The 115,343-nt window shown below is 72.0% G+C and carries 97 protein-coding genes and 4 pseudogenes (1 of these 101 running past the window's edge); 69 read left to right on the forward strand and 32 right to left on the reverse strand.

The genetic code is table 11. The annotated features are described in order from the left end of the window. The 7 genes and pseudogenes from IEY20_RS06930 to IEY20_RS06960 all read left to right on the forward strand — a co-directional run. Positions 1–321 (forward strand): hypothetical protein (locus tag IEY20_RS06930; protein WP_229727925.1); only part of this gene is annotated, 321 nt, incomplete at its 5' end. A 35-nt stretch (positions 322–356) separates the two neighbouring features. Next, positions 357–797 carry a hypothetical protein gene (locus IEY20_RS06935; protein ID WP_175327267.1) on the forward strand — a complete coding sequence of 147 codons (441 nt, stop codon included), beginning with the start codon at positions 357–359 and terminating at the stop codon, positions 795–797. Positions 798–892: 95 nt separating this feature from the next. After that, positions 893–1,432, forward strand: coding sequence for a hypothetical protein (locus IEY20_RS06940; protein WP_022902226.1), 540 nt, complete (start codon positions 893–895; stop codon positions 1,430–1,432). 852 nt (positions 1,433–2,284) lie between these two features. Next, a complete protein-coding gene (locus tag IEY20_RS06945) occupies positions 2,285–5,131 on the forward strand; it encodes an aminotransferase (protein ID WP_175327266.1) in 2,847 nt (948 codons plus the stop codon). A gap of 152 nt (positions 5,132–5,283) precedes the next feature. Next, positions 5,284–5,703: a BLUF domain-containing protein gene (locus IEY20_RS06950; protein ID WP_175327265.1), complete on the forward strand. Its 420-nt coding sequence runs from the start codon at positions 5,284–5,286 to the stop codon at positions 5,701–5,703. A 194-nt stretch (positions 5,704–5,897) separates the two neighbouring features. Beyond that, a pseudogene (locus IEY20_RS06955) lies at positions 5,898–6,539 on the forward strand (AmiS/UreI family transporter). A 25-nt stretch (positions 6,540–6,564) separates the two neighbouring features. Then, positions 6,565–7,788 carry an acyl-CoA dehydrogenase family protein gene (locus IEY20_RS06960; protein WP_175327264.1) on the forward strand — a complete coding sequence of 408 codons (1,224 nt, stop codon included), beginning with the start codon at positions 6,565–6,567 and terminating at the stop codon, positions 7,786–7,788. A gap of 116 nt (positions 7,789–7,904) precedes the next feature. Here the strand turns inward: IEY20_RS06960 and IEY20_RS06965 are convergent, their stop codons facing one another. Next, a complete protein-coding gene (locus IEY20_RS06965; protein ID WP_175327263.1) occupies positions 7,905–8,483 on the reverse strand; it encodes a TetR/AcrR family transcriptional regulator in 579 nt (192 codons plus the stop codon). A 77-nt stretch (positions 8,484–8,560) separates the two neighbouring features. Between IEY20_RS06965 and IEY20_RS06970 the strand changes: the two genes are divergently transcribed. Then, positions 8,561–9,448: an NAD-dependent epimerase/dehydratase family protein gene (locus tag IEY20_RS06970; RefSeq protein WP_022902220.1), complete on the forward strand. Its 888-nt coding sequence runs from the start codon at positions 8,561–8,563 to the stop codon at positions 9,446–9,448. A 117-nt stretch (positions 9,449–9,565) separates the two neighbouring features. On the opposite strand, the gene IEY20_RS06975 is transcribed toward IEY20_RS06970, so the two are convergent. After that, entirely contained in the window at positions 9,566–11,029 is a 1,464-nt protein-coding gene (locus IEY20_RS06975; RefSeq protein ID WP_175327318.1) for a cation:dicarboxylate symporter family transporter, read from the reverse strand. Between the two features lie 191 nt (positions 11,030–11,220). On the opposite strand from IEY20_RS06975, the gene IEY20_RS06980 reads away from it, so the two are divergent. Both IEY20_RS06980 and IEY20_RS06985 read left to right on the forward strand, forming a co-directional pair. Continuing rightward, a complete protein-coding gene (locus IEY20_RS06980; protein WP_188889003.1) occupies positions 11,221–12,924 on the forward strand; it encodes a sensor histidine kinase in 1,704 nt (567 codons plus the stop codon). Beyond that, entirely contained in the window at positions 12,921–13,601 is a 681-nt protein-coding gene (locus IEY20_RS06985; protein ID WP_175327316.1) for a response regulator, read from the forward strand. The genes IEY20_RS06980 and IEY20_RS06985 overlap by 4 nt, the downstream gene beginning before the upstream one ends. A 158-nt stretch (positions 13,602–13,759) precedes the next feature. Here the strand turns inward: IEY20_RS06985 and IEY20_RS06990 are convergent, their stop codons facing one another. After that, positions 13,760–14,782 (reverse strand): LLM class flavin-dependent oxidoreductase, encoded by a 1,023-nt coding sequence (locus IEY20_RS06990; RefSeq protein ID WP_175327315.1) that lies wholly within the window; start codon positions 14,780–14,782, stop codon positions 13,760–13,762. Between the two features lie 396 nt (positions 14,783–15,178). Here IEY20_RS06990 and IEY20_RS06995 point away from each other — a divergent pair. Next, positions 15,179–16,124 (forward strand): annotated as a pseudogene (locus IEY20_RS06995) (TerC/Alx family metal homeostasis membrane protein). Here the strand turns inward: IEY20_RS06995 and IEY20_RS07000 are convergent. Both IEY20_RS07000 and IEY20_RS07005 read right to left on the reverse strand, forming a co-directional pair. Continuing rightward, entirely contained in the window at positions 16,041–17,375 is a 1,335-nt protein-coding gene (locus IEY20_RS07000) for a lipopolysaccharide biosynthesis protein (RefSeq protein WP_175327314.1), read from the reverse strand. The pseudogene IEY20_RS06995 and the gene IEY20_RS07000 sit on opposite strands and share 84 nt — an antisense overlap. A 378-nt stretch (positions 17,376–17,753) precedes the next feature. Further along, positions 17,754–19,418 carry an HAD family acid phosphatase gene (locus IEY20_RS07005; RefSeq protein ID WP_175327313.1) on the reverse strand — a complete coding sequence of 555 codons (1,665 nt, stop codon included), beginning with the start codon at positions 19,416–19,418 and terminating at the stop codon, positions 17,754–17,756. A 245-nt stretch (positions 19,419–19,663) separates the two neighbouring features. Between IEY20_RS07005 and IEY20_RS07010 the strand changes: the two genes are divergently transcribed. The 4 genes and pseudogenes from IEY20_RS07010 to IEY20_RS07025 all read left to right on the forward strand — a co-directional run bounded on the left by IEY20_RS07010 (position 19,664) and on the right by IEY20_RS07025 (position 25,071). Beyond that, complete coding sequence (locus IEY20_RS07010; RefSeq protein ID WP_175327312.1) at positions 19,664–20,305, forward strand: RodZ family helix-turn-helix domain-containing protein; 642 nt, start codon at positions 19,664–19,666, stop codon at positions 20,303–20,305. Between the two features lie 161 nt (positions 20,306–20,466). Next, positions 20,467–21,144: pseudogene (locus tag IEY20_RS07015) on the forward strand (response regulator transcription factor). After that, complete coding sequence (locus IEY20_RS17270) at positions 21,137–22,975, forward strand: HAMP domain-containing sensor histidine kinase (RefSeq protein WP_268239145.1); 1,839 nt, start codon at positions 21,137–21,139, stop codon at positions 22,973–22,975. The pseudogene IEY20_RS07015 and the gene IEY20_RS17270 overlap by 8 nt, the downstream one beginning before the upstream one ends. An 89-nt stretch (positions 22,976–23,064) precedes the next feature. Next, positions 23,065–25,071 carry a potassium transporter Kup gene (locus IEY20_RS07025; RefSeq protein ID WP_229727926.1) on the forward strand — a complete coding sequence of 669 codons (2,007 nt, stop codon included), beginning with the start codon at positions 23,065–23,067 and terminating at the stop codon, positions 25,069–25,071. Between the two features lie 43 nt (positions 25,072–25,114). Here IEY20_RS07025 and IEY20_RS07030 read toward each other — a convergent pair whose 3' ends face one another. The 3 genes from IEY20_RS07030 to IEY20_RS07035 all read right to left on the reverse strand — a co-directional run bounded on the left by IEY20_RS07030 (position 25,115) and on the right by IEY20_RS07035 (position 26,553). Then, positions 25,115–25,990 carry a DUF808 domain-containing protein gene (locus tag IEY20_RS07030; RefSeq protein ID WP_175327310.1) on the reverse strand — a complete coding sequence of 292 codons (876 nt, stop codon included), beginning with the start codon at positions 25,988–25,990 and terminating at the stop codon, positions 25,115–25,117. 149 nt (positions 25,991–26,139) lie between these two features. Next, a complete protein-coding gene (locus tag IEY20_RS17275) occupies positions 26,140–26,265 on the reverse strand; it encodes a hypothetical protein (RefSeq protein WP_268239146.1) in 126 nt (41 codons plus the stop codon). A 75-nt stretch (positions 26,266–26,340) separates the two neighbouring features. Then, entirely contained in the window at positions 26,341–26,553 is a 213-nt protein-coding gene (locus IEY20_RS07035) for a hypothetical protein (RefSeq protein WP_022904157.1), read from the reverse strand. A 63-nt stretch (positions 26,554–26,616) separates the two neighbouring features. On the opposite strand from IEY20_RS07035, the gene IEY20_RS07040 reads away from it, so the two are divergent. Further along, positions 26,617–26,880 carry a hypothetical protein gene (locus tag IEY20_RS07040; RefSeq protein ID WP_175327309.1) on the forward strand — a complete coding sequence of 88 codons (264 nt, stop codon included), beginning with the start codon at positions 26,617–26,619 and terminating at the stop codon, positions 26,878–26,880. A 3-nt stretch (positions 26,881–26,883) separates the two neighbouring features. Here the strand turns inward: IEY20_RS07040 and IEY20_RS07045 are convergent, their stop codons facing one another. From IEY20_RS07045 to IEY20_RS07060, 4 genes and pseudogenes are all read right to left on the reverse strand, one after another. After that, on the reverse strand, positions 26,884–27,318 hold the full coding sequence (locus IEY20_RS07045) for a VOC family protein (RefSeq protein WP_022904159.1): 435 nt from the start codon (positions 27,316–27,318) through the stop codon (positions 26,884–26,886). Then, entirely contained in the window at positions 27,315–27,800 is a 486-nt protein-coding gene (locus tag IEY20_RS07050; RefSeq protein ID WP_229727928.1) for a VOC family protein, read from the reverse strand. Before IEY20_RS07050 ends, IEY20_RS07045 begins: the two co-directional genes overlap by 4 nt. A 177-nt stretch (positions 27,801–27,977) precedes the next feature. Further along, positions 27,978–28,577, reverse strand: coding sequence for a TetR/AcrR family transcriptional regulator (locus tag IEY20_RS07055; RefSeq protein ID WP_022904161.1), 600 nt, complete (start codon positions 28,575–28,577; stop codon positions 27,978–27,980). A gap of 89 nt (positions 28,578–28,666) precedes the next feature. Further along, positions 28,667–30,833, reverse strand: a pseudogene (locus IEY20_RS07060) (MDR family MFS transporter). A gap of 119 nt (positions 30,834–30,952) precedes the next feature. Between IEY20_RS07060 and IEY20_RS07065 the strand changes: the two are divergent. The 3 genes from IEY20_RS07065 to IEY20_RS07075 all read left to right on the forward strand — a co-directional run bounded on the left by IEY20_RS07065 (position 30,953) and on the right by IEY20_RS07075 (position 35,097). Then, positions 30,953–31,429: a MarR family winged helix-turn-helix transcriptional regulator gene (locus IEY20_RS07065; protein ID WP_022904162.1), complete on the forward strand. Its 477-nt coding sequence runs from the start codon at positions 30,953–30,955 to the stop codon at positions 31,427–31,429. A gap of 135 nt (positions 31,430–31,564) precedes the next feature. Continuing rightward, positions 31,565–33,439 carry a DEAD/DEAH box helicase gene (locus IEY20_RS07070; RefSeq protein WP_229727930.1) on the forward strand — a complete coding sequence of 625 codons (1,875 nt, stop codon included), beginning with the start codon at positions 31,565–31,567 and terminating at the stop codon, positions 33,437–33,439. A 338-nt stretch (positions 33,440–33,777) separates the two neighbouring features. Then, the gene (locus IEY20_RS07075) at positions 33,778–35,097 is read left to right on the forward strand and encodes a fibronectin type III domain-containing protein (RefSeq protein WP_175327667.1); all 1,320 of its coding nucleotides are present in this window, start codon (positions 33,778–33,780) and stop codon (positions 35,095–35,097) included. A 72-nt stretch (positions 35,098–35,169) separates the two neighbouring features. On the opposite strand, the gene IEY20_RS17280 is transcribed toward IEY20_RS07075, so the two are convergent. Further along, the gene (locus IEY20_RS17280) at positions 35,170–36,801 is read right to left on the reverse strand and encodes a ParB/Srx family N-terminal domain-containing protein (protein WP_204620643.1); all 1,632 of its coding nucleotides are present in this window, start codon (positions 36,799–36,801) and stop codon (positions 35,170–35,172) included. Between the two features lie 171 nt (positions 36,802–36,972). After that, entirely contained in the window at positions 36,973–37,965 is a 993-nt protein-coding gene (locus tag IEY20_RS07085; RefSeq protein ID WP_175327668.1) for an NAD-dependent epimerase/dehydratase family protein, read from the reverse strand. Between the two features lie 125 nt (positions 37,966–38,090). Between IEY20_RS07085 and IEY20_RS07090 the strand changes: the two genes are divergently transcribed. The 4 genes from IEY20_RS07090 to IEY20_RS07105 all read left to right on the forward strand — a co-directional run bounded on the left by IEY20_RS07090 (position 38,091) and on the right by IEY20_RS07105 (position 43,881). Further along, positions 38,091–38,819 (forward strand): TetR/AcrR family transcriptional regulator, encoded by a 729-nt coding sequence (locus IEY20_RS07090; protein WP_022904167.1) that lies wholly within the window; start codon positions 38,091–38,093, stop codon positions 38,817–38,819. 207 nt (positions 38,820–39,026) lie between these two features. Beyond that, positions 39,027–40,985, forward strand: a complete 1,959-nt coding sequence (locus IEY20_RS07095; RefSeq protein WP_175327693.1) for a glycosyltransferase — start codon at positions 39,027–39,029, stop codon at positions 40,983–40,985. After that, positions 40,982–41,389, forward strand: coding sequence for an ATP-binding protein (locus IEY20_RS07100; protein WP_175327669.1), 408 nt, complete (start codon positions 40,982–40,984; stop codon positions 41,387–41,389). Before IEY20_RS07095 ends, IEY20_RS07100 begins: the two co-directional genes overlap by 4 nt. Beyond that, a complete protein-coding gene (locus IEY20_RS07105; RefSeq protein WP_175327670.1) occupies positions 41,386–43,881 on the forward strand; it encodes an OpgC domain-containing protein in 2,496 nt (831 codons plus the stop codon). The genes IEY20_RS07100 and IEY20_RS07105 overlap by 4 nt, the downstream gene beginning before the upstream one ends. Before the next feature lie 189 nt (positions 43,882–44,070). Here IEY20_RS07105 and IEY20_RS07110 read toward each other — a convergent pair whose 3' ends face one another. From IEY20_RS07110 to IEY20_RS07130, 5 genes are all read right to left on the reverse strand, one after another. Further along, entirely contained in the window at positions 44,071–45,189 is a 1,119-nt protein-coding gene (locus tag IEY20_RS07110; RefSeq protein ID WP_268239147.1) for a Gfo/Idh/MocA family protein, read from the reverse strand. Further along, the gene (locus IEY20_RS07115; protein ID WP_175327671.1) at positions 45,186–45,980 is read right to left on the reverse strand and encodes a ThuA domain-containing protein; all 795 of its coding nucleotides are present in this window, start codon (positions 45,978–45,980) and stop codon (positions 45,186–45,188) included. Before IEY20_RS07115 ends, IEY20_RS07110 begins: the two co-directional genes overlap by 4 nt. A 43-nt stretch (positions 45,981–46,023) precedes the next feature. Beyond that, positions 46,024–46,911: a carbohydrate ABC transporter permease gene (locus tag IEY20_RS07120; RefSeq protein ID WP_175327672.1), complete on the reverse strand. Its 888-nt coding sequence runs from the start codon at positions 46,909–46,911 to the stop codon at positions 46,024–46,026. Further along, positions 46,908–47,879: a carbohydrate ABC transporter permease gene (locus IEY20_RS07125; protein ID WP_229727932.1), complete on the reverse strand. Its 972-nt coding sequence runs from the start codon at positions 47,877–47,879 to the stop codon at positions 46,908–46,910. Before IEY20_RS07125 ends, IEY20_RS07120 begins: the two co-directional genes overlap by 4 nt. 64 nt (positions 47,880–47,943) lie before the next feature. Next, a complete protein-coding gene (locus tag IEY20_RS07130; protein WP_175327673.1) occupies positions 47,944–49,176 on the reverse strand; it encodes a sugar ABC transporter substrate-binding protein in 1,233 nt (410 codons plus the stop codon). A gap of 184 nt (positions 49,177–49,360) precedes the next feature. Here IEY20_RS07130 and IEY20_RS07135 point away from each other — a divergent pair, with 184 nt between their 5' ends. Beyond that, positions 49,361–50,371, forward strand: coding sequence for a LacI family DNA-binding transcriptional regulator (locus tag IEY20_RS07135; protein ID WP_175327696.1), 1,011 nt, complete (start codon positions 49,361–49,363; stop codon positions 50,369–50,371). A 125-nt stretch (positions 50,372–50,496) separates the two neighbouring features. On the opposite strand, the gene IEY20_RS07140 is transcribed toward IEY20_RS07135, so the two are convergent. Beyond that, positions 50,497–50,652, reverse strand: coding sequence for a hypothetical protein (locus tag IEY20_RS07140; RefSeq protein ID WP_175327674.1), 156 nt, complete (start codon positions 50,650–50,652; stop codon positions 50,497–50,499). 161 nt (positions 50,653–50,813) lie between these two features. After that, positions 50,814–51,260 carry a MarR family winged helix-turn-helix transcriptional regulator gene (locus IEY20_RS07145; RefSeq protein ID WP_022903060.1) on the reverse strand — a complete coding sequence of 149 codons (447 nt, stop codon included), beginning with the start codon at positions 51,258–51,260 and terminating at the stop codon, positions 50,814–50,816. Between the two features lie 122 nt (positions 51,261–51,382). On the opposite strand from IEY20_RS07145, the gene IEY20_RS07150 reads away from it, so the two are divergent. Then, complete coding sequence (locus tag IEY20_RS07150) at positions 51,383–52,354, forward strand: AraC family transcriptional regulator (protein WP_175327675.1); 972 nt, start codon at positions 51,383–51,385, stop codon at positions 52,352–52,354. A gap of 34 nt (positions 52,355–52,388) precedes the next feature. Beyond that, entirely contained in the window at positions 52,389–53,288 is a 900-nt protein-coding gene (locus IEY20_RS07155) for an NmrA family NAD(P)-binding protein (protein ID WP_175327676.1), read from the forward strand. A 59-nt stretch (positions 53,289–53,347) separates the two neighbouring features. On the opposite strand, the gene IEY20_RS07160 is transcribed toward IEY20_RS07155, so the two are convergent. Next, complete coding sequence (locus IEY20_RS07160) at positions 53,348–53,701, reverse strand: hypothetical protein (protein WP_022903062.1); 354 nt, start codon at positions 53,699–53,701, stop codon at positions 53,348–53,350. Positions 53,702–53,789: 88 nt separating this feature from the next. Between IEY20_RS07160 and IEY20_RS07165 the strand changes: the two genes are divergently transcribed. Then, positions 53,790–54,749, forward strand: a complete 960-nt coding sequence (locus IEY20_RS07165; RefSeq protein WP_175327677.1) for a helix-turn-helix domain-containing protein — start codon at positions 53,790–53,792, stop codon at positions 54,747–54,749. 18 nt (positions 54,750–54,767) lie between these two features. Here IEY20_RS07165 and IEY20_RS07170 read toward each other — a convergent pair whose 3' ends face one another. Next, entirely contained in the window at positions 54,768–55,805 is a 1,038-nt protein-coding gene (locus IEY20_RS07170) for a LacI family DNA-binding transcriptional regulator (RefSeq protein WP_175327678.1), read from the reverse strand. 147 nt (positions 55,806–55,952) lie between these two features. Here IEY20_RS07170 and IEY20_RS07175 point away from each other — a divergent pair, with 147 nt between their 5' ends. From IEY20_RS07175 to IEY20_RS07190, 4 genes are all read left to right on the forward strand, one after another. Next, the gene (locus IEY20_RS07175; protein ID WP_175327679.1) at positions 55,953–57,248 is read left to right on the forward strand and encodes an ABC transporter substrate-binding protein; all 1,296 of its coding nucleotides are present in this window, start codon (positions 55,953–55,955) and stop codon (positions 57,246–57,248) included. 3 nt (positions 57,249–57,251) lie between these two features. Next, the gene (locus tag IEY20_RS07180; protein ID WP_022903065.1) at positions 57,252–58,268 is read left to right on the forward strand and encodes a carbohydrate ABC transporter permease; all 1,017 of its coding nucleotides are present in this window, start codon (positions 57,252–57,254) and stop codon (positions 58,266–58,268) included. After that, positions 58,265–59,140 carry a carbohydrate ABC transporter permease gene (locus IEY20_RS07185; protein WP_022903066.1) on the forward strand — a complete coding sequence of 292 codons (876 nt, stop codon included), beginning with the start codon at positions 58,265–58,267 and terminating at the stop codon, positions 59,138–59,140. The genes IEY20_RS07180 and IEY20_RS07185 overlap by 4 nt, the downstream gene beginning before the upstream one ends. 206 nt (positions 59,141–59,346) lie before the next feature. Further along, entirely contained in the window at positions 59,347–61,764 is a 2,418-nt protein-coding gene (locus tag IEY20_RS07190; RefSeq protein WP_175327697.1) for a beta-glucosidase family protein, read from the forward strand. 67 nt (positions 61,765–61,831) lie between these two features. Here the strand turns inward: IEY20_RS07190 and IEY20_RS07195 are convergent, their stop codons facing one another. After that, positions 61,832–62,791: an AraC family transcriptional regulator gene (locus tag IEY20_RS07195; protein ID WP_188889006.1), complete on the reverse strand. Its 960-nt coding sequence runs from the start codon at positions 62,789–62,791 to the stop codon at positions 61,832–61,834. Between the two features lie 181 nt (positions 62,792–62,972). Next, the gene (locus IEY20_RS07200) at positions 62,973–63,725 is read right to left on the reverse strand and encodes an alpha/beta fold hydrolase (RefSeq protein WP_175327681.1); all 753 of its coding nucleotides are present in this window, start codon (positions 63,723–63,725) and stop codon (positions 62,973–62,975) included. A 51-nt stretch (positions 63,726–63,776) separates the two neighbouring features. Between IEY20_RS07200 and IEY20_RS07205 the strand changes: the two genes are divergently transcribed. From IEY20_RS07205 to IEY20_RS07230, 6 genes are all read left to right on the forward strand, one after another. Then, positions 63,777–64,232 carry a MarR family winged helix-turn-helix transcriptional regulator gene (locus IEY20_RS07205; protein WP_175327682.1) on the forward strand — a complete coding sequence of 152 codons (456 nt, stop codon included), beginning with the start codon at positions 63,777–63,779 and terminating at the stop codon, positions 64,230–64,232. 13 nt (positions 64,233–64,245) lie between these two features. Next, positions 64,246–64,884, forward strand: a complete 639-nt coding sequence (locus IEY20_RS07210; RefSeq protein ID WP_504739298.1) for an immunity protein CdiI family protein — start codon at positions 64,246–64,248, stop codon at positions 64,882–64,884. A gap of 179 nt (positions 64,885–65,063) precedes the next feature. Next, a complete protein-coding gene (locus IEY20_RS07215; RefSeq protein ID WP_022903074.1) occupies positions 65,064–65,273 on the forward strand; it encodes a hypothetical protein in 210 nt (69 codons plus the stop codon). Further along, positions 65,270–65,446, forward strand: a complete 177-nt coding sequence (locus tag IEY20_RS07220) for a hypothetical protein (RefSeq protein WP_022903073.1) — start codon at positions 65,270–65,272, stop codon at positions 65,444–65,446. The genes IEY20_RS07215 and IEY20_RS07220 overlap by 4 nt, the downstream gene beginning before the upstream one ends. Positions 65,447–65,459: 13 nt before the next feature. Beyond that, entirely contained in the window at positions 65,460–66,056 is a 597-nt protein-coding gene (locus IEY20_RS07225) for a TetR/AcrR family transcriptional regulator (protein WP_188889009.1), read from the forward strand. Between the two features lie 31 nt (positions 66,057–66,087). Next, entirely contained in the window at positions 66,088–66,828 is a 741-nt protein-coding gene (locus IEY20_RS07230; RefSeq protein ID WP_175327686.1) for a sulfite exporter TauE/SafE family protein, read from the forward strand. A 62-nt stretch (positions 66,829–66,890) separates the two neighbouring features. Here the strand turns inward: IEY20_RS07230 and xylB are convergent, their stop codons facing one another. Both xylB and xylA read right to left on the reverse strand, forming a co-directional pair. Beyond that, positions 66,891–68,360: a xylulokinase gene (gene xylB / locus IEY20_RS07235; RefSeq protein ID WP_175327687.1), complete on the reverse strand. Its 1,470-nt coding sequence runs from the start codon at positions 68,358–68,360 to the stop codon at positions 66,891–66,893. Continuing rightward, positions 68,357–69,547, reverse strand: coding sequence for a xylose isomerase (gene xylA, locus IEY20_RS07240; protein ID WP_022903069.1), 1,191 nt, complete (start codon positions 69,545–69,547; stop codon positions 68,357–68,359). The genes xylB and xylA overlap by 4 nt, the downstream gene beginning before the upstream one ends. A gap of 97 nt (positions 69,548–69,644) precedes the next feature. On the opposite strand from xylA, the gene IEY20_RS07245 reads away from it, so the two are divergent. From IEY20_RS07245 to IEY20_RS07290, 10 genes are all read left to right on the forward strand, one after another. After that, the gene (locus tag IEY20_RS07245; RefSeq protein WP_175327688.1) at positions 69,645–70,823 is read left to right on the forward strand and encodes a Gfo/Idh/MocA family protein; all 1,179 of its coding nucleotides are present in this window, start codon (positions 69,645–69,647) and stop codon (positions 70,821–70,823) included. Further along, on the forward strand, positions 70,823–71,521 hold the full coding sequence (locus tag IEY20_RS07250; RefSeq protein ID WP_175327689.1) for a ThuA domain-containing protein: 699 nt from the start codon (positions 70,823–70,825) through the stop codon (positions 71,519–71,521). Before IEY20_RS07245 ends, IEY20_RS07250 begins: the two co-directional genes overlap by 1 nt. Continuing rightward, complete coding sequence (locus IEY20_RS07255; protein ID WP_175327690.1) at positions 71,506–72,603, forward strand: Gfo/Idh/MocA family protein; 1,098 nt, start codon at positions 71,506–71,508, stop codon at positions 72,601–72,603. Before IEY20_RS07250 ends, IEY20_RS07255 begins: the two co-directional genes overlap by 16 nt. Before the next feature lie 31 nt (positions 72,604–72,634). Continuing rightward, entirely contained in the window at positions 72,635–73,711 is a 1,077-nt protein-coding gene (locus IEY20_RS07260; RefSeq protein WP_229727934.1) for a sugar phosphate isomerase/epimerase family protein, read from the forward strand. 130 nt (positions 73,712–73,841) lie between these two features. Further along, the gene (locus IEY20_RS07265; protein WP_188889011.1) at positions 73,842–75,182 is read left to right on the forward strand and encodes an ROK family transcriptional regulator; all 1,341 of its coding nucleotides are present in this window, start codon (positions 73,842–73,844) and stop codon (positions 75,180–75,182) included. Further along, positions 75,179–76,222: an NAD(P)-dependent alcohol dehydrogenase gene (locus IEY20_RS07270; RefSeq protein WP_175328461.1), complete on the forward strand. Its 1,044-nt coding sequence runs from the start codon at positions 75,179–75,181 to the stop codon at positions 76,220–76,222. The genes IEY20_RS07265 and IEY20_RS07270 overlap by 4 nt, the downstream gene beginning before the upstream one ends. Before the next feature lie 588 nt (positions 76,223–76,810). Then, positions 76,811–77,983: an MFS transporter gene (locus IEY20_RS07275; RefSeq protein ID WP_229727948.1), complete on the forward strand. Its 1,173-nt coding sequence runs from the start codon at positions 76,811–76,813 to the stop codon at positions 77,981–77,983. Positions 77,984–78,127: 144 nt separating this feature from the next. Continuing rightward, entirely contained in the window at positions 78,128–79,561 is a 1,434-nt protein-coding gene (gene glmU, locus IEY20_RS07280; RefSeq protein WP_175328462.1) for a bifunctional UDP-N-acetylglucosamine diphosphorylase/glucosamine-1-phosphate N-acetyltransferase GlmU, read from the forward strand. 54 nt (positions 79,562–79,615) lie between these two features. Beyond that, positions 79,616–80,593: a ribose-phosphate diphosphokinase gene (locus IEY20_RS07285; protein ID WP_022904830.1), complete on the forward strand. Its 978-nt coding sequence runs from the start codon at positions 79,616–79,618 to the stop codon at positions 80,591–80,593. Between the two features lie 8 nt (positions 80,594–80,601). Then, the gene (locus IEY20_RS07290; protein WP_175328463.1) at positions 80,602–81,399 is read left to right on the forward strand and encodes a putative protein N(5)-glutamine methyltransferase; all 798 of its coding nucleotides are present in this window, start codon (positions 80,602–80,604) and stop codon (positions 81,397–81,399) included. Here IEY20_RS07290 and IEY20_RS07295 read toward each other — a convergent pair. Continuing rightward, positions 81,386–82,948 carry a molybdopterin-dependent oxidoreductase gene (locus IEY20_RS07295; RefSeq protein WP_175328464.1) on the reverse strand — a complete coding sequence of 521 codons (1,563 nt, stop codon included), beginning with the start codon at positions 82,946–82,948 and terminating at the stop codon, positions 81,386–81,388. The two genes, IEY20_RS07290 and IEY20_RS07295, sit on opposite strands and share 14 nt — an antisense overlap. 157 nt (positions 82,949–83,105) lie before the next feature. Here IEY20_RS07295 and IEY20_RS07300 point away from each other — a divergent pair, with 157 nt between their 5' ends. Further along, the gene (locus IEY20_RS07300; RefSeq protein WP_175328465.1) at positions 83,106–83,792 is read left to right on the forward strand and encodes a hypothetical protein; all 687 of its coding nucleotides are present in this window, start codon (positions 83,106–83,108) and stop codon (positions 83,790–83,792) included. Between the two features lie 137 nt (positions 83,793–83,929). On the opposite strand, the gene gnd is transcribed toward IEY20_RS07300, so the two are convergent. Continuing rightward, positions 83,930–85,387, reverse strand: coding sequence for an NADP-dependent phosphogluconate dehydrogenase (gene gnd / locus IEY20_RS07305; protein ID WP_175328466.1), 1,458 nt, complete (start codon positions 85,385–85,387; stop codon positions 83,930–83,932). Between the two features lie 114 nt (positions 85,388–85,501). Here gnd and IEY20_RS07310 point away from each other — a divergent pair, with 114 nt between their 5' ends. Next, positions 85,502–86,041 carry a gluconokinase gene (locus IEY20_RS07310; protein ID WP_022904825.1) on the forward strand — a complete coding sequence of 180 codons (540 nt, stop codon included), beginning with the start codon at positions 85,502–85,504 and terminating at the stop codon, positions 86,039–86,041. Between the two features lie 126 nt (positions 86,042–86,167). On the opposite strand, the gene uxaC is transcribed toward IEY20_RS07310, so the two are convergent. Continuing rightward, a complete protein-coding gene (gene uxaC, locus IEY20_RS07315) occupies positions 86,168–87,604 on the reverse strand; it encodes a glucuronate isomerase (protein ID WP_188889020.1) in 1,437 nt (478 codons plus the stop codon). Between the two features lie 61 nt (positions 87,605–87,665). After that, positions 87,666–88,754 (reverse strand): LacI family DNA-binding transcriptional regulator, encoded by a 1,089-nt coding sequence (locus tag IEY20_RS07320; protein ID WP_175328468.1) that lies wholly within the window; start codon positions 88,752–88,754, stop codon positions 87,666–87,668. Positions 88,755–88,900: 146 nt separating this feature from the next. Between IEY20_RS07320 and IEY20_RS07325 the strand changes: the two genes are divergently transcribed. From IEY20_RS07325 to mfd, 14 genes are all read left to right on the forward strand, one after another. Continuing rightward, on the forward strand, positions 88,901–90,259 hold the full coding sequence (locus IEY20_RS07325; RefSeq protein ID WP_188889022.1) for an ABC transporter substrate-binding protein: 1,359 nt from the start codon (positions 88,901–88,903) through the stop codon (positions 90,257–90,259). Continuing rightward, positions 90,259–91,308, forward strand: coding sequence for a carbohydrate ABC transporter permease (locus IEY20_RS07330; protein WP_229727936.1), 1,050 nt, complete (start codon positions 90,259–90,261; stop codon positions 91,306–91,308). Before IEY20_RS07325 ends, IEY20_RS07330 begins: the two co-directional genes overlap by 1 nt. After that, on the forward strand, positions 91,305–92,258 hold the full coding sequence (locus IEY20_RS07335; protein WP_204620646.1) for a carbohydrate ABC transporter permease: 954 nt from the start codon (positions 91,305–91,307) through the stop codon (positions 92,256–92,258). The genes IEY20_RS07330 and IEY20_RS07335 overlap by 4 nt, the downstream gene beginning before the upstream one ends. 74 nt (positions 92,259–92,332) lie before the next feature. Then, positions 92,333–93,172, forward strand: coding sequence for a sugar phosphate isomerase/epimerase family protein (locus tag IEY20_RS07340; RefSeq protein WP_175328470.1), 840 nt, complete (start codon positions 92,333–92,335; stop codon positions 93,170–93,172). Next, positions 93,169–94,362: a Gfo/Idh/MocA family protein gene (locus tag IEY20_RS07345; protein ID WP_188889024.1), complete on the forward strand. Its 1,194-nt coding sequence runs from the start codon at positions 93,169–93,171 to the stop codon at positions 94,360–94,362. Before IEY20_RS07340 ends, IEY20_RS07345 begins: the two co-directional genes overlap by 4 nt. Further along, complete coding sequence (locus tag IEY20_RS07350) at positions 94,359–95,246, forward strand: sugar phosphate isomerase/epimerase family protein (protein ID WP_175328472.1); 888 nt, start codon at positions 94,359–94,361, stop codon at positions 95,244–95,246. The genes IEY20_RS07345 and IEY20_RS07350 overlap by 4 nt, the downstream gene beginning before the upstream one ends. Then, entirely contained in the window at positions 95,243–96,529 is a 1,287-nt protein-coding gene (locus IEY20_RS07355; protein ID WP_175328473.1) for a mannitol dehydrogenase family protein, read from the forward strand. Before IEY20_RS07350 ends, IEY20_RS07355 begins: the two co-directional genes overlap by 4 nt. Further along, positions 96,526–97,878 carry a D-mannonate dehydratase ManD gene (gene manD / locus IEY20_RS07360; protein WP_175328474.1) on the forward strand — a complete coding sequence of 451 codons (1,353 nt, stop codon included), beginning with the start codon at positions 96,526–96,528 and terminating at the stop codon, positions 97,876–97,878. Before IEY20_RS07355 ends, manD begins: the two co-directional genes overlap by 4 nt. A 31-nt stretch (positions 97,879–97,909) precedes the next feature. Next, positions 97,910–98,899 (forward strand): hypothetical protein, encoded by a 990-nt coding sequence (locus tag IEY20_RS07365; RefSeq protein ID WP_175328475.1) that lies wholly within the window; start codon positions 97,910–97,912, stop codon positions 98,897–98,899. A 275-nt stretch (positions 98,900–99,174) separates the two neighbouring features. Then, complete coding sequence (locus IEY20_RS07370; protein WP_175328476.1) at positions 99,175–100,572, forward strand: RbtT/DalT/CsbX family MFS transporter; 1,398 nt, start codon at positions 99,175–99,177, stop codon at positions 100,570–100,572. A 276-nt stretch (positions 100,573–100,848) separates the two neighbouring features. Continuing rightward, positions 100,849–101,505: a 50S ribosomal protein L25/general stress protein Ctc gene (locus IEY20_RS07375; RefSeq protein ID WP_188889026.1), complete on the forward strand. Its 657-nt coding sequence runs from the start codon at positions 100,849–100,851 to the stop codon at positions 101,503–101,505. A 33-nt stretch (positions 101,506–101,538) separates the two neighbouring features. Next, positions 101,539–102,123 carry an aminoacyl-tRNA hydrolase gene (gene pth / locus IEY20_RS07380; protein ID WP_175328477.1) on the forward strand — a complete coding sequence of 195 codons (585 nt, stop codon included), beginning with the start codon at positions 101,539–101,541 and terminating at the stop codon, positions 102,121–102,123. A 95-nt stretch (positions 102,124–102,218) separates the two neighbouring features. Continuing rightward, a complete protein-coding gene (locus IEY20_RS07385) occupies positions 102,219–103,865 on the forward strand; it encodes an NHL repeat-containing protein (RefSeq protein WP_175328478.1) in 1,647 nt (548 codons plus the stop codon). A 61-nt stretch (positions 103,866–103,926) separates the two neighbouring features. Further along, positions 103,927–107,535, forward strand: coding sequence for a transcription-repair coupling factor (gene mfd / locus IEY20_RS07390; protein ID WP_188889028.1), 3,609 nt, complete (start codon positions 103,927–103,929; stop codon positions 107,533–107,535). 350 nt (positions 107,536–107,885) lie between these two features. On the opposite strand, the gene nhaA is transcribed toward mfd, so the two are convergent. Beyond that, entirely contained in the window at positions 107,886–109,064 is a 1,179-nt protein-coding gene (nhaA, locus tag IEY20_RS07395; protein WP_175328479.1) for a Na+/H+ antiporter NhaA, read from the reverse strand. Positions 109,065–109,187: 123 nt separating this feature from the next. Between nhaA and IEY20_RS07400 the strand changes: the two genes are divergently transcribed. From IEY20_RS07400 to IEY20_RS07425, 6 genes are all read left to right on the forward strand, one after another. Further along, positions 109,188–109,889, forward strand: coding sequence for a MazG family protein (locus tag IEY20_RS07400; RefSeq protein ID WP_175328480.1), 702 nt, complete (start codon positions 109,188–109,190; stop codon positions 109,887–109,889). 290 nt (positions 109,890–110,179) lie between these two features. Then, positions 110,180–111,424: a histidine--tRNA ligase gene (gene hisS / locus IEY20_RS07405; RefSeq protein ID WP_175328481.1), complete on the forward strand. Its 1,245-nt coding sequence runs from the start codon at positions 110,180–110,182 to the stop codon at positions 111,422–111,424. Between the two features lie 120 nt (positions 111,425–111,544). Then, positions 111,545–112,828 carry a phosphopyruvate hydratase gene (gene eno / locus IEY20_RS07410; RefSeq protein WP_022904806.1) on the forward strand — a complete coding sequence of 428 codons (1,284 nt, stop codon included), beginning with the start codon at positions 111,545–111,547 and terminating at the stop codon, positions 112,826–112,828. Between the two features lie 179 nt (positions 112,829–113,007). Beyond that, the gene (locus tag IEY20_RS07415; protein ID WP_022904805.1) at positions 113,008–113,544 is read left to right on the forward strand and encodes an FtsB family cell division protein; all 537 of its coding nucleotides are present in this window, start codon (positions 113,008–113,010) and stop codon (positions 113,542–113,544) included. A gap of 35 nt (positions 113,545–113,579) precedes the next feature. Next, on the forward strand, positions 113,580–114,128 hold the full coding sequence (locus tag IEY20_RS07420; protein WP_175328482.1) for a DUF501 domain-containing protein: 549 nt from the start codon (positions 113,580–113,582) through the stop codon (positions 114,126–114,128). Positions 114,129–114,172: 44 nt separating this feature from the next. Next, on the forward strand, positions 114,173–115,343 hold the 5' portion of the coding sequence (locus IEY20_RS07425) for an NAD(P)/FAD-dependent oxidoreductase (RefSeq protein ID WP_022904804.1). 308 nt of this gene lie beyond the right edge of the window; the window shows 1,171 of its 1,479 coding nt (coding positions 1–1,171); it begins with the start codon at positions 114,173–114,175; its stop codon lies beyond the right edge, outside the window.

A 115,343-nucleotide genomic window follows, 5' to 3' on the forward strand; every position in this document is an offset into this window, starting at 1 on the left:
CTTGGCCATGATCGACATCCTTCCAGCGAGGACCACGTCCCCACAGGTCAGGAGTCAACCGAACCGACAGCAGTCCCGAACGGGGAGTCGGTCGTGCTGCGTGAGGACTACTTCTACTCGTTGCCCGCTCCGGGCCTCTACGACGTGTCGAGCGATCCACCCGAAGCCACGATCGGTCAGCTGACCGAGTCGTGGGACAACCTGACGACGGCGCCGGCCGCCGATCGGACGTTGAACTGGGAACTCGTTTGGCTGGGCGACGTCCTACGAGCCATCGGGCATCTTCTGCCCGAGGGCAAGCAGCATTCGACAGGCCGGTAGCCGATCGGCCACCGGCCGCGTGGGAGGATCCGGTCGTGCTGAGTGACGATGCCATTGTTGAGGTCCTGCGCCGGGAAACAGCATGGCGTCTGCTCGACCCTCGGAAGAGCAGTCGGCTGGACTACCGACTCACGGACGTCCGCGTACGAGACGGACACGTGCTCGACGTGCGCATCACACAGCGCGACGGCGAGTTCGCTCGTCTGCTCATCAGGATGCCCGCCTCCGGGGCGCCTCAGTACTGGGTCTACGCCCGACCAGAGGATGCTACCGACTGGGTCGGTCAACTCCTCACCTGGATCGACGAAGAGGTGTTCACCGACGGCTTGGGACCGGGACGCCTCCGTGAAGATCGCGGCGGCGAGAGCTACGTCGTCGTCGCGAACTACGGATGGCATCAGACCGACACCGAAGAACACGCACGCCTCACCGCTGCGGCCGGACCCCGGGGATGGCACGGCTGCGGCGCCGTCTGACTGAGCGTCCTGAGTCGTTCCGGTAGACGATCCTCATCCGGGGTACTACTCGACCCTCTGGGACGGCTTCAACGGCATATCCGTAGAGTCCGCGGATGGAAGCCTCGTTTGCGATCTTCATTAACGGCTCCTACGGCGCTGGCAAGACAACCGTTCTCGATCACATCGGCAACCTGCTCGCAGCCGAGGGGCGGCCTTTCAGTCTGATCGACGTCGACTGGTTTCATCGGTCCTCTCCAGTTGCCGCCTTCGACCCGCAGAACCAGGTCATCGAGGCGAGAAACATCGCTGCCGTGTGGGTGAACTACAAGACCGCCGGACCGCGCCAACTCATCATGAGCGGCGTGATCGCCAATGAAGCCGACAAGCATCGATACTCAGAAGCCGTCGCGCTGCCGCTTCGATCTGTTCGCCTGACCGCGCAGCGATCAACTGCCGAGGCACGCCTGCGGGCACGCTACGACTCCTCCCGACAGACCGAGCTACGCTGGCACGTTGACCGCTGGGAGGACCTCACCCAGCGTCTCACCGCAGCTGACTTGGATGAAGTCGCGATCGCCACGGACAGGTTAGATGCGCTGTCAGTAGCTCGCCGCATCGCGCAGCACTTCGAGCTCCTCGACGTGTCTCGATAGCCGGTCGTCCAACGAACAGCGGGACTCGCTGTCGCTCGCTCGCAGGTTGGCGCGTCGCAGATAGCCCGTCCGATTTGATTCTCACCGGGCTGCCTCGAACGGACGCCGGTGAGCACAAGACCCGAGCGTTTCAGCTGAGCACGTTGTGTCGTAGGTCGTGTCCGGTGTCGGCGCGGGGTGAGGCGATATGGCTGTGTGTAGAACGGTGGGGTCGCGGGGTCGTAGATCCGAGAGTGCGGGTCTCGCCCCGCGGCTTCAAACTGCACGCTCGGCGTACGATCCGAGCACGTCCAGGGCGAGACGACGACAACGCGTCCTGCGCACCGTGTCCTTCGCTGTGCTCCTCGCCGTCGCCCTTACCGGCTGCGCTCCACGGGCGGTGGACCATCGTCGGGAACAGGGTCCGACAGCCGCGCCCGTGCAGTCCTCTCGCATCCCGACGGTCGCGACAACGGAGGGGCTGCGTCAGCTCCGTTGGACCGACACCGGGCATCGACAGAAGGGCCTGCCGGTGCTGGCGGTGCAGAACACCGACTGCGTCACACCAGTCGGGGTCAGCCTGCGCGAGACATCGACGGCCGTGACGGTGACAGCGTGGGGACGCCGACAGACGGAGCCGTGCGCAGCGATCGGGTACGCGATGTATGGCGCGGTCCCACTCGACGGGCCGCTCGGGCACCGCACGCTCCGGCACGGGTAGAGCCGGACCGGACCCCCGTCGACCCCGGGCGCGGTCCGCTCAGCGGCGCTCCATGCCCAGGACGATCGAGCGTCCCGCCCAGGGGCCGTTCGGCCCTACGCTCGGACTGTCCCGTCGGTCGGACGCCCGCCGTCCCTCGCCCAGGAGTCCTCGTGCACAGCGCCGTCTTCGACTACTTCTCCCAGCCCGAACTCCCGTCACCCGTGCTGCCCACGGCCGAGGCGACCGAGCTGCTCGCGACCGAGTTCGGCATCGACGCCACGCTCGAGTCGCTCGGGAGCCAGCAGGACCAGAACTTCCTGGTGCGCACGACCGGCACGACCGGCACGACCGACTCCGACCAGCCGCTCGGCGTCCTGAAGATCAGCAACCCGTGCTTCACCGAGGCGGAGATCGACCTGCAGGGCGTCGCGGCGGCCCGGGTCGCGGCCGAACAGCCGGGGGTCCGCGTGCCGACCGTCCTGGCGTCCGGCTGGTGGGACACGAGCGCCGGGCGGCTGCACGCACGGGTCATCTCGTTCGTGTCCGGCAACACGCTCACCGGGTCCGGGTACCTCCGGCCGGCGGTGGTCGCGCGGCTCGGGGCCCTGGCCGCGCGGGTGCAGCTCGCGTTGGCGGGGCTCGAACACCCGGCGGCGCACCGCACGCTGCAGTGGGACCTCCGGCACGCGGTCCGGGTCGCGCGGACGATCGCGGAGACCGAGCCGGACCGGGCCGTGGTCGACGAGGTCCTCGCCGCGGTGGACAGCGCGGCGACGGTGGTCGAGGCGCTCGGTGACCGGCTCCCTCGGCAACTCGGGCACTTCGACGTCACGGACGACAACGTCCTGCGACCTGACGGTCCCGTGACCCTCCCGGACGCAGTCATCGACTTCGGCGACGTCGCCGACTCGTGGGCCGTCGGCGAGCTCGCCGTGACCCTGTCGAGTGTGCTGCACCACGACGGGGCGACGGTCTGGTCGGTCCTCCCGGCGGTCCGGGTCTTCCACGCGCTCCGACCGCTGTCCTCGGACGAGGTCGACGCGCTGTGGCCCCTCGTGGTCCTGCGCGGTGCGGTCCTCGTGCTGAGCGGACGGCAGCAGGTCCGACTCGACGACGACAATGCGTACGCGTCCGGCGCCCTCGACCGGGAGTACCGCGTCTTCCGCCAGGCCGTGTCGGTGCCGTCCGCGGTGGTGACCGGGGTGCTCCGCCGTGCCCTCGGGTTCCCGCCGGCGACGAGTCTGACCTGGACCCGCCAGGTCCTCGACGTCGAACCGGTGCTGCTCGACGGCGGCACGACGAGCCCGGTCTACGACGACGGCCGGTGGACCGCGCCCGACGCGCTCGCGGCCGAGGCGCGACGACTCCTCGACGCCGGTGCGCCCGCGGTGGTCCTGCCCGCGTGGACGCCGGTGCTGACGAGTGCCGCGATCGGTGCCGAGGAGGCGCCGGCGAGCGTCCCGACGGGGGCGACCCTGTGGCTGGCGGAGCCGACCACGATCGCACGCGAGCGGTGCGACCAGGGTGGGGCGGTCCTCCAGTTCGACCCTGCCGACCGGGTCGATGACGGGCTGGTGCTGCCTGCCGGGGTGCCGGTCCACGTCCGGGTCGTCGCGGCGGAGCGCGGCGACGCCGACCTGCCGAGGTCGGTACCCGCCGTCGCCGCACCGGGGTGGCGGACGCTCCTCGGCGACCCGGCCGTCGCGCTCGGCGCGCCGCAGCAGGCCCCGCCCGCTCCCGACGACCTCCTCGCCCGCCGCGACCGTGTCCTCGCGGAGGTCCAGGAGCACTACTACGCTGAGCCGCCCCGGATCGAGCGCGGCTGGCGCGACCTGCTGGTCGACGTCGACGGCCGCGTGTACACGGACCTCGTCAACAACGTCGCGAGCGTCGGGCACGCGCACCCGCACGTCGCCGCGGCCGCCGCGCGCCAGCACCGCCTGCTCAACACGAACTCGCGGTTCCACTACGCCGGCATCGTCGAGTACGCCGAGCGGGTGGCTGGCCTGCTCCCGGACGAGCTCGACACGGTGTTCTTCGTCAACTCCGGGTCCGAAGCGACCGACCTCGCCCTCCGGATCGCGATGGCCGCCACCGGCCGGACGGACGTCGTCGCCATGCGCGAGGCCTACCACGGGTGGACGTACGCGAGCGATGCCGTGTCGACATCCATCGCGGACAACCCGAACGCGCTCGCGACCCGTCCCGCGTGGGTGCACACGGTGGACGCGGCGAACGCGTACCGCGGTGTGCACCGGGGAGCGGACGCGTCGCGCTACGCGCCCGAAGCAGCTGAACGGATCCGGGCGCTCGCCGCGGCGGGACACGGGATCGCCGGGTTCATCTGCGAGCCGGTGTACGGCAACGCGGGCGGCATCGCGCTGCCGGACGGCTACCTGCGCGAGGTCTACGACGCCGTGCACGAGGTCGGTGGTCTGACCATCGCGGACGAGGTGCAGGTCGGGTTCGGGCGGCTCGGGCACTGGTTCTGGGGCTTCGAGCAGCAGGGCGTCGTGCCGGACGTCGTCGCGGTCGCGAAGTCGGTGGGCGGCGGGACACCGATCGGCATCGTCGTGACCCGCCGCGAGATCGCCGACCGGTACCGCACCCAGGGGTACTTCTTCTCGTCGACCGGCGGTTCGCCGGTGTCGGCGGCGGTCGGTGCCGCGGTGCTCGACGTCATCGAGTCCGAGGGGCTGCAACAGAACGCGGTCGTCGTCGGCGAGCACCTGGCCGACCGGCTCCGGGCGCTCGGCGACCGGCACGCCCTCGTCGGTACCGTGCACGGCTCCGGGCTCTACCTCGGGCTCGAGTTCGTCCGCGACCGGACGACGCTCGAGCCGGCGACCGAGGAGACCGCGGCCATCTGCGACCGGCTGCTCACGCTCGGCATCGTGATGCAGCCGACGGGGGACCACCAGAACGTCCTCAAGATCAAGCCACCGCTGGTGGTGACCCGGGAGTCGGCGGACCGGTTCGTCGACGCGCTCGACCGGGTGCTGACGACGGGCTGGTAGTCGGCGCGGGCGCGGCGGGCGCGGCGGGCGCGTCGGGCGCGACGCACGCGATCCAAGCGACGGGCGCGGGCCCGCCCGGAGCACGCTCGGACGCGCAGGACACTCGTGGGTCCGGGGGAGTTGACTGGCGGCCCGCCCCGGAGAGGAACCCGATGCTGTCCCTGATCTACTCGAGCGTCGCGACACGACCGCTCGGCGACGACGACCTCGCGAGCCTGCTCGACCAGAGCCGCCGATCGAACGAGCGCGAGGACGTGACCGGTGTGCTGCTGTTCCGGAACGGCTACTTCCTGCAACTGCTGGAAGGGCCGGACGCTGCTGTGCGGGCGAAGCTCGACCGCATCAAGCACGACGACCGGCACGCGAAGGTGCGGGTGATCCTTGAGGACCACGTCGAGGAGCGGCAGTTCCCGGAGTGGACGATGGGCTTCCCGGCCGCGGACGCTGACCTCGTGGACGTCCCGGGCTACCGATCGACGTTCGAGGATCTCGACGCGGCACCCGGTACCGAGGCGCCATCCGCCGCTGCCGTCCGGGAGCTCATCCGCTGGTTCCGGCCGAACGGCCGCTGACGGGTCGCCGACGGGCCGGCGCGCTCCGGACGCCACCGACGGGTGGGCGCGCCCCGACCGCCGACCGCGGGGGCACGCACCCCGGACGACTCGCACCGTCACACCGCGCACCCGCACCCGTCATCGTTCGTCACGCCCGGTCACCTCCGGACACAACGTGGCACCGCCGAGCCCGCCGGTGCCATCGTCCGTCCATGGCCTACATCTGCTTGATCCTCTCCGGGGCGGCGCTCCTCATCAACGGGCTCACCCTGCTCGGCCGCGTCCCCGGACGGGACAGCGGCGTGTTCAACGTCCTCATCGGCAGCGTGCAGCTCGTCCTCTGCGTCGCCGTCGCGGTCTCCGCTGACGGGTCCCTGCCGGCCCTGCTCGCGATCTCGGGCACGTTCCTCTTCGGGCTGACCTACCTCTACGTCGGCCTCGACGCGCTCGCCGGCCTCGGGTAGACCGGGCTCGGCTGGTTCTGCGGTCTGGTCGCAGCCGTCGCGGTCGTCTTCGCCGTGACGAACGCCACCGTCGACCCCGTGCTCGCCGTCCTGTGGTCGACGTGGGCGGGACTCTGGTCGCTGTTCTTCGTGCTGCTGGCGCTCGGCCGACCGATCGGCCGCTACACGGCGTGGGCGCTCGTCCTCGCGAGCCAGACGACGACGACCGTGCCGGCGCTGCTCGGCCTCGCGGGCCGGTGGCCGAGCGGGACCGGGTGGACGGTTGGCGCTCTCCTCGTCGCAGCGCTCGTCTTCGTCGGCGCCGCCGTCCTCGCACGCCGCCCACGGCAGCAGGAACCCGCGTCGGCCACCCCGGCCGTCGTCACCCCCGCACCCACCGCCACCGCCTGACCACCGCCCGACCGGAGGAACCACCGTGACCACCACCGCCACCCCCGACACCGTCGTCGACTACGAGACCCTCGCGGATCGGTTCCGGCCGATCTTCGACCGGATCGCCGCCGGCGCGAGCACCCGCGAGCAGGAGCACCGCCTGCCCCACGACGAGATCCGCGAACTCGCGGCCGCCGGCTTCGGCGCCGTCCGGGTCCCCGTGGCCTTCGGCGGCGCCGGCGCGACGCTGCCCCAGCTGTTCCGGCTGCTCACCGAGCTGGCCGCCGCCGACAGCAACATCCCGCAGGCGCTCCGTGGCCACTTCGCCCTCGTCGAGGACCGTCTCGTCGGCCGCTCCGGGGAACGCGACGCCTGGCTCGAGCGCTTCGGGCGCGGCGAGATCGCGGGCAACTCCTGGACCGAGGTCGGGGCCGTGCAGATCGGCGACGTCATCACGAAGGTGACCCCGCAGCCCGACGGCACCTTCCGCATCACCGGCCAGAAGTACTACTCGACCGGCAGCATCTTCGCGGACTGGATCGACACGTACGCCGAGCGCACCGACACCGGCGAGCGGGTCATCGCCATCGTCGACGCACACCAGCCCGGGGTCACGCACGGCGACGACTGGGACGGCTTCGGGCAGCGCACCACCGGCTCCGGCACGAGCACCTTCACCGACGCGGTCGTGCAGGCCGACGCGGTCATCCCGTTCGACGACCGGTTCAAGTACCAGACCGCCTACTACCAGGCGGTGCTCCTCACGGTCCTCGCGGGATCGGTCCTCGCCGCCGAACGCGAGATCGCCCTGCAGGTCCGGAACCGCAACCGGGTCTTCTCGCACGGCAACGCCGACACGTTCGCCGCGGACCCGCAGATCCTGCAGGTCGTCGGTGAGGTCTCCGCGGCCGGGTTCGCAGCGGCGGCCATCGTGGACCGTGCCGCCGAGGCGCTGCAGTCCGCGTACGAGGGCGCCGCGCTCGACGAGGCCGAGGACGAGCGCCGCAACGACCGCGCCGAACTCGCGACCGCGCAGGCGCAGGTCGCGCTCACGTCGCTCGCGACGACGGCGACGTCGCACCTCTTCGACGCGCTCGCCGCGTCCGGCGTGAGCACGACGAAGAACCTCGACCGGCACTGGCGCAACGCCCGGACCGCGGGCAGCCACAACCCGTGGGTCTTCAAGGCGCGCATCATCGGCGACCACGCCGTCAACGGCGTCGAACCGCCGCGCGTCTGGGCGATCGGCGCGACCCGCCGCGCCTGAGCCGCGGACGGAGCGAACGGGAGGCCCGGATCACCGCCGCCGGTCGGCGCACGGTGATCCGGGCCTGGCGTCCGTCGTCACGCGCCGCCCCACCAGCGTCCGCCAGGGCGGTGCCGTCAGAGCCGGGTCACTTCCGTCGCGGCCTCGCGCACGGCGCGCACGGCATCGTGCACGAACGGGCCGAGTGCAGCCCCCGCCCGAGCGGTCGTCCACACCGTGAACCCGTCCCAGTACGCCCGGATGCTCGTCTCCGCGAGCAGTGCGGCGCGGGGGCCGGGGACGCCCCGTCCGCGCAGCGCGACCTCGAGGGTCTCCGTGACGACGAACCGCTTGTACACGTACCGCTCCCGGAGTGCCTCGTGCGCTCGCGTCAACGCGGTGATCGCGGCACCGATGTCCTGTTGTTCCGGGGTGTGGGCGGCGGTCAAGGCATCGAGCACCGCGTCGACCACGGCCAGGTCGGTCAGGTCCGCAGGGGCGTCGCGGACGACACGACGGATGGTCTCGAGCGTCGCGGCCTGACCCTGGAACAGGATCTCCCGCTTGTCCGGGAATTGCCGGAACAGCGTCGCCTTCGTCAGGCCGGCGCGTTCGGCGATCTGCGCGGCGGTCGTCGCGTCGTAGCCCTGCTCGGCGAAGAGGTCCAGCGCTGCGCGGAGGAGTCGACCTCGCGGATCCGGTTGCCATCGTGCCACGCCCTCATGCTAACCGATGCGACTCGGTCTCATCAGGTGTACGGTGACGATACCAAGTCTCATGGACAGGAGTCATCATGCAGGTCTTCGTCACCGGCGCTTCCGGATGGATCGGCCGTGCCCTCACCGCGGACCTCGTCGCCCACGGGCACGAGGTCGTCGGACTCGCCCGGTCGGATGCCTCCGCGGACCGCATCCGCGCGGTCGGGGGTGAGGCCGTCCTGGGCGACGTGGCCGACCACGACCTGGTCGTCGAGCACGCTCGTCGTGCCGACGCGGTCGCGCACCTGGCGTTCACGCTCGACTTCGACGAGTTCGAGGCGACCATCGACAACGAGGTCGCGCTGTCGGCTCGCCTGGGTGCGGCCCTCGCCGGCAGTGGGACGGCCGTCTTCGCGGCGTCCGGCACGCCGACGAACGCGGACGGGATTGCGACCGAGGCCGACGCGCTCGACCCGGACGGACCAGCCGGTGCCAGGGCCCGCACGACGACCGCTGTCCTCGCGCTCGCGGAGCAGGGCGTGCGGGCCGGCATCGTCCGGATGCCGCGGACGGTCCACGGCGCAGGGGACCGCAACGGGCTGATCGCGTCACTCGTGCAGCTCGACCGCCAGCTCGGGGTCGCCGCGTACGTCGGCGAGGGCGCGAACCGGTGGCCGGCGGTGCACGTCACCGACGCCGCACGCCTGTTCCGGCTCGCACTGGAATCGGCTCCAGCGGGTTCCGTCCTGCACGCGGTCGCGGAGGAGGGCGTCCCGATGCGGGCCGTTGCCGAGTCGATCGCTCGCCGGACCGGCCTGCCGCCGGCAGCGGTCGACCCGTCCACCCTCGGGGTCTTCGGCGCGCTGCTGGGCGGTGACCAGCCGGCATCGAGCGCGCGGACGCGCGCCCTGGTCGGGTGGGAACCGACCGGGCCCACGCTCATCAGCGACCTCGACGCCGGCCACTACACGGCGACTGCCTGACGGCCGGCGGAACGGACGCCAGGCCCGGATCACCGCCGCCGGTCGGCGCACGGTGATCCGGGCCTGGCGTCCGTGATCACGCGCCGCGGCGCGTGCCGACGGCGTGCCGCTGGCCGGTCACCGTCGGTCCGCGGAGGCGGTGGTCCGCGCGGTGGTGGTCCGGTCGGGGTCGACGATCGTGCGGACGGCCTCGGTCGAGATGCGCTCGTCGGCCGGGGACCCCGCGGCCTCGGGCGCCGACCCGGCCCCCGGTGCGCCGTGGCCGTCGGCGGACATCGTGCGCTCGTCGAACGGCACCGCACCCGAGAGCACCCGCTCCACCTGCTGCTTGTCGATCTGCCGCGTCCACGTGCCGACGAGCACCGTGGCGACGGCGTTGCCGGTGAAGTTGGTCAGGGCACGCGCCTCGGACATGAACCGGTCGATGCCGACGATGAGCCCCACGCCGTTCACCAGGTCCGGGCGGTGCGCCTGCAGACCGCCGGCGAGGGTCGCGAGCCCTGCTCCGGTGACCCCGGCAGCGCCCTTCGACGCGATGATCATGAAGACCAGGAGCGAGATCTGCTCGGGGAGGTTCAGCGGCGTGCCGAGGGCGTTCGCGATGAAGAGCGACGACATCGTCAGGTAGATGGCCGTGCCGTCGAGGTTGAACGAGTACCCGGTCGGCACCGTGACGCCGACGACGGGCTTCGACACCCCGAGGTGCTCCATCTTCGCGATGAGGCGCGGCAGACTGACCTCGCTGGACGAGGTCGAGACGATGAGCAGGTACTCGCGGCCGAGGTACTTCATGAGCCGGAAGATGTTGATGCCCGTGACGACCCGCAGCAGGACGCCGAGCACCCCGACGACGAACACGATGCAGGTGATGTAGAAGGCGACCATCAGCGTGCCCAGGGCGACGAGCGCGGCGACGCCGGTCGCACCGACCACGGCGGCGATGGCTCCGAACGCGCCGATCGGCGCGGCCCACATCACCATCGCGAGGATGCGGAACACGAGCGCCTGGAGGTGCCGGATGCCGGTGAGGATCGGCGCACCCTTCTCTCCCATCGCCTGCAGCGCGAAGCCGACGAGCAGGGCGACGAAGAGCGTCTGCAGGATGCTGCCGCTCGTCAGCGACGACACCAGCGTCGCGGGGATGATGCCGAGCAGGAAGCCCGAGGTCGACGACGCGTCCTCCTCGGAGCCGGCGGGCAGCTCGTACGTCGCCTTCGACATGTCGAGGTGGTCGCCGGGGTGGATGAGGTTGCCCACGACGAGGCCGATCGCGAGCGCGAACGTCGACATCGCGATGAAGTACCCGAGGGCCAGACCGCCGACCTTGCCGACGGTGGCCGCCTTCGCGATCGACCCGACACCGAGCACGATCGTGCAGAAGATCACCGGCGCGATCATCATCTTGATGAGGGCGATGAAGCCGTCGCCGATCGGCTTCAGCCCCACCGCGAAGGCCGGGGCCGCGAGTCCGACCACGATGCCGGCCGCGACCGCGGCGATGACGGCGATGTAGAGGCAGTGCGAACGGTCCAGACCGCGACGCCGCACGGGGCGGGTGTTGGACGGGTGCGTCGATGCCATGAGACTTCCTTGTCGTCAGGACCGGTGCGTCGTCGCTCCGGTCGGCTCGTCCTGTTCGGGGACGCAGCCACCCTCGCGCGGGACGGCCGCGCACGTCGACTTGTGTTCATTGCGTTCACGCCGGTGCTGCGGGAACGCCCGGCGTACGCGAGGATGGGGTGTTCCCGCGACGAGGCGAGGAGGGCTGGACAGTGGCACCGAGACGGTGGAGCATCGCGACGCGCCTCTTCGCCCTGCAGCTCGTCTTCGTGGTCGTCGTCGTCGTCGTCGGCGGCGCCTGGAGCTGGGCGTCCGCCCGCGCGGACCTCGAGACGGACGCCGCGGAGAAGTCGACCGCGGTCGCCGTCTCGATCGCCCGCAACCCGTTCGTGGTCGAGCAGGCGCGCTCAGCGGACCCGTCCACACGGCTGGAGCCGTACGCCCTCGACCTGATGCGTCGGACCCACACCGACTTCATCACGATCATGGCGCCGGACCGCACCCGGCGGACCCACCCTGACCGCGCCGAGCTCGGTCGACCGTTCCGGGGCACGATCGCGCCGGCCCTCGCGGGGACCACCTTCACCGAGACGTTCGCGGGGACCCTCGGTCCGTCCGTCCGTGCCGTCACCCCGATCACCGACGATGACGGCCGGGTCATCGGGCTGGTGGCTGCGGGCGTGACGGTCGCGAACATCTCTTCGGCCCTGCTGCCCCGGCTGGTCTCGGTCGTGCTCCTGGCGCTCGCCGTGGTCGCGGTGTCGGCGCTCTTCTCGTGGCTGCTCAGCCGGTACCTGGCCCGGGTCACCGCCGGGCGCGGGCCCGAGGAGCTCGCACGGGTGTTCGCCTCGTACGAGGGCGTGCTCCACTCCGTCCACGAGGGCCTCGTCGTCATCGACCGCTCCGGACACGTCGTGCTGCACAACGACCGCGCGGCGGAGCTGCTGCACCTGCCGGCACCGGACGAGGCCCAGGGACCGATCCCGCTCGCCGCACTGGACGTGCCCGACGGCCTCCGGACGCTGCTGGCGTCGGGGGACCGAGCCGTCGACGAGACGTACGTCGCGCCCGACCGGGTGCTCGTCGTCAACCAGGAGATGGCGTTCTCCCGGGCGTCCTCCCGGCCGCTCGGCACCGTGGCGACCATCCGCGACCAGACCGAGCTGCTGCACCTGTCGGGCGAACTCGCGGCCACCCGCACGCTCACCGACGCGCTGCGCTCCCAGACCCACGAGTTCGCGAACCGCCTGCACGCGGTGGTCGCGCTCCTCGAACTGGGGCGGGTCGACGAGGCCGTCCGGTTCGCGTCCGACGAGATCGACCGTCACGCGGACACCCGGACGGCTCCCTCGCCCCGGCACCCGGGCAGCGACGACGCAGACGCAGGCGACCTCGACGCGCCGGCGCGCGCCGGCGCAGCCGCCGTCCACGCGCCGGGAACGGACACCGTCCACGCGCCGGACACCGGCACCGCACCCGAGGTGATCGCCGCCGTCCTCGAGGGCAAGCGGGCACAGGCCCACGAGCGCGGTGTCACCCTGACGATCGACACCGCCGGTCTGGCCGATCCCGTCGACGCGCAGCCGAACGACGTCATCACCGTGCTCGGCAACCTGGTGGACAACGCCGTGGACGCCGCGGGTGCCGACGGCCCGGGTCGGGTCTCGGTCTCGGTGTGCTCCGCGGACGGGAGCAGCCGGTTCGTCGTGCGCGACGACGGGGCCGGCATCCCCGACGTCGAGGCCGCCTACGCGCGCGGATGGTCGACGAAGCCGTCCGGTCCGGAAGGACGGGGGATCGGCCTCGACCTCGTCCGCTCCACCGTGACGCGCCTCGGCGGACAGGTCGGCGTCACCACCGGCCCGGACGGAAGCACCTTCGTGGTCGAGCTCGATCCCGGACGCGTCCGGACGTGAGCGGGGCGATCCGGGTCCTCATCGTCGAGGACGAGCCCCTGACCGCCGAGGCCCACGCCGCGTACGTGGCGCGCCTCGACGGCTTCACCGTCGTCGGCTCGGCCGCCACCGGGCGGGCGATGCTGGCCGCGGTCGCGGCCGAGCAGCCAGACCTCGTGCTGCTCGACCTCGACCTGCCCGACGCGCACGGGCTGCAGCTCGTCCGCGCGCTCCGCTCCGCGGGGTCCGCCGTCGACGTCATCGCGGTGACCGCCGCCCAGGACGCCCGCGGCGTGAAGAACGCGATCGCGCTCGGCATCGTGCAGTACCTCGTCAAGCCGTTCAGCTTCCGGACGTTCGCCGAACGCCTGACCACCTACCGCGAGTTCCGCCGCCGGTTCGAGGACCGCCGGACGCTGACGCAGGCCGACATCGACCAGAGCCTCGGGTCACTGCGTCCCACCACGCCACCGGACCACGAGAAGGGCATCGCCCGCGAGACCCTGGACGCGGTCCAGCAGGTCCTGGCGCGCGCCACCGAGGCCGCCTCGGCGTCCGAGGTCGCCGAGGCGGTCGGCATCTCCCGGGTCACGGCGCGGCGCTACCTGGAGCACCTCATCGCGGCGGGGCAGGCCGGGAAGGACGTGCGGCACAGTGGTCCGGGGCGACCGGAGTACGCGTACCGCTGGTTGCGGTGACGGCGCGCGCCGTCGTGGGCTGACCGGCAGCGTCGGTCGCGGTCGTCCGGCCGACCACGGCCGGGAGGCGCGGTGCGCGTCGGACGCGTGTCGTGCCTCCCGGCCGGGTCGCGCGGGCGACGGGGCGCTGCGCGCCACGGGGGCCGCTGTTCGGACCGTCAGCCGCGCTGCGGGGTCCACCCCAGCGCCGGGCCGAGGTGCTCGGCCATGTCGCCGATGATCTGGGCGTAGTCGTCGGGACCGAAGGAGAACGGCAGTGCGAAGGCGACCTCCGTCGCCACCTGGTAGCCGGCGTCGGCACGGAGCCGGTCGGCGATCTCCGCCGAGGTCCCGACGAGGTCCGCCGCGAAGAGCAGCCCGGCGGGACCCTGGGGCACGCCGACCCGTCCGGACCGCGCGTCGGCGTACGCGCGGTACCGCGCGGCCTGCTCGGGCGTCGCGCTGTCGGTGGGGATCACGACGAGCCCCTGGGAGACGCGCGCACTCGCCGGGTCCGGGTGCGCGTCGAGGTAGGCCTCGACCTGCGCCCGCTGGTTCGTCGCGAAGTCCGTGCCGACCTCGCTGCGCGTGACGCTCGAGGTGAGCAGGTGGAAGCCGTGCTCCGCCGCCCACACGGCCGACCGCCTGCTGCCGGTGCCGTACCAGAGGCGGCCGACGAGCCCGGAGCTGTGCGGCTGGACCGAGGTCGCGAACTCCTCGATGCCACGGCGCTCGGTCGACGCGGTGACGGCGTCGCCGCGGACGAGGTCGCGGAAGCGCAGCAGTCGGGTGTCGCCGAAGTCCTCCCGATCGGCGGTGTCGGGGTAGATCGCCTCGCGGTAGAGGTCGAAGTGCATCGGCGTCCCCGAGGAGAACCCGGGCTGCAGCCGTCCGCCGAGGAGGACGTCGACGGTCCCGAGGTCCTCCGCGAGCCGGAACGGGTTCTCGGCGCCGATCGGGGTGACCGCGGTGCCGAGCGCGATCCGCGAGGTCCGCTGCGAGGCGGCGGCGAGCAGCGCGACGGGGGAGGAGATGCCGTGCTGCAGGTGCCGGTGTCGCAGCCACGCGCTGTCCATCCCGAGGGACTCCGCACGCTCGATGACCCGGAGCGTCTCCTCGTGGCCGGCAGCGGGGTCGGCGGGGTCGAACGACCCGATGGTGAGGAAGCCGAGTCGTTCGAGGGGACGTCCGTCGTGGGGCATGGTCCGATGGTGGCAGACCGCACTGACACGGACCGGCTGGACGGTGTTGCCCCCCGTTCTGGGTAGACAGGTCGGTCCGTCCGCCGTTCTGCGGACCGGTAGAGTCGGCGGTGGACGAGCCGACCGGCCGACCCGAACGCCCGGGGCTCGCCACCGCGATGCCGTCCCGGCCCTCGAGTCACCCTGCTCGGGCCGGGACGGCGCCCTCGGTTCCCGCGTTCCCCGTCGGTGATCCCGTCCCGGACCGTCCACGGCGATCGCCGCCGGTCGGACCTGAACGCTTCCACGGGTAGGATCGCGCAGGTGCCGGACGGCCCCCCGCTCGGGTGGAGCAGGTCGTCGGTCACGGAAGGACGTCGCGTGCCGGACCTGCCCATCGTGTTCGAGATCGGGTCGATGGTCGTCGTCGTCGTGATCCTGCTCGCCGACCTGGTGATCGTCGCCCGGCGGTCGCACGAACCGACGATGCGGGAGTCCGGGCTCTGGGTCGGCTTCTACGTCGGCCTGGCGCTGCTGTTCGCGCTGGCGATGCTGGTGTTCGCCGGGGGCGACGCCGCCGGGGCAGTTCCTCGCCGGCTGGTTGACCGAGTACAGCCTCAGCATCGACAACCTGTTCGTCTTCGTCATCATCATGGCGCGCTTCGCCGTGCCCAAGCCGATCCAGCAGGCCGTGCTCATGATGGGCATCATCATCGCGCTCGTCCTGCGCGGGGTGTTCATCCTGCTCGGGGCGCGCCTGATCGAGGACTTCTCCTGGATCTTCTACCTGTTCGGCGCGTGGCTGATCTGGACCGCGATCCAGCAGGTCCGCGAGGACCACGACGACGAGGAGCAGCAGGACTCGTTCGTCGTCCGGCTGCTGCGCCGACGCGTCCGGGTGACCGACACCTACGACGGCATCCGGCTTCGCACGCACGTCGACGGACACCGGCACTTCACGCCGATGCTCGTCGTGCTCATCGCGATCGGCACCACCGACCTGCTCTTCGCGCTCGACTCGATCCCCGCGATCTTCGGCATCACGGAGAGCGCGTTCATCGTCTTCACCGCGAACGTCTTCGCGCTCATGGGGCTCCGGCAGCTCTACTTCCTGCTCGGCGGACTGCTCGAGAAGCTGGTCTACCTCAAGTACGGCATCGCCCTGATCCTGGCGTTCATCGGCGTGAAGCTCGTCCTCCACGCCCTGCACGAGAACGAGCTGCCGTTCCTGAACGGCGGACACGGCGTCGCGTGGGCGCCGGAGATCGGGACGTGGACCTCACTCGCGGTGATCGTCGTCGCGATCGGCGGGGCCACCCTCGCGAGCGTGCTCCGGATGCGCCACCAGCCCGTCGAGCGCTGAGGCACCCGGGTCCCGGCCCGGGGTCGTCGGACGACGGAGGCCGAGGACGACGACGGCGACGAGGTTCACGGCGCTGCCCACGAGGAACCCGGTGCTGCCTGCCGCGACCCCGGTCGTCGGCGCGAGCACGGCCATGAGCACGACGCCGACGACGAACCCCGTCACCGACGCGAGCGCCACCTGTCGCGACCGTCCGGCCGCGAGCAGCAGGGCGGCGGGGACGAGCGACACCGTGAAGACCCAGACGCCGAGCACGAGGAACCGCAGGTCGGCCACCGCGGCAACTCCTTCGCCGGGGTAGAACAGCGGCAGGAACCAGTCGGCGAGCAGCGCGACGAGGCCGAACAGGGCGGCCGTCGCGGCCGAGAACCCTGCCACGAACCGCCACGCGCCCGGGCTCCGCAGCGTCGACTCCTCGGCCCGGTGCGCGAACGCCGGCACGACGACCTGGGCGACGGCCTGTCCGACCATCGAGGCAGGCGTGGCCAGGGAGAACGCGGCGGCGTACACGCCCGCGTCTCGGGGTGATGCGCTCACCTGGGCGGTGATCATGGCCAGCTGCAGCAGACCGTTCGTGGTGAGGCCGGCGAGGACGTTCCAGGCGGCGAACCGCAGCACGCCCCGGGTGGGTTGCTGCCCGGCGGTCCCTGCCGTCCCGCGCGGCCAGCACGCGACCGCGAACACCGTGTAGCCGATGCCGAGCGGGAGCAGCACGACGGGCTCGGCCCGGGTCACGCACGCGAGGACGAGCAGCGCGAGCGTCAGGGTGCTCGTCAGCGCGTCCCAGACCGCCACGCGCCGTGGGCGGTCGTGGCCGAGCTGCGCGCCGCGGGCGTACACGTAGAGTCCGTAGCCGACGACGACCGACACACCACCGAGGACCGTGCCGGGGGCGTTGCCCCATGCGATCGCGACCGGGACCGTCAGCGCTGCGAGCACGACGGACGCGAGCAGCATCGAGCCGCCGAGCCGTCGGTTCACGGCGGTGTCCGACCGGCCGTTGCGCATCGCGATCGCGAGGGAGCGGGACGCCGTGTTGCCCGCGGCGGACGGCCACAGCAGGGCGGCGAAGACGGCGAGCGAGAGGAGCGCCGAGGACTGGCCGAGCGCCTCCGTGCCGAACACCCGGCCGATGACGACCGTGAGGATCAGCTTCGCGGCACCCTGGACGCCGATCCCGACGGTCGACAGCAGTGCCGCGGAGGCGACGCCGGACCGCGGGCCCGGAGCGGTCGGCGGTTCGCTGCTCACGGGTACAGGAGCGTACCGGCCGACGGGTGCACCCGTCCGACGAGGGGGATCAGTGCCGACGTCGGCTGGACAGCAGTCCGCCGATGACGACGGCCGCCGCCACGCAGAAGATGATGAGCGTCGGGACGTCGAAGCCGTCCAGGTTCATGGTGTGTCCTCCAGGTCGGCTCCGACGGTAGGCCGCCGGACCTGTGGGCGACGGGTGCTTCCGAAGCGGAGCCTGAGGACTCGTGGAGCGTCGGTCGCGATGCGACCGCGGGACGGACGGGAGGGCCGCGACGGGACCGTGGGCCGGGAGGCGCGCGGCGCGACCGCGGGACGGACGGGAGGCCCGTGGCGGGTCCGCCACGGGCCTCCCGGCCGGTGCCTGGTCGCGGATCAGGGCAGGTAGTACGTCGGGTTCGGCAGCTTGACGCTCCGGTCGGCGGAGCCGCCGATGAGGTCGCTGTACTGGTCGCCGAAGTTCGCCACGACGTCGTAGTGCCCGCCGGCACGCGACTCGATGTGCGCGCGGGTCTGCGACTTGTACTCGATCGTGGTGCACTTCGCGGTCGCGCACGAGATGTACGACGGCTGCTGCGAGGCGCCCGTGCCGGTCCACTTCGTGTAGTACGTGCGGTTGCCGTCCTGCTCGGCGGCGAACTGCGGGTACCCGACCTTCTGGAGGTTCTCGATCGTGGCGGTCTGCTGCGCCTCGTTGCGGCCGGTGAGCCCGATGATCGTGCAGCCCGAGCGCTCCGCGACGGACACGAGGGAGGTCATCGACGGGGTCGCCGGGAAGCGCTCGTCCTGCACCCACTCGTCCTGGAGCGTCGGGTCGAACACGAAGTGCATGTCCGCGACCTCCATGTCGTACGTCCACAGGGTGGTGTCGTCGGCGTCGAGGACGATGGCCGGGTTGCGGTGGTGGCGCGACGCCACCGCGCACTGCGTGGCGACGATCGGCACCTGCTTCCGCACGATGGAGCGCATCTCGCGGATGTACGGGCTGTCGGCCTTGTCCGCGATCCCGGTGCCGGGGTCGCCGTAGTACGTGGCGATGGTCTTCTTGACGGAGTCGATGTTCGGGATGCCCTCGCCGCCCTGCGTCGCACCGGAGGAGCCGTCGGCCGCCATCCGGAAGTGCGTGCGCGGTGCCAGCCGGGGCTCGCTGAGCCCGGGCAGGTCAGTGGACGGCAGGAAGTACGTCGGGTTCGGGAGCTTGACCTGCTCCTCGGCGTACCCGCCCTGCAGGTCGGACCACTGGTCGCCGAGGTTGTCGACGATCGTGTAGCCGAGGTCCTGCTCGATGTGCTTCCGGGTCAGCGCCTTGTACTCGACGGTGGTGCACGAGGCCGCGGCGCACTGCACGTACGACGGCTGCTGGGACGCACCCTTGCCCGTCCACTTCGTGAAGTAGTGGTCCGAGGTGAAGCCCTGGTAGCCGACCTTCTCGAGGTTGGCGATCGTCGCGGCCTTCTGGTCGTCGTTCCGGCCGGTGAGGCCGAAGATCGTGAAGCCCATCGCCTTCGCGGTGTTCACGTACGACACCATCGCGGGCACGGCCGGGAAGCGCTGGTCCTGGACCCAGACGTCCTGCTCGGTCGGGGAGAACACGAAGTGCATGTCCGCGACCTCCATGTCGTACGTCCACAGCGTGGTGTCGTCGGCGTCGAGGACGATCGCGGGCTTCTCGTGCTTCGCGACCGCGCGGCGGTACTCGCCCCGGAGCTCCTTCGTCTGCTTCGTCATGATCGACCGCATCTCGCGGATGTACGGGCTGTCGACCTTGTCCGCGATGCCGGTGCCGGGGTCGCCGTAGTACGTGGCGATGGTCTTCTTGACGGAGTCGATGTTCGGGATGCCCTCGCCGCCCTGGGTCGCACCGGACGAGCCGTCGGCCGCCATCGTGAACGAGGTGCGCGGGGTGAGGTGGCCGTCGTGGTGGCCGTGGTCGTGCCCAGGGTGTGCGCTGGCGGAGAGGCTGCCGGTCAGGACGGAGCCGGCGACGAGCGCGGCCGTGGTCGTGGTGACGAGCACGGTGCGGCGGATCGGGAAGGGCATCGGTGTCGCTTTCGATCGGTGGAGTGGCCCTCGAAGGGGGCACGACGACGACGGTAGCTGGGAGAACGCCCAGAGTCCAGTACCGGGGTGGTACTGGTTGCGGACGTGGCGAGGAAGAACGACGGCCGCGGTTCGGTGCGCTGAAGCGGGCTTCAGTTCGCTTCAGCACGGGTTCAGTGCCTGCTCGCGATGGTTACGGCATCCCTTCCGGTTCGTCGGAGAACCGGTCCCGTCAGGAGGACGTCATGACCAAGCACATCGCACACGCAAGCCGCTGGATCGTCGGGGGCGTCGCTGCTGCGGCCCTCGCGTTCGGCGGCGCCGGAGTGGCCTTCGCCGCGCAGGGCGCCGACGACCCGGCGCCGAGGGCGACCCCCTCGACGATCAGCACCCCGGCTCCGCTCACCGCGACGACCTCGCCCGTCGCGACGGCATCGCCGACGGTGTCCTCGCCGGCACCGTCCTCGGGGTCGACGGCCCGACCGGACGACCACGGGGTGCACGCGCCGGGGACGGACGACCACGGGGTGCACGCGCCGGGGACGGACGACCACGGGGTGCACGCGCCGGGGACGGACGACCACGGGGTGCACGCGCCGGGGACCGACGACCACGGCGGCCAGGCGACGGCGACGGCGACGGCGGCCGCTCCCGGTGCTGGTGCTGGCGCTGTCGCTGGCGGGGAGGACCACGCGGCCACGGAGCGGCGCGGCCGGGGTGGTGCGGAGGACGCCGCGAGCCACCGGAGCGGCGAGCACGGGGCTGACGACGACCACGGCAGCCACCACAGCGACGATGACGGCGACCACCGCGGCGGCGATGACCACGGTGGAGACCAGCGCGGCGGCGACGACCACAGCGGTTCGGGCCACGGAGCCGACGACTGAACAGCAGTGCGGGGCGGTGCGGGGCGGTGCGCGGCAGGACCGGTTGCGGTGGTCCACATCGGTCCGCCCCGCCCGTCGGGGCCTGGTCCGGTGGGCCCTGGACCAGCATGATGGTGGACGGGCGCCCCTCCGGGCAGTTCGTCGGCAGGAGGTGGTGACAGGTGCGAGTACTGGTGGTCGAGGACCAGGCCGGCCTTGCGGACGGTCTTCGGATCGGGTTCGAGGCAGAGGGCTTCGCGGTGGACATCGCGACGAACGGCACCGACGGCCTCTGGATGGCCCGTGAGACCCGCTTCGACGTCATCGTGCTCGATGTGATGCTGCCGGGCATGAGCGGCTACAGCGTCTGCCGAGAACTCCGCGCCGAGGGCAACTGGGTGCCGATCCTCATGCTGACCGCCAAGTCGGGGGAGTGAGACCAGGTCGAGGGGCTCGACACCGGAGCGGACGACTACCTGACGAAGCCGTTCTCGTTCGCCGTGCTCCTCGCACACGTCCGAGCGTTGATCCGACGCGGAGCACGTGAGCGTCCGGCCGAACTGCGTGCGGGCGACCTCTGCCTCGACCCCGCGCGACGCGAGTTGCGGCGCGGCGACGACCTCGTCCCGTTGACCGCCCGGGAGTTCTCGGTGATGGAGTTCCTCATGCGGCACGCGGGCGACGTCGTCACGAAGCGGGCCGTGCTCGAGGGGGTCTGGAACGACGACTTCGACGGCGACCCCAACATCGTCGAGGTCTACGTCGGCCACCTCCGCAACAAGGTCGACCGCCCGTTCGGACGGTCCGCCATCCTCACGGTGCGCGGCGCCGGGTACCGGTTGGCGGCCGACGGTGGCTGATCGTCCCCGGTTCCGCTTGCGGAACCCGTCCCTGCGCTTCCGGATCACCCTCTCGGCCGTCGCGGTGGTCGGGGTCACGCTCGTCGTCGCCTCGACGGTCTTCGCGGTCGTCCAGGCCGCGGTGCTCGACCAGGGGGTGACGAGCCGGGCGACCGCTGCCGCCGACCGGGTCCTGGCGCAGCTCGAGGCCGGAGCGTCACCGGCGTCGGCGGTCGGTGTGGCGCGCGCGTCGCTCGCGGAGGACGGGTTCGTCGTCGTGCAGTCGGCGGACAGCGCGCGGGTCCTCGCGTCCGGCGGCGACCCGGCAGCGGTCCGTGCCTACACGCCGCGGGCCGACGGTGATCCTGGGTCGTCGATGCGCTTCGGCTCGCGCGTCTACCGTCTCGCCTCCAGTGGCGCGACCGACCGGAGCACGCCGGCACCGACGGTCACCGTCGCACCACCCGGGTCCGAGGACTCCGGCGGCGGCCGGGGCGGGGGGAGCGACGACTCCGGTGTCAGCGGGGCACCCAGCGGGGGCTCGGACGACACCGGCGGGTCCGGTGGGGGGTCGGACGACTCCGGCGGCGGCTCGCGTGGCGGCTCCGGCGGCGGTTCGGACGACACCGGCGGGTCCGGCGGGAGTTCGGACGACTCCGGCGGTGGTTCGGGTTCCGGCGGTGGTTCGGGGTCCAGCGGTGGTTCGGGTTCCGGTGACGTGTCCGGGACGGCCGACATCTCGGGACACGGCGGTCACGGGAGCGACGACGCTGCTGCGGGGGACGGTGGGGCGACACGCCTGGTGTCGTTCGACCGTGCCACCGCGGCCACCGGGAGGCCGAGCGAGGACTCGGCGACCGCAGCATCCGACTACCTCGTCGTCGCCGGGCTCTCCACGGAGTCGACGGACGCGGTGACGAGCGCGACCCGGACGATCCTGGTCGTCGCGGTGCCGCTCCTCCTGCTCGTCATGGGAGCGACGACCTGGTTCGTCGTCGGCCGCGCCCTCCGCCCGGTCGAACGGATGCGCCGACAGGTCGCCGGCATCACCGCCGCACACCTCTCGGAGCGGGTCCCCGATCCCGGCGGCGCGGACGAGGTCGCCCGGCTCGCAGCGACCCTCAACGCGATGCTCGACCGGCTCGATGCGTCGGCGGCCGCACAGCGACGGTTCGTGTCCGATGCTTCGCACGAGCTCCGGTCGCCCCTCGCCGTGATGCGCCAGCACGCGGAGGTCGCGAAGGCGTACCCGGACCGGCTGCCGCAGGACCGCCTCGCGGACACCGTCCTGCACGAGGGCACCCGCCTCGCCGACCTCGTCTCGGCGATGCTCGTCCTGGCGAAGACGGACGAGGGCGCCCTGCCGGTGGCCCGCGAGGACGTCGACCTCGACGACCTCGTCGGCGCGGAGGCCGCCCGGCTGCGGACCACCGGCCGGCTGCGGGTCGACTCCGCACGGGTGCGCGCCGTCCGTGTGACCGGCGACCCGGGCCTCCTCGCACAGCTCCTCCGGAACCTCGCCGACAACGCCGCGCGGCACGCGACCTCGACCGTCGCGTTCGAGCTCGGCACCGCGGGAGCCCACCTGGCGGTCCTGGCGGTCGAGGACGACGGAGCGGGCATCGCCGACACCGACCGCGAGCGCGTGTTCGACCGGTTCGTCCGGCTCGACGAAGCCCGCGCCCGGGAGTCCGGCGGCTCCGGACTCGGCCTCGCGATCGTCCGCGGCATCGTCGAGGCACACGGCGGTTCCGTGCACGTCGAGCGAGCGGCGCTGGGCGGCGCGCGCTTCGTCGTGACGCTGCCGCTCGCCGAGGCCGATCCGGCGGCCGGGGACGACGCCGACGCCTGATGTGCGCCACCTGCGAGCGCACGGCCCGCGCTGGTGCGAGGATGATCCGCGGTCGTCGCCCGGGCGACCACGCAACGGAAGAGACGAGCGTGACCGAGACCCGCTCTCACACACCCGCGACCGGCTCCGGCCCCGCCGCCGGTACCGCCGCCGACAACGCTGCCGTCAACGCCGCGGGCGGCTCCGGCGACGACGCCGGACACGGCCCCGGCAAGGGCGTCGCCGCACTCGCACTCGCAGCCCTCGGTGTCGTCTTCGGCGACATCGGTACCAGTCCGCTCTACGCACTCCGGACCGTGTTCACCATCGACGGCGGCATCGTCAAGGCCAACGAGGAGGACGTCTACGGCGTCATCTCGATGATGTTCTGGAGCGTCACGATCATCGTGTCGATCAAGTACGTCCTCGTCCTCATGCGCGCCGACAACAACGGGGAGGGCGGGGTGATGGCGCTCGCCGCCCTCGCCCGTCGGCTGTACGCGAAGCGGCGGGGCGGCGCGACGATCTTCCTCGTGATCGGCATCGTCGGCGTCTCGCTGTTCTACGGCGACTCGGTGATCACTCCAGCGGTGTCGGTGCTCTCCGCGGTCGAGGGGCTCCAGACCGCCACACCGAGCATCGAGCACCTCATCGTCCCGATCGCCGCGGTCATCCTGGTGGTGCTGTTCGCCGTGCAGCGCTTCGGCACCGGCAAGGTCGGCAACCTCTTCGGCCCGGTGATGCTGCTCTGGTTCCTCGTGATCGCCGCGGCCGGCGTCCCGCACATCCTGCAGGACCCTGGCGTCCTGCAGGGGCTCTCGCCGACCTTCGCGATCCAGTTCCTGATCGCCCATCCGTACATCACCTTCGTCGCCATGGGTGCCGTCGTCCTGGTCATCACCGGCGCCGAGGCGCTCTACGCCGACATGGGGCACTTCGGACGGAAGCCGATCCTCCGCGCCTGGTTCTTCGTCGTGTTCCCCGCGCTCGTGCTGAACTACCTCGGCCAGGCCTCGCTCGTCCTCCGTGACCCGTCGGCCGCGAAGGACCCGTTCTTCCTGCTCTTCCCCAGCGGACTGCAGCTGCCCGTCGTGGTGCTCGCGACCGCCGCGACCGTGATCGCCAGCCAGGCGGTCATCTCCGGGGCGTTCTCGCTCAGCCGCCAGGCCGTGCAACTCGGGCTGCTGCCGCCGCTGACGATCCGGCAGACCTCCCGGCAGGAAGGCGGCCAGATCTACCTGCCGGCCGTGAACCTCCTCCTGTTCATCGGTGTCATGGCCGTGATGCTCACGTTTCGCTCCTCGGCGAGCCTCGCGACCGCGTACGGCGTGTCGGTCACCGGGGCGCTCGTCGTCGACACCCTCCTGCTGCTGCTCGTGGTCAAGCCGCTGTGGCACTGGGCGACGTGGAAGCTCGTCCTCGCGGCCGTCGTGTTCGGCGGGCTCGAGCTGACGTTCCTCGCGGGCAACCTCTCGAAGATCGTGCACGGTGGCTGGGTCCCGCTCCTCATCGCCCTGGCGGTGATCACGCTCATGACGACGTGGCGCCGCGGCCGGCAGCTCGTGCAGGAGGAGCGCAAGGAACGCGAGGGCTCGCTCGCCGACTTCATCGAGAAGATCAACACCAAGGGCATCCCGCGCGTCCAGGGCATCGCGGTGTTCCCGCACCCGAACAAGGAGACGACACCGCTCGCTCTCCGCGCGAACGTCGAGCACAACCACGTGGTGCACCGGACCGTCATCATCGTCTCGGTCATCACCGCGAACGTGCCGCACGTGCCGCACGCGAAGGCGTTCTTCCGCGACGACCTCGGCTACGAGGACGACGGCATCGACCACATCACGATCAAGTTCGGGTTCTCGGACGACCAGGACCTCCCGCGGGCGTTGCACGCGGCGTGCCTGGCCGAGGTCCTCGACCTGGACCCGGACGAGATGGAGCGTGCCTCGTTCTTCATCTCGCGCGGGGCGCTCCGGCCGCAGCCCGGCAACCGCGGCATGGTGAGCTGGCGGAAGAAGCTGTTCGTCGGGCTCGCGCACAACGCCGCCGACCCGGCGGCTCGCTTCGGTCTGCCGGCACAGCGCACGGTGACGATGGGCAGCGACGTCGAACTCTGACGCCCGCTCCGGCGCGAGCGCCGTCCGGCACGCGCCCGCCCCGTCAGTGCGCGCGACCCCGCAGCCGTCCGAAGCCGAGCACGACCCCGACGACGACCATGCCGAGCGCGAGACCGAGGACGGCCGAGACCGCGGTGTCGACGATCCACGTCACCACGGGCCCTGCGGCCTCGATGGCGTGTTCGACGGCGTGCAGCAGGTCGTCGGGCCCGTGCCAGAACGTCTCCGCGAGGTTCTGGATCACCAGATGGCCACCGACCCACAGCATCGCGACGGTCCCGACCACGCCGATCACCCGGAACACGGTGGGCATCGCACGGACCACCCGGGCGCCCGCCCGCCGGGTCGAGCGCGACGGGTTCTTCATCATCTGCAGCCCGATGTCGTCGATCTTCACGAGCAGCGCCACGGCGCCGTAGACCGCGAGGGTCATCACCAGACCGATGACGAGCAGCGCGCCGACCGTCGGCCAGAACCCCAGGTCGGGATCGAGTCCGGCGAGCGCGATGAGCATGATCTCGGTGCTGAGGATGAGGTCCGTGCGGATGGCGCCGAACACGAGCTTCGGTTCGGTCGTCGGGGTCTCGGCGCCGGACTCGTGGTGCGTGCCGAACCACTCGGTGACCTTCTCGGCCCCCTCGAAGCAGAGGTACGTGCCGCCGATGAGGAGCAGCCACGGCAGCACCCACGGCGCGAACGCGGAGAGCAGGAGCGCCAGCGGGATGATGATGACGAACTTGTTGAACAGGCTGCCGAGCGCGATGCGCCCGACGACGGGGAGCTCCCGTGCCGGCGCGATCCCCTGCACGTACTGCGGCGTCACGGCGGCGTCGTCGATGACCACGCCCGCCGTCTTCGCACTCGCCTTCAGTGCGGCGGACAGGATGTCGTCGACGACCGCGAGCAACCCCGCTGACATGCTGATCTCCTCGTGCCGGACCAGCCGGTTGCTGTCCGACCGCTCAGCCTAGCGGCCGGGTGCTGCGCACGAACGGACGGGAGGCTCGGTGCCAGCCGGCACCGCGCCTCCCGTCCGTCAGGTGGTCGCGTGAGCGACCTCGGATCGCGTCAGCGACCGTCGTTGATGAGTCCGAGCCACCGACCGAAGCGCTGCTCCGGCGCGTCGTGCAGCGACGGCACGGGGCGGCAGCGCTTCTCGTCGCGGTCGGTCGGCTGGGGGTCGGTCTGGATCATGGCTCGCTCCTCGTGAGATCGGTGTTCATGTGTACGCCGGAGCGGCTGGGTCCATTCCCGGACCGTACGACCGCGTCACTCGACGTGGTCGGACGGTTCCTCGGTCTCGACGCCGGTCTCGGCCGCGCGGTCGCGGAGGTGGTCGGCCATGGATGCCGCGCCCTCGTGACCGTGGTCGTGCTCGACCTGCTCGATGAGGCCGTGGAGCTTCTCCTCGTTGGTCGCCTCCTCGGCGCCGTCCATGACGGGGTGGTGCTGTTCTTCGGGTTCTCCGTGGTGTTCACTCATGCGCGGGACCGTACGCGCCGTGACCCTGGGGTCGGGGTACACCGCACTCCGTATGCTCGCAACATGGCTGACTTCACCGCTGACCAGGCCGCCGTCGTCCGGATCACGCGTACCGAGGAGGGGCGGTGGGACCTCGCCGTCGTGAGCGACAGCGGCGTCGCGATGGGTCGTGGCGTGTACCTCTTCGACGCCGAGCACGACGACGAGATGGACGAGATCGCCGCCGCACGCGAGTTCGTCGGCCAGTACGGTTTCGACTTCGCGCCGGACACCGTGCAGGAGGAGGCACCGGACACGTTCTGGGCGCCGCTCGTCGCCGCGGGGTGAGGGTCAGTCGAGGCAGAACTCGTTGCCCTCGACGTCCTGCATCACGATGCACGATTCGTTCATGCCGTCCGCCGTCATGCGCCGGACCTGGGTCGCGCCGAGGGCCACCAGCCGTGCGCTCTCGGCGTCGAGGGCGGCCAGGCGCGCTGATCCGACCAACCCCGTGCCGACCCGGACGTCGAGGTGCACCCGGTTCTTGACGACCTTGTCCTCCGGGACGCGCTGGAAGAACAGCCGGGGGCCGATGCCGTTCGGGTCGTGGCAGGCGAACGCCGATCCCTGGTGTCCGGGCGGGAGCGACGCGTCGAACGCCGCCCAGTCCGCGAAGCCCGGTGGTGGCGGCGGGATGACGTAGCCGAGGACCGCGCACCAGAACCGTGCGACGCGCTCCGGCTCCGCGCAGTCGAAGGTCACCTGGACCTGGCGCACGACGCTCATGCGTCGGAGTCCGACCCCGAGGGTGTCCCGGCCCCGGCCCCGGCCCCGGCCCCGGCCCCGGCCCCGGTGTCCGCCACCGCCGCCGCCTCGTACCCGATGAGCCACGTGACGCCGAACGCGTCGCGCACCTGCCCGTCCCAGTCGCCCCACGGACGGCGTTGCAGCGGGTCGAGCACGACGCCGTCGACCGAGAGCGCCTCGAACCACCGGGTCAGTGTCTCCGGGTCGGCCGCGCCGAGCAGGGAGAACAGCAACCCCGACGAGCTGAACGACTCCTCGCCCTCGGCGGTGTCGGCCGCGAACAGCTCCAGGTCGCCGGCCAGCTGCCCGTGCGCGACCGCGTCGGGAGGGCCGTCGGTGCGGCCGAAGTCGCGGTAGGTGGCGGTGCGGACCTCGCCGCCGAAGACCTCGGACCACCGCTCGAGGGCGGCCCGAGCGGTGCCCGGGAACTGGAAGTACGGCGACGGACCCTTGGCGCGCATGCTGGGAGGGTACCGCTGGTGCCATCGGGCCGGAAGCGGTCGTGCCGAGCTTCCTGGTGCCTCCTGGCAGTCCTGGTCCGCGGAGCCCGGTGTTCGCGAACCGGAACTGCCACGGCGCGGCGAGGCGTCGCGGTCATCCGCGGCTCGGAGGCTCCTCCGGGCGCCGCGGGGCCGGCGTCAGGCCGTCGCGAGCGCAGCCATCTCGGCCACGACGGCACGGAGCCGCTCCCCGAGCTCGGCGGCGCTGCGCACCGTGTCGCGGTGCGCGACCTCGGACAGCGCGGACATCACGAGCGTGACCACCGTGCGGGCGGTCTGCTCGTCCGTCCGGGTCGTGAGGACCGCGAGCATGGCGTGCCGCGAGTCCGCCATCCACCGCATCACCGTCGGCGTCATCTCGGGGCGGTGCACGAGGAGTTCCTTCGTCCGGCTCCGGTCGGACGGCAGCGGGACGCTCCGCGCGACGAGCGTGCACACGTCGTCCACGAGCCGCCCCTCACCGTCGCGGAACGCCTCGGCGACGCGGTCCGGCGTGACGACGGTGTCGAGCCCGAGCGCAGCGTGCGCCTTCGACGTGAAGTAGTTGAAGAACGTCCGCGGCGACACATCGGCGTCGGCGCAGATCTGCTCGACCGTGACGCCGTCGAGCCCGTGCTCGAGGACACGGCCGAGGGCGGCGTCGTGGATGGCCTGCCGGGTCTGCTGCTTCTTGCGTTCGCGGAGGGTGCAGGGCCCGGGGTCGACGACGGTGTCGAGTGCGGGCGCCGGGGTGGTCACGAGGGTGCTCCTGACGAGGTCGTTTGTTGGTGGTGGGGGGGTGTCGGGCCGTCCGTCCACGTTGCGACCCGGACGGACGGCCCGGTCGGTCACCGGCGGGTCGGGGTGGACCCGGTCGTCGGTGCGGACGTGACCGGCACGGAGCCCGTCATCGGTCCGGTGAAGGACCCGGCCTCGGCGGCGGCGAGACCGGCCTCGGCCTCCAGCTCCGCCTCGGCGGACAGGTCGGCCCGCTCCTGCAGCGCTGAACGCTGCCGCAGCGGCGGCACCCGGAAGAACCAGGTGAGCACGAACGCGAGGAGGATCACACCGAGCCCGACCCAGTAGATCGTCACCGACGAGGCGTTGAAGCCCGCCATGAACGGCCGCGTGAGTCGGCTGTCCGCACCGGTCAGGAACGAGGTGTCGTTCGCGCTCGACGCGGTGTCGCTCGTGCCCGATCCGTCCTCGATCTTCTTCGCCAGTGCCGGGGTGAGCTGGTCGACCCAGTACGAGCGCTGGGAGGCGTTCGACCAGTCGACGGAGACGGTGCCGTCCTGGACGGTGGCGTGCGCCTCGTCCGCGACGGCGGCGAGGGCCTGCTGCTCGGCGGCGGGGGTGGCCGCGGCGACCTGCTGGTCGATGACCTGCTGCGCTGCGGCGGCGGGCACCGCGCCCGCGGCGACCTGCTGCTGGACGGCCGCGGTCACCTGTTCCGTGACCGCAGCGTCGGCAGCGGTCGTCGCCTGCGCCGAGGCGTCGTCGAGCTTCGCCTGCACGCCGTCCTCGAGCGGGTTCACGATCGGCGTCCAGATCTTGTCCATGACGCCGCGGTTCTCCGCGGCCGAGGCCACCGTCGGGTTCGTCGCGGCTCCGAGCGCCGCGGAGAGGTCCTTCTGGTTCGCCGTCGCGTGCAGGATGTTCGCCGGCATCACGGAGAACAGCACGGAGAGCAGCACCGCGGTGCCGAGTGTGCCGCCGATCTGGCGGAAGAACGTGGCCGACGACGTCGCCACACCCATGTCCCGCGCCTCGACGGACCCCTGCGACGCGAGCGTCAGCGACTGCATCACCGAGCCGAGGCCGAGGCCGATCAGGAACATCCCGATCATGAGGAACCAGAGCGGCTTGTCGATCGTCATGAAGGTGAGGACGACGTAGCCGGTCGACACGAGGAACGTGCCGATCACCGGGAAGATCCGGTAGCGGCCGACCCGGGCCACGATCTGACCGGACGTGATCGAGGCGATCATCAGGCCACCGACGAGCGGCAGGGTCGCGAAGCCGGACTCGGTCGGGGTCAGGCCGACGACGATCTGCAGGTAGAGCGGGATGGTCAGCATGGCGCCGAACATCGCGAAGCCGACGAGGAACCCGATCACGGTGGCCATCGAGAACGTGCCGGAGCGGAACAGCTTCAGCGGGATGATCGCCGCGTCGCCCATCTTCGACTCGACGAGCAGCAGCCCGACCAGTCCGACGACGCCGATGACGTAGCAGGCCACGGCAGCCGGCGAGCCCCAGCCCCAGGTGCGGCCCTGCTCGGCGACGAGGAGCAGCGGGACGAGCGTGACGATGACCGCGGTCGCACCCCACCAGTCGACGACCGGCTTGTCGGACCCGCCGTGCACCTTCGGCAGGTGCAGGAAGACGATGACCATGATCAGCGCCGCGATGCCGATCGGCACGTTGATGAGGAGCACCCAGCGCCAGCCCGTGATCCACAGGATCTCGGAGGAGCCGGCGAGCAGACCGCCGATGAGCGGCCCGATCACGGAGGAGATGCCGAAGACCGCGAGGAAGTAGCCCTGGTACTTCGCACGCTCCCGGGGGGGCGAGGATGTCGCCCATGATCGCCAGGGGGAGCGACATGAGCGCACCGGCGCCGATGCCCTGCACGGCCCGGAAGCCGGCGAGCATGATCATCGAGGTCGATATGGACGACAGGACGGCGCCGAGGATGAAGACGACGATGCCGAAGATGTAGAGCGGCCGGCGGCCGAAGATGTCGGAGAGCTTGCCGTAGATGGGCGTGGCGATCGTGGAGGTGATGAGGTACGCCGTCGTGACCCAGGCCTGCTGGTCGAGCCCGTGCAGGTCGTCACCGATCGTCCGGATCGCGGTGCCGAAGACGGTCTGGCCGAGCGACGACAGGAACATGCCCGCCATCAGGCCGTAGATGACGAGGAGGATCTGGCGGTGGGTCATCAGCGGCTGCTGACCGGCCCCACCTGCGGCCGCGGGGGCCTGCACCGAGACGGGTGCGGTGGCTGTCATCGAGCTCCTTGGATCAAGCTGCGCGAACCGGGGTTACGCGCTGTGAAAGTTTGCAGACCGCGCAACGATACATCCGTTGCGTTCTGGAAGCAACTAAATCCTCCGGGTACGCTGGCGCAGTGAACGAGGACCGGGCCGCCGCCGAGCGACTCCTGCGATCCCAGCTCGACCGACTCTGGGTCCGGCAGACGATCCGCGCATCGCTCATCGAGTCGCGCGGGGGGCTCGACCCGACGGCGCGGGTGATCCTGCGAGCCGTCGAGCACATCGGTGCCGTGCGCTCCACGGCGATCGCCGACGCGACCGGGCTGTCGCGGCCGGTCATCAGCCGCCGGGTGGCGTCCCTCGTCGACGCCGGCTTCCTCTCGACCGCGCCGGACCCGGCGGACGGCCGCGCGGCGCTCCTCTCGCTCGCGCCGCTCGGCGTCGAGGTCCTCGACCAGCTGGACCTCGCCGGCGCCGAGGTGTTCGACGACCTCACCGGGGTCTTCGCCGCGGAGGAGCTCCGGCAGCTGGCCGGGCTGCTCGAACGGCTCAACGACCAGGCCGACGTCCTGTTCGGGGTGGGCGCGGCTGCACGCGACGCGGCCTCCTGACCGCGCGTCGCGTCAGCGCGGCGTCACCACGGGACGGACTGGAGGCGCGGTGCGGGCCCGCCCCGCGCCTCCAGGCCGGTGGAGGGTACGCCGCGCATTCACTCTCCGTGCCACATCCGGGATACCGTTCTCCCCATGAGCACCGAGAACACCAGCACTGCCGAGACCGTCGACGAGGGGCCCGTGGTGACCTTCGCCGACCTCGGCCTGAGTGACCAGGTGCTCAAGGCCGTCAAGGACATCGGCTACGAGACGCCGTCCGCGATCCAGGAAGCCACCATCCCGACGCTCCTCGAGGGCCGCGACGTCGTCGGTCTCGCGCAGACCGGTACCGGCAAGACCGCCGCGTTCGCGCTGCCGATCCTGTCGCGGATGGAGTCCGGCGCGAAGGTGCCGCAGGCCCTCGTGCTGTCCCCGACGCGCGAGCTCGCGCTCCAGGTCTGCGAGGCCTTCGAGCAGTTCGCCTCGCACATGAAGCACGTGCACGTCCTGCCCGTGTACGGCGGTCAGGCGTACGGCGTGCAGCTCTCGGCGCTCCGTCGCGGCGTCGACGTCGTCGTCGGCACGCCCGGTCGCATCATGGACCACATCGCCAAGGGCACGCTCGACCTGTCCGAGCTGAAGTACCTCGTGCTCGACGAGGCCGACGAGATGCTCAAGATGGGCTTCGCCGAGGACGTCGAGACGATCCTCGCCGAGACGCCGGACGACAAGCAGGTCGCGCTGTTCTCGGCGACGATGCCCGCGCAGATCCGTCGCATCTCGCAGCAGTACCTCACGGACCCGGCCGAGATCACGGTCAAGACCAAGACGAAGACCGCGGCGAACATCACGCAGCGCTACCTCATGGTGTCGTACCCGCAGAAGGTCGACGCCCTCACCCGCATCCTCGAGGTCGAGGACTTCGAGGGCATGATCATCTTCGTCCGCACCAAGAGCGAGACCGAGACGCTCGCCGAGAAGCTCCGCGCCCGCGGGTACGCCGCGGCCGCCATCAGCGGCGACGTCGCCCAGGCCCAGCGTGAGCGGACCGTGAACCAGCTGGAGTCCGGCAAGCTCGACATCCTCGTCGCCACCGACGTCGCTGCCCGTGGTCTCGACGTCGACCGCATCACGCACGTCGTGAACTTCGACATCCCGGTCGACATCGAGTCGTACGTCCACCGCATCGGCCGCACCGGTCGCGCCGGCCGCAAGGGCGACTCGATCAGCTTCGTCACGCCGCGTGAGCGCCGCCTGCTCTCCGCCATCGAGCGCCACACGAAGCAGCCGCTCACGCAGATGCAGCTCCCGACGATCGAGGACGTCAACGAGACGCGCCTGACCCGCTTCGACGACGCGATCACCGCGGCGCTCGAGCAGCAGGACCGCATCTCGGCGTTCCGCGACGTCATCGCGCACTACGTCCGCAACCACGACGTGCCCGCCGAGGACGTCTCCGCGGCCCTCGCCGTGGTGGCGCAGGGGGACGACCCGCTGCTGCTCGACCCGGAGTCGGACGAGCTCAGTGCTCGGGTCGGCCGGGACGGCGCTGCGGGTGCCCGCCGTGACCGGGACGACCGCGGTGACCGCGCCGACCGCGAGGACCGGGGTCCGCGTCGCTCGCAGCCGATGACGGCGTACCGCATCGAGGTCGGGCGTCGCCACCGGGTCGAGCCGCGCCAGATCGTCGGTGCGCTCGCCAACGAGGGCGGGCTGCGCCGTGACGACTTCGGCGCGATCCAGATCCGCCCGGACTTCTCCATCGTGGAGCTCCCGGCCGACATGGACGCGGGCGTGCTCGACCGGCTGTCGGACACCCGGATCAGCGGGAAGCTCATCGAGATCAAGCCGGACCGTCGTGGCGGTGGCGGTGGCGGCGGCGGTGGCCGTCGGTTCGACCGGGACGACCGGGGTCCGCGTGGCGGCGGTCGCTCGTACGACCGCGACGACCGGGGCCCGCGTGGCGGCGGTCGCTCGTACGACCGCGACGACCGGGACGACCGCGGGGGCCGCAAGCCGCGCCACTGAGTCGCGCCCGGTGCCGCGCCCGCCGCCCCGCCCGGTGCCGTCGTGCGCCGAGACTCGGCGTGGCCGACATGTCTCGCGCTCCGGGGCCCGAGACATGTCGGCCAGCCCGAGACTCGGGCACGCCAGCGCGAGACTCGGGCACGCCAGCGCGAGACTCGGGCACGCCTGCGTCCGCCAGCGCCCGCCCGCGCGCCCTGCCCCGACCGCGCTTGCGGGGTCCCGCCAACCGCACGCCGACCCCGCATGATGGCCGCCGACCGTCCCACGCTCCGCGCCCGCGGTGCTTCGATGACCTGAGCCGTGGCCACCCGAAGGCCACGGGAACGAGGGGATCGATCGTGTACAGAGCAGTGCTCACCGCCGCAGCAGCCGCGGCGTTGGTGATCGGTGGCGTGACGCCCGCAGTGGCCGCCACGCCCGCGTCGAGGCTCCCCGGAGTCCCGACGTCCGTCCACGTCAGCGGCGCCGGCGACGCAGCCACGCTGACCTGGGGTGCGCCTCGGTCCGGCGGGGCCGTGCAGCACTGGCGTGTGTCGATCCGCCCGACCGAGGGGCAGCCCGGCAGCGGCACCGACGTCCTGCCCGCCACCGCCCGCTCGGACCGGTACGGCTGGATCCGGGCCGGCGTCCGCTACACGTTCTCGGTGCGGGCGGTCGGTGCGAAGGGCGACGGTCGCGCGGTCTCGGTCCGGTACACGGCCCCGGCCACGACGGCGGTCACGCAGTCCCTCTACGGTCTCGACGCGAGCGGCGCCGTGGTGCGGTTCCCGACGTCCGGGAGCGGCGCTCCGAAGACCGTCGCGAAGCACGGCGCCGGTTTCGCCGCGGACGACGTCGGCAACGTCTTCGTCCCGTCGAGCGACGGCACGAAGCTCCTGCAGTACCCGGCCGACGGGGGAGCGGCGCGGGTCCTCGCGAGCGGACTGCACCTGACGAAGGACCTCCGTTCGGACGTCCCCGGCAACGTGTACTGGAAGGACTCGGTCACGGGGACGATCGTGAAGCTGCCGATCGGCGGCGGCGTCCCGAAGACGATCCTGCCGTCCACCGGCACGGCGTGGACGGTCGGGCGTGACGGCACGGTCTCGACCTTCACGACCACCGCGAACGGCGGCACGGTGGTCAGCCGGAGCGTGCACGGCGACGTGACCACCCGGACCGTCGCGAACGCCGAGCAGCAGCCCATCGGCTACTTCGGCGGGCTCCTCGCCGACGGCCAGGGGACCCTGTACGTCGACTACCGCGCGTTCGGCGGCAGCGCCTACAACGGCTTCTGGTCGCTCGCGCCCGGCTCCTCGACGCTCGTGAAGGTCAGCACGCGGACCGCGTACCAGTTCAGCGCGACGAACGACGACTCCCTGCTGCTCGGTCAGTCCGCCGGGTGGTGCGCCGCCATCTCCGAGGCGGACCCGTTCCACCCCTGCACCGCCGACCACGCGGTGGCGCACCTGTTCGTGCAGGACGCCTCCGGGGCGACCGAGGACCTCGCCGTCACCGGCGGCCCGAAGGTCTGGACGAACGGGTTCTACCCGAGTGCCGCGGACTCCGCCGGCGACCTGTTCGTCGACGCCGACTCCGGCCTGTGGCGGATCCCCGCCGAGGGCGGGGCCGCGCAGCGACTCGCGATGGGGCAGTACGACCGGCTCCTCGCGATCTGACGCGACCGACGACGGACGGGAGGCGCGGTGCCGGCTGGCACCGCGCCTCCCGTCCGTCGCGCGCCGCGTGGACTACGCGCGCCGCGCCCGACGACGTCGCGCGACCACGATCCCTGTGCCGACGAGCACGGCGAGGAGCGCTGTCACCGCTGCCGGGACGAGGCCCTCGGCGCCGGTGAACGCGAGCTCGCCATCCGGGCCCGCCGCGGCGACGGTGACCGTGGTGGACCCGACGGTCACCCCGTCGACGACCACGACGACCGTGTGGGTCCCGGCCGGCAGCGACGTCGGGACGGTCGCCGCGAGGGTGAACGCGCCGGTGTCGTCGGTCCGGACGGCCCCGAGCAGGACCGGGTCGGAGTGGATCTCGACACGGGCGGCGGTGTCGGCCGCGAACCCGGTGCCGTGGACGGTGACCGAGCCGCCCGCCACGAGGTCACCCTCGACCGTCACCGTGCCCCGGACGGTGGTCGGGTCGGTCGGCCCGTCGTCGCCGGTGCTCGGATCGGACGGTGCCGACGGCGTGGTGCTCGGCTCGGCGGGCTCGGTCGGGGTCGTGCCGGGGTCGGCCGGATCCGTGGGCTCGGTCGGGTCCGTCGGGTCGCTCGGGTCGCTCGGGTCCGTGCCGGGCTCGCCCGGCTCGGCGGCCAGGGTCCTGCGGTACTCCGTCATGTAGGCGAGCTTCCCCGGCTTGTCGGACGAGTACGGCGCCGAGAGCTTCGCCCACTCGCCCTTCGTCACGGCCTTGCCGTCGTTCCAGGCGCTCAGGGTGCTGAGGTCGGCCGCGGTGTACCCGCTCTCGGCGTCGACGACGTCGTTCGGGGCGAGCGCGACCTGCGCCCTGGTGATCCGCTCGACGAGCGACAGCGATGCGGCGAAGTCGTCCTGGTCCCACGACGCGAGGCCCAGCTCGGGGTGCGCGCGGAGCCACGAGCCCCAGTAGAACTCCTGGAAGGGCACGGCGCCGTCGGCCGTGTAGCCGATGTCCCGACCGAAGTACATGATGCTGCGGGCGCTGTCGTCCTGGAACGCCGCCAACCCGACGTTCTGCGGCAGTCGGGCGGGCGTGATCGACCGGCCCGCGGTGTCCCGGAGCCAGACCCACCGGTTGTCCTGCATCGTCTGCCAGAACTCGGTGGTGCCCAGGCCGGAGAGGTTGCCGAGCACCCGCAGACGGACGTGCACGTCGGGCCCGCTGTCCTCGTCGAACGAGGTGAGCGTGTGGTGTCCGTCCGTGAGGTAGAGGGTGCCGCCGGGGCCGATCACGACGGTCTTCATCGGCGCGATCGTGTCCGGCGTCTCGGACCCGACCGGGACGGCGCAGGTGAAGGTCGACGGATCGGTGAGGGTCGAGGCGGCGGTGGTGGTCGCGGCCTCCTCCTGCCCGTTCGCCTCGCACCAGTCGTCGAACTTCTTGTTGACCGCGTCCTTGCTCAGCGCGGTCGAGTACCGACCGAGCTTGTAGTAGACCTCGTCGTAGCCGAGTGACGGCTGCGTCGGGTGGACATCGCCGATCCGGACGTCGAGGAGGGTGTCGGGGGCAGCACAGAGCGCGGTCGTGCTGGTCGTGGTGCAGCTCGGGTCGCGGTCGTCGGTGATCGGGGCGGCGGCGGAGGCGGTCGCGGGTGCGACCACGGCGGCGCCGAGGCCGGCGGCCAGCGCGGCGGTGAGTGCGAGGATCCGCATGGTCCGGGGAGCGGGCACGGAGGACTTCCTGTCGGGAGGGGGAGCGGTCGAGGGCACCCGAAGCTGAGTGCCCTCGCATGTTCGCGACCCTGCCTGACCGGCCGGTGACGTCCCGGTGAACGACAGGTGTTGCCCCGCGCCCCTGCCTGCTCCGCGCCACCTCGACCCGCGCCCCTGCCCGCTCCGCCCTCAGAGCCCGGCGACCGTCCGGCGGCACACCTCCTCCCACGGCGTCGGCTCGATGCCGAAGTGCGCGCGCGCCGCCGCGTCGTCGAGGACGTACGGCCGCGTCCACTGGTACGACATGTCGGCCATCTCCCGCATGAACGGCACCACGAGCCCGCTCGCCCGGATGACACCGGCGGGGACACGGCGGACCGTGACCGGCGGCTTCCCGGCGACGGCGAGCATCTCGGTGACCGCCTGCACCTGCGTCCGGGGCGCGTTGGACGGCACGTTCCAGACCCGGCCGTGCGCGGTCTCGTCGAGGGCGGCGGCCACGAGCGTGCGAGCGACGTCGAGCACGTCGGTGAAGGTGTGCGGCTGGTTGGTCCGACCCATCATCGTCACGGCCTTGCCCCGCAGCGCGGCCGGGAGGACCCGGGTGACGTGCCCGTTCGCCCCGACGCCCGGGCCGACGTAGTCCGAGCCGCGCACCTCGACCGCGCGGATCCGGCCGGCTCGGTGCGCTGCGAGCGCGTCGCCCCAGAGCCTCGCGCGGAGGATGCCCTTGTGGTCGGTGGCCGCGTCCGGCAGTCCCTCGTGCATCGGCCCGTCGACGGGGCCGTACGGGTAGAGGTTCCCGGTGATCGCGTACACGGCGCCGGTGCGCTCGACCGCGGTGAGCACGGCCGACATCAGCGGAGGCCAGGTGCGCTCCCACTGGGTGTAGTCGCCGGGGTTCGCGCAGTTGTAGAGGACCGCGGCACCCTCGGTCGCCCGGGTGAGCGCGTCGGCGTCGGAGGCGTCGAGGGCGACGTGACCCACCGCCCCTCCCCGCGGCCTCGGCCGGCCCGCCGCTCCGCGGGCTCCGCGGCGGTCCGGAATCGGGCCGAGGGGGCCCAGGCCGGTGTCGCGTCCCGAGCGGGTGGCGACGGTGACGTCGGCGCCGCGCTCCGCGAGGACGGCGGCGACGTGCCGGCCCACCGGGCCGGCTCCGATGACGAGGTGACGGTCGGACATGGGTTCCTCCTGGGTCTGATTCGGAGAGCGGTGCTCTCGCAGGAGCAGTCTGCACTGCGGACGGGTCAATTGCAAGAGCGGTGCTCTCGTTTGTGTGCAGTGCTCTCGTGTGGCACGGTGGGGGCATGCAGACGAAGCAGCCGACCGCCCGTGCGCTCGCGCGCGAGGCCGTGCACGCGAGCATCCTGGCTGCGGCCCGTGCACGGCTCACCGAGGAGGGCCCGAGCCAACTCGCCCTCCGCGCGGTCGCACGGGACGTCGGCATGGTGTCCTCCGCCGTGTACCGGTACTTCGCGAGCCGCGACGACCTGCTGACGGCGCTCCTCGTCCTCGACTACGACGAGCTCGGCGCCGCGGTCGAGGCTGCGGACGCCGCCGTCGACCGCGCCGACGTCGCCGGTCGCTGGGCAGCCGCATGCCGGGCGATCCGGACGTGGGCGGTCGCCCACCCGGGCGACTTCGCCCTGCTCTACGGGTCGCCGGTCCCCGGCTACGTCGCCCCGCCGTCGACCATCGAACCCGCGTCGCGGACGACGCACGTGCTCATCCAGGTGGTCGCGGACGCGTGGACGGACGGGAGGCACGGGGCGCGTCCGGCTCCGGCCTCGCCTCCTGACGGGCTCCCGTCCGCCATCGGGGACGCCGTCGCGTACGTGCGGGAACGGGGTGTCGCCCCGGACCTCCCGGACGAACTCGTGCTGCGGATACTGATGGCGTGGACGACCGTGTTCGGGGTGGTGTCGTTCGAGCTCTTCGGCCACACGGTCGGCGCGGTCTCGGACGGCGCGGTCTACTTCGACCACGTCGTGGCCCGGCTGGCGGACGACCTCGGCATCACCGCCCGGCGTCCCTGACCGGCCGCTCGGCGCGGTCGTCCCGATCCGCAGCGGGTGTCGGCTGACACCGGAGTGCTCCCTGCGGTAGACAGTCCTGTACGTGACCACTCACCAGGTCGCGCCATCAGGGGTGGACCACCTCCCGAGGGAAGGACGTGGATGAGCGCGCTCGACGCCAGCCGGCAGGACCGGCGGCGACTCGCCACCGGGACGCCGCGTCGACGGATGATCGCCGTCCGCACCGTCGCCCTGCTCGCGTCCCTCGCGGGCGTGAACTACATCGTCTGGCGGTGGGCGGCCTCGGTGAACTGGCACTCGTGGTGGATCGCCGTGCCGCTCATCCTCGCCGAGACCTACAGCGTCATCGACTCGCTGCTCTTCGCGTTCGGGGCGTGGCGGCTCCGTGAGCGCGGCGAGCCGCCGACGCCGCCCGGGGACCACGTCACCGTCGACGTCTTCATCACCACGTACAACGAGCCGGTCGACCTCGTCCTCCGCACCGCCCGCGCCGCGAAGGCCATCCGGCACCCGCACTCCACGTGGATCCTCGACGACGGCAACCGTCCGGAGATGCGCGAGGCGGCCCAGTCGCTCGGCATCGGCATCATCACCCGCGGCGCCGACTGGGTGGACCGTCCGCGGCACGCCAAGGCCGGGAACCTCAACAACGCGCTGCTCGCGACGCAGGGGGAGTTCCTGCTCATCCTCGACGCCGACCAGGTGCCGGACCCGGCGATCCTCGACCGGACGCTCGGGTACTTCAAGGACGACCGGATGGCGCTCGTGCAGACGCCGCAGTGGTTCGAGAACGTGCCGAAGGAGGACCTCCTCGGCAGTCAGGCGCCCCTGTTCTACGGCCCGATCCAGCAGTCGAAGGACGGCTGGAACGCCGCGTTCTTCTGCGGGTCGAACGCGATCCTCCGGCGCGAGGCGCTCATGCAGCTCGGCGTCACCCGGTACGTGCGCGAAGTCGAGGCGTCCGTGCAGCGCACGATCAAGACCTCACGGCAGCTCCTCGCCCGCGCCCGCGAGACCGAGACGGACCCCCGCGTGCTCGAGGCGCTCGCCGAGGCGGAGGCGGTGGTCGACCGCGCCCGCGACCAGGTGGCGAGCGGCGAGCCCCTCGGGGACGTGACCTACGCGTTCCAGCGCGGGATCGACACGATCTCGTTCCGGTTCGCCGCGGCCGACCTCGAGTCCGTCCGGAACGACCTGCAGGAGCTCGCGGCGATGTCCGACGAGCCGGACACGTTCGCCGGACTCGACGACGCCGCGCTCGACGTGCTCGGACGGCGTGACGCCTCGCCGGTCGCCGCCATCGAGTCGATCGCGGTGCTCGCCCGTGCCCTCGACGTGAACCGCGACGACGAGGCGCAGCCGATCATGCCCCTCGCGACGATCTCGGTCACCGAGGACATGGCGACCGCGATGCGACTGCACGGCCTGGGGTGGAAGTCGGCGTACCACGACGAGATCCTCGCCACCGGGCTCGCCCCGGACGACCTCCCGACGATGCTCGTGCAGCGCCTCCGCTGGGCACAGGGCACGATGCAGGTGTTCTTCCGCGAGAACCCGCTCGTGCAGAAGGGCCTGTCGTGGGGGCAGCGGCTCATGTACTTCTCGACGATGTGGAGCTACCTCTCCGGCTTCGCGGCGATCGTCTACATCGCGGCCCCGGTGCTCTGCCTGTCGTTCGGAGTGGTGCCGGTCCAGGCGTACAGCGTCGACTTCTTCGCCCGGCTCATCCCGTTCCTCGTGCTCAACCAGCTGCTCTTCTGGGTCGTGGCCGCCGGCCGGCCGACGTGGCGCGGCCAGCAGTACTCGCTGGCGCTCTTCCCGGTGTGGATCGAGTCGGTGACGAGCGCGTTCGAGAACGTGTTCCGCGGCAAGCCGCTCGGCTTCCGGGTCACTCCGAAGGTCCGCGACGAGTCCGACCAGAAGCCGCGGTGGGACCTCGTCAAGCCGCAGCTGTTCGCGATGGGTGCCCTCGTGGCCGCCCTCGTGATGATCGCCATCCGGTACGCCACCGGACAGGCCGACGGAATCGCACCGCTCGTGAACACCGCCTGGGTCGTCTTCGACCTGTTCATCTTCAGCATCGTCATCCGGGCCGTGCTCTACCGGGCGCCGGTCTTCACCCCGCCCGTCGCGCACGAGTCGAGCACCGTGGGAGGTCCCCTGTGAGCACGTCGTCGTTCGAGGTCGAGGCGACGGTCGAGTCGCTCGACGTCGTCCAGGACCACTTCGCCCGGTGGTGGGACGGCCTTGGGATCGACGACCCCGCCCTCCGCTTCAAGCTCGAGACGGCGCTCGCGGAGATCGCCGCGAACATCGTCGAGCACACCCGGCGGACCGACCGCGAAGCCGGCAGGCGCTACACGGTCGACCTCGACGCCACCGGCCAGGAACTCACCGCCGTGCTGACGGACAACGGCCGCCCGGCCGACGTCGACCTCGGCGCGGTCACGATGGCCGACGTGCACGAGGAGAGTGGCCGCGGTCTGGCGCTGGCGATCGCCGCGCTCGACCGGCTCGAGCACCGTCACGAGCACGGCCGCAACGTGTGGACCCTGGTGTGCGAACGGTGAGGCGTGTCCTCGCACTCCTCGTCGTCGTCGCCACGCTGGTCCTCGGCGGCGCGCTGCCCGCCTCGGCGACCACCGCCGCGGAGGACACCCCGGCCGGACCGGCCTCCGGCGAGCGCTGGTTCGGGCCCGACCTCGACTGGGGCGACGACGCACCGGACGGGTACGCGGGCCGGCTCGGCGCCGTGCCGTCGATGTACGGCGTCGAGATCGACTACCCGATCGGTCGCACAGCCGAGCGCGAGCTCCTCCGCTCCACCCGGGCGGCGGCGGCACAGGGCGCCGTGCTCGTGGTGAGCCTCGAGCCCGACCAGGAGCTGTCGACCCTGACCACGGCCGATGCCCGGAAGGCGAACCGGCTGCTCGAGCAGGTCCACGCCCAGTACGGCACGAAGGTGCTGCTCCGCTACGCACCGCAGATGAACGGCACGTGGGTGTCGTGGGGGCAGCAACCAACGGACTACGTCCGCACCTTCCGTGCCCTGGCGACCCAGGTGCACGACGGCTCGTCAGACGCCGCGATGGTGTGGGCTCCGTCGTACGGTGCGGGGTACCCGTTCGGCGAGTCCGCCGGCCGTCTCCGTGACCTGTCCGCGACGGACGTGCAGGCCGTCGACACGAACGGCGACGGCGAGCTCACCGCGGCGGACGACCCGTACGAGCCGTACTGGCCCGGCGCCGCGAGCGTCGACTGGGTCGGGCTGTCGATGTTCTCGTTCGGCAAGGGCAAGGCCACGCAGGCCGCCGGCCGCGACGTCCCGCTCACCCGGAACGACGCCCCGGAAGCCGGTGAGGTGCAGGCCCGGTTCGACGAGACCTGGGGCTACCAGCAGCCCGTCGCCGCCGGCACGTTCTACGACCGGTTCGCGAAGGACCGTGACCTGCCGATGCTCCTCGACACGGGCGCGCTGTTCGACCACTCACTCCGCGGCGACGCCGAGCTCACCGTGAAGCAGGGCTGGTGGCGGCAGGTCATCGCCGCGCTCGACGACAAACCGCTCGTCGAGGGCGTCACCTTCCTCGAGACGAACCGCCGTGAGCCCGAGGCCGGCAACCGGGTCGCCGACTGGCGCGACACCGCGGTCCCCGGCATCGCGGGTTCCTTCCGGACGGACCTCGAACGCGCGGGCGACTTCGTCTTCGACCCCGTCACCGAGCGCGTGACGCCGCAGGACGGCGCCGCGGCGACGAACCAGCAGTACGACACCGGCGGCGACCAGATGGCGTGGATCGTCTGGTTGGCGGTGGGTCTGGCCGCGGTGTTCCTCCTCAGCGGCCTGTTCGGTCGGCTCGTCCCGAGCTGGCGCTACCCGGACGACGGCAAGCCCGGACGCGACCTCCGGCTCGACCTGTTCCGCGGCTTCATCATCCTCGCCGTGGTGATCACCCACATCGAGATCGGCGGACCGTACTCGTACATCACGCTGCACGCGGTCGGCGCGATCACCGGTGCCGAGATGTTCGTGTTCCTCTCCGGCATGGTCCTCGGCATGACGTACCCGTTCGCCATCAAGAAGTTCGGCGAATGGGCCGCGGCGGTCGGCGCGTGGAAGCGCGCCCGGAAGCAGTACCTCGTGACCCTCGCGGTGATCCTCGTGGTCTTCGCGCTGAGCTTCGTGCCGTTCCTGAACACCGACGCCATCACGACCTTCACCGACCGGGGGACCGGCACCGGCGGGGTCGGGGCGGAGGGCCGCGTGTACGACCTCTACCCGAACGCGATGCAGCTGCTGGCCTACCCGCCGCCGTGGTTCGCGATCCGGCAGTTCCTGCTGCTCGAGATGGGCCCGTGGCCGTTCAACATCATGGGCCTGTTCGTGGTGCTGAGCCTGTTCATCCCGCTGTTCATGTGGGTGATCCGGCGTGGGTTCTGGTGGGCGCTCCTCATCGTCAGCTGGGCGCTGTACGTCTACCAGGCGCTCAACCCGGAGTTCCGTCCGCTGAACTCGCAGTTCGAGGCGGTCTTCCCCCTGCTCACCTGGCAGGTCGTGTTCACCCACGGCCTCGTCCTCGGCGTGTACCGGCGGCAGATCGTCGGCGCGCTGACCGGGCGGCTCGGGAAGGTGCTCGTCGGGGTCGGGATGGTCGGCTACGCGCTGTTCCTCGTGTACGTGTGGGCGGGCAACCACTTCGGGTTCACGCCCGCGCCGTTCCCCGCGACGATGTACGACCAGCTCTACAACACCGCGTACCAGCGTGTGGACCTGCAGTGGGGGCGACTGGTCGACATCGCGTTCTTCGCCGTCGTGTCCTACGCGATCCTCACGGTGTTCTGGAAGCCGATCGCAGCGGCCATCGGCTGGCTGTGGATCCCGCTCGGGCAGGCGAGCCTCTACGTGTTCGTGTGGCAGGTCTTCTTCGCGCTCGCCATCGCGTCGATCCCCGGCGTCGACTGGTTCAACGGGTGGATCGGCTTCGCTGCGCACACGGCGCTCATCCTGCTGGCCTGGTTCATGGTGCGGAGGAAGTTCCTGTTCTCGGTCATCCCGCGCTGAGCGTCGCTGACGCGCGCCCGAGTCTCGCGGCCGCCGCCGCGAGACTCGCGGTGAGCGACGGTGCTCGCGCTCCGGAGCACGAGACACGTCGCTGACCGCGAGACTCGTGCACCGTGCCAGGGCACGGACAGACGAACGGGAGGCCCGTGGCGGATCCGCCACGGGCCTCCCGTTCGTGCCCCGGTCGCGTCAGCCGAGGGCGGCGGTGTCCGGTGAGCCCGTCGCCAACGCGCTCCGGACGGACCCCCACGCCGTGAGCCGCTCGCGGATCGCGGGGTCGTGCTCGTGCTCGATCGCGGTCGCGTGGGCCTGCTCGAGCACCTCGTCGATCACGATGCGCCGCCCGGACCGAGCCGAAGCGATCGCGGCGTCCACCATCGTGAGGCTCATGACGTTGCCGTGGACCTCGCCGTCCGGCACCTCGCCGGTCCGGACCGCCCGCACGAAGGACGCGAGCGAGCCCGCGATCTCGGTGCCGACGCTCGGCGCCGGGTCCGGCGCACCCGGGGTGCCGTCGAGGTCGCTCCACGGGTCGTGGTCGCCGTCCCACAGCGCCGTCCCCGCAGCCCCGGAGGCTCGCCAGTCGCCGTTCCAGGACGTCTCGGCGCCGGGCGCGCACCACGAGCCGTCGTACACGTACCGGACGTCGTCCTCGAAGGTGAAGACGGCCGCGGCGGCGGCGTCCCCGCGGTACCAGGACCACGACGGGTTCCACGATTCGCAGTAGACCGAGACCGGGTCGCGCTCGAGCACGTAGCGGGCGGAGTCGAACGCGTGGATCGCCATGTCCAGCAGGAGCACGTCGTCCATCTCCTCGCGGAAGCCCCCGAAGTGCGGCGCCTTCGCGAACCTCGTGTCGAGGCCGCCGATCGCTCCGAGGCCGCGCACGTGCTGCCGGAACGCCACGAGCTGGTCGTTGTAGCGCCGTGACTGCGACACCATGAAGAGCTTGCCGGTGGCCTCGGCGGCTGCAGCGAGCGCCAGGGCCTCCGCGACCGTCTGCGCCGCGGGCTTCTCGCCGAGGACGGGCAGCCCGGCACGGAGCGCTTCGAGCGTCACCGGGTGGTGGGCCACCGGGACGGTGATGTCCAGCACCGCCTCCGCACCCGTCTCGGCGATGAGCGCGGTGAGGTCGCGGTCGACCGGGATCGTCGGGTCGCCGGCGAGCTCGGCCCCGGCGCGCGCGGCGTCGAGGTCGAGGTCGACGACACCGACGAGCTCGACGTCCGGGTCCGCGGCGACGGTCGCGAGCCAGGCCCGGCCCATCCCGCCGGCGCCGACCTGGACGACCCGCAAGGGGGCGGTCACGCCGACACCTCCTCGTCGACCGGAGCGTCGTCGAACGGGCCACGGTAGTGCTGGCCGTCGAAGTACTCGCCGAGGTCGTAGCGGCGGAGGGTGGGGAGTTCGCGCTCCCGCTCCGGTCGGGCCCACTCGGCGCCGTTCGCGATGACGCGGCGGACGTCCGGGTGGTGGTACACGGGGAAGTCCTGGTCGCCCGGCGAGAAGTAGAAGATCTTCCCGAAGCCGCGGCGGTAGGTCATGCCGCTGCGGAAGACCTCGCCGCCGGTGAACCCGGAGATGAAGATCAGCTCGTCGGGCGTCGGCACGTCGAAGTACTCGCCGTACATCTCCTGCTCGGGGATGACGATCGGGTTCGGGACGCCGCGGGTGATCGGGTGCTGCGGGTTCACGGTCCAGACGAGCTCCTGGTCGTGCTCGCTGCGCCACCGGAGCGTGCAGGTCGTGCCCATGAGCTTGCCGAAGATCTTCGACCAGTGGCCCGAGTGCAGGACCACGAGGCCCATGCCGGCCAGGACGTGCTTGTGGACGCGGTCGACCACGGCGTCGTCGACGTCGGCGTGCGCGGCGTGACCCCACCAGGTGAGGACGTCGGTCTCCGCGAGGACCTCGTCGGTGAGACCGTGCTCGGGCTCCTGCATGGTCGCGGTGCGGACGACGGCGTCCGGCAGGTGCTCGCGGATGCCGTCCGCGATCGCGCCGTGCATGCCGTCGGGGTAGCGCTCGGCGACGTGCTGCTCGACCTGCTCGTGGACGTTCTCGCCCCAGACGGTGATGCGCAGGGGGGTGGAGGTCATGGTGTGCCTTTCTGGGCTGGGATCGGGGGTCTCGTGCAGGCCGTCACTTGACGGCGCCACCGAGCGCTCCCGCGGAGATGTACCGCTGCGCGACGATGAGCAGCACGGCGGCGGGGAGCGAGGCCAGGACCGAGGTGGCCATGACGGGCCCCCAGTCGGTGACGTTCGCGCCGATGTAGTTGTAGATGCCGAGCGTGATCGGGCGCACCGCCGGCGTCGAGGTCAGGGTCAGCGCGATGAGGAAGTCGCCCCAGGCCCCGAGGAAGGTGAACAGTGCGGCCGTGACGATCGCGTTGCGGCTGATCGGCAGCACGATCGACACGAAGGCGCGGAAGTCGTTCGCGCCGTCGACCAGCGCGGCCTCGACGAGGCTCGGCGGGATCGACTCCATGAACGCCCGCATGAGCAGGATCGCGAAGGGCACCTGCACCGCGCTGTCGGCGAGGATGAGCCCGAGGTAGCTGTTCAACAGCCCGATGTTGTTGAAGAGCGTGTAGAGCGCGTTCGCGATGACGATCGCCGGGATCATCTGCGTGATGAGCAGCACGAGCAGCAGCGGCCGGGTGCCGCGCATCCGGAACCGGGCGAGCCCGTAGGCGGCCGGCGTCGCGACCGCGAGCGTGAGGACCACCGTGCCGAGGCCGATGATCATGCTCGACACGAAGTTCTGCCCCTGCTGGGCGAACGCGGCCTGGTAGCCGGCGAACGTCGGCGAGAACGGGAACCAGGTCGCGGTCGCCGCGCCGGAGGTCGCCTGGAGGCTCGTGTTCACCATCCAGTAGACGGGGAACACCATGATCGCCAGGAACACGATGCCGAGGATCGTGAAGGGGATGCCCTTCACGCTGCGGGGCCGGCGGGGCCTCGCCGTCCGGGCCGTGGTGACCGCCCGGGTCGCGGTGACGGTGCTGCTCGCGAGACCGACGCTCATTCGTCGACCGCCTTCCTGGAGATCGCGATGTAGACCATCGCGAAGACGAACGAGACGACGATGAGGACGTTGCTCACCGCGGCTCCGATGCCGAACTGGAAGTTGATGAAGGACTGGTGGTACGCGTTCGTGGCGAGCGTCTGGGTCGAGTTCGCCGGACCACCACCGGTCAGGCCGAGGATGATGTCCACGACCTTCAGCGTGTAGACGACGCCGAGGACGATCACCACGCTCACGACGCTCCGGATGCTCGGCCAGGTGATGTACCAGAACGCCTTGAACCCGGTGGCGCCGTCGAGCGCTCCGGCCTCGTAGAGCTCCGGCGGCACGGACTGCAGACCGCTGTAGAGGATCGTCGTGTTGAACGGGATGCCGAGCCAGACGTTCACGCCGATCACGGCGATGAGCGCGAGGCTCGGGCTGACCAGCCACGGCACCGGTGCGATGCCCACCAGCCCGAGGAGCTGGTTGAGCGCGCCGCTGTCCTGGTCGAGGAGCCACTTCCACACCGCGCTCGAGGCGATGAGGGGCAGCAGCCACGGCAGGAGCAGCAGGCCGCGGAGGAAGCCGGACAGCGGGAAGTGCCGTCGGAAGAACAGCGCGAGCCCGAGGCCGATCACGAACTGCAGGACGATCGACCCCGCCGTGAAGAGAGCCGTGTTCACGACGCTGGTCGTGAAGACCGCGCTCGTGAAGACCTGGACGTAGTTCGCGAACCCGACCCACGGTGCCTCGCCGGTGAAGAACGTGGCGGTCGTGTAGTCCTGGAACGACATCAGGATGTTCTTGACGACGGGGTAGCCGAAGAACACCGCGACGAAGATCGCCGCCGGGATGACGAACAGCCAGCGGGTGATGCCGGTCCGGATGCGCGCGCGGCGCTGGCCGGGTCGGACGGGCGGGGCGACGGTGGACCGCGTCGCCGAGCGGGACGGTGTGCGTGCGGGTGCCTGCGTCGAGGCGCTCATGCGGGTTCCTCTCCTGTTCAGTGGTGGGAGGGAGCCGACCGGTCCGGCCGGCTCCCCTCGTGCACTACTGGTTCTGGGACTGCGCCTGCTGGAGCGCTGCCTCGGGGCTGGCCTTGCCGGTGAGGGCGAGCTGGACGGCGGTGTAGATCTTCGTCGCGGCCTTGGGCCAGTCGGGTCCGAGCTCGCCGGTGCGGGCACGGGCGGTCTTGACGGTGGTGACGAACGAGGCGACCTGGGGGTGGTCCTCCGCCCAGGCGGCGCCGGCCTCGAGGTTGGTCGGCACGTTGCCGCTGAGCTTCGCGAGGGCTTCCTGCCCCTTCACCGAGTGGAGGCAGCCCACGAACTTGCCTGCGAGCTGCATCTTCGCCTTGTCACCGGTCTGCGGGACGGTGAACGCCTCGCCACCGAGCGGCGCGACCGTCGCCTCACCCGTGCGCGTCGGGATCGGGACGCTGTCGAACTCGAGCCCCTTCTTGGCGTTCAGGGCCGGCAGCTGCCACGGACCGTTGATCATCATCGCGGCCTTGCCGGCGAGGAACTGGTTGTTGACGTCGGCCTGGGCCCAGTTGATCGAGCTCTTCGACATCGAGCCGTCGTTCTGCAGGTCCTCGACGAGCTGCAGGGCCTGCGTCGCCTGCGAGGTCGCGATGTCCTTCTCGTTGCCGCCGTTCGACCAGAAGAACGGCAGGAACTGCCACGTGCCCTCGTAGGTGTTGATGTTGCTCATCGCGAAGCCGTAGGTCGAGCCCTTGGTGAGCTTCTTCGCGGCGGCCTTCAGCTCGTCCCAGGTCTTCGGCGGCTGGACGCCGGCCTCGGAGAGCAGCTTCTTGTTGTAGTAGAGCGCGATCGAGTTCGTGTTCGACTGGACGCCGTAGAGCTTGCCCTTGTACGTGCTCGCCGCCTTCACGCCGGGGACGTCACCGGAGGCGCTGAGCCCGTACGCGCTGAGGTCCGACAGCGCACCCGACGACGCGATCTGCTGCACGTCGGGGTTGTCGAGCATGAGGACGTCGGGGAGGGTCTTCGACGACGCCTGCTGCAGCACCTTCGAGATCAGGCCGGCGCCGGCGACGTGGTTGATGGTGACGGTCGCGCCGACCTCCTTCGCGCACTGCTTGTAGACCGGGTTGTAGCTCGCGTCGTAGTAGTCCTCGATCGTGAGGGCCTTGCTCCCGCCGGACGAGGCGGAACCGGAGCCGGAGCAGCCGGTGAGCACGAGGGGGACCGTCGCGAGGACCGCGACCGCGCCGAGCACGGCGCGGAGTCGGCGGGGCGACGAGGGGAACTTCTGCTTCATTGCACAGCTCTTCTCTTGGTGGAGTCATGGACTTCGGCGCACGACCACGACTCGCTGACGTCGTCGTCCCTGCGTTCCTTGGGGCGAGACGCTAACAGATAAGCGCTTCACTCGTAAAGCGCTTTTTTCTCGACGTGGGTTTATGCTGAGCGGGTCCTGAACGAGAGGGGGCGTCGTGGCCACGATGCAGCAGGTCGCCGACCGCGCTGGCGTCTCGATCGCCACCGTGTCCTTCGTCGTGAACGGGACGAAGTACGTCACGCCCGCGACGACCGACCGCGTGAAGGCCGCAATGCGCGAGCTGAAGTTCCGGGGCAACGTGGTGGCCCGTGCCCTGGCGAGCCGTCGGACCAGGATCATCGCCCTGCTCTTCCCGACCACGGGCAACCGCTTCAGCCCGACGACGTCGGAGTTCTTCATGAGCGCGGCCCAGCGGGCGTCCGAGCGCGGGTACCACCTCGTGCTCTGGCCGGTCGATCCCGCGGGCGACGACCTCGACGACCTCGTGTCCGGTGGGCTCGTCGACGGCGTCATCCTCATGGAGGTGCGGATGGACGACCCGCGGGTGGCCGTCCTCACCGACCTCGAGGTGCCCTTCACCCTGATCGGCCGCACCCGGGACAGCGCCGGCCTGCCGTTCGTCGACATCGACTTCGAGACCACGATCGTCGACAGCGTCGACCACCTCACCGCACTCGGGCACCGGCGGTTCGGTCTCGTGCTCGAGGACATCGAAGGGACGCCGATGGCCGGCTACGCCCCGCACCTCCGCGCCGAGTCGACCTTCCGGGAGCTCGTCGCCGAGCGGGGGCTCGCGGGGACCGTCGTGTACGCGGGGGCCGGCAGCGAGGGCGGTCGTGGTGCGGCCGAGGCACTGCTGACGGCGGACCCGGAGCTCTCGGCGGTGCTCGTGATGAAGGACGACTCCGCCGGCGGGCTCCTCGTCGGGCTGTTCGACGCCGGTCGTCGGGTGCCCGAGGACGTCTCCGTCCTGAGCATCGCGTCCTCGGCGGCGAACGCCGACCAGCACTACCCGCGGCTGTCCACCATGCTCGCGCCCGGCCGGGAGCTCGGCACGCGTGCGGCGGACGCCCTCATCGAGCAGCTCGACGGGACCTCCGCGGACCTGCCGCACTTCCTGCTGCCGTGCACGCTCCGGACCGCGGAGTCGACGGCGGCCGCACCCGCACGCTGACGCGGCCGGTCACGCGGCGGGCCCGGCGCGCGGCGCGCCGTCACGTCCCACGGTCGGCCGACACACGACGGACGGGAGGCGCGGATCGGACCCGACCCGTGCCTCCCGTCCGTCGTGTGGTGCCGTCAGCGACGGCGCGCGTCGCGTGCGGTGTCGCGGAAGAAGTCGTCCGGCGTCGCCGGTACTTCGCGCAGTTCGCCGTGCTTCCACCGACGCCGCATGCCGCGGATCGTCTCGATGCGCACCGGCTCGATGCCGGGTTCGGTCTCGTACGCGCCCATGGGTGCCTCCCCGATCGTCGGCGTCGGAGCGCTTGCCCCGACCGCGTCCGACGGTACGGGTCACGCCGGGGGCATGACCGGGCAAGTAGATAGCAAAGTTACCTTGTTGCGCTTGCTGGACAAACGGCCTGGGAGTTGGTCCAGACGCCCGTACTCTGCCGTCAGGCGCCCGGGGATCCGAGGTCGATCGCCGCGACGATGCGGTCGACGATCCGCACGAACCGAGCCCGCTCCCGATCCGAGAAGGAGGCCACCAAGTCGTGCAGGTGCTGGTTCGTGCCGTCCATCGCAGCGGCGTACGCCTGTCGGGTGGCCGGGGTGAGTTCGATGTGGCGGCTCCGGCCGTCGTCCGGGTTGGGGACCCGGCACAGGTGTCCTGCGCGTTCCAGGCGATCGACCACGCCGGTGACCGCCGGGCCCGTCAGTCCGAGGTGGCCCGCGAGGTCCTTCACGCGCACCGTCCGGTCGGCCGTCTCCGCCCGTGCGACGAACTGGATCACCGTGAGGTCTCCCGGAGACACCTCCAGACGCTCACGCAGGCGGCTCCGGAGGGCGGCGACCGAGCCCTCCAGCCGGGTGAGCGCGCCGATCAGGTCGAGGTCGCTCATGCGTTGACCACCTCACTGCGGATCGACTCCGAGCAACTGTACGTTGCGCTCACCCGACCACCGTATCCGGATAACGCGCGCCGGTGCGCAAGCGGGACAGACCCCCGGACGGCGGTCTCCCGATGAGCGAGGCGTTCCTCGACGACCAGCCCGTCGCGCCCGTCCGTTTCGAGCTGGCCGGGACGGAACCGGCGGCCGCCGTGCGCGACCTCGGCGGTGTCTACGGCGCCGAGGAGTGGGTCGCCCGGGCAGGCGAGCACGGGTTCTCCTACCGCTACACGGCCGTCGGCGACTCCGAGGTCACGGTCCGGCGCTCCCAGCTGACGGGGGCCATCCGCGGCCCGATGGAGCCCGCCGAGGAGTACGTCGTCGGGTGGCTGACCGAGGGGACGACCGAGCTCGACCTGACCGGTGAAGCCCTCGAGATGCGACCGGACGTCCCCGTGCTCTACCCGACCGACCGGTCCTACACCTTCGCCGCGGCGGACTACGACCAGCGCCTCGTGCACTTCGACCGGGCGTTCGTCGAGCGCGTCGCGGCGGAGCACCTCGACCTCGGCGACCGACCGCTCCGCTTCGACCACCTCGCCGCACCGGTGCCGGACGCGATCCGCTCGTGGCGCGTCGCGATCACCGGGCTGACCCGTGCCCTCCGCGTCGCCGGTCCGGACAGCGACGCCTGGCGGACCGCGAAGGAGTCGGCCGCGCGGGTGTTCCTCGAGATGTTCCCACCGCACTCCGACCGGCTTCCGGCGGTGCTGTCCTCGCCGAAGAACGCCCGGTTGCGGGCCGCCGTCGAGCACATCCACGCCCACGCCGCCGAGGAGGTCACCGTGACGGACCTGTCCGCGGTGGCGGGGCTGAGCGTCCGTTCCGTGCAGGAGTCCTTCCGGCGGGTCTTCGACGTGTCGCCGCTGACCTACCTGCGCCAGGTCCGACTCGACCGCGTGCACGAGGAGCTGCTCGCACTCGACCCGCAGGCCGGTGCCGTCGGCGACGTCGCGCGACGCTGGGGGTTCGCGCACCTCGGACGGTTCTCCGCGTCGTACGCGGAGCGGTTCGGCGAGTACCCGAAGCAGACCCTGCGGCGCTGAGCGGTGTGGGAGCCCGGTCCGTAGCCTCGGGTGCATGACCACCACCGTGCTCGTCGCCGGCGCCTCGGGCGACCTCGGCGGACGGATCGTCCGCGCCCTGCTCGACCTCGACCTCGACGTCCGGGTCCGGGTGCTCTCCCGGGGCGGTGCTGCCGCCGAGCGACTGCACGAGGACGGTCGTGTCGACGTCGTGACCGGCCGGTACGACGACCACGCAGCGCTCGTCGACGCGCTCCGCGGGACCGACGTGGTCGTGTCCGCCCTCAGTGGCACCCGGTCCGTGATCGTCGACGCGCAGCGTGCACTGCTCGCCGCCGCCGTCGAGGCCGGCGTCCCGCGGTTCGTCCCCTCCGACTACTCTGCCGACTACCGCTCCGTGACGCCGGGGACGAACCGCAACTTCGAGCTCCGCCGTGAGTTCGCCGCGGTGCTCGACGCGGCACCGGTGCGGGCGAAGTCGGTGCTCAACGGTGCGTTCACCGACATGCTGACCGGGCAGGCGCCGCTGGTGCAGTTCGACCGACGGCTGGTGCTCGCCTGGTCGAGCGCGGACCAGACGCTCGACTTCACGACGAAGGACGACGTCGCCCACGTGGTCGCCCGGGTCGCGCTGGACCCGGAGGCGCCCCGCGTGGTCGAGGTCGCGGGGGACCGCGTCACCTCGCGGAGCCTCGCGGACACGCTCTCGCGGCTGACGGGCGTGCGCCACCGGGTGCTCTTCGCCGGCACGACCGGCACCCTGTCGGCGATGGCCCGCGTCGGCCGGCGGCTGTCCCGCGACGACGACGAGCCGTTCCCCGCCTGGCAGGGCATGCGGTACTTCGTGTCCATGTTCAGCGGCGAGGGGCAGCTGCGGAACCTCGGCGGGGAGCGCTACGCGCCCGCGCGCTGGACCACCGCGGAGGACGTGCTGGCAGCACACCTCGGCGTCTGACGCGGCGAGGCGCGGTCAGCGCTGCGGCGAGGCGCGGTCAGCGCTGCGGCGAGGCGCGGTCAGCGCTGCGGCGGGTCCGTGCGGAGGCGCTTGGCCTCGGGCTCCTCGGAGTGCGACGACGCGGCGTCGACGAAGCGGGCCCCGCCCACCGCCGCGGTCCGCCGCACCAGCTCGCCCACGAGGTCGTCGTCCTCCGGCTCGAGCTCGTCGTCCGGAGCGGTTTCGACCATGACCTGCGACGCCGGTCCGAGGAGCAGCTCCGCGTTGACCGCGGTGCCGGTGTCGTCCGCGGTCGGGATCTCGACGATGTCGGTCGTCCCGTTCTCCCCGAGGGCCGCCGCGTACGCGAGCACCGCGTCCGCGATCGCATCGCCGGTCATCACCTTGTTGTCCCCGTACACCACGTACTTCACGCCGACGAGCCAACTCCTCGACCCCGTGAATGTCCGCAGTGCGCAGTACCAGCGGGGTCCCCGGAGAGGTCGACAGAATGAGCGCTGCATGACGACGGATGCTGAACCCCTGATCCACGTCGATCGCCACGGACTCGACATCGACGAGGCGGTCGCGTTCTACGAGGGTGTCTACTCGAGCCGGGACATCAGCGTCGGCCGCGCCGCGGACGGGCGCTTCTCGTGGCGCTTCCGCGCGGTCGGGGACGACGAGGTCGTCGCGGGCACCTCCTCCGTCGACGCACCCCGGTGGGGGACGATCGGGCAGTCGCCGACGTACGTGCTGGCCTGGACGACGCGGCCCGGCCTCGCGGTCGACGCCGCCGGCCGCGACCCCATCGTGATGGACCCGGGCGTGCCGGTGATGTGGCCGTCCGGCCGGGACATCGCGTTCGACGGAGCGCCCACGACGCTGCACACGGTGCGGTTCGCCGCGGCGTTCCTCGAGTCGGTGGCGGCGGCGCAGCGATCGGCCGTGCCCGGACCGCTGCGCTTCGCGACCCGGGCGGACGCCGAGGGCACGGACCGGCTCCGGGCCGTCATCCGCTCGGTCGCCCCCGAGCTCCTGCGTCCCGACACCTCCCGCGAACGGCGGGCCGCGCTGAACATGCTCGTCGCCGAGGCCGTGGTCGATGCCTACGACGCGGTCCCGGCCGCCGACGTCGTCCTCCACGAGGGCCCCGCGACGATGCGCTTCGCCCAGGAGTGGATGGTCCAGAACGCACACCGGCCGATCACGAGCACGGACGTCAGTCGCGCCACCGGCATCAACGCGCGGAGCCTGCAGGCGACCTTCCAGCGGCACGCCGGCACCAGTCCGATGGCCTTCCTCCGGGAGGTCCGGCTGCACCGGGTCCGCGCACAGCTCGTCGCGGCGGACCCCGGCGTCACGACGGTCGCGACGATCGCCGGGGCGTGGGGGTTCGCGCACCTCGGCCGCTTCGCGGGGTACTACGCCGACGCGTTCGGCGAGCTGCCGTCCGAGACGCTCCGGCGCGGGCGCCGCTGACCCGGCGGCACCGGCGCGTCAGCGGTCGGGCGTCGGCACCGGCCCGGTGCTCTGGCGCACCCGCAGTGTGGTCGGCAGCCGCACGTGGTCGGAGGTCTGGTCCCCGCGCAGCATCGCGAGCAGCATCTCGACCGCGTGCGACCCGAGCTCGACGAGCGGCTGCGCGACCGTCGTCAGCGGCGGGGTGGTCGTGGCCGCCTGCGGGACGTCGTCGAACCCGACCACCGACAGGTCCTCGGGCACCCGGAGCCCGAGGGCGGCAGCCGACCGCAGGACACCCACGGCCGAGGAGTCGTTCGCGGCGAAGACCGCGGTCGGCCGGTCCGGCCCGGACAGCAGCGCGAGCGCGACCTCGGCCGACCGGTCCTCCTGGTAGCCGCCGTCCTGCACGAGGGACTCGTCGACGTCGAGGCCCGCCGCCACGAGGGCCCGCCGGTAGCCCGCCTCGCGGAGCTGCGCGGACGCCAGATCGGGTCGGCCTCGGAGGTGCGCGATCCGGGTGTGCCCGAGCGCCACGAGGTGCTCGACGGCCTGGACCGCACCGCCCTCGTTGTCCGAGTCGACCGTGGCGTGGCCCTCGGGTCCGGTGTGCGGGTCGATGGCGACGACGGGGATCGACGAGGCGGACAGCGCGGTGCTCGGCGTCACGACGATCGCACCGTCGATGAGCGTCCCGGAGAGGCGTGAGAGCGAGCGGCGCTCCCAGCCCTTCTGCTCGGCACCGGTCACGAGCCCGGCGTAGGCGAGGAGTTCGTACCCGGTGCCCGTCGTGGCGCCCGACACCCCGCGCAGCAGCTCGGTCGAGAACGGCTCGAACTCGGTCACGAGGATGCCGACGACCCCGGTGCGTGAACTCCGGAGGCTCCGCGCCACGAGGGAGGTCTCGTAGCCGAGCTGCTCGACGACCTCCTGCACGCGGAGGATCGTGCCCTGGGCGACACCGTCGCGCTGGTTGATGACCTTCGACACGGTCGGGATCGAGACTCCGGCGGCACGCGCGACATCCGCGATGGTGACCCGGCCGGCGCCGGGACGCGCGCCGATCGCCGTGTCCATCTGCACACCGTACCGCCGCTGCGGCCGCCGATCGGTAAAGAAAACGTTATCGATAACGATTGACAAGCCGTCTCGTGCCCTGGCACGCTCTCCGCAGCGGCAGTCGATGTCGCTGCGAGTCAACGACGACACTTCAGGAGTTCCACGATGACGAGGAAGATCCGAGCCGCGGCAGCCATCGCGCTGATCGGGGCCACAGCACTCACCGCCGCCGGGTGTTCGGCGAACAGCGACGCCTCGAGCGACGGCGGGAAGGTCACGATGACCTTCTGGCACAACTCAACGACCGGACCGGGGAAGGCGTTCTGGGAGAAGACCGTCAAGGACTTCGAGGCCGAGAACCCGAACGTCACCATCAAGATCCAGGCGATCCAGAACGAGGACCTCGACGGGAAGCTGCAGACCGCGCTGAACTCGGGCTCCGCTCCGGACGTGTTCCTCCAGCGCGGTGGCGGCAAGATGGCCGCCATGGTCAACGCCGGCCAGCTGCTCGACATCTCCGACTCCATCGGTTCGACCGCGAAGTCGCAGATCAGCGACGGGTCGTTCGCGGGCTACGAGCAGGACGGCAAGACCTGGGCGATGCCCGTCGACGTCAACCCCGAGGGCATCTGGTACAGCAAGGACCTCTTCGAGAAGGCCGGCATCGACGGCACGCCGACCACGATCGACGAACTGAACGCGGACATCCAGAAGCTCAAGGACGCGGACATCCAGCCGGTGGCCGTCGGTGCGAAGGACGCCTGGCCCGCCGCGCACTGGTACTACAACTTCGCGCTGCGCGCGTGCCCCTCGAGCGTGTTGACGAAGACCGCCCAGGACCTGAAGTTCACGAACGCGTGCTGGAAGCAGGCGGGCGAGGACACGAAGGCGTTCTTCGACACCGAGCCGTTCAACGACGGGTACCTCACCACCGCGGCCCAGCAGGGCGCCGGGCGCTCGGCGGGCCTCGTGGCGAACCACAAGGCCGCCATGGAGCTCATGGGCGCCTGGGACCCGGGCGTGATCTCCTCCCTCACCCCGGACGGCAAGCCGCTGTCCGACCTCGGCTTCTTCCCGTTCCCGGAGGTCTCCGGCGGCAAGGGCGAGACCGGGTCCATGATGGGCGCGGTCGACGGCTTCTCCTGCTCCGCGAAGGCCCCGAAGAAGGCGTGCACCGACTTCCTCAACTACATGACCGAGAAGCCGGTGCAGGAGGCCTACTACAAGGCGTTCAACGCCATCCCCGCGAACAAGTCGGCGCAGACGGTCGTCACGGAGCCCTACCTGAAGAGCGTCCTCGAGGCGTACAACAAGGCGCCGTTCGTCTCCAACTACCTGGACACCGTGTACGGCCAGAACGTCGGCAACGCGCTCAACACCAGCGTCGTCAACCTGCTCGCCGGCAAGGGGTCCGTCTCGGACATCGTGTCGACCGTCAACCAGGCCGCAGCGAAGGGCTGACACATGACCACCTCCGTCGCACCGCGCTCGAACGAGGCGCGGTCCGGGACGGGGCGTCGCACGGGTGGGGCCGACGGTTCGCCGTCGGCCCCGACCCGCCGGGCCCGCAAGGGCACCGACGTCCGAACCCGGGTCGAGATCGCCGTCCTCGCGGGCCCCGCGGTCATCATGTTCGTCGGGTTCGTCATCCTGCCAGTCGTGCTCGCCGCCTACTACGGCTTCTACAGGTGGCAGGGCTACGGCGCCCCGGTCGACTTCGTCGGCCTGCAGAACTACACGGTCATCTTCACCGACCCCGACTTCCGTGGTGTCCTCTGGCACAACCTGTTCATCGTCATCGGGTCGCTCGTCGTGCAGGGCCCGATCGCGATCGTCCTCGCACTGCTGCTCAACCAGCGCATCCGGGGTCGCGGACTCATCCGGGTCCTGATCTTCCTGCCCTACGTGATCTCCGAGGTGATCGTCGGCACCGGGTGGAGCCTGATGCTCCAGTCGAGCGGTGCGGTGAACGACCTGCTGCAGTCCATCGGCCTCGGTGCCCTGCGGAACGACTGGCTGTCGAACCCCGACATCGCGCTCTGGACCCTGCTCGGGATCATCTCGTGGAAGTACATCGGCTTCGCGGTGATCCTCTTCCTCGCCGGCCTGCAGAGCATCCCCGAGGAGCTGTTCGAGGCCGCCCAGCTCGACGGTGCGAGCTACTGGCAGATCCAGCGCCGCATCACGCTGCCGCTGCTCGGCCCGACCCTGCGCATCTGGGCGTTCCTGTCGATCATCGGGTCGCTCCAGCTGTTCGACCTCGTCTACATCATCTGGGGGCAGTACATCGCCTCCACCGCCGGCACCTCGACGATGGCGACCTACATGGTCGCGAACGGCCGACTGTCCGGCAACTACGGGTACGGCAACGCCGTCGCCGTGGTCATCTTCCTCATCTCGCTGGTCGTCGCCCTCGTCTACCAGCGGTTCGTCCTGCGTCGCGACACCGCCGGCGCCCTCACCGGGAAGGGCGACCGATGACCGCCACCGCCTCCCTCGTCGCGCCGAAGCGCCGTCAGCGGGACACCGGTCCCGTCCGGCGTGAGCGCAACCTCGGCACGTACTTCATCGCGCTGCTGTTCATCGCGGTGTGCGTCGGTCCGGTCGCGTACATCGTGCTCGGCGGGTTCCGCACCAACTCGCAGATCACGGCGAGTCCCGCCGGCCTGCCGAACCCGTGGCAGATCGGCAACTACGTCACCGTGCTGACGAGCGGCGTGTTCTGGCAGCAGCTCGGCAACTCCGTGATCGCCGGTGTCACCACCACGGTCGGCGTCGTCGTGCTCGGGCTCATGGTGAGCTTCGTCCTCGCCCGCTACCGGTTCCGCGGGAGCGGCGCGCTGTACTCCCTGTTCGCCGCCGGCCTCATGTTCCCGATCACCGTCGCGATCACGCCGCTCTACATCCTCGTGAAGGACCTCGGCCTCACGAACAACCTCGCCGGCGTCATCCTGCCGCAGATCGCCTTCGCGCTGCCGACGACGGTCATCATCCTCGTGCCGTTCCTCCGTGCGATCCCGGACGAGCTCGAGGAGGCGGCCGCGATCGACGGGGCCAGCCGTCTGGGGTTCTTCTTCCGCATGGTCGTCCCGCTGTCGCTGCCCGGCGTCGTGACGGTCGGCATCCTCGCGTTCATCGGCAGCTGGAACAGCTACCTCCTGCCGCTGTTCATCCTCAACGACGCGTCCACCTACACGCTCCCGCTCGGCGTCCAGGCGTTCGCCTCGCAGTACTCGGTCGACACGGCACGCGTGCTCGCGTTCACCTCGCTGTCGATGATCCCGGCGCTGGCGTTCTTCGCGGTCTTCCAGAAGCGCATCGTCGGCGGCCTCACCGGGGCGGTGAAGGGGTGAGCGCCCTCGGCCCGACGACGGAGGCGACCGACGGCGAGGCGGCGACGGACGGCCAGGAGGCGCGCCCCGCGTCGACCACGTCCGTCGCCACCGTGACCGACGACGGCCCGGAGGCGCGGGGCGGGTCCGCACCGCGCCTCCAGGCCGAACGCCCCCACCTGCCGGACGCGGCCGCGACGGACCGCGTGACCGCCCTGTTCGCCGCGATGACGCTCGAGGAGAAGACGGCGCAGCTCGTCGGCTACTGGCTCGACCAGAACGGCGTCGTCGCGCCCATGCAGGGCGAGATGGCGGCGGCGCAGGACGGCACCACGCTGGCGGACATCACCCGGCACGGCATCGGGCAGTTCACCCGCGTCTACGGCACCCGGCCGGTCGAACCCGACGAGCGTGCCGCGTGGCTCTGGGCCGAACAGCGCCGCCTCAAGCGCGAGACCCGCCTCGGGATCCCCGCGCTGGTGCACGAGGAGTGCCTCACCGGGCTCGCCGCGTGGAAGGCGGCCACCTTCCCGACACCGCTCGCGTGGGGCGCCGCCTTCGACCCGGACCTCGTCGAGCAGGTCGGTGCCGCCATCGGCGACTCGATGCGCCGACTCGGCGTGCACCAGGGCCTCGCGCCCGTGCTCGACGTCATCCGCGACCCGCGCTGGGGGCGGGTCGACGAGTGCATCGGCGAGGACCCGTACCTCGTCGGGACGGTCGGGACCGCGTACGTGCGCGGGCTGCAGTCGGCCGGGGTCGACGCGACCCTGAAGCACTTCCTCGGGTACTCCGCGTCGCAGGCAGGGCGGAACCACGCGCCCGTGCACGCCGGCCCCCGCGAGGTCGCCGACGTCTTCCTGCCGCCGTTCGAGATGGCGCTGCGCGACGGCGGCGCTCGGTCGGTGATGAACTCCTACGCCGAGGTGGACGGGGTCCCCGTCGCCGCGGACCCGGAGCTCCTGACCGGTCTGCTGCGCGACCGGCTCGGCTTCGACGGCACGGTCGTCGCGGACTACTTCTCGGTCGCCTTCCTCGAGGTCATGCACGGCGTCGCGGCCGACCGGGGCGAGGCCGCGGCACTCGCGCTCGCCGCGGGCATCGACGTCGAGCTGCCGACCGGCGACGCCTACCTGGCACCGCTCGTCGAGCGCGTCCGGTCGGGTGCCGTCGACGAGGCCCTCGTCGACCGTGCGGTGCTCCGGGTGCTCCGGCAGAAGGAGCGCCTCGGGCTGCTCGACCCGAACGTGTTCGAGGACGACGCCCCCACCGGGATCGACCTCGACACGCCGCGGCACCAGGCGCTCGCGCGGCAGCTCGCCGCCCGGTCGCTCGTGCTGCTGCGGAACGAGGCGGGCGGCGGCGCGGCGGGCGGTGCGGCCGCTGCGGTCGGCGGTGCAACCGTCGTGGCGGCTGACCGCGCTGCGGTCGACGGCGGGGCGTCCGGCGTGCCCGTCCTGCCGATCCGTGCGGGGTCCTCGGTGGCGGTCATCGGCCCGAACGCCGACCGAGCCGAGGCCCTGCAAGGGTGCTACTCGTTCGCGAACCACGTGCTCGCCGCGCACCCGGACCTGCCGCTCGGCTTCGCGATCCCGACCGTCCGCGAGGCACTCGCCGACGCCCTCGGGCATGCCGCCGTCCGGTTCGCCGGGGGCTGCGCGGTGACCGGCGACGACCGGAGCGGCATCGCCGACGCGGTCGCCGCCGCACGGGCATCGGACGTCGCGGTGGTCGTGGTCGGCGACCAGGCCGGGCTCTTCGGACGCGGCACCGTCGGGGAGGGCAACGACACCGACTCGCTCGACCTGCCCGGCGTGCAGCGCGAGCTCGTCGAGGCGGTCGTCGCCACCGGCACCCCGACCGTGGTGGTGCTCCTCACCGGACGGCCGTACGCGCTCGGGTGGGCGCTCGACGGCGAGGGGCCGCTGCCCGCGGCCGTCGTGCAGGCGTTCTTCCCGGGAGAGGGTGGCGGTCTCGCGATCGCCGACCTGCTCATCGGCGTCACGGCACCGTCCGGTCGCCTGCCCGTGTCCCTGCCGAGGGCCGCCGGCGCGCAGCCGTACACGTACCTGCACCCGCGGTTGGGCGGCCCCTCCGACGTGACCTCGGCGGACTCCACGCCCGTCCGACCGTTCGGGTTCGGGCTCGGCTACACGACGTTCGCGTACGAGGACCTGACCGTCGACGACAGCGTCCCGACCGGCGGCTCCTTCACCGCGTGCGTGACCGTCCGGAACACCGGCGACCGCGACGGCGAGGACGTCGTGCAGCTCTACGGGCACGACGTCGCCGCGTCGGTCACCCGGCCGCTCGTGCAGCTGCTCGGCTACGCGCGCGTGACCGTGCCGGCAGGGGCGTCCGTGCGGGTCCGGTTCGACGTGCCGGTCCAGCGGTTCGCGTTCTCCGACCGGGCGCTGCGTCGGGTCGTGGAGCCGGGGGACGTCCAGGTGTGGGTCGCGTCGCACGCCGCGGCGTCCCGGCCTGGAGGCGCGGTGCACACGGACGGGATCGTCGCGGTCGGTCGCGGTGCCGGTCCGGCGTCGCTGCCGGGGTCCGCCACCGAGCGCGCGGTCGTGCGCGTCACCGGGCCGGTCCGCGAGGTGCTGCCGACGGACCGGCGGACGGTGACCGCCGGCGTCGCCTGACGGCGCGCTACGCGACGCCCCGGACCACGCTGCTTCGTGGTCCGGGGCGTCTCCCGTCGAGCGGCGGTCAGGCCGCGCGCCGGAGGGTCTCGCGCGGGTACTCGCCGTGCTGCTGCAGGTACGAGGCCGAGAAGCGTCCGGCGTGGCCGAACCCCCAGTGCTTCGCCACCTCGGCGATGCTCGTCGACGCCGGATCGCCCGCGAGCAGGTCGTCCCGCACCCGGTCGAGCCGCACCCGGCGGATGTACGAGTTCGGGGAGCAGTCGAAGGTCCGCTGGAAGGCGTGCTGCAGCGCCCGGAGGCTCAGCGACGCCACGCGTGCCAGGTCGGTGCTCGTGATCGGCAGGTGGCAGTGCTCGTGCACGTACTCGACCGCCCGCCGCAGGTGGGCGTTGCGGGGGAGGAGCAGCTCGTCCGGCAGGGTCTTCGACACCACCGGGTAGAGCTCGAGCAGCGCGAGCGCCCCGAGCCGGCCCATCTCCGCCTGCAGCAGCGGGGAGGCCTTGCCGTCCCCGACCGTGTGCGAGATGAGCCTGGCCGCGTTCTGCCACACCTGCAGCGCGCGGTCGTCCGGGCGGACCCGGTGGTCGAGCGCGAGTGCGTCCGGCGCGGTCCCGCGCTCCCCGGCCACCTCCTGCAGCGCCGCCCGGTTCACCTGCACGAGCCGCTGGTCGTAGTCGCGGTAGTCGAACGCCGCACCGCCCTGCGGCCACAGCTGCGGGCGGCCCGGTTCCATCACGATCGGGTCGTCGTCCTGTGCCGTGATCGTCGCCCGGCCCCGGGTGGTCCACTGCACCACGAAGTCGTCCGACGGCGTCATCACGCCCGAGAGGTGCCCGTCGAACCGGATCGAACGGAGGGTCATCGAGTCGTCGCCGACGGCCCGGAACCCGAAGCGGAACGGTGCGTCCGTCCGGTCGGCCTGCCACTCGTTGCCCGCGTACGCCTCCGCGAGGAAGTCGCGCGCGACCTCGAGGTCGTCGCTCTGCGACGCGACCTGGACTCGGGTGGGGGTGCGTTCGGTCATGGGGGTTCCGGTGCAGCCTGCCCGGCGGCGGCCCGTCTGTCCGCTGAGCGCCGGAAACGGCCAGGCGAGGACGCCCCCAGTCCGGGGGTGGACCGGTCGGGATGCGCGATGGACCGTCGTCGCGGTCGCGGTCGCGGTCGCGGTCGCGTCCGGTCGGTGGCGTCCGGTCGGTCGCGTGCTGTCAGTGGCGGGCGAGGAACGGGTCGATCCGCGCCCACGTCGCATCAGGGGCCTCGAGGTGCGGCAGGTGCCCCGCCCCCGGCACGACCACGAACTCCGCCGCCGGGATCGCCGCCGCCACGGCACGCCCGTACTCCGGCGTCACGATCCGGTCGCTCTCCCCGAACACCACGAGCACCGGCACGTCGAGGTGACCCAGGCGTGCCAGGAGGTCGGGTTCGCTCATGGACCGGCCGGCGACGACCGCCATCGTCGCGCCGTTCGACTGTTGGACGGCGCGCTGCTCGTCGGTGAGCGACATTGGGTCGACGTACCCGCGATCGGGGTCGTGCCAGGCGGCCTCCGCCAGCTGGCGGGGGCTGAGCGAGAAGAAGTCCGCGATCGGCGCTCCGTCGACCACGGCCCCCACGCCGTCGATGTCGACCACGGCGCCGACGATGCCGGCGAAGCGCTCCTCGGACGCGGCGGTGATCGCCATCTCGAGCGCGATCCAGCCGCCGATGGACGAGCCGACCAGCACCACGTCCTGCTCGCCGTCCTCGCGCAGCTGTTTCAGGTACGCGACCGCGAGGGCGTGGATCGAGGCGATCGCCGCGGGACGCTCCGTGCCGTCCCAACCCGGGTGCGTCGGTGCGACCACGCGGAACGCGGACGCGAGGTGGGCGACGAGCGGCGCGACGGTCCTCGGGCCACCGCCGCCGTGGAGCACGAGTGCGGTGCGGTCCTGTGTGATGCCGGTGCTGGTCGTGGTCATGGTGCCTCCCGTATCAACATGTTTATCTACTGATGTTGATACCGTAACACCATGGCGATCGACCTGGCAGCACTCGGCCTCACCCTGAAGCGCGCGCAGTACCGCAACCACCGCGCGGCGGAGCAGGCCCTGAAGGAGCAGGTGGGCGTGACCCTCGTGCAGTGGGACGCGCTGCGCGCCGTGGACCGGATGCCCCACGCCTCGGGGCACGACCTGGCCCTCGCGACCTTTCAGAGCGACCAGGCGTTCGGCGCACTGGCGGGCCGGTTGGTCGACCGCGGACTCATCACCAGGCGACCCGGGGTGGGGCGTCGGATCGAGCACGCCCTCACCGAGGACGGCCGCGCTGCGCTCGAGGCGGGGACCCGCGTCACCGAGGGTGTCCTCGCCGAGCTCTTCGCGCCGCTCACCGAGCGCGAGCACGGTCTGCTCGCCGGTCTGCTCGCGAAGCTGCTCTCCGACGAGCCGGCCCCGTACCCGGCGAGCGGAGCGGACGCCGTACGCTGAGCCCGTGGTGGGCATGATCGTCCTCGTGGCGGCCGAGTACCTGGCCGACTCGCCCCTGTGGTTCCGCGGGGGATCCGAAGTGGGCCGATCGGACGTCGACGATCCTCCGGCGCTCGGGGTCAGCGCCGCCCTGCGGAACGACCTCCGCGCGTGGAACGACCGCTTCGAGCAGCTGTCGAGCCACGTGTTCGACGACCGCCGCGACCCGGCCGTCGCTCCGGACCCGACGCCGCCCGAGCTCTGGGACGCGCACCGGGTCGAAGCGTTCGAGCTGGCGGCCCGGGTCCAGCTCGAGCTCGGCGACGACGTCCACGTCTGGTGCGGCCCTGGTGGCGGGATGGACGCGGTGGCCGAGTGGGGCCCAGTTGTCGTCGTGCCGAGCGGGCATCGGGGGACCGACGTCGAGGTCCTGCACCACGGCGTCCGCGAGGTGCGCTCCGCGCGTGCGGCCGGCGCGCGCGAGGGGACCGCCAAGGCGATCGTTCACTGGCGCGCCCTGACGGAGCGCGTCGGTCTGCCCTTCGGTGACGCGGCGACGCGGGCCCTCGGGCTCCGGACCGCAGGACGTGTGCAGGCGGACCTCGGCTCGCGTGCAGGGGTCGTCTGCTGGTCCGGCTGGACGGGTCCGTACCGGTACGACGACCACGACTGAGCCCGGCACGATCGGCCCCGGATGTCCGCGGAGTGACGCCGTGGGGCGGCCGGACATCCGACTTGCGACGACGATGTCCGGGGACGGTGCGTGACGATCCGGCGCTTCGTACCGTCATGGTCGAGAGAGCCACCGGAACCACCGGGGCCACCACCCGAGGAAGACCCGAGGAACCAGCCGTGACCACGATCGCCGACACCGACCTCCTGGTCGGACCGAAGAACGCACACCAGTCCGTGTCCTTCTCCGGACGTCACCACCGGAGCTCGTTCAGCGAGGTCCGCGCGGCACGTCGGCAGCGCACGCTCGCCATCGTCGCGATCAGCACCGGGATCCTCTCGGTCTCCGTGGCCGCATCGGCCGCCGTCGTGATCGGCCTCGGCGCGTGAGCACCCCGCTGCACGGTCGTCCGTCCCTCGAGGAACTCCGCCGCGACCCCCGCGAGTGGCACCGCCGCGGCATGACGCACCCCGCCGTGCTGCGGGCGATGGTCGTCGCGCGGGTGAACGGCCACGACGGCCCTGTTCAAGAACCGACCTACGCCGACTTCTTCAACGGCTGACCAGACAGAGCGCATGACGACTCCCACCCTGACCCCGGCACGCCCGGCGACCCCGACCGAGCACACTGCGGTCGAGGCCGCCGATGCCCTGTTCACCGAGCACGGCATCGTCCCGGTGGCCATGGAGGACGTCGCACGGCGAGCGGGTGTGTCCCTCGACGAGCTCGTGGCGGTGTACCCGACCCGGCACGACCTCGTCGTCGCGGTGCTGCAGCGGTGGCACGGGGCGTGGAATGCGGCGCTCGACCGGATCGCGGCGGAGTCCGACGACCCCCGCGACGAGGTGCTCGGGGTGTTCGGGTACCTCGAGCAGTGCTTCGCCGAGGACGACTGGCGCGGCTGCGCGTTCATCAACCACCACGCCGAGCTCGGTCGGCAGGACCCGGCGATCGCCGAGCTGTCGCGCGAGCACTTCCGGCAGGTCGAGCAGCACCTCACCCAGGTCTGCTCGCGGGCCGGGCTCCCGGCGCACGTCGCCCAGGCGATCCTGCTCCTCGTCGAAGGTGCCCGTGTGGATTCCGCCGTCCAGCGGTCCGCGCAGCCCGCACGGACGGCCCGACTCGCAGCGGCGATGCTCATGTCCGTCTACGAGGCCGACCGCTCCGCCTGACACCGACGGGCGCTCCGTGTCAGCATGAGGCGTGCTGACGATCGGGGTCCTCGTCGTCGCCGGCTTGGTCGCGGGCATCGTCGGCACGGCCGGCGGCATCACGTCCCTCGTGGCGTACCCCGCCCTCCTCGCCGTCGGCCTGCCGCCCTTCGCGGCGAACGTCACGAACTCCGTCGCGCTGATCGGCAGCGGCGCGAGCTCGGCGTTCCGCGCCCGGACGGTGCTGCGCGACCGACCGGTCACGATCCGTCGCTGGATGCCCCTCACGGTCGGGGCGTCCCTGTGCGGCGCCGTGCTGCTGGTCGTCACCCCGGCGTCCCTGTTCGACCGGATCGTCCCGTTCCTGGTGCTCGCGGGCGGGGTGCTCGTCCTCGCGCAGCCGCTCCTCGACCGTCGCCGACGAGGTGCTCGCGCCCAGCCGGGCGTCGTCCTGCCGAGCGTCGCCGGGGTCGGGCTCTACAACGGGTACTTCGGGGCGGGGTCCGGCGTGCTCATGATCGCCGTGCTGCTGCTCACCGGCGAACCGAGCCTGCCACGGGCGAACGCGGTGAAGAACGTCCTGCTGGTCGCCGCCGACCTCCTGCCGGCCGTGGTCTTCGCCGTCTCGGGACACGTGGTGTGGTCCGCCGCACTGGCGCTCGGTGCGGGAGCGGTCGTCGGCGGGCTCATCGGGCCGACGATCGCGCAGCGCGTGCCGCACGGGGTGCTGCGGGTGGCGATCGCCTTGTGCTCGCTCGTGCTCGCCGTGGTTCTCTTCGCCACCGTCGGCTGAGAGACGCCGACGGCCCCGCCCGACCAGAGGGTCGGACGGGGCCGTCACGGGTGAGCGGCAGGTCAGGCCGCCGCGGCCCGGTACCGCTCGAGCACCTCGGGGTGCGGGTCCGCGGGGATCGTCGTCGTCGCGATGCTCCACGACGGCAGCGAACCGGAGAGGGCCCACGCGGCCTGCCGGGCAGCGCCCGCGGCGACGTACTCCCCGGGCTCCGGCAGTTCGACGTCACGCCCGAACACCTGCGCGGCGACGGCCCGGACGGCCTCGTTCCGCGCCGCACCGCCGATGAGCAGGAGGCGGCTCACCGCGACACCGGTCCGCTCGACGGCGGCCAGGCCGTCCGTGAGTGCGCAGAGCATCCCCTCGACGGCGGCGCGGGCGAGGTGCGCCCGGTCGGTCGTCGCGGGGGTCATCCCAACGAGTGAGGCGGTCGCGTCCGGCCGGTTGGGCGTCCGCTCGCCGACGAAGTACGGCACGAGGACGAGGCCGTCGGCTCCCGCCGGCGCCTGCAGCGCCAGCTCGCCGAGCGCGTCGTGGTCGACGCCGAGGAGGCCGCCGATCACCTCGAGCACGCGCGCCGCGTTGAGCGTCGTGACGATCGGGAGGCGCGACCCGGTCCCGTCGGCGAAGCCCGCCACGGTCCCGCTCGGGTCCGTCACCTCGGTGTCGGTGACCCCGAAGACGGTGCCGCTGGTGCCGAGGGACACCGCGACGTCTCCGGGGCCGAGTCCGAGGCCGAGCGCTGCCCCGGCGTTGTCGCCGAGTCCGGCGCCCACGATCAGCCCGGCGCGTGCGACCGCACCGCCGGGCAGCTCGACGTCGCCGTCGAGCGTGCCCATGGCCTCGTCCGGCGCGACGACCCGCGGCACCACGACGGCGCCGTCCGTGCTCGCTCCGCCGCCGGCGACCCGCAGCCCACGCCCGAGGGCGGCCTCGAACAGCTCGCCGTCGTACTCCCGGCGCACCGGGTCCCAGTACGCCGTACCGCTGGCGTCGGAGCCGTCGGTCGCGAGGGCGTCGAGGTCGGGGCCGAGCGGGCTCTCGTCCGCCGGACCGAACCCGCGCAGCCGCCACGACAGCCAGTCGTGGGGAAGCGCCACGGCGGCGACCCGCGCGGCGTTCTCGGGCTCCGCGTCGCGGAGCCACCGCAGCTTGGTACCGGTGAACGAGGCCACCGGGACCAGACCCGTCCGGGCGACCCATGCCTCCCGGCCGAGTTCCTCGACCATCTGCGCGGCCGCGTCCGCGCTGCGCACGTCGTTCCACAGGAGCGCGTCGCGCACCACGTGACCGTCCGCGTCGAGCGCGACCATGCCGTGTTGCTGCCCGGCGACCGCGACGGCCGCGACGTCGTCGAACCCGCCGGCGTCCGCGATCGCGGCGCCGAGCGCGTCCCACCAGTGGCGGGGGTCGACCGACGTGCCGTCCGGGTGGGACGCGCGCCCCTCCCGGACGACCGCGCCGGAGTCGGCGTCACGGATGGTCACCTTGCAGGACTGGGTCGACGAGTCGACCCCGGCGACGAAGGTCACCGAGCGCCCATGAGGTGCTCGATCGCCAGCTGCTGCAGGCGCACGAAGCCGAAGCCCTTGCCGCCGAAGTACGCGTCGGCGTCGAAGTCCTCGAACGCCGAGCGGTCGGCGAGGAAGTCGTCGTACGACTCGCCCGCGTTCAGCGTCGGGGTGCTCAGCTCGTCGACCTTGGCGGCGGACAGGGCCTCCTGCACCTCGGGGTCGGCGCGGAAGGCCTCGGCGCGCTCCTTGAGGAGGAGGTACATGCGCATGTTGGCCTTCGCGGAGTCCCAGACGCCCGTGATGTCCTCGGTGCGGCTCGGCTTGTAGTCGAAGTGGCGGGGTCCGTCGTACGCCTGGCCACCCTGCGGGGCGCCGTGCTCGAGCAGGTCGACGAGCGAGAAGGCGTTCTGCAGGTCGCCGTGCCCGAACACGAGGTCCTGGTCGTACTTGATGCCGCGCTGGCCGTTGAGGTCGATGTGGAAGAGCTTGCCCTGGTAGAGTGCCTGGGCGATGCCGGCCGTGAAGTTGAGCCCGGCCATCTGCTCGTGGCCGACCTCGGGGTTGATGCCGAAGAGTTCGGGGCGCTCGAGCGTCTCGGTGAAGGCGATCGCGTGGCCGAGGGTCGGCAGGAGGATGTCGCCGCGGGGCTCGTTCGGCTTCGGCTCGATGGCGAAGCGGATGTCGTAGCCCTTGTCGGTGACGTACTGGGCGAGCAGGTTCACGGCCTCGCGGTAGCGCTCGAGCGCGGCCTGCACGTCCTTCGCGGAGTCGTACTCGGAGCCCTCGCGGCCGCCCCACATGACGAAGGTCTTCGCGCCGAGCTCGGCGGCGAGGTCGATGTTGCGGAGCACCTTGCGGAGCGCGAAGCGGCGCACCTGGCGGTCGTTCGAGGTGAACCCGCCGTCCTTGAAGACCGGCGCCGAGAACAGGTTCGTCGTGACCATCGGCACGATGATGCCGGTGGAGTCGAGGGCGCCCTTGAGGCGGTCGATCTGCGCCTGGCGCTCGGCGTCGGTCGAGCCGAACGCGAACAGGTCGTCGTCGTGGAAGGTCAGGCCGTAGGCGCCGATCTCGTCGAGCTTCTCGACCGCCTCGACCACGTCCAGCGCGGGACGGGTGGGGCCACCGAACGGGTCGGACCCGTTGTAGCCGATGGTCCAGAGACCGAAGGAGAACTTGTCGTCGCGGGTGGGCGTCGTTGCCATGGTGGATCACCGTTCGTCGTCGAAACAAAATGTTGCCGCGCCCAACATAAGCGGTAGTGTTGACTCTGGCAAGACGTGATCGCAAAGGAGCGAACGAATGGCATCGGACCGACTTCGAGTGGCGATGGTGGGCCACGGTTTCATGGGAGCCGCCCACTCGCAGGGGTGGCGGACCGCCCCGAGGTTCTTCGACCTCGGGGTCGAGACCGAGATGACGGTGGTCGTCGGGCGTGACGCCGAACGGACCGAGGCGTCGCGTCGGCAGTACGGCTGGCAGACCGCGTCGACCGACTGGCGTGCGGCTGTGACGGACCCCGACATCGACGTGGTCGACATCTGCTCGCCCGGCTCCTCGCACGTCGAGGTCGCGATCGCCGCGCTCGAGGCCGGCAAGCACGTGCTGTGCGAGAAGCCCCTCGCGAACTCGGTCGCGGAGGCCGAGGCGATGACCGCGGCCGCCGCCGCTGCGCGGGCGTCGGGCGTCCGCTCGATGGTCGGCTTCAGCTACCGTCGCGTGCCCGCCATCGCGTTCGCGAAGCAGCTGGTGGAGGCCGGGAGGCTCGGCACCGTCCGGCAGGTCCGCGCGCTCTACCTGCAGGACTGGTTGGCAGACCCCGAGGGACCGATGACCTGGCGACTCGACAAGTCGCTCGCGGGCTCCGGCTCGCTCGGTGACATCGGCGCGCACGCGATCGACCTCGTGGAGCACGTCACGGGAGCGTCGCTCGCCACGGTGTCCGGCACGCTCGAGACCTTCGTGACCGAGCGCCCGCTCATGGCCGAGGGGGTCGGACTGTCGGGCACCGCCTCCTCCGAACGCGGGCAGGTCACGGTCGACGACGCCGCGTTCTTCACCGCGCGGCTCGCCGGCGGCGCTGCCGACGGGGCGATCGGCACGTTCGAGGCCACGCGCTACGCGACCGGCCGGAAGAACGGCCTCACGCTCGAGATCAGCGGGTCCGACGGCGCGATCCAGTTCGACCTCGAGTCGATGAACGAACTGCGGTTCTACGACGCGACGGCCCCGGCGGGGGAGCAGGGCTTCCAGCGGATCATCGTGACCGAGCCCGAGCACCCCTACATGGCGGCCTGGTGGCCGACCGGGCACCTCATCGGCTACGAGCACACCTTCAGTCACGAGGTGAAGGACTTCGTGCAGGCGATCGTCGCGGGCGAGGACCCGTCCCCGTCCTTCGAGGAGGGCCTGCACGTGCAGCGGGTCCTCGACGCGGTCGAGCGCAGCGCGGCCGACGGCAGCGCCTGGACGGTGATCTGATGGCCGCGGCGCGTCGCGCACTGGTGGTGCGTGGTGGGTGGGACGGGCACATGCCGGTCGAGACCACCGACCTGTTCATCCCGTTCCTGCGGGACAACGGCTTCGACGTGCAGGTGTCGGAGTCGACCGCGGTGTACGCCGACGACGCCGTGATGGCGGACCTCGACCTCATCGTGCAGATCGTGACGATGTCGACGATCGCGGACGAGGAGTTCGCCGGGCTCCAGAAGGCCGTCCTCGGCGGGGCGGGCCTCGCCGGGTGGCACGGCGGGATCGCGGACGCGTTCCGGAACACCGCCGACTACCTCCACATGATCGGTGGGCAGTTCGCGCACCACGCGGGCAAGCACCCGTCCGAGCGCACCGGCGAGCAGTCGGACAACTACATCCCGTACACGGTGCACATCACCGAGGCGGGGCACGAGCACCCGATCACGCAGGGCATCGAGGACTTCGACCTCGTGACCGAGCAGTACTGGGTGCTCTCCGACGAGTACAACGACGTCCTGGCGACCACCACGCAGGAGGCGCGGGACTTCGACGCCTGGAACCGACCGGTCACGGCGCCGGCGATCTGGACCCGGCAGTGGGGCGAGGGACGCGTGTTCGTCTCCGCCCCCGGACACCGGCTCGAGGTCGTCGAGTCGCAGCCACTCCGCACGATCATCGAGAGGGGACTCCTGTGGGCAGCCCGTTGAAGGTCGGTGTCGTCGGCGTCGGCGTCATCAGCCAGCAGTACTTCGAGCACTTCCCGGCGCTGCCCGGACTCGAGCTCACCGCGGTCGCGGACATCGACGTCGCCCGCGCGCAGTCCGTCGGCGAGACGCAGGGCGTCCGTGGATCGTCGGTCGACGACCTCCTGGCCGCCGACGACGTCGACGTCGTGCTCAACCTGACGATCCCGGCCGCGCACGCCGAGGTCGCCACCCGGGCGCTCGAGGCCGGCAAGCACGTCTACGGCGAGAAGCCGCTCGCGATGTCGACGGCCGAGGCCCGGCCGGTGCTCGACCTCGCTCGACGGTCCGGCCTGCGGGTCGGGAGCGCCCCCGACACGGTGCTCGGGACGGGCATCCAGACCGCCCGCGCCGCCCTCGACGACGGGCTGATCGGGAGCCCGGTCGGCGCCGCGGTGTCGTGGTCCGCGCCCGGCCACGAACTCTGGCACCCGGCCCCCGCGTTCTACTACCAGCCCGGCGGCGGCCCGCTGCTCGACATGGGGCCGTACTACCTGACGAGCCTCGTGCAGTTCTTCGGCCCGGTCGTCCGCGTGAGCGGTGCCTCGACCCGCTCCGACCGCGAACGCACCATCGCGACCGGTCCCGCCGCGGGCACCCCGCTCCGGGTGGACATCGACACGCACGTGGTGGCGGTCCTCGAACACGCGAACGGGGTCGTCTCGACGGTCACGGTGTCGTTCGAGGTCTGGGCGACCCGGGCACCGCTGTTCGAGGTGTACGGCACCGCGGGCACGCTCGGCGTCCCGGACCCGAACCGGTTCTCCGACCCGGTGTCGATCGCGACCGCCGACGACCGCGAGTGGCGCGAGCTGCCCGTGAGCGCCGGGTACGCCGACGCCGGCCGCGGCTACGGGCTCGCCGACATGGCGCACGCGATCGCCACCGACCGGCCGCACCGGGCCGACGGCGAGCTCGCGTTCCACGTGCTCGAGGTGATGGAGGCCGTGTCGACGGCAGCCCGTGAGCACACCGTGGTCGAGGTGCGGTCGCAGGTCGACCGGCCCGAGACCGTGCCCGCAGGGGCCACCCCCGGGTCCTGGTGACCCACAGCAGAGGCGAGGAAGGACGACGACGATGACGACGACGGACGGAACCGACGAGGCGGGGGCGAGCAGCGCCTCCAGGCCGGACGATGCCGGGCGGCCGACACGGTCGGTCACCCTGTTCACCGGCCAGTGGGCCGACCTGCCCTTCGAGGAGGTGGCGCGCCGTGCGGGGGAGTGGGGCTACGACGGCCTGGAGATCGCGTGCTGGGGCGACCACCTGGACGTCCGGCGCGCCGCGACCGACCCCGGGTACGTGGCGGACCGGAAGGCGATCCTGGAGCGGAACGGGCTGCAGGTCTGGACCATCGCGAACCACCTGGTCGGTCAGGCGGTCTGCGACGACCCGATCGACCAGCGGCACCAGGACATCGTGCCGGAGCACGTGTGGGGCGACGGCGACCCGGAAGGCGTGCGCCAGCGGGCCGCGGAGGAGCTGCAGTGGACCGCCCGGGCGGCCGCGGCGCTCGGCGTCCGGACCGTGACCGGGTTCTCGGGGTCGTCGATCTGGAAGACCGTCGCCGGGTTCCCGCCCGTGCCCCCGGGCATGATCGACGCCGGCTACCAGGACTTCCACGACCGGTGGTCGCCGATCCTCGACGTCTTCGAGGAGGTCGGCGTGCGGTTCGCGCTCGAGGTGCACCCGTCCGAGATCGCCTACGACTACTGGACGGCTCGTCGGACCCTGGAGGTCTTCCGCGACCGTCCGGCGTTCGGGTTCAACTTCGATCCGTCGCACTTCGTCTGGCAGGACCTCGACCCCGCCGCGTTCTTGCTCGACTTCGCCGACCGGGTGTACCACGTGCACTGCAAGGAGTCGGTCAAGCAGCTCGACGGGCGGAACGGCCGGCTGTCGTCGCACCTGCCGTGGGGCGATCCCCGGCGCGGCTGGGACTTCGTCACGGCCGGACACGGGGACGTGCCGTGGGAGCGGGTGTTCCGCGTGCTGAACCACATCGGGTACGACGGGCCGACGAGCGTCGAGTGGGAGGACGCCGGCATGGACCGACTCGTCGGCGGCCCCGAGGCGCTGGCGTTCGTGCGGCGGCTCGGGACGATCGCGCCGCCGGAGGCCGCGTTCGACGCCGCGTTCTCGCGCTCGCGCTGAGCGGCGGCCAGCCCCGAGTCTCGTGCTGAGCGACAGTTCTCGCGCGGTTCGCCGCGAGGACTGTCGCCCACACCGAGACTCGGCACCGCCAACACCCACCCACCCAACCACTCGACCGACGGAGGACCCCGTGGCACCACGCGCAGCACCGCCCGCCGGCGCCCGCGCACCCGGCAACGCCGCCCGCGTCCTCCGGCTCGTGCACGAGGAGGGACCCATCAGCCGCGCCGAGCTCACCCGGCGCACCGGACTCAACCGGTCGACGACCCTCGCGCTCGTCGGCGAGCTCGTCGACCTCGGCCTCGTGCACGAGGACGCCCCCGCCACCGGGGTCCGCGGTGCCGGGGTCGGCCGGCCGAGCCCGGTCGTCCGAGCCTCGGCGGACGTGGTCGCCGCCGCAGCCGTGGTCGAGATCGACGCCGTGACGGTCGCCCTCGTCGGCCTCGACGGCTCCGTCCGGCACCGCCGCGCCGAACCCCAGGCAGCACCGCCGACCGCCGCCGAGGCCGTCGCCACCGTCGCCCGGCTCCTCGACGAGCTGGTGGCCCACGCGAGCAGCACGACCGGGCCCGTCCGCGTCGTCGGGATCGGCGTCGCGGTCCCCGGCACCGTCCGCGCCGAGGACGGCACGGTCCAGTACGCGCCGCACCTCGGCTGGCACGACGAGCCCGTCGCCGAGCCCCTCGCGGACCGCACGGGGCTCCCCGTCGCGGCGGCGAACGACGCGGACCTCGGCGCCTGGGCGGAACGACTCGCGGGCAGCGGCCGGGGCGTCGACGACGTCGTCTACCTCAACGGTGGCGCGAGCGGCATCGGCGGCGGGGTCATCACCGCCGGTCGACCGCTCATCGGCGCCGACGGGTACGCCGGCGAGCTCGGGCACACCTTCGTCGCCGCGAACGGCATCCGCTGCCACTGCGGAGCCGTCGGGTGCCTCGAGACCGAGGCGTCCCGCGAGGCCCTCACCTCGGTCGCGGGCACGCCGCCGGACGACCTCCGCGCCCTGGCCGCCGCGCTCGCCGAGGAGCGACCCGACCTCGAGTCGGTCGTGGACCGGCAGGTGTCGGCACTCGTGACCGCGCTCCGCAACGCCATCCACACCGTCAACCCCGAGGTCGTCGTGCTCGGCGGGTTCCTCGGGGTGCTGCTCGAGCACGTCGGCGACCGGATCCTCGACGACGTCCGCGCCCAGTCGATGCCGGGGACTGCGGACCGACTCCGCATCGTGCCCGCGGCCCTCGGCGACGACGTCCTGACGCGGGGCGCGGCCGAGGTCGGCTTCCGCGAGCTGCTCCGCGACCCGGCCGCGCACACCGGCGCCGCCCGGCCCGCCTCCGCGCGCGCCGACGCCGCCGCCGCCGCGCCCGCCGCCGCCGCGCAGCCCGCGGCCGGGCGCACCCGCGCACCCTCCTCCCCGAACGCACCAGGAACCGACCGCGACGCCGCGGCCGAGGAAGCGAGAACCCCATGACCACCGAGACCCCCGACCACCAGCGCACGAGCGTGCTCCTCGGCACCCAGGACCTCACGGTCGAGGACCGCCCCGTCCCGACGCCCGACCCCGGCGACGTCCTCGTCCGGGTCGCGGCCGTCGGTGTCTGCGGGTCCGACGTGCACTACTACCGGCACGGCCGCATCGGTGACTTCGTCGTCGAGGAGCCCCTCGTCCTCGGCCACGAGCTCTCCGGCACGGTCGTCGCCGTCGGCGCGGGCGTCGACGAGTCCCGAGTGGGCGAGCGCGTCGCCGTCGAGCCGCAGCGCCCCTGCCACCGGTGCGCGCAGTGCCTCGCCGGGCGGTACAACCTCTGCCCGCACATGCGCTTCTACGCGACGCCGCCGATCGACGGCGCCTTCACCGAGTACGTGACCATCGAGTCCGAGTTCGCGCACACCCTGCCCGACACCGTCTCGTTCGAGGCCGGCGCGCTCCTGGAGCCCCTGTCGGTCGGCATCGCGGCCGTGCGCAAGGCGGGCATCGTCCCGGGCTCCTCGGTCCTCATCGCCGGTGCCGGGCCGATCGGTGTGATCTGCGCGCAGGCCGCCCGGGCGTTCGGTGCGAGCCGGATCGTCGTGAGCGACCTCGTCGCCGAGCGACGCGAGCGGGCCCTGTCGTTTGGCGCCACCGAGGTCGTCGACCCAACCGTCGTGGACGTCACCTCGGACATCGTGCCGGTGGACGCGTTCATCGACGCGAGCGGGGCACCCCGTGCGGTCTCGGACGGCATCAAGGCGGTCGGTCCCGCGGGCGCCGCGGTCCTCGTCGGCCTCGGCAACTCCGAGATGACGCTCCCGGTCGAGCACATCCAGAACCTCGAGGTCACCGTGACCGGCATCTTCCGCTACACGAACACGTGGCCGGTCGCGATCGGCCTGGTCGCGTCCGGGCAGGTGGACCTCGACTCGCTCGTCACCGGGCGCTACGGCCTCGACGAGGTCCGCGAGGCCCTGGAGTCCGACACCGACCCGGCGTCGCTGAAGTCCGTCGTCTACCCCGGTGGTGCACCCGCCTGAGCACAGCGACACGGCCGACCCGGTCCGTCGGTGCGGCGGGGTGCGCGGCGCCGCCCCCGCGGTCGTCCGGCGTGCGTCCCGCGCCCGGCGCGACCCGCTGACGGACTCGGCGCACGCCGCCGGTTCCGGCGTGACGCGTCAGCGGCAGGCCGGCCGTGCCGGTGGGGGGAGGCACGGTGCGGGCCAGCACCGTGCCTCCAGTCCGTCGTCTGCGCACGTCGTGACGGGTCGCGCTCTGACGGCATGCGTCTCCAGGCCGGGGTGCGCGCGCGTCGCGCGAGCGGCGGTGTCCCCTCGTCACGGGCCACCCGCCCGACACCCCGACGCGCTACCGTTCGCCCATGACCGTGTCGCCCACCGCCGTGCCACCGCAGCGCACCGACCGCCGCGCGCTCGTCTCGTGGGCGCTCTGGGACTGGGGGTCCGCGGCGTTCAACGCCGTCGTCACCACCTTCGTGTTCAGCACCTACCTGGCGAGCCGCGCGTTCGTCGACCCGGCCCCTCGTCGCCGACACCTCGGCGGCGGGCAGGGCGGTCGTCGAACGGGAGCTCGCGCACAACGCCGCCGTCGTCTCCACGACGCTCGCGATCGCCGGGGTCGTCGTCGCCCTCGTCGCGCCCGCGGTCGGGCGACTCGCGGACAGCACCGGCCACCGTCGCCGATCCGTGCTGATCGCCACGATCGGCATCGCCCTGTCGATCGGCGGCATGGTGTTCGTGGCGCCGAGCCAGCCCTACCTGTACCTCGGTGCAGCCCTGCTCGGGATCGGCACCGTCGCGTACGAGATCGCGAGCGTGGGCTACAACGCGATGCTCGGCCAGGTCGCCCCGGGGGACCGCACCGGCCGGGTATCGGCCATCGGCTGGGCGGCCGGCTACTTCGGCGGCATCGTGCTGCTCGTCGTGCTGCTCGTGCTCTGCATCCAGGACTTCGGCGGCGGTGACGTCGCCGGACTCCTGCGCCTCCCGGCGACGGTGGCGACCGGGCAGTGGGACGTCCGCGTCGCGATCGGCATCGCCGCGGTCTGGCTCGCCGTGAGCTCGGTGCCGCTGTTCCTCGTCGTGCCCGAGGCCGCCGCGGACCGGTCGCGCGGCGGCGGCGTGCTCTCGGCGTACCGTGACCTCGGCCGCGACGTCGCACGCCTGTGGCGGGAGCGGCGCGACGTGCTCGGGTTCCTCGTCGCGAGCGCGGTGTTCCGCGACGGGGTCGGTGCCGTCTTCACCTTCGGCGGCATCATCGCCGCGCAGGTCTTCGGGTTCTCCGCGTCGCAGGTGATCCTGTTCGCCATCGCCGCGAACGTCGTCGCCGGCGTCGCGACCTACGCCTCCGGGTGGCTGGACGACCGGTTCGGGTCGCGTGCGCTCATCATGGTCTCGCTCGTCGGACTGGCGCTCTGCGGCCTCGGGGTGCTCGCCGCGGGGACGTCGGCCGCGCTGTTCTGGGTGCTCGGACTGACCCTCGCACTCTTCGTCGGGCCGGTGCAGGCGTCGTCGCGGGCCTACCTCGCGCGGCTCGCGACGCCCGGCCGGGAGGGCGAGCTCTTCGGCCTGTACGCCACCACCGGCCGCGCGGCGACGTTCCTCGCGCCGACGCTGTTCTCGCTGGCCGTGACGATCGGCGGCTCGACGCGGTACGGGATCCTCGGGATCGTGGTGGTGCTCGTGGCGGGGCTCGTGTGCATGGCGTTCGTGCGGACCTCGGCGGACCGGGCGCCGGGGGTGGCCGATCGGGGCGAGCGCCGGGGGTCGGACCGGGCGTAGCCGGTCGGACCGGGCGGAGGTGGTCGTTCGTTCCGCCACACCTCGCCCGATCCCGCCTCCCATCGTGTCCGTGACGGGAGGGACCGCGCACCGGACCCGCACCGCCCGGGCACCGCTCAGCCCCGGTTGCGCCAGGATGGGACCATGACCGACCAGCGCATCGCCGTCGTCGTCCTCGCCGCAGGCCAGGGCACGCGCATGAAGTCCGCCACGCCCAAGGTGCTGCACCGCCTCGCCGGGCTGCCGCTCATCGCGCACGTGCTCCGGACCGCGTCGTCGCTCGAGCCCGCCCACGTCGCCGTCGTCGTGCGACACGAGCGGGACCGCGTCGCAGCCGAGGTCGTCGAGCGTGCGCCCGACGCCCTCGTGGTCGACCAGGACGAGGTCCCCGGCACCGGCCGTGCGGTCGAGGTCGCGGTGCGGGCGCTCCCCGCGGACTTCGACGGTGCCGTCGTGGTGTTGTCGGGCGACGTCCCGCTGCTCGACGTGGTGTCGCTCCGTGCGCTCGTGGACGCGCACGTGGGCGGCGGCAACGGCGCCACCTTCGTGAGCGCGATCGCCCCCGACCCGACGGGGCTCGGCCGCATCGTCCGTGACGAGGCCGGTGCGTTCGTCGGGGTCGTCGAGCACAAGGACGCGACGCCCGAGCAGCTGACGATCACCGAGGCGAACGCGGGCATCTACGCCTTCGACGTCACGCACCTCCGCGCCGTCCTGCCGTCGCTCACCACGGCGAACGCGCAGGGCGAGAAGTACATCACCGACGCACCGGCGCTGATCGGCGAGCGGGGCGGGCGCATCGACGTCGTCACGCTCACCGACCCGTGGCTCGTCGCCGGGATCAACGACCGTGCGCAGCTGTCCGACGCCGCCCGCGAGCTCAACGCCCGGATCGTCCGCCGGCACCAGGTCGCCGGCGTCACCGTGCAGGACCCGGCGACGACGTGGATCGACCTCGACGTGACCATCGAGCCCGACGCCGAGGTCCTGCCCGGCACGCAACTCGTCGGCGCGACCGCCATCGCCGCGGGAGCCGTCGTCGGACCGGACACCACCCTCCGCGACACCGAGGTCGGTGCGGGCGCGACCGTGAACCGTGTCGACGCGACGCTCGCCGTGATCGGGGCGGGCGCGTCCGTCGGACCGTTCGCGTACCTGCGTCCCGGGACGATCCTCGGGGACCAGGGCAAGATCGGGACCTTCGTCGAGACGAAGAACGCGCGGATCGGCCGCGGCAGCAAGGTCCCGCACCTGTCGTACATCGGCGACGCCGAGGTGGGCGAGGACTCGAACATCGGCGCGAACACGATCACCGCGAACTACGACGGCGTGGCGAAGCACCGCACCGAGGTCGGGTCCAACGTCAGGACCGGGTCGCACAACGTGTTCGTCGCCCCCGTTAGGATTGGTGACGGAGCGTACACCGGCGCCGGGACCACCGTCCGCAAGGACGTCCCTGCCGGGTCGCTGGCGATCAGCTACGCCCCACAGCGCAACACCGACGGCTGGGTCGAGGAACACCGACCCGGCACGCCGGCGGCCGAGGCGGCTCGGCGCGCGCGTGGCGAACAGATCTGACGGCCTCCGGGTCGATCGACACGGCCCTCCGGGGCCAGGGAGTGAGCACGGCACTTGTCCGGAATCAAAGCCACTGGTCAGAAACGACTCGTCCTCGTCTCGGGCCGGGCACACCCGGCGCTGTCGGCGGAGATCGCGGAGGAGCTCGGCGTCGAGCTCGTCCCGACCGACGCGCGGACCTTCGCGAACGGTGAGCTCTACGCCCGCTTCGACGAGTCGGTCCGCGGCTGCGACGCGTTCGTCATCCAGTCGCACACGGCGCCCATCAACGAGTGGCTCATGGAGCAGCTCATCATCGTCGACGCCCTGAAGCGTGCCTCGGCGAAGCGCATCACCGTCGTCGCCCCCTTCTACCCATACGCCCGTCAGGACAAGAAGGGCCGCGGCCGCGAGCCGATCTCGGCCCGACTCGTCGCCGACCTCTTCAAGGCGGCCGGTGCGCACCGCATCATGAGCGTCGACCTGCACGCGGCACAGATCCAGGGCTTCTTCGACGGCCCGGTGGACCACCTGTTCGCCATGCCCGTGCTGCTCGAGCGCTTCCAGGAGATCCTCGACCCCGCGACGCTCACCGTCGTCTCGCCGGACATGGGCCGCGTCCGCGTCGCCGACATCTGGTCGGAGAAGCTCGGCGCGCCGCTCGCCATCATCCACAAGCGCCGCGACCCGCTCGTGCCGAACCAGGTCTCCGTGCACGAGATCGTCGGTGACGTGCGGGGCCGCGTCTGCCTGCTCGTCGACGACCTCATCGACACCGGCCGCACCATCGCCAAGGCAGCCGAGGCGCTCAAGGCGAACGGCGCCACGGGCGTCGTCGTCGCCGCGACCCACGCGGTGTTCTCGGACCCGGCCACCGAACTGCTGCAGAGCGAGTTCATCGACCGCGTGGTCGTCACCGACACGCTGCCGCTGCCCGAGGAGAAGCGGTGGGACCGCCTCGAGGTCCTGCCGATCGCGCCGCTCATCGCCCGCGCGATCCACGAGGTCTTCGACGACGGTTCCGTGACGTCGATGTTCGACGGCGCGGCCTGACCCACCCGGTGGCGTCCTCGCCCGCGCGTGACGCTCTGGCCGCCCGGCTGCGGGCGGCCGGCAGCGTCTTCGCCGAGGACGAGGCCGAGCTCCTGCTCGCGGCCGGCGACGGCGATCCCGTCCGGCTCCGCGGCCTCGTGCAGCGACGGCTCGGCGGAGAGCCCCTCGAGTACGTCCTGGGGTGGGCGGCGTTCGACGGGCACCGCATCCGCGTGACGCCGGGGGTGTTCGTCCCGCGGGCGCGCACGCGTGTGGTCGTCACGGAGGCTGCTCGCCGGCTCCGCCGGTACGACCGCGTCGTGGACCTCTGCTGCGGTGCCGGGGCGATCTCGGTCGCGCTGCTCGAACGCGTCGGGGCGCTCGACCTCGTGGCGTCCGACATCGACCCGGACGCCGTGGACGTGGCGGCGGAGAACATCGGCGACCGCGGCATCGTCGTGGCCGGCGACCTGTTCGCGCCGCTGCCCGAGCGGTTCCGCGGTGCTGTCGACGTCCTCGCCGTGAACGCACCGTACGTCCCGACCGACGCGGTCGCGACGATGCCGTCCGAGGCGCGCGACCACGAGCACCGCGCGGCCCTGGACGGTGGCGCGGACGGGCTCGACCTGCACCGCCGCATCGCTGCGGGAGCGGGGGAGTGGGTGCGGCCGGGCGGGGCCGTCGTGATCGAGGTCTCCGAGGCGCAGGCGCCGACCTCGGCGCGGGCCTTCGACGCACAGGGGTTCGTGACCGAGGTCGTCCAGGACGGCTCCGTGGACGGCACCTGCGTGGTGGCGATCCGGCCGGACGCCGTCAGTCCGCGGTGACCGTCACCGTGTGCCACCCCGTCGCGCCGTTCGGGGCCGGCGTCCGCTCGACGCTCGTCTGCACCTGACCGTCGGCGCCCGTCGCCCGCACCTGCAGCCGGTGCGAGCCCTTCGTCGGCGTCCACCGCCACAACCACTGCCGCCACGTGTCGGCCGAGATCGACTCGGCCAGCGTCGCGTCCTGCCACTCGCCGTCGTCCACCCGGACCTGCACGGCCTCCACGCCGGTGTGCGGGTGCCACGCGACCCCGGCGACCGCGACGGTCGTGCCGGCCTGCACGGTGCTGCCCGCTCGCGGCACGTCGATCCGCGACTCGAGCTTCACCGGACCCCGCTCGGACCAGCCGCGCGGCGTCCAGTAGCCCTGCGCCTCGGAGAACCGTGTGACCTCGAGGTCGGTGACCCACTTCGTGGCCGACACGTAGCCGAACAGCCCCGGCACGACCATCCGGACAGGGAACCCGTGCTCGAGCGGCAAGGGCTCACCGTTCATCCCGACGGCGAGCAGTGCTGCGGTCCCGGTGTCCTGGAGCACGTCGAGCGGCATCCCGGCGGTGAACCCGTCGACGCTGCGGGAGAGCACCATGTCCGCAGAGGCGTGCGGCCCGGCCTTCGCGAGGAGTTCGCGGATCGGGTACCCGAGCCACTTGGCCGTGCCGATGAGGTCACCGCCGACCTCGTTCGAGACGCAGCTCATCGTGGCGATGTGCTCCTGGAGCGGGAGTGAGAGCAGTTCGTCCCACGTGAGCTCCACCTCGCGCTCGACGGCGCCGTGGATCCTGAGCTTCCACGTCGCCGGGTCGACCGACGGCACGGTGAGCGCGGTGTCGATCCGGTAGAACGCATCGTTCGGGGTGATGACGGGCGTGATCCCGGAGACGTCGAGTGAGGCACCGGCCGGCACCGCGGGAGCCGCGGTCGCCGGGGTGGGCAACCGGATGGCCCGCCGCGCGGCCACCGCCGCTTGCATGGTCGCCGTCCCCAGCCGGGAGGCACCGCCCACCACGACCGCGGCCGCTGCGGTGGCGACACCCCAGACCAGGAACGCGCGACGCTCGGGCCGGGCGGGGCCGTCGGACTCGGCGCGCGCACTCGGGACGGCCGCCGCACTGCTGGACGCCTCCCACCGGCGGAGCCGCACCATGAGCGTGCGGAGCACGATGATCGCCGCGGCGACGCCGACCACCGTCGGCGCCCCGTCGAGGGTCCCGCTCCCGGATCGCGTCGTGACCGCGAGCAGCGAGAGCACCCCGCCGATCGCGAACACGACGGCTCCGGCCGGAGGCCGCCACCACTCGAGGACACCGGCGCCGGCGCTGATCGCCGCGACGAGCACGATCATGAGGGTGATGAGCGCGACCTTGTCACCGGTGCCGAACAGCGACACCATCACGTCCTTCGCACCCCGCGGGGCCAGGTCGATCACGGCTCCGCCGACGCCAACGAGCGGGCTCCCTGCTCCACCGAGGAAGAGCGCAGCGAACTCCGCCGCCGCGAGGAACACCACCGCGGCGACGATCCCGACCAGAGCCGCACGCGTCTTCCACACACCGCAGATCGTAGGTCGTCCCGCCCACGTGCAGCCTGGGTGCCCGTCACCTGTGGACGGGCGCTCAGAGACGGTCGCTGTGGAGGACTGCTCGGATTCTCTGCGCGTTCACCGACCCGGCCAGCGCCGATCCGTCGATCCGTGCGACGATCGGGGGGTGCTGAGGCGACCCGACCGTGTTCCCCGGTCCCGTCGCGGGCACCGGGGCCCGTGGACGACGGCGCGGAAGTTCGCCACCCTGCGCTGGACGGTCGTCGGTGTCTGGGCCGCGTTGCTCGCCGTCCGCATCGTCGTGGTCGCGACGTCGCCGGACGCCGACCTGAAGTGGTTCGGTGTCACCGAGGCCGTGGCGATCGCGGTCGGTGTCGCACTCATCGGGTTCGCGCTCCTCCGCGCCAGGACGGTCCGACTCCGACGCGAGGACGAGGCCCTGGCGCTGGCGATCCGGCGCATCGACCCCACCGTGTGGCTCGTCCCCGCCGCTCCGACCGACGAACTCCGACGCTCCGTCGCCGACCTGCGTCCCGGCCTCGCGCTCGGTGACCGGGTCACGTGGGCGTTCGGCGCGACCGAGGCGTCGCTGTGGGAGCTCGACGAGCGGCGTGCCACCCGCATGCTCGTGATCCGGTGGTCGCGGATGGCGCACGTCGGACTCGAGGACGAACGGACCCCGGCCGGCAGCCGTGGCACCGCGGTGGTGCTGCACCACGTGCGGCACGACGACACCCCGGCGGTCGCGACGTTCTTCGTCCGCTCCGGGCCCGGGTCGCGCCGGATGCTCGGACGTGGCCCGCGCCTCGAGCGGCTCGTCGCCGACCTCGCGCGCGAGCGCATCGTCGCCTAGCCCTGGCGAGCCAACCCAGCCCGACCCGGCCCGTGGGGCGACCCGACCCGGCGCTCGAACTGCCGGGCTCACGAGGAGAGGGCCCCGCCGGATCGGCGAGGCCCTCCTGGGTGCGGTCGTGCCGCGGTCCCGAGGCGTCAGTGCGTCGAGGGCTCCTGCTCGACCTCGCGGCGGCCGTCGTCCGACCACAGGGTGTGGAAGGTGCCGTCCTTGTCGACGCGCTGGTAGGTGTGTGCGCCGAAGAAGTCGCGCTGCCCCTGGATGAGCGACGCCGGCAAGCGGTCGGACGCGAGCGAATCGAAGTACGACAGCGCCGACGAGAACCCGGGCGCCGGGATGCCCGAAGCCGCCGCGATCCCGACGATGCGCCGCCAGGCTGCCTCACCCTCGGCGACCGCGTCCGCGAAGTACGGGTCCACCAGCAGGCTCTCGAGCGAGGGGTTCTTGTCGTACGCCTCGACGATGCGGTTGAGGAACTGCGCCCGGATGATGCAGCCGCCGCGCCAGATCTTCGCGATGTCGCCGAGGTTGATGTCCCAGTCGTACTCCTTCGCCCCGGCGATGATGAGGTCGAACCCCTGGGCGTACGCGACGACCTTCGACGCGTAGAGCGCGGCACGGACGTCGTCGGCGAAGGTGTCCGGCACCTCCGCGATCGACGGGCGGCTCTTCACCGACCGCTGGACCGCGGCGCGCTGCGTCGGCTTCGACGACACGGCGCGGGCGAACACGGCCTCACCGATGCCCGACACCGGGATGCCGAGCCCGACGGCGTTCTGCACGGTCCACACGCCGGTGCCCTTGGACCCGGCCTCGTCGCGGATGACGTCCACGAGCGGCTTGCCCGTGTCGGCGTCGCGCTGCTTGAGGACCTCGCTCGTGATCTCGATGAGGTACGACTCGAGGTCGCCCTTGTTCCACTCGTCGAACACCTCCACCAGCTGCTCGACGGACAGACCGCCCGCTCGACGCAGGAGGTCGTACGACTCGGCGATGAGCTGCATGTCGGCGTACTCGATGCCGTTGTGCACCATCTTCACGAAGTGGCCGGCACCGTCCGTGCCGATGTGGGTGACGCACGGTTCGCCCTCGGCGACCGCGGCGATCGACTTCAGGATCGGCCCGAGCGTCTCCCAGGCCTCCTTCGACCCGCCGGGCATGATCGACGGTCCCTTCAGCGCGCCTTCCTCGCCGCCGGAGATGCCGGTGCCGACGAAGTTCAGCCCCTTCTCGCGCAGGTCGTGCTCGCGGCGGATGGTGTCGTGGAAGTTCGCGTTGCCGCCGTCGACGATGATGTCCCCCTCTTCGAACCGCTCCGCGAGCTGCTCGATGACGGCGTCGGTGCCCTTGCCGGCCTGCACCATGATGATCGCGGTGCGCGGCTTCGACAGCGACGCGACGAACCCGTCGATGTCCTCGGAGGCGATGAACCCGGCATCGCCGTGCTCCTGCAGCAGCTCCTCGGTACGGGCGTACGTGCGGTTGTAGACCGCGACCGTGTTGCCTTCCCGTGAAGCGAGGTTGCGCGCGAGGTTCGAGCCCATCACTGCGAGCCCGATCACGCCGATGTTCGCCTGTCCGTCGTTGTCTGCCACGAGGTCTCCTTCGTCCTGTCGTACCGGCCACCAACCTACGGCGGGCGCCCTGGGGTCTGGTGGGTGTTACGGCAACATGGGGAGAACGTTCACCGGCGTCAATACTGTGGAGGGATGACCGACCCCGCCGTCCTCCCGCCCGTCCTCGTCATGGGGGTGTCCGGCTCGGGCAAGTCCACGATCGGTGCAGCCGTCGCGACAGCGCTCGCCGAGCATGGCGAACCCGCCGAGTTCGTCGACGCGGACGACCTGCACCCGGCCGCGAACAAGGAGAAGATGCGGGCCGGCATCCCGCTCACGGACGACGACCGCTGGCCGTGGCTGGACGCGTGCGCGGCACGGATCGCCGCGATCGAGGCGTCCGGGCACCGCGCGGTGATGGCGAACTCCGCGCTCAAGCGCGCCTACCGGGACCGCCTCCGCGCGACCGCGCCCGGGCTGGTGATCGCGTTCCTCGACGGCTCGCGGGAGCTCATCGCGGAACGCCAGTCGCACCGGCACCACGAGTACATGCCGACCTCACTGCTCGACTCCCAGTTCGCCACCCTGGAACGCCCGCAGCCCGACGAGGCCGCGCTCCTCGTGGCGATCGACGGGACCGTCGACGACACCGTGCGGACGATCCTCGCGGGCCTCGCGGTCACTTCCGGCTGAGTCCGGCCTGGAGGCCCGTCACGCGTCCGCCGACGGGGCTCACTCCCGGCTGCTCCCGCGGCCGTGCGCGGAGCGCCTCCTGGCTGCCCACCCGTGCGCGCTCCGCACGGGTGGGTCGGGTCCTGGTCAGAGCTTGAACGTCGCCCGCGGGATGTCCGACACGATGCGGTGGGCGGTCCGCACGGCGTCCTCCTCGGTCAGCTGGTGCGTGACCACGAGCGACGCCAGGTACGCCGCATCGGCCCGCCGTGCCATGTCGTGCCGGGCGGGGATGGAGCAGTACGCCCGGGTGTCGTCGATGAACCCGGAGGTCTTCGTGAACCCGGCCGAGTCGGTGACCGCTGCACGGTAGCGGCCGATCGCCGCCGGGGTGTCGATGAACCACCACGGAGCCCCGGCGTACACCGCGGGGTAGAAGCCGGCGAGCGGGCCGATCTCGCGGGAGAACACGGTCTCGTCGACGGTGAAGAGCACGAGGTGGAACCCGGGCGCCGTACCGAAGTCGTTCAGGAGCGGGCGCAGCGGCTCGGTGAAGGACCCGACCGCGGGCAGGTCGTGCCCGGTGTCGGGACCGAAGCGGTCGAGCGTCGGCTGGTGGTGGTTCCGGAGCACGCCGGGGTGGAGCTGCATGACGAGGCCGTCGTCGACGCTCATCTCGGCCCACCGGTACAGCATGTCGTGGCGGTAGGCGGTGGCCTCGGCCGCGGTGACCCCGGACGGCCCCTCGAGCGCGGCGCGGTGGATCCGCTCGCGTTCGGCGGCGGACAGCGGTGTCGATCCGGCGTCGAGCACTCCCGTGTCGGTGGCCGTCGCGCCGTGCTCGATGAAGTACTGCCGCCGTGCGCGCAGGGCGGCGAGCAGCCCGTCGTGGGTCGCCGTGTCGATGCCCGCAGCCTCACCGGTCGACGCGACCACGTGCCTCCAGTCCGACCGTGCCGGGTCGAAGACGGCGTCGGCGCGGAAGGTGGGGAGCACCCTGCCGCTGAAGGTCGGGTCCGCCGCGAGCCGCGCGTGCGCGGCGAGGTCGGCGTCCGGGGCGTCGGTGGTCGCGAGCACCTCGATGCCGAAAGTGTCGAAGAGGGCGCGCGGCCGGAACCCGGGGGACCGGAGCAGCGTCGCGAGGTGGTCGTACTGCTCGTCGGCGTTCTCCGCGGAAGGTGCCGACCGGAGGCCGAAGACGTCGTGGAGCTCGGTCTCGAACCAGTACCGGACCGGGGTTCCGAGGAAGTCGTCCCAGTGCGATGCGAGGTGGCGCCAGACCTCGCGGCCGTCGGTCGGGGTGGTGCTGACGCGGCCGAGCTGGTCGAGGGGGACCCCGTTGGCGTGCAGCAGGCGGAGGACGTAGTGGTCCGGCGTGACGAGGAGGGTCGCCGGGTCGGGGAACGGCACGTCGTCGGCGATGAGCGCGGCGTCGACGTGGCCGTGCGGGGAGATGATCGGCGCGTCGGCCACCGCCTCGTACACGGTCCGGGCGATGTCCCGGGCTGCCGGGTCGGCGGGGAACAGCCGGTCGGGGTGCGGGGCCAGCGGTGCGGCGGTCGTGGTCGTGCTGGTCTGGGTCATCGTCGACTCCTTCAGGACGGACGGCGGGGCGAGGTCGGGCGGCGGTCAGGTCGGGCGGCGGTCAGGTCGGACGGCGGGGCGAGGCGGGAGCGGGCCCGGTCGACTCGCGGACGGTCAGGTGCGTGGGCAGGGCGACGGCCCCGGCGGCGTGCCCGTCCGGCAGGTCGTCGCCGGACGCCGGACCCGAGCCCGGACCCTGCCCCGCCCCCGAGTGCGCCGCACCGAGGCGAGCGAGCAGCATCCGGATCGCGACCCGGCCCGCTCGCTCGATCGGCGACGTCATCGTGGTGAGCGGCGGGTTGCAGAAGTCCGCGCCGAAGATGTCGTCGCAGCCCACGACGGACATGTCCTCGGGCACCCGGACGCCGCGCTCCCGGAGCCGGGTGAGCATGCCGATGGCGATGAGGTCGTTGAACGCGATGCACGCCGTGGCGCCCGCGTTGACGGCGGCGTCCGCGGCGGCGGCACCCGAGTCGACGAAGGGCGCGTGCGGGCTGATCCGTGCGACGCGGACGCCGAGCCGCTTGGCGACGCGGACGAGGGCCCGCCACCGGCGCTCGTTCGACCACGAGCTGTCCGGTCCGGCGACGTACAGGACGTCCCGGTGGCCGAGGCTCACGAGGTGCTGCACCGCCTGCTCGACCCCGCCGGGGGTGTCGATGAGCACCGACGGCACACCGGCGGGTCGACGGTTGACGACGACGAGGGGCGTGCGTTCGGCGAACCGGGCGATCTGGGCGTCGGACAGGCGGGAAGCGGTGAGCACCGCACCGTCGGCCTTCGTGGCGATCGCACCGAGGGCCGCGAGCTCGGCGTCGGCGGACTCCTCGGTGTCGACGAGCAGCTGGGTCCAGCCGGCCGCCGACAGCTGGTGCTGCGTGCCGCGGATCACGTCGAAGTAGAACGGGTTGGTGATGTCCGAGACGAGCACGGCGACCGCCCGGGTTCGGCCGGAGGTCAGGGCCCGCGCCTGCGAGTTCGCGACGTAGCCGAGTTCGCGCGCGGCCTGCTGGATCCGCTGCTGCGTGACGTGGTTCACGCGGTCCGGGAGCGACAGCGCACGGGACACCGTCGACGGTGCCACACCGGTCGCGTCCGCGATGTCGCGGATCGTCACCCGTCGTCCGAGGTCCGTGCCTGCGCTGCTCACGGTCCCGACGGTAGGCCGGTGTGGCAACAAGTGGCAACCGGTTGCCGGACGTTGCCACCGGCGGGACAGTGGTGGCACCCGGGCAGCGACGCCGACGGTCGGTCGGCGGACGCAGCCCACGGAGGTCTCGAGGAGGAAACCCCCGCATGAGGACACGAAGACTGAAGACCCGCTCCGTGGTCGGAGCCGTCGCCGTCGTCGCCCTCGCAGCACTGTCGCTGCAGGGCTGCGCCATCGTGAACGGCAGCGGCGACGACCCGAACACGCTCCGCGTCATGATGGGCGCGGACACCACGTACCCCAAGGAACGCAAGCAGTGGCAGCAGGAGGTCGCCGCCGAGTTCCAGCGCGCCACCGGCGCGAAGGTGCAGTGGGAGACCTACTCGTCCGCGCAGGAGGAACTGACCGCGATCCAGACGAGCGTCATCTCCGGGCAGGGTCCCGACGTCTACGCGATCGGCACCACGTTCACCCCCACCGCCTACGCCACCGGCGCCTTCGTCGAGATGGGGCCGAAGGAGTGGGACGCGGTCGGCGGCAAGGACCAGTTCGACCCGGCGTCCTTCGGCATCTCCGGACCGAGTGCGTCGAAGCAGATCGGCATTCCGCTCGCCAGCCGCCCGTTCGTGATGGCCGTCAACACGGAGCTGCTCGCCAAGGCCGGCATCACCGAGATGCCGACCACGTGGGACCAGCTCACGGAGGACGCGAAGAAGACGACCGAGGGGGACGTGCACGGCCTGGCGATCGCCTACGCCGACGGCTTCGACCCGTGGAAGTTCATCTGGGGCATGGCGCAGAACGCCGGCAACACGATCGTGTCGAAGGACGGGAAGGCCGAGATCGACGGGAAGGCCGTCGAGGACGCCTACCGCACCTACTTCGACTGGATCACGAAGGACGGCGTCGTCGACAAGGCCGCGATCGGCTGGAACAACGCGCAGGCCCTCGCGCAGTTCACCGAGGGGAAGGCCGCCTTCTTCCCGATGACGACCACCACCGCGATCAACTCGTTCACGGACACGAAGGTCGACGGCAAGTACGAGTTCGCCCTGCTGCCGACCGTCCCGCCGGGCGCGACGTCGCGCCCCAGCGACGGCATCGAGGCCGCCAGCATCCTGTCCGGCGACAACTGGGTCGTCGCCGACTACGGCACGAAGCAGGACCTCTCGTTCGACTTCATCAAGCAGCTCAGCACGCCGCAGGCCCAGCTCGAGTACTACCGGCTCTTCGGCAACCTGCCCACGAACGCCGACGCCGCCGCGCAGCTCGCGGCCGACAATCCGCAGCTCGCGCCGATCATCCAGGCCGGCAAGCTCTCCAAGCCCACCGCCTTCACGGGTGCGTGGTCGGACATCCAGCTCGCCCTGGTCGACGTCGTCGTGCAGTCCATCCCGCAGCTCAAGAGCGGCGGGGTCAGCGACGACCAGCTCCGACAGCGCCTCCAGGCCGCGCAACGGGACGCGCAGGCCACCCTGAACCGCCAGAAGAACGGAGGGCTGTGATGACCGCCACCGAGACCCGCCCGCGGACCGACACGGCGTCGCACCGGCCCGTCCGGCCGGTGGGCAAGACCCCGCTGTACAAGAAGGAGCGTCCGCTCTGGATGCTCCTGCCCGGGGGCGTCCTCATGCTCGCCGTCATCGTGGTGCCGCTCCTCGTCGGGGTGTTCATCGCGATGCTCGACCTGGACCAGTACACGCTGCGGCAGTGGTTCAGCGCCCCCTTCATCGGGTTCGCGAACTTCGTCGAGGCCTTCACCGCATCGCCGCTGCTCCACTCCGTCTGGATCTCGGTCTCGCTGTCGGTGCTCGTCACCGCCGTCACGGTGCCGATCGGGGTGGCCGCCGCGATCTCGACCCAGAACCGCTTCCCCGGCCGCGGGCTCGTCCGGTCCGTCTACCTCATCCCGTACGTGCTGCCCGCGTTCGTCGTCGGCACGTTCTTCCGGACCATGCTCCAGCCGCAGGGCGTCGTGAACTCCGTCCTGCACACGGACGTGCTCTGGCTGAACGGCTCCGCGTCGTACTGGGCGCTCGCCGGCGTGATGGTGTGGACGAGCTGGCCGTTCGTCTACCTGCTCTCCCTCGCCGGGCTGCAGGCGGTCGACAACGAGGTGCACGAGGCCGCGGCGCTCGACGGCGTGACCTGGTGGGCGAAGCTGCGGTACATCATCTTCCCGTACCTCCGCGGCCCGCTCTCGCTGGCGGTGATCATCTCGATCCTGCACAACATCAACAACTTCACCCTGCCGTTCGTCCTGTTCGGCATCCCGCTGCCCTCGAGCGTCGAGGTCATGCCCGTCCTCACGTACATCGCGAGCTTCCAGTCGTTCCGCTTCGGCCTGTCCGCGGCGATGGCGATCTGCTCCCTCGTGATCGTCGCCATCCCGCTGTTCGTCTACCTCCGGGCCGTCAAGCTCGACACCGGTGACGACGCGGGCCCCACCCGCAAGCAGCGCCGCGCCGACCGAGCGACGCTCGCGGCAGCGACCCCCGCGACCCTGGCCGCCACCCCGGCCGCAGCGGCCGACATCGACGGAGCCCGCGCATGAGCACCCAGAACACCTTCCGCACCCGCACCCGCCCCACCGCGACCCTCACCGAGAGCATCACGGCGCGGAACGGCCGGCCGGCCAAACGCCCGTACGACACCGACGTCACCCGGCTCCTGCCGCGCTGGCTGCTCGTCGTCGTGATCGCCGTCATCATCGCGTTCATCGCGGTGCCGGTGCTGTACATCCTGTTCGGCTCCGTCAACTCCGACGTCGCCGTGGCCCGGGGCGAGTACTTCCCGTCCGAGTTCACGCTGGCGAACTACGTGGACATCTGGTCGACGGTCGCGCTCGGTCAGGGGCTCCTCAACTCGATCCTCACCGCCGGCGCGGTCGCCGTCGCGAGTGCCGCGCTCGCCGTGTCCACGGCGTACGTGCTCGTCCGCTTCCGGTTCCTCGGCCGCCTCACGATCCTGCGCGGGCTGCTCGCGCTGCAGTCGATCCCGGGCACGCTCCTGCTCCTGCCCGTGTTCGTGGTGTTCTCGAACATCGCGAGCGCGACGGGTGTCCAGATCATCGGCACCCGCTGGGGCCTCTTCGTCACCTACCTGACGTTCGCGCTGCCGTTCTCGACGTGGGTGATGGTCACGTACCTCCGCGGCCTGCCGAAGGAACTCGAGGAGGCGGCCCGGATCGACGGCGCCTCCAGCGGTCGGATCCTCCGGAGCGTCGTCCTCCCGCTGTCGTGGCCCGGCATCGTCGTGTCGGCGATCTTCGCCTTCCTGCTCGGGTGGAACGACGTCCTGTTCTCGACGATCATGACGACCCCGAACACGCGCACCGTCGCGGTCGTGCTCCAGGTGCTCGGCACCACCCAGGAGGGCGGGGCCGTCCCGATCTACGGCCAGATGATGGCCGCGTCCATCGTGTGCGCCGTGCCGGTCGTCGCGCTCTACCTCATCTTCCAGCGCTACCTCGTCGGCGGTCTCACCGCCGGCTCCGTCAAGTAGGCAGCAACCCAGGACCGGACGGGAGGCGCGGTGCGACCCCGCCACGCGCCTCCCGTCCGACAGGAAAGGACACCATGACCGACCAACCCACGTGGGAGCTCTCCGGCTTCGGCGACGAGATCGACGCCGACCCGGCGATCCAGGTCGCCGTGCTGCAGGCGCTCGGCGCCAGCGCCATCGAGGTGCGGAGCGCCTGGGGGGTGAACGTCGTCGACCTCGACGAGGACCAGCTCGCCGGTCTCCACCGGCTGTTCGAGGAGCGTGGGCAGACGGTGTCCGCCATCGCCTCGCCGATCGGCAAGGTCCCCGTCGACGAACCCGTCGAGCACGAGGTCGGTCGGCTCGGCCGGGCGATCGCCGCCGCGCACGCCCTGGGCACGACGAACATCCGCGTCTTCTCCTTCTACTTCGAGGGCCGCGCGCCGGAGGACGTCCGCGACGACGTCCTCGTCCGGATGCGCGCGCTCGCCGACCTCGCCGAACGCGAGGGCGTGACCCTCCTGCACGAGAACGAGAAGGACATCTACGGCGACGTCCCCGACCGGGTGCTCGACATCGTCGAGAGCGTCGGTTCGAGCGCCCTCCGCCTGGCCTGGGACAACGCGAACTACGTGCAGTGCGGCGTCAAGCCGTTCACCGACGGCTGGGAGCGACTCGCCCCCTACGTCGACTACCTGCAGGTCAAGGACGCGCTCGCCGCCGACGCGTCCGTGGTCCCCGCTGGGGAGGGCGACGGCGAACTGCTGCAGACCCTCACTGCGCTGCGCGACGCCGGGTACGCCGGCTACGCCTCGCTCGAGCCGCACCTCAGCGACTTCACCTCCCTCGGCGGGTTCTCCGGGCCCGCGGCCTTCGGTCGCGCCGGACGCGCCTTCCGCTCGCTCACCGACCAGATCGGAGTCACCCTGCGATGACCACCCCACTGAAGCTCGCCGTCGTCGGCGCCGGCGTCATCGGCCGCCACCACGCCCGCGTCGCCGTGCAGCACCCGGACCTCGAGGTCGTCGCCCTCGTCGACGCGATCCCCGCCGCCGCGACCGGAGCCGCCGACGAGCTCGAGGCGATGGGCGTCGCCCGTCCGATCACGACCGCCACCATCGAGGAGGCGATCGCCGGCACCGACATCGACCTCGTCGCGATCTGCTCGCCGTCCGGCATGCACGTGCAGCTGGCGGAGGCGGCGCTCGCGGCCGGCAAGCACGTCGTCATCGAGAAGCCGCTCGACACCACCATGCCCCGTGCACGGCAGATCGCCGCGCTCGCCGCCGACGCCCGCTCGCGTGGACTGGTGACGAGCGTGATCAGCCAGCACCGCTTCGACCCGGCTTCGGTCGCCGTCGCGGGGGCAGCGCACGACGGCGGGTTCGGCACGGTGACTTCGGGGGTCGCCAGCGTCGCCTGGTACCGCTCGCAGGGCTACTACGACTCGGGCGACTGGCGCGGTACCTGGGAGCTCGACGGCGGCGGCGCGGTGATGAACCAGGGCGTGCACACGGTCGACCTGCTCGTGTGGGCGCTCGGCCGGCCGGAGGAGATCTCCGCGCAGACCGGGCTGCTCGCCCACGACCGGATCGAGGTCGAGGACACCGCGGTCGCCACGGTCCGGTTCCGGAACGGCGCCCTCGGCGTGATCCACTGCACGACCGCCGCCTACCCGGGCCTCTCCGCGCGGTACGCCGTCTACGGCACGCACGGTTCGGCGATCGTCGACGACGACCGGCTCGCCTACTTCCACATCGCGCCCGACACGGCGACGCTCGAGTCCGCCTCGACCACGGCGAACGCCACCGCAGTGGCCGGCGCAGTCGACCAGAAGTCCGACGTCGTCCCGCCGGAGCACGTCGTGGGCGGCCCGACCGAGCCCGACCACTTCGCCGCCGGCCACGCCCGCCAGTACACGGACATCGTCGCCGCCGTCCGCGAGGGTCGGGACCCCGGCGTCACGGTCGACGCCGCCCTCGTGTCCCTCGCCACCGTCCGCGGGCTCTACGTCAGCGCGACGCTCGGCAAGCCGGTCCGGATCGACGACGTCATCGAGGGCGTGTACGACGACGTGGTGCCGGTCGTCGGCACCGCGATCCCCACCGAAGGAGCCACCCGATGAAGTTCTCCGTGTTCACCGCCTCCACGCCCGACTGGTCCCCGACCGAGGCGGCTCAGACCCTCGCCGAGCAGGGGTGGGACGGCATCGAGTGGCGCGTCGTCGACGACCGCCCGGCGGACGGCGCCGAGGTGCCGGCCGGCCGGTCGTTCTGGACCGGCAACCGGTCGACGTGGCAGTTCACCGGCATCCAGGACCAGGTCGGCGAGATCGCCCGGATCACCGACGCCGCGGGGCTCGAGTACTCCGGCGTCGGCGGCTACCAGCCGGTGTCCGACCTGGACGGCGTCGACACGATGCTCCGCGTGACCGCCGAGCTCGGCGCCCGCCAGGTCCGCGTCACCATGCCGCACTACCGGCAGGAGCGCGAGCGCACCGGCGCGACCTACCCGCAGCTGTTCGACCGGACCCGTGCCGACCTGGAGTGGGCGGCGGGCCGCGCGGCGGAACTCGGCGTCAAGGCACTCGTCGAGCTGCACCACATGACGATCACGCCGTCCGCGTCGGCCGCCCTCCGGCTCGTCGACGGGCTCGACCCGGAGCACGTCGGCGTCATCCACGACCTCGGCAACCTCGTCATCGAGGGGCAGGAGGACCACCTCGCCGCGTTCGAGCTCCTCGGCCCCTACCTCGCGCACGCCCACGTGAAGAACGCCCGCTGGGTCGACACCGGCGACACCCGGGCCGACGGGTCCGCGATCTGGCAGAACGAGTGGGCACCGCTGCGCGACGGCCAGGCGTCGGTGTCCGACTACCTCGACGCCCTCCGCCAGCACGGCTACGACGGCTGGGTGACCATCGAGGACTTCTCCACCGACCTGCCGCTCGCGGAGCGCACGGCCGACAACCTGGCGTACCTCCGGTCGCTCGTCCCGGTGGCGGCATGACCGACCGCCGCCCCGGCATCGTCCACCTCGGCATCGGTGCGTTCGCTCGCGCCCACCTCGCCTGGTACACCCAGCGCGCCGACGGGAACCGCTGGGGCATCACCGCGTTCACCGGGCGCTCGCCCGACGTCGCCGAGGCGCTCAGCGCGCAGGGCTGCCGCTACACGCTCGTGACCCGCGCCGCGGACGGCGACACCGCCGAGGTGATCGACACCGTCGTCGCGGCCCGCCCGGGCACCGACGACCCGGCCTGGAGGCGCGCGGTCGCGTCCGCCGACACGACCATCGTCACCCTGACGGTCACCGAGCAGGGGTACCGGACCGGCTCGGACGTCCCGGCCCGCCTGGTCGCGGGGCTCGACGCCCGGCGTGCCGCCGGCGCCGGTCGGATCGCGCTCGTGTCGCTCGACAACCTGACCCACAACGGCGACGTCCTGCAGTCGGCGGTGCTCGACGCCGTCGACGACGACGGCCTCCGCGACTGGATCGGGTCGAACGTCGCGTTCCCGAGTTCGATGGTCGACCGGATCACCCCCGCGACGACGGACGCCGACGTCACGTCGATCGCGGACCTGCCCGGGGCGCTCGACGGCGACCGGGTGCCCGTGGTCACCGAGCCGTTCGCCGAGTGGGTGCTCGAGGACCGCTTCGCCGGGATCGAGCGTCCCGCGTGGGAGACCGCGGGCGTCCGGCTCGTCGAGGACGTCACGCCGTACGAGCAGCGCAAGCTCTGGCTGCTCAACGGCTCGCACTCCCTCCTCGCGTACCTCGGGCTGCTCCTCGGGCACGAGACCGTCGCCGACGCCATGGACGACCCGCGCTGCCGCAGCGCCGTCGAGCAGCTCTGGGACGAGGCCGCCGCCGAACTGCCGCTCCCCGACGCCGAGGTGGCCGCCGCCCGACGCGCCCTCGTCGAACGGTTCGCGAACCCGCGCATCCGGCACACCCTCCGGCAGATCGCGTCGGGTGGGTCCGAGAAGCTCCCGGTGCGGATCGTCGAGGTCCTGCGCCGCCGACTCGACCGCGACCCCGCCGCCGGCATCGGACCCGGGGCGGCGACCGCGCTCGCCGCGTGGTGGCTGCACGTGACCGAACAGTCCGAGCTCGTGAGCGACGCCGGAGCGCCCGGACCAGACTCGGACGTGCACGACGTCCTGCGGGTCGTCGCCCCGGATCTCGACACCACCCCCGTGGTCGCCGCCGTGACCGCAGCCGCCGACCGCATCCGCACCGAACGGCGGGGCACCGCCGCAGCCCGCACCGAAGAAGGAGCCCACGCATGACCGACACGACCACGAACCCCGCGGGCCCGGTGCCGGGGGCCACCGACTCCGGTGCTGCGACCGACCCGACGGCCGGCCGTCCGGACACCTGGGCGTCGACCGACCGCGGGCAGCTCGTCGACCGGGCCGAGGTCATCGTCACCAGCCCGGAACGGAACTTCGTGACGCTGAAGATCACCACGGTCGACGGTGTGACCGGGCTCGGCGACGCCACCCTCAACGGCCGGGAGCTCGCCGTCGCCGCGTACCTGTCCGAGCACGTCGTGCCGCTCCTCGTCGGGCGGGACGCGAGCCGCATCGAGGACGCCTGGCAGTTCCTCTACCGGTCGTCCTACTGGCGTCGGGGCCCGGTCACGATGGCCGCGATCGCCGCCGTCGACATGGCGCTCTGGGACATCAAGGCCAAGGTCGCGGGCATGCCGCTGTACCAGCTGCTCGGCGGTGCCTCGCGGACCGGGCTGATGGCGTACGGGCACGCATCGGGCAAGGAGCTGCCGGAGCTGTTCGACTCCATCCGCGAGCACCAGGCCGAGGGCTACCGCTCCATCCGCGTGCAGACGGGCGTCCCCGGGCTGGAGAGCATCTACGGCATCGCGTCGAACCGGACGACCGAGGGCAACGCGGGCGTCCGCTACGACTTCGAGCCAGCGCAGCGCGGGGCGTACCCGGCGATGGAGGACTGGGACACTCGCGCCTACCTGCGGCACGTGCCGACCGTGTTCGAGGCCGTGCGGAACGAGTTCGGTCCCGAGCTCCCGCTGCTGCACGACGGCCACCACCGGATGACCCCGCTGCAGGCCGCGAAGCTCGGCAAGTCGCTCGAGCCCTACGACCTCTTCTGGCTCGAGGACTGCACCCCGGCCGAGAACCAGGAGGCCCTGAAGCTCGTCCGGCAGCACACCACGACGCCGCTCGCGATCGGCGAGGTGTTCAACACGATCTGGGACTTCAAGGACATCATCCGCGACCAGCTGATCGACTACGTCCGCGGAGCGGTGACGCACATGGGCGGCGTCACACCCCTGCGGAAGACGATGGACTACGCGGCGATGTACCAGATCAAGTCCGGGTTCCACGGACCGACCGACATCTCACCCGTGGGCCTCGCGGCGCAGATGCACCTCGGCCTGGCGATCCACAACTTCGGCATCCAGGAGTACATGCAGCACGGGCCGAGGACGAACCAGGTGTTCCGGCAGACGTTCACCTTCACGGACGGCTACCTGCACCCGGGCGACGAACCCGGGCTGGGGGTCTCCCTCGACGTCGACGAGGCCGGCAAGTACCCGTACGAGCAGGCGTACCTGCCGTTCAACCGGCTCGCCGACGGCACCGTCCACGACTGGTGACCCACCAGCGGAGCGCGGGCATGCTGGGCTGATGGAGTTCAGCGAGGTCGCCGGGGAGCTGCTGCTCGCGGCCCCCGGCGACTTCGTGCGTGTCCGGACCGAGCGGCAGCGGGCGGTGCGGAAGGACGACCGGGCCCTCGCCACCCGGATCGGGTCGCTCCGGAAGCCGGCACCGGCCGCGTGGGTCGTGGACCTCCTCGCGCGGGACGGCGCGCTCGACGAGGCGATCGACCTCGGTCCCGCGCTCCGGCAGGCCCAGACCGACGCCGACCCGGACGAGATCGCGACGCTCCGGAAGCAGCGGGCCCGGCTCGTCCGCAGGCTGACGGACCGGGGAGCCGAACTCGCCGTGGACGCGGGGCACGGGGTCACCCGTGCGGTGCTCGACCAGGTGGGAGCGACGATCGAGGCCGCGATGATGGACCCGCACGCCGCCGCGGCCGTGCGCTCCGGTCTGCTCGTCCGGCCGCTCGAGAGCGTCGGGTTCGACGGCGTCGACCTCGACGGAGCGCTCGCCGACCCGGACGCGGTGCCGGGTGCATGGTCCGGCTCCGACGCGCCCCCGATCCCGATCGACCACGCGAGGGGTCGTGGGGGGACGCGCCGTGGCGACCACCGAGCGGACGCGGGCGGTCCGTCGGGGTCGGTCCGTGCCTCCAGGCCGTCAGCGCGCACGCCCGGGCCCGTCCCGCAGGCGGCACCGGACGACGCGGCACCGGTGCCCCACCGCGGGGCCGCGCGCCGTGCGGAGGCCGACGCGCGTCGCGCGTCGAGGGAAGCCGACGCCGCGCTCGACGCGGCCGAGGAGGCGCTCGACGGCGTGGACGCCCGACGGCAGGCGCTCGAGGAACGTCGCGCGGGACTCGCAGCCGAGCTGGAGCGGCTCGACCGGAACCTCGAGGACCTCGCGTCCGAGACGGAGCGGCTGCGCGACGCCCGGGACGACGCCGAGCGCGCGAGCGACCGAGCCCGAGCGGAGTTCGAGGCAGCACGGGGACACCGGAGCGGACGCCGCCGCTGACGCCCGGTGCGGCGAGATCGTCACGCAACAGTTGTCGTTCTTGACCACCGGCGTTGGAGCGGTCTAACCTCGGGGGCCATGCTTCGGGCCGGCGATGGTCCGCCGGGCACCACCCCGCCAGCAACGGGGTGCCCCGGGCACAGGACTCGCATCATCGCCGGCGTCCCGAGCGTCCGCCGCCGGCGGGCGGTCGGGCGGACGGTGCGCGGCGCACCCCGGAGACATGCCGCGATGCCGGGTCGAGCACTCCGGGGGCCCTCCAGGAGAGACGACACATGTCGGAACCCCGCACCACCCAGACCAGCACCCTCACCCCGCCGAACGGCGTCCCCGCACCGGGAACCGACCCGACGGCTCCACCGCCCGTCCGCGAGCGGGTCGGGCTCCTCGCCCGACTCGGCATCCCGCACTCCCTGCGCTGGGGCTTCCTCGGTGTGCTCGTCTTCATGACCGGCGACGGCATCGAGTCGAACTTCATCGCCCCGCACATCGCCGGCGTGCTCGGCAGCGGCGGGACCGACAGCGCCGCGATGATCATCGGCATCTACGGTGTCGCGGTCCTCGTCGCGTCGTACTTCGCGGGCGTCCTCTCGGACCTGTGGGGGCCGCGGCGCGTGATGACCGTCGGCGCGGTGCTCTGGGTGGTGTTCCAGGTCGCGTTCCTCGCGGCGCTGCCCACCGCCTCGGTCGGGCTCATCGCGCTGACGTACTTCCTGCGCGGCCTCGGCTTCCCGCTCTTCGCGTTCTCGTTCCTGTGCTGGATCAACCACACCGTCGCCCGCGAGCGGAACGCCACCGCCGTCGGCTGGTTCTACGTGGTCTTCACCGGCGGGCTGCCGACCCTCGGTTCGCTCATCGCGATCGGCACGATCCCGGCGCTCGGCGGCGGATCGCTCGGCGAGACGTGGTCGATGGCCCTGTCGCTCGTGTTCGTCGTCGTCGGGTGGGTGATCGTCCGCTCCGGCGTGCGCGAGCCGACCGGCCTCGGCCGCATCGCCCCGCGCGAGCAGTCCGCCGCGCGGGTGCTCGCTTCCGGCATCGAGGTCTGCGTGCGGCGCCCGAAGGTGCTCCTCGCCGTCCTCATCCGCCTCGTGAACACCGCGCCGGAGTTCGGCAGGTTCGTCATCATGCCGGCGGTCATCGGGACCGAACTCGGCTGGGGGCAGGCGAAGTGGCTGACGATGACGGTGATCGTCTACGCCGGCAACATCCTGTTCAACGCCTTCTTCGGCGCGCTCGGCGACCGGATCGGGTGGATCCGCACCGTGAAGTGGTTCGGCATCGCGGCGTCCGCGGTCGGCCTCCTCGCCTGGTGGTACGTCCCGCACCTCGTGCCCGCCGGCTCCGAGTGGGGTTTCTGGCTCGCGACCGCCGCCGGCACCGTCTTCGGCATCATGCTCGCCGGGTTCACGCCGATGGGTGCCATCGTGCCCGCGTTCGCCGGTGCGGAGCGCCGCGGTGCGGCCATGGCGATGTACGCCACGGCAGCCGGTGGCGCGACGTTCCTCGGGAACGCCGTCGTCGGCCTCGTGCTGCCGTGGGGCGGGGGCAGCGGCGTCGTCTGGACGTTCGTCGCGCTCTACGCGCTCGCGTTCGTGGTGCTGTGGTTCCTCAGGGTGCCGGAGGAGGCCGCGTCCGGGCACGAGCCGGAGCCCGCTGCGGTCCGGCGGTAGCCCGGACCACGTCGACGGCCTGGAGGCGCGGTGCGGGCCCGCACCGCGCCTCCAGGCCGTCTGCGGGAACGCCCAGGGCGGCCGACACGCCCGACCGGGGCTGCTAGACTCGGTGACTGACTTCGGCGAGGGCCGCGCATGCGCGGCCGTGATCGACGCGGTGGGAGACCCGGCCCAGTCCTGGGAGCGTTCCTCACGCGTGCACGCGTTCGAGTTGCAACACCACAGACCCCCGATGCCGGCACCCCGGCGTCGACCACGACACCAGGAGGCACCATGGCCGACAACACGAAGCTCGCAGCGGAGATCCGCACCAAGTTCGGCAAGGGTGCGGCGCGCAAGATCCGTGCGAACGACAAGATCCCCGCGGTCGTCTACGGTCACGGCACCGAGCCGCAGCACATCACCCTCCCGGGCCACGAGACGATGCTCATCGTCCGCCAGGCGAACGCGATCATCGACCTCGACATCGAGGGCACCGCGCAGCTCGCCCTCGTGAAGGACGTCCAGCGCGACCCGGTGCGCCAGGTCATCGAGCACATCGACCTCGTCGTCGTGCGCCGTGGCGAGAAGGTCGCGGTCGACGTCCCGGTCGTCGTCGAGGGCGAGTCCTTCTCCGGCACCATCCACGTCCAGGACCTCTCCTCGGTCTCGCTCCTCGTCGAGGCGACGAAGATCCCCGAGCACGTCGTGGTGGACGTCGAGGGTCTCGAGGACGGCAAGCAGATCCTCGCTTCCGAGCTCGAACTCCCGTCGGGCGCCGAGCTCGAGACCGACCCCGAGGCGCTCGTCGTCCAGATCGTCACCCCGCGTGCGACCGCCGACGACATCGCGGCCGACGAGGAAGCGGCTGAGGCCGGTGCCGAGGCCGGCGCCGAGGGTGAGGCTGCTGCCTCCTCCGACGACGACGAGTCCGCGTCGGACTCCGAGTAACACCCCTCGATCGCGGACCACTGGCCGACGCTGATGGCTGACGACGTGTTCGTCGTGGTCGGGCTCGGGAACCCCGGGCCCGGCTACGCGGGCAACCGCCACAACGTCGGCCAGATGGTCCTCGACGAACTCGCCGCCCGGATGGGCGCGACGTTCAGGAAGCACAAGACGCCGAACCAGGTCGCCGAAGGGCGTCCGGTGCCCGGCGGACCGAAGCTGGTGCTCGCGAAGCCCGCCTCGTTCATGAACACCTCCGGAGGGCCGGTCTCGTCGGTCCTCGGGTTCTACGGCCTCGACGCCCGGTCGCTCATCGTGGTGCACGACGAGCTCGACCTGCCGTTCGACGCCGTCAAGCTCAAGGGCAACGGCGGACACGGCGGGCACAACGGCCTCCGCGACATCATCAAGGCGACCGGCACCAACGAGTTCGCCCGCGTGCGGATCGGCATCGGCCGTCCCCCCGGCCGGCAGGACCCCGCCGACTACGTGCTGCGCGACTTCTCGCCCACGGAGCGCAAGGTCCTTGCGAACCTCGTCGCCGACGGCGCGGACGCGGTCGAGGCGATCACCGACCTCGGTCTCCTCGCAGCGCAGCAGCGCATCCACGCGCCCTCCTGACACCACGGTCCCCGAACTGGGGGACCGCCGCGTCCCCCTCGATGGGTAGGTTCTGGCCGGGGGAGCTCGACCCCCGCTGACCGAGGGGGTCCTCCGTGGTGCTGCACCGTGCCCGACCGTCCGCCGGCCGGACCGCCGTCGCGGTCGCCGTGCTCGCGACCGCGATGACCGCGGTCCTGGGCCTCGTCGTCGTCGCGGCCGGACCCGCCACGGCGACGCCCGCGACCTGGATCCCGGACCGCGTGACGACCGACGCCCCCGGGGCGGCGACGTCGTTCGCAGCACCGAACGATGTCCGGTACACGACGTCGGGCGCGCTGCTGCTCGCCGACTTCGCCGCGAACGGCGTCCTCCGACGCGATCCCGACGGCACCTGGTCGATCGTCGCACCGCTCGGCACCGACGACCGGTCGATGTGGAACCCCTCCGCGCTGACCGAGGCCGCCGACGGGCACCTGCTCGTCGCCGAGGCAGGCCGGCGGACCGTGGCGGAGCTCGACGGCCACGACGTGCTCCGCCGGTTCCCCGCGCCGAGCCGCCGGGCCGTGTCCGAGCTCGCGACGACCGGCGACGTCCTGTTCGCCGCCGTCCCGGGCAGCGGGGCGCTCTGGACGACCGGGACCGGCGCCGACGCGGGGACCTGGACCGCCGTCGACGGCCCGTGGACCGATCCCGCGGGCGTCGCGGTGTCGTCGGACGGTTCGACGCTCACGGTGGCGGACCAGGCGACCGACACGGTGTGGCAGGAGGACCTGGCGACGGGGGCGGTCACGTCGCTCGGGAGCCCCGGCGACGATCCGGGCACGGTGCGCCTCCGCGGCGTCGCGGTGCTCGACGACGGGTCGGTCGCCGTGGTCGACAACGGCGGCGGCCGGGTGTTCGTGCGGCAGGACGGCGTCTGGACGGTGGCGTTCTCGGGCGCACCGGACGGATCGTCCCTGGCGAACCCGACGGCGGTCGCCGCGGGACCGGAGGGACGGCTCGCGGTGGCGGACTACAACCGGCAGCGGGTCGTGGAGGCGGCGCGGGTCGGGGGCGGCGCGGTCACGTCGCCGACCGCGGCGCCGACCGGGGCTCCGACGGCGACGGGCACGGAGACCCCGAGTCCGACGCCGACCGACGTGGCGACGCCGACCGACGTGCCGACGCCGACGCCCGAGCCCGTCCCGGTGACGCCGACGCCTGAGCCCGTCCCGGTGACGCCGACGCCGACCGCGACCTCCTCCCCGGCACCGCTGCCCGTCCCTGTGACGCCAACGCCGGAGCCTGTCCCCGTGACGCCGACGCCGGAGCCCGTCCCGGTGACGCCGGCCCCGACCGCGACCTCCTCCCCGGCACCGCTGCCCGCGCCGACGCCGGCCCCGACGCCGACGCCGACCGCGACCTCCTCCCCGGCACCGCTGCCCGCCACGCCGAGCCCCGGCACCCCGACCGGCCCCCGAGACCCGGCCGCCCGACCGCCCGCACTGCACGGGGGCACCGACGCCGCACCCGGCGGCCACGGAGACGCCAGCAGCGGGGCGGTCGCAGCCCTCCCGAGCACCCCGGGCGACCACGGCGACGCAGCCGCCCGGGACGCCTCGCACCGCGCCGTCCTCGCGGCCACCGGCGCCGGCCCGCTCGCCCTCACCGCACTCGGCGCCGTGGCAGCCGTCCTGATCGGGATCGCTCTCCACCTGCACCGGCGGAACCGTTCCGTGCACGAGTCCCGCGGACACGAACGGCCCGGCCGGCGGCCCTGACCCTGTTCGCCCGTCGCGCACGCCCGCCCGGCTGTCGGAGGCCCCCGGTACCGTGTCCTGAGTGACGATCTCGGGCATCATCCCTGCGCTCTCGCGCGCCTCCGCGTTCGATCGCGTGCTCCGCGCCGCGCCTCGTGACGCCGACTTCTCGGTGGCCGACGGCCTGCGCGTGCCCCTGCTCGCCGCGCTCCTCGCCGAGCGGAACGGGCCGCAGTGCGTGTTCGTCATCACCGCCACCGGGCGCGAAGCCGAGGCCGTTCGTGACGCCGTCGGCAGCTACGTCCCCGACGCCGACGTGCTCGAGTTCCCCGCGTGGGAGACCCTGCCGCACGAGCGCCTCAGCCCGAGCGCGCAGACCGTGGGCACGAGGATCGCCACGCTCCGGAAGCTCGCAGGTTGGCAGGACGCCGCGCCGGACGACCGCCGCACGACCGTGGTCGTCGCGAGCGTCCGCGCGGCGCTGCAGCCCATCGCGGGCAACCTCACCACGCTCGCACCCGTGGTCCTCCGCACCGACTCGCGCGGCAACGACCTCGGGGCGATCGCCGCCCAGCTGGTCGACCTCGCGTACGCCCGGGTCGACCTCGTCACCCGCCGCGGCGAGTTCGCCGTGCGCGGTGGCATCCTCGACGTCTTCCCGCCCACGGCCGACCACCCGGTGCGCGTCGACTTCTTCGGTGACGAGATCGAGGCCATCAAGGCCTTCTCCGTCGCCGACCAGCGCACGACGGACGACGACCTCGGGCAGGTCGAACTCACCGCATCGCGCGAGCTCCTGCTCTCCGACGACGTCCGGCAGCGGGCGCGCGAGATGCTGCACGAGTTCCCGAACCTGTCGCAGATGCTCGCGAAGATCGCCGAGGGCATCCCGGTCGAGGGCATGGAGTCCCTCGCTCCCGCGCTCGTGCAGGACCTCGTGCCGGTCACGCACTACCTGCCGGAGGACGCCACCATCGCGGTGTTCTCGCCCGAGCGGGTCAGCGGCCGTGCGCACAGCCTCGCGGAGACCAACACGGAGTTCCTCCAGGCCGCCTGGAGCGCTGCCGTCGCCGGTGCCCAGGCGCCGATCGACCTCGACGCCGGCAACTTCCTCACCGTGCAGCAGCTCAAGAACGCCCGCGGGCAGCGCACCTGGTGGACGGTCTCGCCGTTCGACTCCGGCCTCGACGAGGGTGACCGCGACCGCGTCCTCACCGACGCCGAAGCGGCAGCCGAGGCCGGCGAGTACATCCGGGTCCGCGCCGAGGCGATCCCGGCGTTCGCGGGCAGCGCCGACGGTGCGATCGCGCACGTCAAGCAGCTGACCGACGACGGGTGGGCCGTCGTGGTGACCGCCCAGGGCAAGGGACTGGTCGAACGAGCGGTGCAGGTCCTCGCCGACGCCGGGGTCGCCGCCCGTGCCGAAGCCCTCACCGCGCCTCCCGAGCCGGGCGTCGCCATCGTGACCACCGCGACCGTCGAGCACGGCTTCGCCACCCCGGACCCGCGCATCGCGGTCCTCAGCGAGGCCGAGTTCTACGGCCGCAGCGTGCAGCAGGGCGCCCGCACGGTGAAGAAGCTCGCGGGGCGGCGCAAGAACGTCGTCGACCCGCTGCAGCTCAAGCCCGGCGACGTCGTCGTGCACGCCACGCACGGCATCGGCAAGTTCGTCGAGCTCGTCTCGCGCGAGGTGTCGAGCGGGGGCCGCAACGCCGTGAAGACGCAGCGCGAGTACCTCGTCCTCGAGTACGCGCCCTCGAAGCGCGGTTACCCGGGTGACAAGCTCTTCGTCCCGACCGACCAGCTCGACCAGCTCTCCCGGTACGTCGGCGGCGAGAGCCCGACCCTGTCGAAGATGGGCGGCTCGGACTGGGCCGCTGCGAAGTCGAAGGCCCGGAAGGCCGTCCGCGACATCGCCGTCGACCTCGTCAAGCTGTACTCGGCGCGCATGGCGTCCAAGGGGCACGCGTTCGGCCCGGACACCCCGTGGCAGCGCGAGCTCGAGGAAGCGTTCCCGTTCGCCGAGACCGCCGACCAGCTGACCACCATCGACGAGATCAAGCGCGACATGGAGCGTCCGATCCCCATGGACCGCCTGCTCTCCGGCGACGTCGGCTACGGCAAGACCGAGGTCGCGATCCGCGCGGCGTTCAAGGCCGTGCAGGACGGCAAGCAGGTCGCCGTGCTCGTGCCGACGACGCTCCTCGTCCGGCAGCACATGGAGACCTTCCAGGAGCGCTTCGCCGGCTTCCCCGTGCACCTCCGGGCGCTCAGCCGGTTCCAGACGGAGAAGGAGTCGAAGGAGACGATCGCGGGCCTCGCGGACGGCACCGTCGACATCGTCATCGGCACGCACCGGATCCTGTCGCAGAACGTCCAGTTCAAGGACGTCGGGCTCGTCATCATCGACGAGGAGCAGCGCTTCGGCGTCGAGCACAAGGACCAGCTCAAGAAGCTCAAGACCAACGTGGACGTCCTGGCGATGTCCGCGACCCCGATCCCGCGCTCGCTCGAGATGGCGGTCACCGGCATCCGCGAGATGAGCACGCTCGCGACCCCGCCGGAGGACCGCCACCCGATCCTGACCTTCGTCGGCCCGCAGTCCGACCTGCAGGTCGCGGCCGCGATCCGCCGTGAGCTCCTCCGCGAGGGACAGGTCTTCTACGTGCACAACCGCGTGAAGGACATCCAGTCGGTCGCGGCGCACCTCGCCGAGATCGTCCCGGACGCCCGCATCGCCGTCGCGCACGGGCAGATGTCGGAGAGCACCCTCGAGCAGGTGATGGTCGACTTCTGGGAGCGCCGGTTCGACGTCCTGGTGTCCACCACGATCGTCGAGACCGGCCTCGACATCGCGAACGCGAACACGCTCATCATCGACAAGGCCGACAAGTACGGGCTGTCGCAGCTGCACCAGCTGCGTGGTCGTGTCGGCCGCGGCCGGGAGCGCGGGTACGCCTACTTCCTCTACGACGCCGACAAGCCGCTGTCCGAGACCGCACAGGACCGCCTCGAGACGATCGCGGCGAACAACGAGCTCGGCGCGGGCATGCAGGTCGCGATGAAGGACCTCGAGATCCGCGGAGCCGGCAACCTGCTCGGCGGCGAGCAGTCCGGGCACATCGCGGGCGTCGGTTTCGACCTCTACCTCCGCATGATCGGCGAGGCCGTCTCGCAGTTCCGCGGCGACGTCGCCGAGGGGCAGACCGAGCTCCGCCTCGAGATCCCGGTCGACGCACACATCCCCGAGGACTACGTCGAGTCCGAGCGGCTCCGACTCGAGGCGTACCAGAAGCTCTCGGCGGCCTCGGCTCCGGCCGCGCAGCCCGAGGCGATCGACATGGTGCTCGACGAACTCACCGACCGCTACGGGCAGCCGCCGCAGGCCGTCCTCACGCTGGTCGAGGTCTCGCGGCTCCGGCGCATGGCGCAGCAGGTCGGGCTGTCCGACGTGGTCGTGATGGGGTCGAACCTCCGTGTCGCGGGCAAGGAGCTCGCGGACTCGGCACAGGTGCGGCTGAAGCGCATGTTCCCGGGTGCCCGGTGGTTCCCGCAGCAGAACGCGACGAGCATCCCCTTGCCGCGGCCGCACGGCGAGGCCCTGCCCGACGGCGCGCTCATCGACTGGGTCGAGAGCATCCTCACCGCCGTGTACGGGGCGTCGAAGGCGCCGGCCGAGACGGCCGCGTAGCGCGCGCAGACCGACGGGAGGCCCGTGGCGGACCCGCCACGGGCCTCCCGTCCGGCGGTTCACCGCTCGTCGGCCGGCCGGCCGGTCTGTCGGTCTGTCGGTCGGGAGGCGCGGGGCGGGCTCGCACCGTGCCTCCCGTCCGGCGGTTCACCGCTGCGGAGCGACGCCGCCGTCGTCGCCCGACGACGGCGCTGTCGCTCGTTGCGCGGGGTGACGTCCCGCGTGCGCACGGGACGACGCTGCCGCTGTCGCACGACAGCGGTGACGTCGTCCGACAGTGACGTCGTGCGACAGCGACAGCGGCAGGGCAGCGTGCCGCGTCCCCGGGACGACGCTGCCGGCGCGGCCGACTACTCGGTCGACTCGGCCTCGGAGAGCTCGCGCCGACCCCGGTACCGCCGTGCTCGCAGCGAGACGACCACGGCGGAGGCGACCATCGCGATGCCCGAGCCGACGAGGACGGCGAGCACGCCCTCGTCGAGGATCTCCTCGTTGCGGGCGAACGCCAGCTCGTTCATGAGGAGCGAGACCGTGAAGCCGATGCCGCCGAGCACACTGACGGTCATGATCGAGCCGAAGGACAGGGTCGTGCGGCCGGGTGCCCGGAAGATGCGCGTCGCGACCGAGCCGAAGAGGGTGATCCCGATGACCTTGCCGACCGGCAGCGCGAGCACCACCGCCCAGAAGGTCGGCGACAGCTCCCCGAGTCCCACGTCCGGGACCACGACCGCAGCCGAGGCGAAGGCGAACAGGGGCAGCACGAGCCCGTTCGAGAAGGGCTCGACGCGCTCGTACACCGTGTGTCCGGAGGGGCGGGGGAGCAGGAGCCCGAGCGCCACGCCCGCGATCGTCGCGTGCACGCCGGAGTGGTACACGAGCCACCACGCGAGGACACCGAGCACGACCAGCGCCGCGATGAGCAGCCCACGACCGCGCTCGACGCGCTGGAGTCGGCGTCCCAGGAGCCAGAACGCCGCGAGCACCACCACCGCGCCGGCGAGGGCGAGGAAGTCGGTGTCGTGCGCGAACACGACCGCGATGATGACGATCGCGATGAGGTCGTCGAGGACCGCGAGCGCCAGCAGGAACACCCGCACCGCCGAGGGCAGTCCGCGCCCGAACACCGCCAGCACGCCGAGCGCGAAGGCGATGTCGGTCGCGGTGGGGATCGGCCAGCCGTGGCCGTACTGGGTCCCGGTGGTGACAGCGAGGTAGACGCCGGCCGGGACGACCACGCCACCGACAGCCGCGATCGCCGGGATCACCGCGGTCTTCGGGTTCGACAGCTCACCCGCGACCAGCTCCTGCTTGAGCTCGATCGCGATGAGGAGGAAGAACACGGCGAGCAGGCCGTCGCTGATCCAGTGCGACACCGAGAGGTCGAGACCGATCGCGCCCCACGGGGAGTGGGCGTCGAGCACGCGTTCGAGCCCGGGGCCGAGCGGGGAGTTCGCGACGGCGAGGCCGAGGACGGCCGCGACGAGCAGGGCGACGGCGCTGAAGCGCGGGGAACGGAGGAGGGACGACATGGAGCTCCGGTTCGATGGGTCGGGGAACGGTCCGTCGACCAGACTTCCCGACACGCCACATCCAGTGTACCGGACGCCCCTGACACCGATCCCCGGCCGGTGCGCTCGTGCGAGCATGGCCGCATGAGCGCCCTCACCGACCTCGCGGCCGTCGTGGACCGTCTGCTCGCCCCCGAGGGCGGGTGTGTGTGGAACCGGGAGCAGACCCACGCGTCCCTCGCCCGGTACGCCGTGGAGGAGGTCTACGAACTCGTCGACGCCATCGACGATGCGGACGAGGCCGAACTCCGCGAGGAACTCGGCGACGTGCTCTACCAGGTCGTGCTGCACGCGGGGATCGCGGAGACGTTCGACCTCGAGGACGTCGCGGCGGGCGTCCGGGACAAGATGGTCCGACGGCACCCGCACGTCTTCGGCGACGAACGCGCGGACACGGTCGCAGAGGTCGAGCGCGTCTGGCGTGCGGCGAAGGCCGCCGAGAAGGCCTCGCGGCGGAGCGTCCTCGACGGGGTCCCGCGGGCGATGCCGCCGCTCGAGCGTGCCGTGAAGCTGCTGGAACGCCTGGAGGCGCGGGTCGACACCGACACGCTCGTCGCGTCCCTGGGTGCGCGGGTCGACGTCGAGGGCGTGGCAGACGGTTCCGCGGACGGCACGGGGTCGGTGACGGCCGCGACGATCGCGGGCGCGGGTCGGGTGGAGCTCGGGTGGGGGATCGGAGCGCTGCGTGCCGTGGCGGAGGCTCGGGAGGACGGGGTCGACCCGGTCGCCAGTCTCCGTGCTGCCGTCGCTGCGCTCGAGGTCGAGGGGCGTCGGGCCGGGGCCTGAGCGGGGCCTGAGCGGGGCCTGACCAGCGGGGTCTCGCGAGCCGTGCGCGGAGGGGAGTGCGGGCGTCCTCCCAACCCGAAAAAAGGAGGACGCCCGCGAGCGGGCCGCGCGCACCTCCAGGGAATCGAGGGACGCGCGGGATGCCCGCTCACCGCGGGGCACACTGCAGCACGTTGCCCTCGCGATCGGTCCGGAGTGGATCAGGCACTTCGGACCGACGTTCTGCACTCACAATATCAGCGGGCACCGGACGGCGCAAACGCGTGTTGCTGGTCTGGCAGGATTGCGACATGGCGACGACCGTGACGGCCCCCCGTGGCATGCGTGACTTCCTCCCCGCGGACAAGGCGCGTCGGGAGCACGTGCTCGGGGTGGTCCGCGGCGTCTACGCGCGGCACGGTTTCGACGAGATCGAGACGCCGGTGGTCGAGGACGCGGCACGGCTGCACTCCGGACTCGGCGGGGACAACGAGAAGCTCGCGTTCGCCGTGATGAAGCGCGGCCTGGGCGTCGAGGACCTCCGGTCGGCCGAGGCCCCGCTCGACCTCGCGGACCTCGGGCTCCGGTTCGACCTGACGGTGCCGCTCGCCCGGTTCTACGCGTCGCACCGTGCGGAACTGCCGACGGTGTTCCGCTCCGTCCAGATCGCCCCCGTGTGGCGCGCAGAGCGCCCGCAGAAGGGGCGTTACCGCCAGTTCGTGCAGTGCGACATCGACATCCTCGGGGAGCCCGGGCAGCTCGCCGAGATCGAGCTCATCCGAGCGACGACCGACGCCCTCGACGCCCTCGGCGTGTCCGGGACGTCGATCCGGATCAACGACCGTCGGATCCTGCTCGGGCTGCTCGCCTCGTGGGGGATCACGGAGCCCGCCGCAGCGGACCGCGCCCTGATCACGGTCGACAAGCTCGACAAGATCGGCGCGGACGGCGTCGCCGCGGAACTCCGCGAGACCACCGGCTCCGAGCTCCCCGGACTCGAGGACACCATCCGCGCGCTCGAGCGGGCGGACTGGGACTCGGTCTCCGGTGCCGACTGGCTCGACCAGGACGCCTTCGCCGACCTCGCCCGACTCCGGTCGGCGCTCGACGGGGTCGACCTCCGTTTCGACCCGACGCTCGTCCGCGGCATGGGCTACTACACCGGCACCATCTTCGAGGTCGCGCACCCCGACTTCGGCTACAGCCTCGGCGGCGGCGGTCGCTACGACGGCATGATCGGCCGGTTCCTCGGGCAGGACGTCCCGGCCGTGGGCTTCTCGCTGGGCTTCGAGCGGCTCGTCGACCTCGTGACGCTGCCGGAGGCGGAGTCCGCCGACGCGGTCGTGCTCGTGTGCGACAAGGACGTCGACCCGGTCCGGCTCGCCGCGTTGAAGACCGAAGCGCTCCGGTCGCACCACCGTGTCCGGCTCGAACGGCGCACGAAGAACACGAAGAACCTGCTCGCCGGACTCGCGGCGCAGGGGTTCGGAGCGTTCGCGACGGTGGGTGCCGACACCGCCTCGCTCGACGGCGTCGAGTTCCGCCCGCTCGCCTGAGCGTCGCGAGGACGTCACCGCGGGTTCTCCACCGGTTGCGTCGCGCGGGACGTGCCGTGCACCGAGCCTCGGTAGGATCGGACCCGCAATCACCACAACCGAACTCGTAGGGAGTACCCCGTGGCCCAGATCGATGCCGTAGGCGCACGCGAAGTCCTCGATTCCCGAGGCAACCCGACGGTCGAGGTCGAGGTCCTCCTCGACGACGGCGTCGTCTCGCGCGCGCTCGTCCCGTCCGGTGCCTCCACCGGCGCGTTCGAGGCGTACGAGCTCCGTGACGGCGACAAGGCCCGCTACGGCGGCAAGGGCGTCCTCAAGGCGGTCGACGCCGTCCTCGACGAGATCGGCCCGGCGCTCGAGGGCTTCGACGCCACCGACCAGCGCCTCGTCGACGCCGCGCTCATCGAGCTCGACGGCACGGAGAACAAGTCGCGCCTCGGCGCCAACGCGATCCTCGGCGCCTCGCTCGCCGTGGCCCGCGCCGCCGCCGACTCGGCCGACCTGCCGCTGTTCCGCTACCTCGGCGGCCCGAACGCGCACACGCTGCCCGTCCCGCTGATGAACGTCGTCAACGGTGGCGCGCACGCCGACACCAACGTCGACATCCAGGAGTTCTTCCTCGTGCCCTACGGCGCCGAGACGTTCTCCGAGGCGCTCCGCTGGGGCGTCGAGACCTACCACGCCCTCAAGGGCGAGCTGAAGAAGCAGGGCCTCGCGACCGGCCTCGGCGACGAGGGCGGCTTCGCGCCGGAACTCGCGTCGAACCGTGCCGCGCTCGACTTCCTGCTCGCCGCGATCGAGAAGGCCGGCTTCACGCCGGGCAAGGACATCGCGCTCGGCCTCGACGTCGCGGCGACCGAGTTCTTCCACGACGGCAAGTACGCGTTCGAGGGCAAGCAGCTCTCGAGCGAGGAGTTCACCGGCTACTTCGCCGACCTCGTCGCGAACTACCCGCTCGTCACCATCGAGGACGCGCTGGCCGAGGACGACTGGGAGGGCTGGAAGCACCTCACCGCCGAGCTCGGCTCGAAGCTCCAGCTCGTCGGCGACGACCTGTACGTGACGAACCCGAAGCGCCTCCAGCGCGGCATCGACGAGCAGGCGGGCAACTCGATCCTCGTCAAGGTCAACCAGATCGGCACGCTGACCGAGACCCTCGACGCGGTGTCGCTCGCGCACCGTCACGGCATGACCGCGATCCTGTCGCACCGCTCGGGCGAGACCGAGGACACCACCATCGCCGACATCGCGGTGGCGGTCGACGGCGGCCAGATCAAGACCGGTGCGCCGGCCCGTTCGGACCGCGTCGCGAAGTACAACCAGCTGCTCCGCATCGAGGAGGAACTCGGCGACGCCGCGGTGTACGCCGGTCGCTCGGCCTTCCCGCGCGCGGCTGCCCTGTAACACCCAGCCGGACCTCGAGACGCCGTCCTCCTCCGGGAGGGCGGCGTCTCGTCGTCCGCCGTCCCGGTGACAAGAGCAGCGGGACGGAGTCGAGCCGTGCCTCCAGGCCGACGCTGGGAGGGTGCCCGACACCCGCGTGCCGGGCCCGGCCACGCGACCGTGCGGGTTATCGTCGGGACGTGCCCAGCCAGAAGCCCCGCGTCCGCCGCGTCCCGGTCGCGCTGCCGCAGGCCGGGGCGGCCGCGCACCAGCCCTGGTACCGGTCGATCCGGTTCTCCGGCTTCAGCCTGCTCATGCTCGCGATCATCGTGCTCTTCGTCGTGGTCCTCGCGCCATCGCTGCGCACCCTCATCCAGCAGCAGGAGCAGATCGCGCAGCAGCAGCACCAGGTCGCCGCGCAGAAGTCCGACGTCGCGCAGAAGCGCCAGGACGTCGCCCGCTGGGACGACCCGGCCTACATCGAGGCGCAGGCACGCGACCGTCTCCTCTACGTCTACCCGGGCGAGGAGAGCTACCTCGTCATGGGCAGCGAGGACGCGGGGTCGTCGAGCCGTCCGCGCACCGACTCCGGGACGCCCGTGAGCTCGACGGTGCAGACGCCCAAGGTCGACTGGGTGCAGGCCATGCTGTCCTCGGTCCTGGAATCGGGACTGACCGACGAGAGCGCGGAACAGCTCGTCGCGCCGGACGTCTCCGGCACCGGCGACACGAAGTAGGACGACGCCTCGGACTCGGGTAGGCTCACGTACCCGTGACGACCCCTCCCTTCGACCCGCCCTCCGAGCACGACGTCCGCGTCGTCTCGGCGCAGCTCGGGCGACCGGCTCGCGACGTCATCGGGATCGCGGCACGCTGCGTCTGTGGCAACCCCACGGTCGTGTCCACGAAGCCCCGGCTGTCGAACGGCACCCCGTTCCCGACGCTGTACTACCTGTGCCACCCCGCGGCCACCGCCGCGGTCAGCACCCTCGAGGCCAACCAGGTCATGCCCGAGCTGGCAGCCCTGCTCGAGGACCCGGAGGTCGCGGACCAGTACCGCGCCGCCCACGAGTCCTACCTGGCCGACCGTGAGTCGATCGAGCACGTCGACGAGATCGACGGCATCAGTGCCGGTGGCATGCCCACCCGCGTGAAGTGCCTCCACGCCCTCGTCGGTCACGCCCTCGCCGCCGGACCCGGCGTCAACCCCATCGGTGACCTCGCGCTCGAGCGTGTGGACTGGTCGCCCTCCCGGTGCGAGTGCCGGGCGTATGATGAGGGTGCAGACGCCGGAGTCGGGGCGGGTGGCGGCGAACTCTGACCAGCCTCCCGGCAAACCACCCCACTCCAAGGAGATCATCCCCCGTGCCCAAGATCCTCGTCGTCGGCGGCGGTTACGCCGGTTTCTACACCGCCTGGAAGCTCGAGAAGCACCTGCGTCAGGGCGAAGCCGAGGTCGTCATGGTCGACCCGCTGCCGTACATGACGTACCAGCCGTTCCTGCCCGAGGTCGCCGCCGGTTCGATCGAGCCGCGTCACGCCGTCGTGTCGCACCGTCGTCACCTCAAGAAGACCCGCGTCGTCACGGCGAAGGTCACGAAGGTCGACCACGCCGCGAAGACCGCGACGATCACGCCGTCCGAGGGTGAGCCGTGGGAGGAGACCTACGACCAGATCGTCATGACGGCCGGTGCGGTCTCGCGCACGTTCCCGATCCCGGGTGTCGCCGACGAGGCGATCGGGCTCAAGACCATCGAGGAAGCCGCCGCGATCCGCGACAAGATCCTCGTGAACTTCCACAAGGCGGCGAACCTGCCGGCCGGGCCCGAGCGTGACCGACTCCTGACCGTCGTCGTGGTCGGCGGTGGCTTCGCCGGCATCGAGGTGTTCGCCGAGCTGCGCTCGTTCGTCTCCGACCTGCTCAAGAGCTACCCGCAGCTGTCCTTCGACGACACGCACTTCCACCTCGTCGAGGCGATGGGTCGCATCATGCCCGAGGTGTCGCTCGAGACCTCGCACTGGGTGCTCGAGAACCTCGCGTCCCGTGGGGCGACCGTGCACCTCGAGACGCAGCTCGCGTCGGCCGAGGGCGGCGTCTGCCAGCTCAAGGCGAAGGACGAGTCGATCCAGACGATCCCGTCCGACCTCATCATCTGGACCGCCGGCGTCATGGCGAACCCGATGGTCAAGGGCACCGACTTCCCGCTCGAGCAGCGTGGTCGCATCCGCGTCCAGCCTGACCTGCGCGTGGTCGACGACAACGGTGTGATCGCCGATGCATGGGCCTGCGGCGACGTCGCGGCCGTGCCGGACCTCACCGGCGGTGGCGTCGGCGGCTTCTGCGTGCCGAACGCCCAGCACGCGGTCCGTCAGGCGAAGCAGCTCGCCAAGAACCTCGTCGCGGTCATCCGCGGCGAGGCGACGACCGACTACAAGCACGAGAACCTCGGCGCGGTCGCGGGCCTCGGTCTCGGCATCGGCGTGTTCCAGTCCGGCAAGTTCGCCATGAAGGGCTTCCTGGCCTGGGGTGCCCACC

It is taken from the genome of Curtobacterium luteum, assembly GCF_014646995.1.
Classification (GTDB): Bacteria; Actinomycetota; Actinomycetes; order Actinomycetales; family Microbacteriaceae; genus Curtobacterium; species Curtobacterium luteum.

Excerpts from the sequence above, each read along its gene's own strand:
- IEY20_RS06940 (WP_022902226.1), top strand. The coding sequence starts at position 893 with ATGGAAGCCTCGTTTGCGATCTTCATTAACGGCTCCTACGGCGCTGGC.
- IEY20_RS06950 (WP_175327265.1), top strand. The coding sequence starts at position 5,284 with ATGCTGTCCCTGATCTACTCGAGCGTCGCGACACGACCGCTCGGCGAC.
- IEY20_RS06970 (WP_022902220.1), top strand. The coding sequence starts at position 8,561 with ATGCAGGTCTTCGTCACCGGCGCTTCCGGATGGATCGGCCGTGCCCTC.
- IEY20_RS06975 (WP_175327318.1), bottom strand. The coding sequence starts at position 11,029 with ATGGCATCGACGCACCCGTCCAACACCCGCCCCGTGCGGCGTCGCGGT.
- IEY20_RS06990 (WP_175327315.1), bottom strand. The coding sequence starts at position 14,782 with ATGCCCCACGACGGACGTCCCCTCGAACGACTCGGCTTCCTCACCATC.
- IEY20_RS07005 (WP_175327313.1), bottom strand. The coding sequence starts at position 19,418 with ATGCCCTTCCCGATCCGCCGCACCGTGCTCGTCACCACGACCACGGCC.
- IEY20_RS07010 (WP_175327312.1), top strand. The coding sequence starts at position 19,664 with ATGACCAAGCACATCGCACACGCAAGCCGCTGGATCGTCGGGGGCGTC.
- IEY20_RS07030 (WP_175327310.1), bottom strand. The coding sequence starts at position 25,990 with ATGTCAGCGGGGTTGCTCGCGGTCGTCGACGACATCCTGTCCGCCGCA.
- IEY20_RS17275 (WP_268239146.1), bottom strand. The coding sequence starts at position 26,265 with ATGATCCAGACCGACCCCCAGCCGACCGACCGCGACGAGAAGCGCTGC.
- IEY20_RS07035 (WP_022904157.1), bottom strand. The coding sequence starts at position 26,553 with ATGAGTGAACACCACGGAGAACCCGAAGAACAGCACCACCCCGTCATG.
- IEY20_RS07040 (WP_175327309.1), top strand. The coding sequence starts at position 26,617 with ATGGCTGACTTCACCGCTGACCAGGCCGCCGTCGTCCGGATCACGCGT.
- IEY20_RS07045 (WP_022904159.1), bottom strand. The coding sequence starts at position 27,318 with ATGAGCGTCGTGCGCCAGGTCCAGGTGACCTTCGACTGCGCGGAGCCG.
- IEY20_RS07050 (WP_229727928.1), bottom strand. The coding sequence starts at position 27,800 with ATGCGCGCCAAGGGTCCGTCGCCGTACTTCCAGTTCCCGGGCACCGCT.
- IEY20_RS07070 (WP_229727930.1), top strand. The coding sequence starts at position 31,565 with ATGAGCACCGAGAACACCAGCACTGCCGAGACCGTCGACGAGGGGCCC.
- IEY20_RS07085 (WP_175327668.1), bottom strand. The coding sequence starts at position 37,965 with ATGTCCGACCGTCACCTCGTCATCGGAGCCGGCCCGGTGGGCCGGCAC.
- IEY20_RS07090 (WP_022904167.1), top strand. The coding sequence starts at position 38,091 with ATGCAGACGAAGCAGCCGACCGCCCGTGCGCTCGCGCGCGAGGCCGTG.
- IEY20_RS07095 (WP_175327693.1), top strand. The coding sequence starts at position 39,027 with ATGATCGCCGTCCGCACCGTCGCCCTGCTCGCGTCCCTCGCGGGCGTG.
- IEY20_RS07115 (WP_175327671.1), bottom strand. The coding sequence starts at position 45,980 with ATGACCTCCACCCCCCTGCGCATCACCGTCTGGGGCGAGAACGTCCAC.
- IEY20_RS07120 (WP_175327672.1), bottom strand. The coding sequence starts at position 46,911 with ATGAGCGTCGGTCTCGCGAGCAGCACCGTCACCGCGACCCGGGCGGTC.
- IEY20_RS07125 (WP_229727932.1), bottom strand. The coding sequence starts at position 47,879 with ATGAGCGCCTCGACGCAGGCACCCGCACGCACACCGTCCCGCTCGGCG.
- IEY20_RS07130 (WP_175327673.1), bottom strand. The coding sequence starts at position 49,176 with ATGAAGCAGAAGTTCCCCTCGTCGCCCCGCCGACTCCGCGCCGTGCTC.
- IEY20_RS07135 (WP_175327696.1), top strand. The coding sequence starts at position 49,361 with ATGCAGCAGGTCGCCGACCGCGCTGGCGTCTCGATCGCCACCGTGTCC.
- IEY20_RS07140 (WP_175327674.1), bottom strand. The coding sequence starts at position 50,652 with ATGGGCGCGTACGAGACCGAACCCGGCATCGAGCCGGTGCGCATCGAG.
- IEY20_RS07145 (WP_022903060.1), bottom strand. The coding sequence starts at position 51,260 with ATGAGCGACCTCGACCTGATCGGCGCGCTCACCCGGCTGGAGGGCTCG.
- IEY20_RS07150 (WP_175327675.1), top strand. The coding sequence starts at position 51,383 with ATGAGCGAGGCGTTCCTCGACGACCAGCCCGTCGCGCCCGTCCGTTTC.
- IEY20_RS07155 (WP_175327676.1), top strand. The coding sequence starts at position 52,389 with ATGACCACCACCGTGCTCGTCGCCGGCGCCTCGGGCGACCTCGGCGGA.
- IEY20_RS07165 (WP_175327677.1), top strand. The coding sequence starts at position 53,790 with ATGACGACGGATGCTGAACCCCTGATCCACGTCGATCGCCACGGACTC.
- IEY20_RS07170 (WP_175327678.1), bottom strand. The coding sequence starts at position 55,805 with ATGGACACGGCGATCGGCGCGCGTCCCGGCGCCGGCCGGGTCACCATC.
- IEY20_RS07175 (WP_175327679.1), top strand. The coding sequence starts at position 55,953 with ATGACGAGGAAGATCCGAGCCGCGGCAGCCATCGCGCTGATCGGGGCC.
- IEY20_RS07180 (WP_022903065.1), top strand. The coding sequence starts at position 57,252 with ATGACCACCTCCGTCGCACCGCGCTCGAACGAGGCGCGGTCCGGGACG.
- IEY20_RS07185 (WP_022903066.1), top strand. The coding sequence starts at position 58,265 with ATGACCGCCACCGCCTCCCTCGTCGCGCCGAAGCGCCGTCAGCGGGAC.
- IEY20_RS07190 (WP_175327697.1), top strand. The coding sequence starts at position 59,347 with ATGACGCTCGAGGAGAAGACGGCGCAGCTCGTCGGCTACTGGCTCGAC.
- IEY20_RS07195 (WP_188889006.1), bottom strand. The coding sequence starts at position 62,791 with ATGACCGAACGCACCCCCACCCGAGTCCAGGTCGCGTCGCAGAGCGAC.
- IEY20_RS07200 (WP_175327681.1), bottom strand. The coding sequence starts at position 63,725 with ATGACCACGACCAGCACCGGCATCACACAGGACCGCACCGCACTCGTG.
- IEY20_RS07205 (WP_175327682.1), top strand. The coding sequence starts at position 63,777 with ATGGCGATCGACCTGGCAGCACTCGGCCTCACCCTGAAGCGCGCGCAG.
- IEY20_RS07210 (WP_504739298.1), top strand. The coding sequence starts at position 64,246 with ATGATCGTCCTCGTGGCGGCCGAGTACCTGGCCGACTCGCCCCTGTGG.
- IEY20_RS07225 (WP_188889009.1), top strand. The coding sequence starts at position 65,460 with ATGACGACTCCCACCCTGACCCCGGCACGCCCGGCGACCCCGACCGAG.
- xylA (WP_022903069.1), bottom strand. The coding sequence starts at position 69,547 with ATGGCAACGACGCCCACCCGCGACGACAAGTTCTCCTTCGGTCTCTGG.
- IEY20_RS07245 (WP_175327688.1), top strand. The coding sequence starts at position 69,645 with ATGGCATCGGACCGACTTCGAGTGGCGATGGTGGGCCACGGTTTCATG.
- IEY20_RS07250 (WP_175327689.1), top strand. The coding sequence starts at position 70,823 with ATGGCCGCGGCGCGTCGCGCACTGGTGGTGCGTGGTGGGTGGGACGGG.
- IEY20_RS07260 (WP_229727934.1), top strand. The coding sequence starts at position 72,635 with ATGACGACGACGGACGGAACCGACGAGGCGGGGGCGAGCAGCGCCTCC.
- IEY20_RS07270 (WP_175328461.1), top strand. The coding sequence starts at position 75,179 with ATGACCACCGAGACCCCCGACCACCAGCGCACGAGCGTGCTCCTCGGC.
- glmU (WP_175328462.1), top strand. The coding sequence starts at position 78,128 with ATGACCGACCAGCGCATCGCCGTCGTCGTCCTCGCCGCAGGCCAGGGC.
- IEY20_RS07310 (WP_022904825.1), top strand. The coding sequence starts at position 85,502 with ATGACCGACCCCGCCGTCCTCCCGCCCGTCCTCGTCATGGGGGTGTCC.
- uxaC (WP_188889020.1), bottom strand. The coding sequence starts at position 87,604 with ATGACCCAGACCAGCACGACCACGACCGCCGCACCGCTGGCCCCGCAC.
- IEY20_RS07325 (WP_188889022.1), top strand. The coding sequence starts at position 88,901 with ATGAGGACACGAAGACTGAAGACCCGCTCCGTGGTCGGAGCCGTCGCC.
- IEY20_RS07330 (WP_229727936.1), top strand. The coding sequence starts at position 90,259 with ATGACCGCCACCGAGACCCGCCCGCGGACCGACACGGCGTCGCACCGG.
- IEY20_RS07335 (WP_204620646.1), top strand. The coding sequence starts at position 91,305 with ATGAGCACCCAGAACACCTTCCGCACCCGCACCCGCCCCACCGCGACC.
- IEY20_RS07340 (WP_175328470.1), top strand. The coding sequence starts at position 92,333 with ATGACCGACCAACCCACGTGGGAGCTCTCCGGCTTCGGCGACGAGATC.
- IEY20_RS07345 (WP_188889024.1), top strand. The coding sequence starts at position 93,169 with ATGACCACCCCACTGAAGCTCGCCGTCGTCGGCGCCGGCGTCATCGGC.
- IEY20_RS07350 (WP_175328472.1), top strand. The coding sequence starts at position 94,359 with ATGAAGTTCTCCGTGTTCACCGCCTCCACGCCCGACTGGTCCCCGACC.
- IEY20_RS07355 (WP_175328473.1), top strand. The coding sequence starts at position 95,243 with ATGACCGACCGCCGCCCCGGCATCGTCCACCTCGGCATCGGTGCGTTC.
- manD (WP_175328474.1), top strand. The coding sequence starts at position 96,526 with ATGACCGACACGACCACGAACCCCGCGGGCCCGGTGCCGGGGGCCACC.
- IEY20_RS07365 (WP_175328475.1), top strand. The coding sequence starts at position 97,910 with ATGGAGTTCAGCGAGGTCGCCGGGGAGCTGCTGCTCGCGGCCCCCGGC.
- IEY20_RS07370 (WP_175328476.1), top strand. The coding sequence starts at position 99,175 with ATGTCGGAACCCCGCACCACCCAGACCAGCACCCTCACCCCGCCGAAC.
- IEY20_RS07375 (WP_188889026.1), top strand. The coding sequence starts at position 100,849 with ATGGCCGACAACACGAAGCTCGCAGCGGAGATCCGCACCAAGTTCGGC.
- pth (WP_175328477.1), top strand. The coding sequence starts at position 101,539 with ATGGCTGACGACGTGTTCGTCGTGGTCGGGCTCGGGAACCCCGGGCCC.
- nhaA (WP_175328479.1), bottom strand. The coding sequence starts at position 109,064 with ATGTCGTCCCTCCTCCGTTCCCCGCGCTTCAGCGCCGTCGCCCTGCTC.
- IEY20_RS07400 (WP_175328480.1), top strand. The coding sequence starts at position 109,188 with ATGAGCGCCCTCACCGACCTCGCGGCCGTCGTGGACCGTCTGCTCGCC.
- hisS (WP_175328481.1), top strand. The coding sequence starts at position 110,180 with ATGGCGACGACCGTGACGGCCCCCCGTGGCATGCGTGACTTCCTCCCC.